Origin of the sequence: Myxococcus xanthus, from assembly GCF_006402735.1 — a bacterium.
GTDB classification, from domain to species: Bacteria; Myxococcota; Myxococcia; order Myxococcales; family Myxococcaceae; genus Myxococcus; species Myxococcus xanthus_A.
Window position 1 is genome coordinate 6,042,148 of record NZ_CP017174.1, and the last position, 115,343, is coordinate 6,157,490.

Here is a 115,343-nt window from a genome sequence, read left to right on the forward strand (position 1 = left end):
CGACGAAATCGAGATCGCCTGAACCTCCCCGGCCAGTGCGGCCGATAGCTGGAAGCCCCCTTCAAGCTGCGCCCGGGAAGCCGCCTGCGCGAAGCCCGGCATCTTCGGTCCCTGCGACGCCATCGCGCGCTTCCCGCCCAGGGCCGACAGCGCCACGATCACCAGAACGCGGGCTCCATTGTCCCCCAGCACCTTCCCGAAGCGATGCCCTGCCCTCTCCAAGTCCGCGAACCCAACCGCGTCCCGAGACTCATCGAGCAGGCGTAGGAACCCCTGCCCGAGATTCCACACCGGCCCCGTCCCAAGATAGGCAATCAGCGAGGCCGTCAGTGCAATCGCGATGACTTTCGTAATGGGCTCAGGCGCGACCAGCATCACGAGCGCCACCCCAATCATGCTTGTCACCATCGCCCGAAGCGCGGCGGGGTTCACCATGTCGCGAATCGCGTCCTCGACGCCCTCCCACACTGTGTCGAGCGCGAAGTAGAGCGCCAGCATTCGCCGTTCCGACGGCCCCAGCGAAAACCCACCGGCCAGCATACTTAGGCAGCTATGGGGCTCGTCCTGCCGCTGGCAGATGCGCTCGTATGCCGAGGGGGCCGACCTGCCTTGCGCGCCGTCAACGAAGCCCTCGGACGATGCGAGCAACGAGCGGCGACCGTCCTCCTCAACCTCCCCGAAGGCGACGTCGAGCCTCATGTCGAGCACGAGCTGCGCGACAGCACGCTTGAACTCGTCTTTTCCTATCTCGACAGGGTCGGATTCAACTGGCGTGAAGGCGATTGGCTCTCCGCGCCCAGTGTTCAGATGCACGACACGAGTCGACGCGCACCCGCTCGCAAGCAGCAACAGTGCAGCAATTCCTAAAGCTCTCATGTAGCCCCCGGGTCAGCCGCAGCACATCGGCAAGCAAGGGGCCATATACCAGCCAAGTCTGACAACCTACATCGTCCCAGGAGACTAATCCGACTCCATGACGCTCGAACAAGCATGGGAGGATGCAAGCGCAGATGATGCGGGAAAATGGAGCAAGCCCCTCCCGCTTAGCTCCGGACTGACGTGTCAACTCCGCAGCGCCGATTCTCTGACGTGTCAAGATTTCGCGGCCACCGGGCTCACCATTTTTCGGAGGGCCACTTTCTGGCAGTTTACGGCACGGGGGCATCTGGCACTGCTCTTGCTCATCCACAAACTACCACGCCGCTGACGTGGCTCGCGCCATTCAAAAGGATGAGATGGATAATTAGCCACTGCGGACCTGGTCCGTCGACCAAACAGACAGCACGAGCGACACACATTAGCAGGGATTCGTACTCCATTGTAGGGACACGACCTCACGCAATGGGTGTCTCCGAGATAGGTTCTAGTTCATAGAGCAGGCGTGACATCCACCTAGCTTCGCAGCATGAACTGTCGTGGAGCGCACGATGCGACGCTTTACAAGCGCGCATCATCACCGAAAGGAAATCACACATGACTATTCAGAAATCCCTTGCCAACGGCGATCAATACGGCTTCGGGACAAAGAACGGAGTATCAACGACACTCTTCGCAGAAAACCAGTCGAGCTATACCGTGACGGGCTCAATCACCTGGTCCGGCGAAATCACAAATTTCAGCATTCCACCAAAGAAACAGATCACCCTATTCAGAGCCGCGCGCGGGAACGGCGAACCCGTCTTCGCCAAGAACACGGTACCTAAAACCGAGCCCTTGGCAATCATCAAGTTCACTTTCACACAGGGTGGGTAACGCGCTGGCTGCGCGCAGGGGCTAGACTCCTGACATGAAAACCATGTCCAGCGAGAATCTGACTCCCACGCAGTAGCTCTTCGCGGCAATCAATGGTCATTAAATCACCCAGATCATCGGCTCCGTGGCCCGTCTGCGGAGCGCAGACCTGCTTGAGACAGTGACTCACTAGCGGCCGCGCTCGGCGTCCACCCAGGCAACTTGTTCCGGCTGATGCGCGGCGGCATCACCGTCGGACTCTTCGAGATCGCCGCTGAGCGGCCCTTTGCCCTGACACCGATGGGTGAAGGGCCGCACTTGGTCAAATCAACTCCGCCGGCTTCGCGCCCGCGACGAATGCAGGGACGATGTCCACTTCGGCTTCATCGTCCTCGGCTGCGGCATCATGCGCCTGCGTCGCAGCTGTCCTGACATTTGTTAGAGACTGTTAGCGCGTCGCTCATCACACCCGGTAGACCGCAGAGGTCTATTACACCGTCGCCCCTAACGCGCGACAGAACCGCCTAACATGGGAGCCCGACAAACAATGGGCCAATGGAGACCGGCCAAGACCGCAACGGGCGACCGCTAGGCCGCCCCTCAGTGGGTGTCGGGCACTTCGGCGGACCTACTTTACCATTCACTGTCGCTTCTGTATGAAGGCGGCCGGGCGGCTGCGGTGAGTACATAGTTCACGGCGTCGCGAGGTCCCAGACCAACCGCGCCGATTCCGCAGCCGCCCACTATCGGTTCGCGAGCCTCGCAACGGCGAACCCGGCCCCAAGCCCGCCAAGCAGGGCCACGACGGCGACCGTAAAGGACACGTCCCCGGCCTGCTGGCGCAACGATTCGTTCTCGGCGCGCAGCCGCTCAATCTCCGCTGCGGTTCGAATGCAGCGGCTCTCCGACAGCCAGCAGCCGCCCTCAACCTCGACGGCGGCCGAACCTCCATCCGGGAAAAGCTGAGCGCGCTCGACGCTGATGACGTCCGAGCCCGACGCGGGATGCGCGAGCAGCACGGCCAGCACGAGCGCGCCGAGCTTCACTTGCCGCCCCGGGAGTCGAGTTGCTCCAGCACAGCAATCGCCGCAGCCTTCTCCGCAACCTGCCCAGCGGCAAGCGCCCCCGCCAGCTCAGCGCGGGCAATGGCGGCGCCCCCGAACAGAATCCGCTTGATGATGGTGAAGCCACCAGCAGCCGTCAGGGCAACTTGCAGCGCCGTCAGCATCAGCGCCAGGGAGAATGGCGCCCCAGCAGCGAGCGCGTTCGCTACCGCTCCAGCGAGGGAGACGCCAAGCACGAGGACCGCGCCGCCCCTGTCGGTATTAAAGAACGGGATGAACCCGCCACCGAACTTCCGCAGCAGGTAGACGAGCACCACCACCACCAGGGCGGCGAGCAGCGCGTAGTTCCGGCTCGTCACGGCATCAAGAAGAAGGCGCGCGAACTCCTCGAACTGCTCGGGGTTCGGCCCGACTACACCAGCGTCAACCATGTTGCCTCCGGGTTAGAAGCCCAGCCGCTCCAGTTCGGCCGCGAGCTTCGGGTTTGCTGCACGCCACTTCGGCGACAGGCGCTCGGCATCGAGGCGAGCCCACACGTCGGCGAGGGAGCTTTGTTGGACCAGGGTCCGAAGCGGCGTGAGCTGAAGCGCGCTCACGTAGCCCGGCCACTGCAGATGGGGGGAGTCGCCAAACCTACCGCCCCAGACGAGGCCCGCCTTCGCGGATTCCTCACCCAGCACGCGGTAAGCCGCCTCGCGCCAATCCGGCTGAACGCCAGGTCGCGGGCTCCAGTCGCAGACGAAGTCGAAGGCGAGTCCGTAGTTGTGGGCGGACAAGCCTGCGGGCGATGCCTTGCCGCCCTTCCCCGCCAAGTACAGCCGACGCAGCTCAGCCTGTTCCGTCAGGTCCCGGAAGCCATGCGTCGCGACGTAGCGAACGCCCCTGGCCACACAACGCGCGATGACCTCAAGGGAGACCACGACGAACGGCGGATAGACGCGGTCAAGGGTGACCCGCTCGAAGTTCGCATGGGTCATCACGAGCCCCGCCCGCCCGACTGGGACATGCGAAGCAGTTCCAGTTCGACAACCTGCTGAACCTGAGCCGGAAGCCCTCGGACGAACTCGTCGCGCCATCGACGCAGCGCGCCCAGTTCCACGGCTACGGCATTGATGCGCTCGTCCTGCCGCGCCACCTTCTCAACGAGGGCGCGAATCTCCCCGACCAGGGACTTCGCGGCCCAGGTGAGGACGCCGACGCCCGCCGTTCCAAGCAGGGAGCCGACTACGAGCTGAACGGACTGGGTCTCTTCTGCGGTCACAGTGCCACCGGGGCGAAAGGGTGCTCCCGGTAAATGCGTGTGATTTCTGGAAATGGCTCACGCAACATTCGCCCAATGGATGAGGCAACAGGCAATGCAGCAGCAAGCATTTAGCGTCTTCGGGATGCAATCCATTTCTCCTGTCCGCTGGCTATTGCTAGCTGCGTCGACAGGCGAGCCATCCGGCGCTCCAGCAAGACAGGAATTATTCAAACACAACATCCCCACCCGAGACCTCCTCGACACCAACACTCCATAACAACCCAAAACAAAGCGATTAGAGACATGCCTCTGGCCGCAAATCCCGATCACAACCTCTCACACTTCAATAAACATGGACCCTTTGTCCATAAGCCCACCCTCCAACCGTCTAGAAAAAGCCAATTCAAATCATCCAAGACACCGATCCGCACCCACGAAGAACTGGCAGTCAATCCAAATGATATACGTCGAATCGTGCGGAATAGGCCGCACTAGCACTGGAGGATGCTCTTGAAAATTAAGATTGCAATGCTTCTGAGTCCCATGATTATTGGGGCTTTCATTGTGGGATTCCCTACCACCGCGGCAGCGGGGGATGACTGCACAGAGACTCAGGCGCAGATCCAGGCGTGGATCGAGGAAAATGAAGGCATTCTTCCGACCACGCTGGAGGAAGTGAGTCGTCACCCGATGGCATACCGCAGGGCCATTCTGGTGGCGCTGCCCGCCGAGCAGAAAGCCGCGCTCTGGAAGGAACACACCCGCCAATACATGGCAAGCCACCCGCAGATGAGCGCAAAGCAGGTCGCGGTACTTGAGATGGTGCTGGCAACGATCAGTCCTCAGTTCTACACCGAGGGCGTTACCCCCGAGGTCCGACGAGTGCAGGCCGCAGTCAAGGCTGCCTTCAGTCCGGAGGAGGCCCGTCTCATCGTGGCCACGCTGGGGCCGCCAGAGACACCTGCCGCCGAGGCTTCACTGGCACCGTTATGCGAGTGCAGTCGAGTGGATCAGTGGTGCGGGAGCTTCAGGTGCAGGGCATATTCATGCAGGCAGCAAAGCGGGTGCGGATGGTGGGGGGGAGAACGTTGTGACGGACTCTGTGGTTGACCAGGCCTGCTCCAATCCCTGAGTGTGGTGCAAACCCTCGGATTGGCGGTTGGGTTCTCGCTAGTTCCGAAGAACCCAGCCGCGCGAGTCTCATGCTTCTGAATATGTCCATCTTCTACTCTCGGGGTTTGAGGTTGTGTGTGAGTAGTCCCTGCACAACGTAAGTCCTCGCGAAGCGAACCGTGATCTTCATCACGTCGCCGAAGTCCCTTGTCTCGACACGCGCCACCCGTCCCGGAGCGACGCCATCAATCGTCTCCCCGGGGCGAAGCGCGTCGGTGCGAATCCAGCCGCGCTCAAACGTCCGCCAGCGATGGTCCGGTGTCACGACGACGGCGCGCCCATCCGTCATGGTGAGCGTGCAACGCGCTGCCTGATGCCTGCTGACGTGCGTCACCTCGAAGATGCCGCCATCTCTCTCGTGCTCGTGCATGGTGAGCACCCGCATCCCAGGCCGGAGCATCTCGGCAGGCACTTCCGAACCATCGGCGAGCAACACCGGCTCCCATGGCGCGACACAGGTTCCGTGCGTGCCCCCACCACCTCCACCGCCGCCAGTCGGCGTTGATGCGGGCCCCGTCGCGCTTCGCACCATGTTGACGTTGTAGCTGCTCGGCGGGAAGAACCACCGCTCGGCGCTGTAGCCGCTCGCGTTGTGGAGCCGTACCTTCAGGTAAAGCAGCTTGTTTGAAAGCGAGTCCCGCAGCCGGTTGAACCTGTCGCCATACATGAAGGTGAAGCCCGCGCTCGTCGCGTTGCTGGCGTCACCGTCTACAGCGCCGTTCTGATACTTGCGGTCAGCCAGCGGCACCGACGTCCCATAAAGCCACTGGGGCGCGTTGCTGTCGCTATACGCCCAATAGAAACCCACCTCCATGAAGCGCAGCGCATCGAGGTTGTCGCTCACCGACTGGGGCTGGATGACGGCATGGTAGTGCGCCCAGGTGAAGTTCGCCGCGCCACCAGCCGCCCCGGCAATCGCGTAGCCCTCAAGCACCTGGATGTTGAGCCGGTCGATGTTCGGCACGCCCTCGTTGTTGCCTCGGTAGTAGATGCGGCTTCCCGTGTCGGCGAGGGCCTGGACCGAACGGAAGAAGCCGTCGCTCAGGTAGTAGCGCCCCACCTGGACGTTGTTCGAGGCCACCTTGAGCGTCGTTCCAACGTTGTCGAGCTTCGCCCCGGCCGTAGGGATACCGCTGCCGTCCTCGGCGTAGTTGGACGTCTTGAGGGTGTTCGCCGCGAGCAAGTCGAAAGTGACCATCTTCCGCATGGAGACGGCATCGAAGTAGAGCCGCTTGCCCACGTCCGCCGCCGCCACCTGGGTTTCCCAGAAGAGCTGAACCCCCGTGCAACCGGCCGGGCATGTGCCCTTCACGGTGACGCGCCGATACGTCGTCCCGAGCTGCCCCAGAAAGACGCTCGTGCTCTGGCCCGCGTAGACACCGCTCCCGTCCTCCCACAGTAAATGAAGGCTTCCCATGCCCCCTACGGTGGCCGAGGACGCCTTGACGTAGACCTCGGCAAAGAACTCGTCTCCAGGGGAGCACTTGAGCCGCCCGCCTGGAACCTCCGAGCCATAGCCGCCCGTCCAGCTCAGCCCCGGCCACGCCCCCGCGTTCGTCAGCTCCACCCGGCGCACCCACCGCCCCACCCGGGCATTGACAGGGTCCTCGACGAGCCTGTCGCCGTCGGGCGACTTCCCCACCGCACGGATGCCCGCTTCGTTGTAACCGTTCGGAATGAGGTTGTCGGTGGGCGGGTACAGCAGGTGCTGGAAGCCGACCGCGGCATCGCTCAGCGACGCGCCCTCGAGCTGCTTCGGCGTGACGACGAGCTGAGGTGACGCGTCCCCGCGATTGCCGAAGCGGTCCCGAGGAACGACGCGCACGAAGTAGGTCATCCCCGGCATCAGGTCGGACACACCGAATGCCGTCGTGTCGAATGTTCCTCGCAGAGTGGAGCTGCTCGGCATGAAGCCGTTGGACGTCGAGACGTGAAGTTCGTACCCAGCTGCAGCCGGGCCGCTCGAAGCCGGGGTGAGGGACAACGAGAAGCCGTTCACCACCGCCGTCACGTTGATGCGGAGAGGAACGAGCGGCGGGGATGAGTGCGCGGGCTCGCCCAGGCCGGGGCGCGTGTCCATCTCCAGCCACATGGAGATTCCGAAGGAGGGCTTCCCGCGCGTTGTAAGCGTTGTGCGTGCGTCTCCCTCCGACGAGAAGACGTGGCGAAACCCAGTGACCGCCAGGTTCTGCGCGTCCGAGTAGTGAACGCCATTGGGGAGGAACCGGTAGAGGTCGCCCAGCTCCACCGGCAGGAAGAAGTCGAGATCGATTTCCTGGTCGGCGAGCGGCTCGCACAAATCGGACAGGGCCGCTTCCGCCATCCTCTGCGCTTCAACCTCGCGGTCGATGTTGCTCGAAGCGTCCTCGGCAATCTGCATGTACCGCACGCCGTAAGAGGCCTGACTCGCGGCGTCCTCAACGACGACACTCTTCGTCTTTGCGTGCCCCGCGACGTCCAAGTCGCCCGCGTCCGCGAAGACGACCTCCACCCTGTTGCGGACGTCCGTCCTGCTGACGGCGAGCTTCGCGACGTCGCGGTAGTCGTCCGGGCCGAAGGTCCAAGCGAGCGCCGGATTCGTCCGGGTGGGCTCGCTGAACGTCAGGGCGAATGTCCCGCTCGACTCGCGCCAGCGATAGCGCGCCTCCCAGCCAATCTGTTGAGCCAGGTCGCGAACGGCATCAAGAACGCTCGCCTTCTTCTGCGCGTACTGACGGAGCCTCCACCCGGAGGACACCGGGGCATGGAGCACCACGCCCGTCCCGTTGTCCGTCAGAATGGCCTGCATCACCGATTCGACGGCAACGCCCTGCGCGTCGTCACCATAGGCGCGCTCAACTTCAATGAACGTGTCCTGGAGCCGACCGCCCAAGTCACGCCCACGGAAGACGAGCTGCTCACCTGCGAAGTCGACTTCGTCGATGTCGCCGTGAAAAAGCGTATGCCACTCGCTCTCACTGGGCGACACGCCTACGGGCGAAACCGCAGCCTCGACGGTGAACTCTCTTCCCGGCCGGATGAGCTGCCCGTTTGCGGCATTCAGCTTCGAGTCGGCCCGGAGCGGGGCCACGCTGAAGAGTTCAATCTGCCGCTTGAGCGTCACCGTCGCGGCCGAAACGGGCTGGTCAACGTCCTCGTCCACTTCGACGGCGTCGAGAAAATCGCGGCCCTCAAGCTGGCTCAAATTCCGCCACGTCCCCGCGTCGTCGAGAACCTTCACCCGAGCATGGGAAGCGTGCCCGGCCGGGCTCGTGAGCGCCGCCAATCCCTGAGACGACATGCTGCGCATGGCTTCCTAAACCTCTCGCAAGGTGAATTCGAGCCGCTCGCCGATGACGCGCGCCCCTTGGTGGATGAATTCGACGAACTCGCCGTCCCGCACTTCGCCAAGCACCTTCGTCTCACCGACGCAGAAGGCCCCGCCCGCCGTCAGGTACGGCAACGAGCTCCAGGCGCGAGCCGAGTGCCACAAGGCCACTTCCGGAACCCATGAGTCCGGCGCCATGAACGGCAGGCCGACGACGTCGTCGAAGCGCCGCAGGTTGAGCGCCCCGGTCAAAGACAGGGAGCCACTGGAGACGCTCAGCCCGCCCGCGCTCGCCGCAGCCGTCCCCTGCATCCAGCGCGCCCCATCGCTCCGGTTGATGACCTGGAGCCAGACTCCCCCCACCGCGTCGAAAAGGTGGTGCAGCGTCGTCCAGCGGGGCCCGAGCTGCATCGCCCAGGAGCAAGACACGCCCAGGGGCAGTTCGAAGCCGCCACCGAAGCGCGCGCCTTGAAAGAGGCTCCCCGTCGTAATCGATGAGGCAAGCCCCCGACTCGTGAAGGTGTCGCCGTCGAACGCGAGTGCATGGCCGTCCCCGGCAATCAGTCCACGAAAGGCCAACGCCTCGACGGACGACAGTGGCCCCGTCTTGAACTCCCACTCTTGGCGCGTCGCGCGGCGCCCAAGCCGGTAGACGCCGCTGAATGAGCGTGAGTCGACGCCGATGCTCACCTGCCTACGCCGTCCCTCGACAACGGGCACGGTGATGCCATTCAAGCTCAGGAAGGGCATTTCAATACCTCCCATTCAGCCACTCGCCATTGCCGCGACGTCGGCCCGCTTCGCGCTTCATTTCGATATAAACTTGTCGTGCTGTCTCGGCGGGGTCATGCGCGGCCTGAATCACAATCTGCCCAACGCTGACGTTGCCGCCACTCACCGGGACAGCAGGGCTCGACGTGACGGGTGATGCACCATGCGGCCTCTGCGGCTGGCCAGAAACCGGGTCCTGTGCGTTGAACCTCGCGAGCGCCACCTTGAAGCCGGAGGGAACGTTGCTGAGCGCCTCGGTTGCCTTCTTCGTGGCGTTGGCGTTCTCCCACTGAGCGACAGCGGCGGCAGAGTTCGCGGCGGCTGACTCGTAAGTCGTATCGCGCAGCGTGTTCAGCGCGCCGTCGACCTGGTCCATCGGGACTTTCATGCTGTCGAGTCCCCGTGCCATCTTCTCGAAGGCGCCACCGACAACCGGAATCTTGCTGAGCGCGCGGAAGACACCGGCAATGAAACCGACGATGGCGTTCCACACCGTCCCGACGCCTTTGACGACGTAGAGAATCCCCATCGCCACGATTCGCACGACGGCGAAGAACGCCTTCATGATGGGGCCCGCGAGCAACGCCAGAGGCTGCGTCAGCGCGACGAGAATCTGACCCAACACGCTGATGAGCGGGGCGAGTCCCTGGAAGAGCGTGCCGAGCACCTCCAGCACCGGGGCAATCGCCTGGAGCGGCGCGAGCAGCATTTCGAGCACCGGAACGATGGCGTCGAGCAGCGGCGCCACCATGTTGAAGGCGGACGCGAGGAGCGGCAGCACGGGGGCCAGCACGCGGCCGATGGCATCGGCAACGAACTGGATGAAGCCCGCCGTCATCTGAATCAACGTGGCGAACGTCGAGCTTTGCGCGAGCAACTCCGCGACAACGGCGATGACGCCGCCCCACACGCCGCCCACCAGCATCCCTTGCTCGAAGCGCTCGAACAGCTCGTAGAGCCCGCCCAGGGCCTGCGTGAAGCGGCTCGTGAGGGAGCGCTTCGCTTCGTCGACGGCCCTGGCCAGCGCGTCCGCGAGTTCCTTCGCCTTCTTCCGGGCGACCTGTTCGATGACTGCCGCGACGTTGCCGACGCTCGTCAGGAACTCCTTCGCGTTGAAGTTCCCAATCTGGACGCGGCCCGCTTCGATTTCCGGCCCAGCGGATGGCGTGCGCAGCTTGCCCTTCGGCCCGCCGAGCATGTCGTCGAAGACGCCGCCGAACTTCTCACGGAGGAATGCCGCAGCGTCACCGCCGAGCAGCTTCACGCCATCAAAGGCGTAGCCCGCGCCAAAGGAGACGTCCGCCCAAACGGAAGCGAAGCCGTCCTTCAACTTGCCGAGTGCGCCGTCGGCGAAGCCCTTCAGCCCGCCGAGCAGCGCGTCGCCGTTCAGGTCCTTCAACCCTTCGAGCGAGGCCGCGACGCCGTCGAGGTTGAGCGCGCGGGCCAGCGGCGCCGCCATGCGTGCCAGGTTGCGCACCACGAAGGCGAACGTTTCGAGCTGCCCGCGTGCCCACGTCCCGACAATGGCCCCAAGCCCCGTGAAGAGTTCCCGGAAGAAGGCCACCGCGCGACCCGCAACTTCGGTGACGCCCCGCCAAGCCGACACGAACATATCGCGCATGCCGGTGCTCGCGTCGTTCCACGCCTTGTAAAGCGTGCCCGCGAGCATCACGACGCCTGCAACGGCGAGCGCGACAGCGGCCAGAGGCGCCGCCACCACGAGGATGCGCGCGGCGGCATTGCGGAAGGCCGCAGCAAAGCCCGCGTCGACCTGCTCAGCCCCCTTCGCGACTTTCTTCAGGTTGCCTTCAACAACGGGCGTCTCCCCACGCACGAAGCCGGAGAAGCGCACGACGGCCTTTCCCGCGCCGTCCAGCGCAGGGACGACAACCGTACCCACAATTTCGGCAGTGCTCTTAACGACGCCAGCGGCAGTCCCCAGCGCGCCACCCGCGAGCGCCGCCGCAGTCCCCCATACCAGCATGGTTCCGACGGACTGCTTCACCGACGGCTCTAGCCGCTGGAACCAGCCGAGCGCGTGTTCGAGGACTTCGGAGAGTCTCTCAATGTGAGGAAGAATTGCTTCGCCGACTTCCGCGAAGACGTTGGTGAAGATGAGCTTGATTCTGTCGAGCCGCTCGGTGACGCCGCTATCGAACTCAGCCACGGCGGCAAGCGCGCCATACAGTCCCACGCTGAAAAGCCCGCCGATTGCGCCAATCTTCTTCCCGAGCTTCTCGACTTTGTCAGCCGTCTGAGCGACGTCCGCGACAACGCGCCGCATGGACTTGGAGAACTCGCCAACGGCGGCCGTGACGACGACATACAAGTCGCCAACTTTCAAACCGCCGCCAGCCATGACGAATCACCTCTTTCGCAAACGTCGAACGGACTGCTGGCCCGACGGCGACACGCCTGGGGCCTGTTGGTTGGAAGAGCGCCTTTCGAGTTCGTCAGCCTCTCTTCGCGCATAGGCGACGAGCCCGACGACATCCTCGTAAGGCATTTCACGGACTGCGTCGGGCGGCAGTTTCAGGAGAGAGGCAACCCCGTAGAGCAGGCTCGCTTCGGGGTCGCTGTCTATTTTCCCCGCATCTTCTCTTCGCTGACGTTGAAGACGTCCGTCAGGTCCGTCGCGAGGTCTTCAAGCCACGACTCGTCGAGCAGCTCGTCGATGTCGTTGACGGAGAACATCGGGCGGCCCGTCTCCGCGTCGTGAAGCACGCAGACAGCGATGCGCCCCAGCATGCGCGCCCCGGCCCGGTCTCCCGTCGGCTCGTTCTTCTCCGTCATCTCGCCAGCCTCGCGGGCCTGCTCAATCAGCCGCAGCCGGTCGCCCATCGTCGGCTTGATGATGTTCACCTTGACGCCGTCCACCTCCACCGATTTCAGGACGCGACGATTCTTCGCAAGCAGCTTGTGCTTGTTCGACATGGACTCTCCTTTGGGTGTGAAACGAGACAGCTCATGGCGAGCCGTAGCCCCAGGCGAAAGCGGCGCCGTCTTCGGACTGGAAGGCGAAGCCGAGGAACTTCATGGTGTGCTCGTACAGGGCCCCGGGCGTCAGCTTGTGAGACAGCTCAGGCACCTTCACCCATGCGCGGAAGACTTGAGCCCCGGATGCCTTGCCAACTTCGATGAGCAGCGGAGTCCCTTCGGCCAGTGCTTCAACCTCGAGCTCAGTAAGGGCCAGCCCCGTCAGCTCCCCCGAAAAGTCCCGGAGCGACACCGAACGCCGCTTGTAGGCGTCCCCCATGACTTGCAGCTCGACGACGTCGTTCGTCACCGTGAGGGAGATGGAGCGCACCAGGGCGAGCGGATGAACGGGCAACGCGTAGCCCGAGACGCGCACGAGGGCCGACGGGCCGGGAGCGCTGGCGAGGTGAACGTCGCCGAAGAGCGGGTCGACGTAGGCGTCGACAGGTGTCCAGGCGTCGGCGTCCCCACTGGGGGAAACCTCGACGAACACAGGCGTCCCCGGATTGAGGCGGCGAAGCTCGGGGTCCGCGATTCGAAACTCAGTCCCCGTGGAGTCGGGCGCGGGCACGGCTTCGGCTTCGAGGAACTCGGCAGGCTCTCCCGCGATAGACAGCGAGCCGACATGCGCAGCGATGGCGGCCATCAGACGGCCACCGGGGCGCCATTGCCCAAGAGCTTGCAAGTGAACTCCACGACACCACCCGGGGTCAGCTTCTCGTCGTAGCTGTTGACGACCATGGGAATTCGCTTGCCCTTGGAGCCGGCCGATGCGCTGGGGTCGAAGATGAACGTCACGTAGACGGTGCTCCCGTCATCGCGCGCGTCACGCAGCACGGACTGCGGCGCGGCGCCTTCCATGAAGTGTCCCGACAGGTCCGCGCTGGTGTCCTTCAGCGTCTGGACGCGGGACTTGTAGCCCGAGCCGCCGAGGTAATTCGTCTCGACGAAGTCGCCCGTCTCGCTAAGAGACGCATCCGTCAGGCCGTCGACGCGGTCAGCGGCCTGCGTGGCATTCGCGTCTGAGCGCACCGAAACACTGTCGAGGTGAGCAGCAACAGGGGTCGCCATTGGTAGTTTCCCTACCGACTCGGAAAGAGTCGCGAAAGCGTGGCAAGAATCTGGGCGGCAACCGTTTTGCGGAACTTCGCGCGCCCCCGTCGGGCGGGCTTGCGCAGGAAGTGGACCGGCGTGGCGAAACGCTGCTCGCCCCAGTGAAACCCTTCGTGGATGGCGCCCGCTGCGTCGTGGGCATACCCAGCCGTCGCGCTGACGCTCGCCTTCGCGTCGTTCAGCTCCGGGCCGTCGACAAACACGGACGTGCTCAGCGGCGGCTTGCCGTCCGTGTCCCGAGCGCCCACGGGAACCAGGGCGCGACTCGCCTGAAGCACCGTCGACGCGTGTTCGCGAGTCAAAGGCGCCAGGTCGGCGAGTACGGGCCGCTCCACCTTCCGCAGCTTGTCGAGCAGCCTGAAATCAAGAGCAACTTTGAGTGCCATTGCCCCCGGTAAATGCGTGCGCTTTCTCGCCGTGGCTCACGCGCCCAGGTCGATGAAGGAGGCATCCACGGTGAAGGTCCACCAATGCCGGTCGCTCCCGTCGGTGCCGACGTAGTTGGGGCTGCCTTCGTCCACCTCAATCAGCACGTAGCCCGGGGCATTCACGAGATGCAGCACGTCGAGGGCTGCGAGCGCGAGCGCCTGTCCCTCCCGGAAGCTCTCACGCGCCGAGCGCACGCGGACCTGACTGGTAACGGTTCGGTACGTCTTGCGGCCCCCGCCGATGAAGCTCTGCGGCGGCTCCCCTCCGGTTTGCAACACGAAGCACGCGACGTCCGGCACCGTGGCGTCGTCGTCTTCGAGCGTCGGGCCGAGAAACAGGTTGGCCCCGGCGCTCAGCCCGAGGCCCCCAGAGGCGAGAATCGTCGCGAGGTCGGCAGCCGTGTCGCGGGCCATTAGAGCCAAACCTTCCGGTAGCGCAGGACGCCCGCCCCGTCGACGTGCTCGTCAAGGGCGGCAGGGCGGCGGGCGTGGTTGAAGTCGGTGATGTCGTCACCCTTGAACCAAAGTCGGTGGCGCAGGGTGACGGGTGCTTCGGTGTAGACGACGAAGGACGCGACGAACTCGGCGCCGTTGGCGTCGCGAATCAGCTTTCGACTCGGTTGGATGCGCGCGGGAGCTTCATGGATTGGCCCCAACAGAGGCGTCCCCCACGCGTCCCGGCCGACGACTTCGGCGTAGCTCACCCGCTGGCGGAAGAGAGAAGCGGGCCCGCTCATCAACTCGCCCTCCACAGGACATGAGGCGCGACGAGCAGTTCGGCGCGGGGGCTCGCAAGCCGCTGGCCTGCACTCCGCTCCCGGTAGCTCACGGACCAATCCCCGAGACTCTCGCTGGACACGTCGGAGTCACGCCCCCGGCCCCGGTAGAGCGCGCAGGCTTCGAGGATGGCGGCCTCTTCGACTTCGGCGGGCAGGGTAACGGGCCCCTGGGAGGCGTCGAGGGCCACTTGCCCCGGCGTCACGTAGCCGCCCGTGTACGTCACGGCCAGCGCATCGGGGCGCCCCTGCCGCATTTCGACTGTCAGAGTGACGAGCCCGCCAACGCGCGCCGTCACCGGCCAGAGGCCAGCGAGGCGGTAGAGAAGGCCCCCCGCCGCAAGGTCCCCGGCAAGGGTGTAGGCCGTGGCGTCGAGCAGCTCGCCCCCGTCCATCACCTGGAGGACTTCGACGAGCGGCGGGCGACTCAGGAGGACGTAGGGGCGGCCGTAGCTGTCCGGGTACTCCGTCACCGTGGCCCGCTCGAAGGCCCGGCCGCACAGCCTCGCGATTGCACTGCTGGCGGCAGTGACGCAGCGCTCGACGTGCGAGTCGGAGGGCACGCCCAGGTCGGCGGCCACGGTAGCGGCAAGGCAGAGGTCAGTCGGGCGGGCCATGGAAGGGGCTCAGGACGGTGTAGGAACGACGAAGCCGGGGCCCCCAGGGGAAAGGGAGCCCCGGCCCGGGAAATGCGGCCTGGCGCGGCGCTAGGTGGCGGGAATCTCGTCCGGCCCGCACAGGACAATCAGGCTGGACGCGCCCAAGGTGGGAGATGTGCCCCCCGTGAGGGCCACCGTCTCGACGACTCGGAGGTAGCGCTGCGCAGTGGGGAGCCGGACGTTCACCCGGGCCACCGCGTTAGGGGCCGTGAGGGGGACGACTGCGGCATCGGGGAGGTCCGTCCATCCGTTCTGGCCGTCGGCGCTGTCCTGGAGCTTCGCGGCCAGCGACAGCGCTGTCGGGGCGCCCGTGGCGGCCCCCGTGGAAGCCGTCAGCACGCACGAGTCGAAGCTGAAGCGGTCGACAGCGGCACTGTTTCGCGTCCCCGCGCTCACAGCGGCGGGCACAGTCCCAGGGCGAATGCCGACGAGCACGCCCGCGTCGGTGGAATTGGCGTTCATGGTGGTGCCTCTCAGGTGTAGGTGATGGAGCTGAACGCCTTCGGCTGGCGAACCTTGAAGTCGCCCTTCACGATGGCGCGAACCGTGGTCTCGTCGTACTCGGCGCGAACGTCGTGCTCGGAGAGAATCAAGTCCTCGTCGATGCCGTAGATGAACTGTCGCCAGTCCGCCGAGAAGGTGATGCGCGACACCGGCACGCGGGTCGTCATCACGAAGGGGAAGCCGCGAATCGTGCCCCTATCCAGCATCTCCTGACGGAACACCCAGACGCCGGAATTCTGGAGCTGAAGCAGCGCCGTCGCCCGCGTCGGGTGAAGGACCCACGCCGCGCTGCCCATGCGGACATGCGCCGTCAGCGGCAGCTCAACGGCCTTGTCGATGTCGGCCAAGTAGGCGGCCGACGTCGTCCCCGTCGAAGCGAAGGTGTGCGCGGCGTCGAGCTGAGCGAAGAGCCCCTTCGGCGCGGCGCCCGTCCCGTCCCCGTTGAAGCCCGCGTCGTCCAGGCCATCGGCCACCGTCGCCCGGATGTCCTCGCCGACGCCCGCGTCACCCACGCCCGGCGTGCGCAGCAAGTCGTTGCTGATGTCGGTCAGCACCATGCCCTTGTGCGCCTTGAGGACAATCTTCCCGTACTTCGGCGCGCTCTTCGGGACCGTCTCGCCCTCCCCTACCCACTTGAAGACGGACGTTCCGGTTTGCTTCCCCATGTGCAGCTCGCCCTTGAACGTCTGGGTACGCACGCCCAGCTTGAGCATCGCCGCGTCGGGCCGCAGGAACTCAATCACTTCGCCGCTCTGCTGGATGGGCACCAGCACACCGGCCGAGTCGAACTTGCTGAGCTGAACGGCCTTCTGGACGTCGGCATTGCCGAAGCGCTTCGCGGCGTCGACCAACTCGGCGGCTCCGGTGCGGCGTCCGGCCGCGATGACGCTCTTTGCGAAGCCGCCGAAGTTCTCAGCGCTCGCGTAGACGCCAGTCCCGCGCGGCGCGCCCCCCGGCTCAACCCGGCCCGGGGCACTTCGAGCGGCGGCGTCCATCAGCTCTCGCGCGACCTCGGGGCCGAGCGCCTTCACCATCTGTGCGATTTGCTCGCGAGTCATTCCTTCACTCCTCGGATGTAGCCCTTGAATGCCTCGACGAAGCTCTTCGCGGCGTCGGCGGCGTTGAAACCCTTCGTCTCGTCTTCGTCCTCGTCGGGCTCGCTCTTCTGCTCGTCCTCGACGTCTTCCTCGTTCGTCGACTTCGATTCGTCTTCGGCTTCTTCGTCCGCCGACTTCGCTTCGTCTTCGTCGGTCGACTTCGCTTCGGCCCGTGCGTCGAGCAGCTCGACAACGCGCGTTGCAATGCGTTCAACGAGGTCGTCGGGCGCTTCGTCCAGGGACTTCGAGCGCACGGCCCGCGAGTTCCCCGGAATCGTCACGACGGAGACTTCGAGCAGTTCCTGCGCGTCGCAGTCGTAGCCGCCGCGCGCGTTCTGCCGATACTGGCCAGGGAGCATGAGGTAACGGACGGAGACGGCATTCAGGATGCCCTTTGAAACCTTGCGTTCGACCTTCTTCGCGAACTCGTCTTCGTCGTCGAATTCGATGTCCACCATCAGGGCGTCGCCCTCGACGTAGACGCGCCCCTTCCCAATGGGCAACTGCGGCTCGGCGCCCGTCATCGCGGCGCTCGCCCCGTCGTCGTGGTTGTAGAGGACGACGCCATTCGCGTTGTAGCCGTCCACCCGCCAGCCTTTGACGTTCAGCCGGTCCGAGTAGCGGTCGAAGTCGCCGTCACTCGCTTTGAACTTGAAGACGCGCCGTCCGCCAATGGACTCGACGGCGCTCAACGTCGCCGCGTCCTTTCGAACGGCGCTCAGCCGCAGGGAGCGTGTAATGGGTCCAGTCATGCACCCGGTAAATGCGTGTGACTTCTGCGAATGGCTCAGCCGTCCTTCGTCGCCTCGGCATGCGCCTGCGCCGAGCTGCCTTCGACGGGCGTCGGCGTCTCGCCGGGCTCGTTGGGCTTCTGCCCCGGAAGCAGCTCCGCGAAGCCTTGCCGCTCCGGGTGAGGCTTGAAGCCCGCTTCGACTCGCCACTCGTCGAAGGTGAAGGCGCTCGGGAGCGTCCCCATCACCCGCAGCCGGTGTTCACGGTCGGCAGGCACGGGGGAGTCGTAGGAGAGAAGCACGTCGTCTTCGAAGCGGGGTGCCAGGTGCTTTTGCATCGAGGCCAGGAAGACCTCTGCGCGCGGCTTCGTCGCCTGTTCGGCAAGGTGCTCCCGCGCCGCGTAGCTGGTCGCCTTGTTGCTGCTCGTGACGTCGCCCACAATCTCCGGCGGCACCCGGTACACCATCCGCACGAAGTCCATGAGGAAGCGGCGCAGGTCGACGAGCTGCATGTCGCGGAACGGCGTGTCGAGCCGAGCAAACGTCGTCCGGCCGCTCGTAATCATCACTCGGCCTGCATTGGTGGGGCCCCCATACTCCCGCGCGAGCGATTCTTTGAAGGCCCTCGCGGGCCCGGCCTGCGACTCGTTGAAGCCCTCAATCGCGATGACGGCGCCCGGAAGCATGTTGTTAAAGAAGGCGTTCTTCGTGAAGCGCGCCGCGTGCTCGTCCGTGTCGACTTCGTCGCCCAGCGAGTAGGCGATGCCGATACCGCGGCCAAGCGGGTCAGCCGGGTTCAAACGCTTCACGTAGATGACGCTCGCCGCAGGCAGGAGGAACGTCCGTCCGCCAGCGGCCACCGTGTATGTGCGCTCCGACTTCGGCTTGCTCAGGTCCGGCAGTGCGAGGACGCAATCGGGCGGCACGGGCCACAGGCCCACGGGCACGCCCGCCAGCTCTTCGACGACGGCGAAGAACTCGCCCGTCAAGTCGTAGTGAAGGCAGAAGAGCTTCGCGAAGTCGCGGCCCGTCATGTAGTCGTTCGGGTCCGCCAGCAGCCGCAGCAGCGGATGGTCGGGCAGCTCCACCGCGTCCCCCGTCTCGACGAGCGACTTCAACCGCTCCCGGCGCACGTCGCCACCGGCCCGCCGCAGCGACACGTCGACGAGCGACTTCCGCGTCGCGGGGTCCTGCCGCGTGAAGGCCCGCCACGTCACGTCCGCGAAGGCGTCGCCCACCGTGTCGACGATGGTTCCCAGCCACGGCATCTCGGCGTAGGCCGCGAGCAGCGCGGGCACCTCGCGGCGTGGCGGGGCCGAAGCCCAGCGGCTCAGCTCCAGCCCTGTTCCCTTGCGCTTGCTGCCCCCGCGAAACGCGGCACGCATCCTGTCCAACATCCCCATGGAGAACCTCACACCGCAAAGAACTGTTCGACGAAGACAAGGTCGTGAACGCCCCAACAGAAGGCATCGGCCCTGTCGTCGCGGCGGCCCGCAGTGCCTGTGAATTTGCTGAGCTGCGCTTCCAGCTTCGGGAAGGTACCGACGAACTCGACGCGGCCCGCTTCGGCCAGGGCGGACACCGGCTCAGCGCGCTTGCTCTTCGCGCTTGTCGCCCGCACGGGCTTCACGTTGACGCTGACGCCCATCTCGCCCGCAACGGTGCTGATGAGCGTCTCCACCATCTCCCCGCCCGTGTTCACCTCGACGACGAGCGCGTCGCAGGCGAACTCCAGGTAGGCGCGGATTGCCGTCGTCGCCCACTCGCGGGGACTCGCCCGACGCGACAGGTCCGCCAGCACCGACACGCGCTTGAGCGACACGCCGTCGGCCCCGAAGAGCGCGCTCGACTTGCACCCCTGCACGATGATGCCCGTTTCGTCCGAGCCGGTTTCGCTCGTCGGGCTCGGGTCCACGCTGACGATGCGCCTGTCGAGCTGCTGCGCGTACTCGTGCGCGTCCGCCTCCACGCGGCCCCACTTCGCCGAACCGAAGATGGCCCCAGGCACGTCGAAGAGCAGGCGGCCGAGAACCTCTTGCTGTCCCCAGCGGGTGTTCGCCAGCGCCCGCATGTTGGCCACGGCCGACGGCGCCAGGTTCGCGAAGTTGCTCAGCGAAGAGCCCGTGCGAAGCACCACGCCCGGCTTGAGTTCCTGCGTCTCCGCGTTCGCGAAGAGCAGCTCTTCAATCTTCTTCAGCGGGCGCGGCGTCCCGGTGAGGAGAAGCTGCGGCGGGTCCTCTCGCGAGCCGATGCGCAACACGAGCGGGAGCTGATCGACTGCGGCCATGTCGTGTTTCCACGAAGCCGGTTCATCGCCCCAGCCCCAGCCGGCATTCGGGCCGCGCAGCCGGTCGGGCTTATCCGCCGAGTAGCAGATGGCATAGACGCCGTTGGGCCACGTCACGCGGCGCTTGCTGGGCTCGTACTTGGGCGTAAACCACGGGGGCGACAGGGCGAGGATGCCGGACGCGCCGCGAATCATGGTGTCGCGCACGTCCGCCGCAGTCGGGCCGATGAGGGCCCCGACGCTCTTCGCCTGCCACGCCTTTTTGATGACCCAGCGCGCGCCGCACCACGTCTTCCCGAAGCCGCGCCCGGCCATGACGAAGCACGTCGAGAACTTGTCCGGGGGCGACTGCTCGCGACGCGCCCAGAAGTCGAGGTCGTAAACGAGCAGCTCGACTTCCTTGTCATCGAGCCCGCCGAAGAGCTTCGCGAGCTGAGCGCGGGAGCCGGCCGTTTGCACCATCCGCGACGCGGGGGACTCGTGCGGCGCGAGCCCCTCGGCGAACTTCCCCCATGCGCCCTTCGACAGAAGGCTACGCATCGCTCACCCCCTTGTCCTTGAGTTGCTCGGATGGAACAGCTTCGGCAGGCGTGGACGCGGGTAGTTCGTCCGGGAGGAACTTCCCCAGCCGGTCAATCAGCAGCTCGCGCAGGGCGGCGGTGTCGGCGGCCTGGTCCTCGGGGCTCTTCGCCTCGACGTTGTCGCGTCGGCCGTACAGCTCCGGGAAGCGGCGGCTCAAGAGCCACTGGACGTGCTTGGGGTTCGTCGTCGCGGCGGCCTGGAGCGTCTCCGTTGCGGACTGCATGAACTCGGATTCAGCCCGGTTCACCGCGACGAAGAACTCGCGGTAGAGCCCGCGCGGCTCGCTGGCGCCACGGTGAAACCAGCGGGAGATGGTCTGTTCGTCGACGCCCACGAGGCCAGCCGCAGCACGGCGAAACAGGCCCGACCTCAAGTGGTCGCAAATTAGACTTTGAATCTCGGGGGTCAGTTTTGTCGGTCTAGCCACACACGGTAAATGCGTGCGGTTTCACGAACTTTTTCATCGGGGGCGCCCAACAAAACGCACCATCCCCAGTTTTTATCGAAGTTTTTCAAACGTGTGGGACCGCCGAGCAAGCCAGGATTCCGCCGCAGACAGAAAATCCGAGCCGGGGGGCCCCTCCCAGGTCATTTCACTCCGACTTCAACTCAAATTCACAGACAGTAATTGCCATTGCGTGGCACGAATTCGCACGTCGCACGCTGCCACTTCGACACACCACGCCCGCCAGCTACGGCGCCACGTTCCATCAGACGCCTGCCGCTCGTCGACGGTCAGCGCGCCCTGTCCGCGCGACAGGCGCACGCCGCACAGCTCGCAACGAGCGGCGTAGAGGTTCCGCCGACGAGCGGCTTCCACGTCCGCGCAGGCCATGTGCCGAACACCAACCGCGCGCTCGTAGGTGATGGCCTCGCCTCGTTCAATGGGCAGGGAGCACACGGCACAGAGGCCCCTTCGGTTCGAGACGACGACGGGCACGCTACATCCCCAGGGTGGCCATCCGCTCGCGCAGCTCGGCCAGCGCACGCGCAAGCATCCGGTCGACGCGACTCTTCGGCGCTTTCCACGCTTCGGCCACGGAGCGCACCGACTGCGCCGGGCGGTTGAGACCGAAGACGCGTGAGACAAGCTCCCGCTGTTCAGGGGCCAGTCGACGCACGGCCTCGAACACGAGGGCTCGACGCTCAGCCGCCAGCAGCTCCGCCTCGGGCGTGTCGCTGCCGGGCTCCAGGCACGACATCTCGCGGAGTGCGGATTCCAACTCGTCGATCCACGAGTCATCGGCCGAAGCACCGTCCGAAAAATGAGACGGTATGTCCATGCGGTGGACTCGGACGACGTTGCGTTCGTTGCTACCGATTGAACGCACGGTGCGACGCTTGTGCCCGCCGTCACTCAGGTGAACGTCGGTGCCGTGCAAGCGCGCGTACTGTTCGCAAGCAGCCCGCGCCCGGAAGTAGGCAACCTGGCCGAACGACTGGCGCCCCCTCGTGGCGTCGTACTTGGGCACCGCGCGAAGCACCGCCATGGCGGCAACTTGCGCGAGGTCATCAGGCGACAGCGAGCCCGCGATGGGCAAGAGGGTCCCGACGATGCTCCGGATGAGCGGCCTCACGGAGTCGAGCAACTCAGCGGACAACCGTCGCTCCAGCACGGCGTTGCCGCCCGCGCGGGCCGACAGGATGCGGGACACGAGTTCGGATTGCCGGGCCGCCCGAAGGCCATACTCACTGTGTGAAACATGCTTCTTCGTACTTCCCTTGCGACAAATGGCTGCGTGAGACATCGCCCCGACAGGAGCATTCCGCATGCCGACCACGCTCGATTCACAGACAGTCTCAGACACGGTGATTGAACGCCTCGCCCGGAGTGGGCCACACGAAGCTGGCCCTGCGGCACCACTGCCGCTCCCCCGGTAAATGCGTGTGGATTCCGTCAGCGGCTCACGACAACTCGAAAGTGGCGACGAATGCGAGTCGGCATGTCCCGAGTAGATGCGTGCGACTTCGGCGAATGGTTCGCGGCGTCAGCAGTCAGCCGCCGTCTATCCTCCTTCCCCTATCTCTTTAAGGAAGGTGGAGTGGTAGAAGGGGAGATATAAGATAGGTAAGAGTTAAGAAGGATTGGGATCGCTCGTTGCCGCATGGCGCCCCCACCATCGCGGCGTCAGCAGTCAGCCGCCGTCTATCCACCTTCCCCTATCTCTTTAAGGAAGGTGGAGTGGTAGAAGGGGAGATATAAGATAGGTAAGGGTTAAGGGGGATTGGTCTCGCTCGTTGCCGCATGGCGGCCTGTCGTCCCCCCATGCCGCGCCCATAGCTTCGAAACCCGGGCCATTCACGAAATCCGCACGCATCTACCAGGGACCAGCGCGCACAGACACTGCCGCTTGCGTGAGCCACCCGCGAAATCCGCACGCATTTACCGGGGGACATGCACGTACCCCACACGCCTCCCGTCTCCGTCTCACGATTCCTTGAGCCACTCGCGAAATCCACACGCATTTACTCGGACGTGAGCCACACGACCGACACCGCCGCCCCGAGCCCTGACACAACGACGCCACGCGCCCAACGACTGAAAGTCGCCTTCTACGAGTCAGCCCAGGACAACGTTCCTCGTGCCGTGGAACTCTCGTGGTCCGAGCTTTCCGAGAAACTCGTCACGCACCGTCGCAGTCAGTGCCCCACGTCCCCGTGCGTCCGTGGCTGCCCGGCCAAGAATGGCCCCGCCTGGAGTCCCGTGGACATCGTCGAGCGACGACGCACGGAGAACGTTCGCGCCGTCACCGTAGCGGTGTTCGACTTGGACCACCTGACTGCGGCGCAGCTCGCGTGCCTCGACGCCGTCGAGCGCCATGGACTCGCCTTCGCCGTCCACTCGACGCACAGCAACCGCCCGCCCGATGACTACTGCCTGCGGCTCACCATGCCGCTGTCACGCCCCGTCCTGCCCCGGGAGTGGCCTGCCGTGCGCGCGGCGGCAATCCGCATGCTCAGCCTTCCGGCCGACCCGGCAACGAAGGACCTGGCGCGGCTCTACTACCTGCCCGATGCGCCCACGAGCGCCGAGCCCTTCGCGGCCAGCGGAGACGGAGCGCCCCTTGACGTCGACGCGCTGCTCGCCATGTCGCGGGCTGGCCTCCCCACGGTGGCCCCGGTGCTTCCCTCGACGCCCGATGTCCCCGCCGACCTCTACGAGTTGCGGGCCCTCTTGCGCCGCATCCGGAAGCCCGAGCACTTCGCCATCGTTCGCCGAGCCCTTGCCGGTGAGCCCCTGGCCCCCGTCGGCGAGCAGGACAACACCCTCAACGCGCTGATGTCGTGCGCGGCCTTCGTCCTGCCGCTCTCTACGCCCGAGGCCGTCGTCGTCGAGCTGTTCCGCGCGTCCTTCGCGGCAACGGACTGGAAGGAAGGGACGGAGCACCTGTGCGAACAGGCCCTGTTGAAGCTTCGGCGTCACCGCGACCGCCGCAGGGCTCGTGACGCGGGACGGCTCGCCGATAACAAGGCCATTTGGGAAGCCCTGGGAGGCCGCGCCCCTGAATCCTTTCCGAGCGATGGCCCAGGACACGAGGAGGACGCTCCCGACCCCGACGCATGGGTGAAAGAACTCGTCCTCGACATGACGAAGGACACGCGACAGCAGATTCGGAACTGTGAAGCGAACATCTTCACGGTGCTGCACAGCTCGCCCGAGTGGCGCGGCGTCTTCCGATTCAACGACGTCACCAAAAAGCTTGAGGTAGAAGGCGGCCCTCTCGGCCCCAACGTGGACCTGGAGACGCTCGACGTGCTCGTCGCGAACTGGATTCAGCGAAGCACCTACGGCCAGCTCGGCTTGCGCCCCAAGGCACAAGCCGTCGCGCAGCAGCTCCTCGCCGTGGCCAAGCACAACAGCTACGACCCTGTCGGCGGCTACCTCGCGGGACTCGTCTGGGATGGGACGCCGCGACTCGACGGGATGCTTGAGATGTACTTCGGCGCGCACGGGGATGTCCGATACCTGCGAGCCGTCGGCGCGAAGTTCGCCATCTCCGCCGTTGCGCGTGCCCTGCGCCCTGGATGCAAGGTCGACACCGTCATGATTCTGGAGGGACCCCAGGGCCTGCGAAAGTCGACCGCGTTCCGCATCCTCGGAGGGGAGCACTTCACCGACGCGCAAATCGACGTCACGAACAAGGACAGTGCGATGCTCGCCTCCCAGTTCTGGTTCATTGAACTGGCCGAGCTGTCGACATTCCGGAAGTCGGAAGACCAAGCGCTCAAGGCGTTCATCAGCCGGACAGAGGACACCTACCGGCCGCCCTACGGACGCGCCAACGTGAAGGCTCCGCGACGCTGCGTCTTCGTCGGGACGACCAACGATGACGACTACCTGAGAGACCCCACGGGCCATCGCCGATTCTGGCCGGTGAAGTGCTCCCGCATCGACACCGAGGCTCTGAAGCGCGACCGCGACCAACTCTGGGCCGAAGCCGTCGTGCGCTTCCACCATGGCGAAGACTGGTGGCTGAGCAACGAGGATGCGGAGGGCGCCGAGAAGCAGGCCGCGCTTCGCATGGAGAATGTGGGGGACAGCCGGAAGGAAGTCATCTTGAAGTGGCTGCTCGAAATGCCATCCGAGAAGCGCCCCAGTGAGGTGACGCTCCTGCATGTTGGCGTTGAAGCCTTCGCCCTCCACCCTGCGCAAGTCGACCTGCGGATCTCCCGAGAGATTGGGGCGGCCCTCAAGGCGCTGCACTTCACCCGTGGCCAGCGTCGGATGGGGGACGGGACTCGGCCGCTCGTCTACTACATCCCGGACGAACTGAAGAACGCGCCCATGGAGAAGCGTGGCGAGTGGCGTGCTCCCCATGAAGTCGTCACGGGCACTGCACGTCCTCGCGGCTAGACCATCAATTTTTCAGCCACTTGACAGGTCTCTAGATCAGTCATCAGCAGGATGGCTTGCCAATAGCAGTGCGCGCATTAAATAGCCACCTCCTGTTGATTGGCTCAAGCAAGAGCCCCCTAGCGACGCGGCTTCCGTCTATGCGCAGAACGTCCGCCTGACCTCACGACTGCACCGCCAGCGACGTGCCTCTGCCATGCACTCCAGACCATGGCCCACAGACAGACAAATGAAAACACAACAACAAAAACAAGCAACCCAACAAGATCCAACTCAAGCCCAGCCCTCATGGCCACACCGAACACATCCAGCACACTCATGGCATCACTCCCAAGAAACAAGTCACGACAACCCCACAGCCGGGCAGACTTTCGCCCAGAGATTCACAGCGCAAGAGATGACAACTGCATCACACCGAAGCCGCAAGTGTTTCAGACACGAAATCTCACTTTCATATTGCGTTCTACAATCGCGGCCGTCTTGGCCTGATCCGATGGTGCGACCACTACGTACAGCGTGCGCCAAGGCACGGACTCCCCCCCGGCCAAAGAGAGCCGATGGCTGTCAACGCCAATTGAAACGACAGAGCCCATCTCCTGAATTTGCTGAACAATTTCGAATGCAGCCTTCGCATATTTCCGCCGTTGGACGGCCCCACACTCTTCGGAAACATCAAGCAAATCCGTAAGAAATTCCTCCAACTCCGCTGCCACGTCCTTGACTGCCTCCAGGTCTGAGATGCAATCAAGTCGCATTGCATCAACATCAAAAATCGCATCCAGCCCAGCGGCCGTGCTTGCAATAGCGAGCGAGACAGTTTCGTATTTTCCCTTTGCCTCCTCAGCCTTCTTTGCAAGGAATTCCGGCGTAATTTCATATGGCGCGACTCCAAACAACTGTGCAAGTTCCTGCCTTGGATCTGTGCGCAAGTCGTCTATGGAAACCTCCAGCGCACTAGCGATCGCAAGCAGCGATTCTTTACCCGCGCCCTCCCCCCTCTCCACGCGCTGGACCGTTCGGACATTGATCTCCGCTGCCCCAGCGAGGATTTCTTGGCTCCACGACTTATGTTCCCGCAAGCGTCGGACGTTCTCTGCAATGACCGCGTTCAATTCAATGGCCTCGTTCAAGTGGTGCCCTCCTCCTAGGCCCCCTGAATTTCATCTGAGAGGGCTCGCCGCACCACGACAGCAGGGCGACAGAAACCCGACAGCAGCACGATCCCACCCCGAGACTCTTCGACCTGGGTGCCATCGGAGAGTGGTCGATCATCTCCTGCTTGAAGCAACTATCGAGAATCACAGAAGAACCACACCCAACCACCTCTCCCCTCATACTCAGACTTTGAGACCATTGGCCTTGTGCGCACTCATAACCACATGGAGCCGCCCGCCATCGGCTACTGCCAAACGCGTTTGTGAGCAGGGACAACCAGAGCGCGCGCAAGTGGGGACCATCCCTCATTCATCGCGCAGATGAACCGTCCTCTGAAGCCGCACGCATTTAGGGAGGGTGACGCCTCCCGTCGACCTCCCCAAGTACGGCCCTTCGGTGATTGCCGGGGTCATCCAGCGCCTCAGCGTTTCCCAGCTCAAGCGCCACAAGCTGTGCCCGCGCGCATGGTTCTTTCAGAAGGTCATGCGCATTCCCGAGCCCAGCACGGGAGCGCAACAGGTCGGCACCGAAGGACACGCCCAGCTAGAGCATTTCCTTGCGACGGGCGAAGACGTGCTGGGCGCGTTCGCCAGGGCGGGCGCTCACCTTCTGCCCACGCCCGGCGCCGACCTGCTCGTCGAACAGCCCCTGAACGGTGAACCTCCGCTGACAGCAGGCGGCATCCCGTTCACCGGCTTCATCGACCTCGTAGACGCTCGACGGCTCGCCTCTGACGGCGTCCTTCGAATCACCGACCACAAGTTCACCAGCAACGTCGCGTCGAATGCCGCGAGCGCCGAGCAGCTCGCCGACGCCGACACCGAACCCGGGTTGCAGATGGTCGGCTATGGCGCGTGGGCGCTCAGCCAGGTTGAGCGCTTCCCGGGGCTGCGCACGCTGGAGCTTGAACACCTCTACTACCAGACCCGGGGCCAGCGGCTTGCCGCGTCCGTCGTCGCAACGGTGCCCGCCGAGCACGTCGAGCGCGAGTGGCAGACAAAGGTCGAGCCCCAGGTCGAAGCGATGAAGGAGCACGCGCAAGCCGCCCGCGCTTCCGACGTGCCCGCGAACTACGGCCCCGCCTGCGGCCAGTACGGCGGATGTCCGTTCATGGCGAAGTGCCTCACAGGAGAGAACAAGACGATGTCCCTGCGTGACAAGCTGCTCAATAAGGCTTCCGAGTCCGCCCCCCTTACCGTTGCCGCGGTCGAGCGCGACGCCACGGAGCTGCCCGCCGTTCTTCCCCTGGACGCGCCCACACCTACGCCAGTGCAGACGGCTCCAGAGGTCGCCCAGGCCACTGAGCACCCCGCGCCGAAGCGTCGCGGTCGCCCTCGCAAGGTGGCCGAGTCCGAGCAGCCCACCGACGCAGCCCCGTCGCCTGCGAGTGCGCTTCGCGTGCTCTTCGTCGGCTGCATCCCGATGACCTTCGACGGACCGACGCCCGAGTCGCTTACGAGCTACATCGACACCATGCATCGCAAGGTGGCGGAAGCGGGCGGCGTCGACGACGTGCGCTTCGCGGGGGGCGATTCGGCGCTGGGGTTCGGCAAGTGGCGCGGGGCGCTGGCTATGGCGGCGCGCGCCGAGCTACCCCCGCCCGGCGCCTACTTCGCGCTCGGAGTCGCCCAGTCAGAGCTAATGCAGGTCATTGTCGAAGCGCTCGAACCGGCGTTCGACGTGGTCGTTCGAAGTCTTCGCTAGCACCTATGACGGTACGCCCGCCTTAAGCGCCCACCACACCATTTCGAGTGAACGGCCGGACTCCCCGAGAAGGTCGTGGAAGGTAATCACGTCGTTCCGTTCCACGACGACTCCGTATTCCCCTTCATGCCGCGATGTGAAGCACTCGAAACGAAAGAGGGCTTCTGGCGGGGCGTCCAGTCCTGGGAGAACCATCCAAATCTCCCACTGCCCCGTTTCAGCAATCTCGATCATGGGCGCGTACTTGGCCCGGTTCAGCAGCCGGTAATAGCACTCCATGAATGAGTCAGCCGAGCGGAGCGCTTCACCCTTTCGGCATGTGGTCTTCAGCCAATGAGGCAGTGCGATGTACGCGCGGCGCAGCTTGTCATGGACGTCCGTGCTCTGTTGCCCTTCGGGAAGTGAGTCTTTTGTCATCCTTCGCGCTCTAGCGAACTGCCAGCCCAAGTCAATGGGCAACCAAGAACACACATGACTTGGAAGGTCACTCCTCAACCCAACAGGTCAGTTGCACTAGACCACGCACCTCTCCCTTCATGAAACTTCTTCACCGGCTTCACCCGGGCGCGGCGACTCTCGCCGAGCGCCCCGCTACCACTGCGCCGACAGCTCTCGCGAAGCTCGCTGGCGACCGTTCGACTATCGCGAAGGGGCAGCCCGTGGGCTGGTCGCCAGACCTCGCGCGGGTGCTCAGCCTTCCTCGCCGCGACCTCGCGAGCACCTACGCCGATGCCGACTTCGCCGCGTTGGAAGCCTCGCTGCGCGCCCCTGCCGACACACGTTGCACTTGCGGGACGCTCGGGAAGCGGTGTCCATCCGCGTTGCTCCCCATCCAGCGCCTCGCCCTGTTGGAAGCGGCGCGCACGGGTGGCGGGCTCTTTCCCATCGGCGTGGGGCACGGGAAGACGTTGGTCGACTTCCTGCTGCCGCTCGTCGTGCCCGGGTGCAAGGTCGCCGTCCTACTCCTGCCGTCTAACCTCCGCGCCCAGCTCATCGAGGTCGACTGGCACTTCTACGGCGGGCACTGGCGCTTGCCCAACCTCGCTGGCGGCAGGTGGTTCCGCCCCGGCTTGCCTGTCCTTCACGTCATCACCTACGAGAAGTTTTCGACCCAGGAAGGCACCGACCTACTGACGCGCATCCGGCCCGACCTCATCGTCTGCGACGAAGCGCACAAGCTGAAGGACCGGAAGAGCGCCCGCACCGGCCGGTTCCTCCGCTACCTGGAGCTGAACCCCGAAACGCGTCTCGTGGCCCAGTCGGGCACGCTGGCGACGAGAACGGTCAAGGACTACGCCCACCTCGCGGAGTACGCGCTACGTGGCGGCAGCCCGCTCCCGTTGAAGCAGCACGTCGTCGAAGAGTGGGCGTCGGCGCTGGACCCCGGAACTACCGTCGCCCCTCCGGGCGCACTCCTTCAGCTCGTTGACCCGGCGCACTCACTCGCCCCGCTTGAAGGGGAGAACGAAGCCGACCGTGAGCGCCGACGCGTGCGTGACGCCTATCGACGGTGGCGCAACGCAACGCCGGGTGTCGTGGCCACGGACGAAAGCGCCGTCGGCATGCCGCTCGTCATTCGCACGCGTGACCCTGGACAGGTCCCCGACGGGTTGCTCGCCCACATTCAGACTGCGATCGGAGGGCAACGCCCCGACGGCGAAGAGTTCGTCGACGAGCTGCAACGTGTCGTCTGTGCGCGGCAGCTCGCGAGCGGCTTCTTCCACCGCTGGCGCTACCCCGACGTCCAGGGCGTTCCGCAGGACCCCGAGCTGATCGTTCGGTGGTTCGCGCGTCGGCAGGAGTTCAACCGGGAGCTGCGCGAGCGCCTCAAACGCCCCGCCGAGCATCTCGACTCCCCGGGGCTTCTGGTGCGCGCCGCGATTCGCGCCCACCAGTCCCCGCCCTACGATGGGGAACTGCCGACCTGGCGCGCGACGTCGTGGCCCTCGTGGGCAGAGATTCACAAGCGCGTCGTCCACGTCACCGAAGCCGTGTGGCTGTCTGACTTCATCGTGCATGACGCGGCGAACTGGGCGCTGCGCAAGGGTCAGCCGGGAATCGTCTGGGTTGAGTTCCCGGAGCTTGGCCAGCGCATCGCGAAGGCGGCAGGGTTGCCTTTCTACGGCGGCGGCCCGGAAGCGTCGGCGACCATTCTCCGGGAGAGTGGAAAGCGGTCCATCGTCGCGTCGCTTCGTGCCCACGGTACCGGGAAGAACCTGACGATGTTCTCGCGGATGCTGTTTGTGAATCCACCGGCCGACGGCGCTGCGTGGGAACAGGCCATTGGCCGATGCCACCGTCAGGGGCAGCTCGCCGACGAAGTTGATGTCGAGCTGTACCAGCACACCGACGAGCTAGTCGGGGCCTTCCAGAAGGCCCGCGACTTTGCCCGGTTCATCGAACAGACAGAGGGCACACCGCAGAAGCTTTGCCTCGCAAGTAATAACAAGGGAGCGATAACGGACCACTGAAGTGCCCTCTGTCTCTAGGTCTATTTCCCATCCCCAGCACCTCCAAATTCATATTCGCCCGTCGCAGGATGGTGGCGCTGCCACAGCACTTCAACAGTTAGCTAGTATGAAGTGAGCACAAACGACCCATCATCCTGAATCAGCCCAACAGAAATCTTGGCGCTCACGACAGACTCCCTCAACGTCTGAAGAGGGGCCTCACTAAACTCTGCCGCCATCGGATGGTCAAACACAAGGACCACCCTAACATCATCGGAGAAGAGCAGGCCCTCTTCGGCCGCATCCAACAGCCCCCGAACGCCTTCCCATGTCGCCACATTGCTGAAATACTCAACAATCACATTTTGATACGAACCATCCTTTCGCCGCACAAACATCGTGATCCGCTTTTCCAATCGAACAAAACTTTCAATACTTTGCACATCCGGCTGCTTGAGAACCCACGCCTGAATTGCCTGCGAGACCACTTCAATCTTCCCCATCCGCGCCCGGCGTCGAATTCTGCGTACTTTAGACTCATCCACCGTTGGAGTAGCTTCCTTGCTCTTAACTTCAGCGACAACCTCCTTGGGCGCTCCGAACATCCCCAACACTGTCGCAAGATCAACAATATGAATATTCCTGCCACCCGTAGCATGCCGATACTCTTCAATCAGCTCAAACCGAGGATAGAGCGGGACATTCTCGCTCTGAATCCACCAATCAGACTTACGGTCCGCAGAAACGAAAATCGCATCCACATCCCGGCTTTTTCCGGTTTCGAGAATTGTACTCCAAATCAGATAGTCGCCTACGCCTCGATCTGTTTTTCCCTTGTCCTTAAATCCCGGCGGTAAATTATGAGCATATCGCCGTTCCAGTTCCATGGCTATTTCGCGCTCGCTTAGATTGCCATACTCCAGAACAACCCCAGACCCGAAGAGCTCTTGATAGAGGGCGCTCACGGGGTCATTCCAATGCCATCCTTTAATTTCTTCAAGCAGTGAGTCGATGGCACGATTGTGTTCTCTGACTTTCGCCTGAAGCTCCGCCTCTAGCTTCTTCATTCCCTTATACTGAGACGAATTCTCTAGCAGAGGATATGTAGCATCTGCCAGTCCGTTCATGCGTCTTCTGTTGATCTGTTGATATATCTCCTTGAGCTTCTCTGAGCGATTTTTTGCAAATTCGCGAGCAACCTGCCCGGGAACAACAAGTCTCTTCTCAGAGATCAACTTCCTATAGACCCTCTCAATTTCAACAAGGCTTTCCTTGCCCGTATTGAATGGAACCAACAGAACGTTCGTGTCAAGAACAACGATTGCGGTTGGCTTAATATCTCCTAGAGACTTGGGACGAAACGAGAAGATTGATTCTGGATCTTTATATACTGAACTCAGAACGAGAATTTCTTTACCTGGAGAGGCGTCGCTCTTGTCGTTGGCCATGCCGGCCAATTTGCCAGATTCGACGGCGGCCGCATAGGCAATGGGCCTTGTTGGGTCGCGCAAGACCCGGCCAGTCCGTTGCCGATACGCCCTTGGGTGGGCCACGCTTAGAATCCGCATGCATTTACGTGGGGTCAGCACACTTCGCCGCTGACGCAACCCAAGCCGAAGGGCCCACGTAACCATGAACAACGCACTGACGAAGATTGCCACCGCGCAGGCTGCGGCTGGCGGACGCTACCCGCGCTTCGGTCGCTACCTGCTCGAAGTCGAGGTCATCCGCACGAAGGAGGGCTTCAAGGGCGACTCTGCCATCGCCGAGCTGAAGGTTCGCGAGTCTGAGCCCCTCGCGGGTGGCGAGACTCCGAGCCGACCGGGCGAGACAGTCGACTACGTCGAGAACCTGAGCGACCAGAAGAAGGGCGGCGGCGGGCGCTTTAAGTCCTTCCTGATGACGCTCGTGGGCGCCGACGAGTACGAGTTCGCCAACCCGGCCGCGCTGAAGAAGTTCTTCGACGAGCGACAGGCGGGCACCCACCTTCTGATTCGCTGCGAGGTCTTCCCGAAGCAGCTCCCCGCGAAGGAGGGCCACGCCGGGAAGGTCATCAGCGGCTATCGCTGGTCGCACGTCGAGATGAACGACGAGCAGCTCGCCCAGGCCGAGCACGCGCGCAAGGCGAGCAAGCTCCCCGCGCTCACCGACGCCCTCGCCTGATTCCGGGCGGCGACTGACGGCGCGCTTCCGTCGGCGGCTGGCCCACGACACGGGCCGCTTTCCCATTCCCAAAGGCAGCCTTCATGAATGTCTGGTCCTTCGACACGGAAACGTGGCTGATTCAGCCCGGCTTGCTCGCGCCCCCTCTCGTGTGCGGCAGCATCGCGGCAGCAGCTCCAGGCAGCGAACGACTGCTGGACAAGGCCCAAGCCCGGCAGTTCTTTCGCGAGGCCATCGCCGCGCCTGACACGCACCTCGTTGGCGCAAACCTCGCCTACGACCTGGGCGTCATGGCGGCGGACGACCCGAGCCTCGTTGCGCTCATCTTCGCGGCGCTAGAAGCCGGCCGCCTGCATTGCGTCCAGGTCCGCGAAGCCCTCATCGACATTGCCCGGGGCCTGTACGGAGTGGACCCGTCGACAGGCCGGAAGCTCGACGATGACGAAGGCGCCCGCTACCCGCTCGCGCTTCTCGTGCAGCGCCATCTCGGGCTCGACATCAGCGAGGACAAAAAGAACCCGAAGGCATGGCGGCTTCGCTACGCGGAACTCGACGGCGTGCCTGTCGAGCGCTGGCCGACGGAAGCTGCGGAGTACCCGAAGCGTGACGCCCGCTACACGCTCGACGTCTTCTTCCGGCAGGAGGCCGTTGCCCGCGACACGCCCAACGGCGGCAACCTGCATGCCGAAGCCGAGCAGATGCGCGCCGCCTTCGCGCTCCACCTCGCTTCCATCTGGGGACTCCGAACGAACGGTGACTCGGTAGCCGTGCTGCGGGAGCGGGTGGAGCGGGAATGGAGCGAGAACCGGGCGAAGTTCCAGGCGGCGGGCATCTACCGGGCCGATGGCACCAAAGACTCAAAGCGCCTCGCGGCGCTCGTGACTGCCGCCTACGACGGACAGCCGCCCATCACCGCGCCCAGCGACCGATTCCCCGACGGCCAGGTCGCGACCGACCGCGACACGTTGCTCGGTTCGGGCGACGCGTTGCTTGAGGACTTGGGAAAGAGCGGGCGCGTCGACAAGTACAAGTCGACCTACCTGGACGTCGTCGAAGCGGGCACCTCGCTCCCCATCAATCCGCGCTTCAACGTGCTCGTCAGCACCACGCGCGTTTCGAGCGACTACCAGCAGCTCCCGCAGAAGGGCGGCATCCGAGAGGTCCACGAAGCCCGTCCCGGCTTCGTCTACTGCTCGGTCGACTACGGCGGGCTTGAGCTTCGCACCATGGCTCAGCGGGCCATCTGGGAACTCGGCTTCTCGAAGATGGCCGAAGCGCTGAACAGCGGGCTCGACGTCCACACCCTTGCCGCGGCTGAATTCCTCGGGGCGAGCTACGACGAGCTGCTTTCGAAGGTGAAGTCGAAAGAGCCCCTCGCGGTCGCCTTCCGCCAGCTCGCGAAAATTCTCAACTTCGGCAAGGGTGGCGGGATGACGGGCGGCTCGCTCGTCTACAACGCACGCGCGAAGGACCGGGTTTCCTTCTGCCTGCTGGCGAAGCGCGCAGACGTCTGCGGCGTCGAGCGCGTCGTCATCACCGTCCAGCGCAAGCCGAAGATGGTCTGCCGGGCCTGCGTCGAAGTGGCCAAGGAACTGGACACGAAGTGGCTCAACGCGTGGCCTGAGCAGCGCGAGCTACAGCAACGAGCGAAGTCGCGCACCTACGGGGGCGGGTTCGCCGATGTGATGATTCCGGGGGCCAACATCCTGCGCGGCGGGTGCGGCTACACGCAGATTCTCAACACGCCATTCCAGGGACTCGGCGCTGTCGGGTGCAAGCTCGCCATGTGGCGCGTCAGCCGCGAGATGTACGTCGACCGCCGCTCGGCGCTCTACGGCTCGCGACTCGTCCTCATGGTGCATGACGAGCTGATTAGCGAGCTGCTCGCCAATGACGCCCAGCGGATGCACGACGCAGCCGAGCGCAAGGCGTACCTGATGCGCGAGGCGATGAAGGAGACGACTCCCGACCTGGCACCGGCAATCGAAGCCGAGCCCGCGCTGTCCCGCATCATGTCGAAGGACGTCGCCACCGTGCGCGACAGCTCCGGGCGGCTGCTCGTCTGGGAGCCACCAACAAAGCGCGCTGCCTGAACCACGGCCGAAATCCGCACCCATTTAGGGAGCAAACGCCCTCCCTAACAGGTGCAACGCATGGCCAAGCCAACCGACGCGCTCGAACAGCTCCCGCCCACCCTCTGCCCGTATCTCGACGCCGACCTCGACGACACGGTCGCCTTCGATGTCGTCGACTTCGCCGAGCTGCGGCTGCTGTCCGCGCTGAAAGGTGAAGCGGCCTCCCCTCACCTCCTGGTGGCGGCCCGCTGATGCCGACGACTCGGAATCTACTGGTGGCGCTCGACCCTGGGCTTCGCGAGTGCGGCGTCGCGCTCTTCGACCTGGACTCGGGCGAGCTGCTCGCGGCGGCCATGCCCACGAATCCCGAGCGGAGGGCCCGTGGGCTTGCGGCATGGGCGACCATGGCGGGAGCAGTCGCCGCGTTCGTTTCGTCGTTCCTGGAGCCGCTCAGGGCCGCTGGCGTGGCTGTTTCCGTCACCTTCGCGAGCGAGTGCCCCCAGGTCTACACAGCTGGCAAATCCAAGGGCGACCCGAACGACCTGATTGAACTCGCGGGCGTCGTCGGCCGGGTTGCCGGTGGGCTCAGCGCGACGAGTGAGCGCAGCTTCCTGCCTCGCGACTGGAAGGGCACGCTCGACGGTGACGTCATGGTCGAGCGCATCAAAGCGCGCATCGGCGAGCGACCGCATGAACACCTGCGGGTGCAACTCCCGCGCTCCCAGGACAAGCACCACAACGTTTGGGACGCCGTCGGCATCGGCCTTCACGTCGTCGGCCGACTCGCGCCCCGGAAGGTCTTCCCGAGGTAGCCATGCCCGTTACCCAAGAAGCTCCCCCTGAGTTCCTCACGGTCGACGAGGCCGCAGCACTTCTGCGCGTGAACCGAAAAACGCTCTACGAGTCGATTCGGCTGGGTCAGGTGCCGGGCGTCGTTCGCATCGGGAAAGCGCTGCGAATCCAGCATGCCGCGCTGGTAGAGTCCCCCGCCGGGAAGGGCCGCGATTCTGCGCTTTGGAGTCGACGATGAGCGCCAGGTTGCGGAAGTGGACGACGAAGGAAGGAAAGTCTGAGGAGGCGTGGCAAGTGGACTTCGTGTTTCAGCATGCGGACGGACGGAAACAGCGAGTCGTGAAGTTCTCGCCCGTCCAGACCCGTCGGGGTGCTGAGCAATACGAACGCGAGCTGCGCAGCGCCTTGCTCAACGGGACTTTCGGAAAGGAGCAGTGCGGCGAGGAAAGCCCCATCACGCTTGCGGACTTCACTCCGCGGCTCCTCACCTACAGCGAGAACAACAACAAGCACTCAAGCGTCGACAGTAAACGACAGATTCTCAGAGACCATATCCTCCCCTTCTTCGGGAAGGTGGCGCTCGCGAACATCCGCTTGGCCGAAATCGAAGACTTCAAGGCGCACATGCGCAAGAAGAAGTCGGCTGCTCACAAGCGGAAGGACTCCGCGTCAAAGCGAGCCATCCGGAAGCGGCAGCGTAGCGAGCCCAAGCCCCTGAGTCTGAAGACCATCAACAACGTGCTGACCGTGCTTCACAAGCTCCTGACACTCGCAGAAGAGCATGGGGTCATCCGGCAGGCGCCGCGCGTAAAGCCCTTTGGGAAGCTACCGAAGCCTCCCTTCGACTTCCTGAGCTTTGAGGAAGCGGATCAGCTTCTCGCCGTCGCTGAGCCCGAATGGCGCACGTTGCTGCTCGTCGCCATCAAGACGGGGCTTCGGCAGGGAGAGCTGATCGGGCTCCAGTGGAACGACCTGACCCTCGCGCGGGGCCTGCTTCACGTTCGCAGGACCATCTGGCGCGGAATTGAGGGCTTGCCGAAGGGTGGGCGTGAACGGACGGTCGACTTGCCTGCCTCCGTGGTTGATGCGCTCAACGACCACCGGCACCGTCGGGGGCGGTTCGTCTTCTGTCAGGAGGACGGGCAGCCACTCACCAAGGGCAAGATGGCGGCACCGCTGGGTCGCGCCCTCCGGGCGGCGGGCATCACCCGCGAAGTGGGGCAAATCGGCTGGCACGATCTGCGCCATACCTACGGCAGCCATCTCGCGATGAGGGGTGTCCCGCTGAAGGTGATTCAGGAGCTGATGGGGCACGCGACCATCGAGATGACGAATCGCTACGCCCACCTGAGCCCCGACACTCGGAGAGAGGCAGTCGCCGTTTTGGACCGGCCTCTCGCTCTGCCGTGCGACATACGTGCAACATGGAAGGAGGCCGCTCCTAACCGCACGTAATTACTGAAGAATTCAATGCACGAGCCGGGGATCGAACCCGGACGGCCCTTACGGGCCAGCGGATTTTAAGTCCGCTGCGTCTGCCAGTTCCGCCACTCGTGCCCAGTAAAATTGGGTGCTTACTGGTCCCAGTTGGCTCCACCTTGTTGGAAGAAAGTTGGAACGACGGGAACGGCATCGGTCCACTACATCTCCCTTCATGAACGATGAGGGGCACTTCACTCCCAGTGGCAGCACCAATCCGGCCGGAGGATCCTGGACCGGCTCCGCGCCACCAGCAAGCCGAAAGCACCTGGGCGGGGAAGCCTTGTGGCTAGGACGTCGTCACGTCATCCGGGTGGCGCTTGCCGCGACCCCGAGGCGGCGTGAGCCCCAGCGCATCCAGCGCCTCTTCTGCCTGAGCCGCACGCGCCCTGAGTTCCGCAGCGGCGTCGGCCTTAGTGAAGGTACCCCCAATCCAGGCAGCCAGGTCTGCGGCCAGCTCACCGGCAGACTGGTAGCGCTCGCGGGGGGAGACCCGAAGAAGCCGGTTCAGCGTCACGCGAAGCCCCTGGGGAAGCCCCTCCGTCATCGCGTCCACGTCAGCATCCGTCAGCGTCGCGGCACGCCAAATCGCGTCCTCCACCATGGGGGACGCCCCGGCCAGCGTGGCCCGCTTGATTGCCTGAACGACTCGCCGACGCCTCTTCACGGACAATGAGCCCATGACCTCGGGCGTGATGGCATCGGGGTGGAAGAGCAGATTCTTCCCCGTCGCCATTTCGAGCAGCACCACCCCCAACATGAAGAGGTCCGAGCGCGCGTCGACGGGCCCGCCAAGCAGCATCTCAGGCGACGAATAGAAGTAGTCCCCTCGCGGGCCGCGAACAGAGGAAGCCACGCGCCCCGGCAAGTTGGACAGCGCGAGACCGAAGTCGCCGAGCCGAACCGTCCCGTCCCAGTCCATGAAGATGTGCGCGACGTCGATGGCTCGGTGAACGATGTTCAACGGGCGTCCGCTGGCATCCTTCGCCGTGTGCGCGTGCTCAAGAGCTGCCGCCACCTGCGAGCCTACGAACATCACGAAGAGGGGCGAGAACCATCGACGGCACTCGACCACGAGCGTCAGCAGCTCGTTCAGCGAGTTCCCGGATGGATGCTCAGCGCTGACGTACCAGTAGCCCTCGACCTTGTGGAGCCCGTGGACCTTGAGGATTGCCGGGTGAGAGAGAGAGGCGGCAAGACGAACCTGCTCATCAAGCTTTGCTCGCGCCCGCCGAACCCGCCCCCCTTCCTTCTCCGATGGCGCAGGAACCGCCTTCAGCAGCACCTTTCCCCGAGGCTCCCCCGAGGAGTTTCGCAGCCGCGCCACGAAGAGGGACATCCCATGGTGCGTCGGCCCCAAGTCCTCGCGGAACTCGTAGCCGACGCCATCCGCCGAGAAGAGAATCGCCCCTGGCGGGATCTTGAACTCGATTGCTTTCGACATGCCGTTTCCCCTCGTGCGCAGACTCGCGACCAACGCGGCAAGGGAAGCTACCTGCCGCATCCAGCCGAGGGAACGCCTTCACAGGTCATCAGGACAAAACGGCTTGCTCGGCCCAATTTCGGCCTCCTACCTATTACGTCCTTTCGAGGCTCTCACGGCCAGCGGTCCACGACGTATCCGCCCCCGGAGTTGAACGCCTTCACTCGGCCATCTTCGTAGCCCTTGGCAGGCGACTCGACCACGAAGCAGACGGGGCGTTCGTCCTGTCCCGGCAGCTTCACCCGGTCGTAACGGATGACGAGCGCAGGCCCCTCCGAGCGCCCCATGCGGTCAGAGAGGAAATACGCCTTCCCGTAGAAGAGTGTCCCGGGCGGCGCGAAGGCTCGTTGCGGCCGTGCAACTCCCTTGGGAACAACCCCCACCACGTCAGCCCCTGCGGTGAACCAAACTTCGTCGTAAGGCCCCTGGCGACTGTCAAGAGTGAGGGTGAATGGCTGGTTAATCTCCCAGCGAAGGTCTTCCCGCATCGTCTCTTCCGCACCAGACGGGCAGGTGAACGACTCGGGCCGAATCTGAGCCCCGGGGCAGCCTGCCGCGAGCGCCGCGACGAGCGTCATCGTCGCGCAGTCGGCAACAGCGGTCGCCCTCGGCTTCCCGCCCGGCGGGCGTCCTTGGGTCGGGGCCTTGGGTGACGGAGTCGTCTTCACGGTTGAACCTTCCTTCGGAGCGGCAGTCTCAGGGCCCGTCAGCAGCACAGGCGGGGGGCTAGGAGGTGACATAGCAGGGGCGGCCGATACGAGCGGCGCGGAATGTGGGGAACTGGGAGGCGGTGGCGCACTAGCAACCTGCGGCTCTCGTGGCTGCGTCCGTTCCCCTCGGCTGAGCCAGAAGCCCCCGGCTACGACAAGGGCGATGAGGGCAGCGAGGCCCCCCAAGAGCCCGCGCCATCCCCGGCCAGAACGCATAGGCGCCCCAGGAAGGCTTGCGTTCGCAACTGCGGGCATCTGCTGGTCCGGTAGCGCCGACTGCCGCTGCTCGGATGGTGGATGCACCGGGGTCAGATACTCCGCGCTCGAATAGGCCAGGAGTTCGCCCAGCTCACGACGTAGAGCCTCTGAGTCGACGGGACGCTTGGCCGGGTCACGCGACAGGATGCTCGCCACGAGGTCGTTTAGCGCTTCCGGCACGCGCCCATTCAACGCACGCGCGGGTGGGGGCAATGCGACTGTACTGTTGAGCGAAAAGCGCGCTTGAATCTCGGTCGGGCGGGGGTCTGTCAGCAGTTCATAGAGCATTGCTCCGACCGCGAAGATCTCGTCCGCGACACGAAATGCGTACTTCGCGCGATGCTCTGCCTTGTGCTCCCGGAGCCATTTGAATTGCTCAGGCGCGCGAAAACGGTCCGTGCCCGGGGGCAAGCCAGCATCCGTAAGCTCTTCGGCCAATGAGTAGTTCGCACAGCTAAAATCAATGACAACTGGCTCTCCATCGCTCTTTCGAATCAGAACGTTGGACAGCTTCAAATCCCGATGCAGGACGCCACGACTGTGCATGTATGACAGTGCGGAGCAAAGCTTGTCGAAGACCTGCAAGACCTCCCGCACCGTGGGGTGTTTCCGCTCTGCCCACTCCGCTAGCGTCCAACCATCAATGTATTCAAGCGCGAGATAGACGTTCCCATGCTCGGAGTATCCGTACCCACGATGCTTGACGATGTTCGGATGGTCCAGGAGGAGAAGCGCCGAAAGCTCCCGGAGCGTCCTGGCATGAGTTTGCTTGTCGTCCCCGCTTGAATCCCGGTGACGCGCCAGCTTGAGCGCGCTCCTCCGGCCGTTCTTCTCAACGAGGAAGACGACTGCAAACCCTCCGTTTCCAAGCTCCCTGATGACACGCCAGCCGTCAACGGACATTCCAGCACGCGGGAATATCGAAATCACGTTCATGGCGTCGCCCCAGAGGCGGCCTTCGGGAAGCGCACATTGGGAATCTTGAGCGTGCGCCCATCTCCAACCAACTCCAAAGCAAAAACCGGGCTTACAGGCAATTGCGGCAGGTCAGCCACCACCAACACTGGTCGCTCCTCTCCTGGCTGAATCGCTGTTGTATCTGCCATCACAATCCGGGCGCGGAGCGGCAACCCAACTCTGCCCGTCAACATCGCCTCTCTTGGAAGCCATGGCGACTGCCCAGAAAAGTTCGTCACTCTCGCATCTATCAGCACCCATCCCTTCCCCCGATAGGCTATCGCCGACTGCACATGAAAGCCTCGTCCTGCGTCGGCATAACCCTTAATTGGCGTTGCTGAGACACCTTCCTTGTCGACAAGTCCAAGCAACACGAAGTCTTCGGGTTGAGGTGCTCGCGGTTCGTCAACGGGGCATGCCGCACCCGCCAATTCTGGACGCTGAACATTGATCTGAATGTCCACTTCGGCCGGGTCCGTCACCAGCGAGAAAGCAGCTCGCGCGGGCGCCCTGCCGTCCGCAAAGAAGACCCCGACTTCGTAGCGCTCGCCTTCGGCAAGGTCGGCCACCGGCTGAACGATGACCGACCGCTCCCCGGCATCTAGGACGTGAATCCTCGACTCGTCGAAGGTGAGCGTCTTCCGGTTGATGGGGGCCGGGAACAGGAAGACCGTCGGTGTGTCGCGCGCCACCCGGACGACAGGAAGGGCATCGGCGGGGCTACTGGCGACGACCACTGAGCGCTTGCGTACAGCGCGCTCCACTTGGGCCGCCGCGACTGGCGTCGCAGTCCCCCACACGAGAACAAGAGTAAGGACCAATCTGGCCGGTTGGCTCAAGGGCGCATGACCTCCCGGTGCCAGAAGCTACCACCAGGAAGCCGCGCGCAGTGGGACCATCTACCGCGCCCCGCTCCCGGGAGAGTCAGGCGCCCCCTTGTGCCCAACGGAACGCCCCTCGCGCAAAGCAACTCGCCCCGGCGCAACTGTGAGCGGCACCGGGGCGAGGTCAGGGACTGCGGTGGGGCGGTTCAGACCTCCTCGAACTTGCCTCCGAAGATGCCGTTCGCTTCGAGGGCATCCTTGATCTCTTCGTCAACGATGATCGGCGAGTGCCATCCCCACGTCCGGAACACACGCGCATCCCCCACCTTTGACGTGTCAATCCGAAGCCCCATGACCGATTGGTATTCGCCTACTCGTTCCGTGTACTCATCTGCGGTTCGAATTTGAACCTCCTCGCATGCAGCATCATCAATGCAGCGAATCGTTCGAGACACATTGAGCAAGAAGTAGGGCTTCGATTCTCCTTCGACATCCACGGAGAAAAGCTGCACATCGAAAGGTGCCATCTCACGAAATACTGAGGCAACCCGAGCACTGACGATGGGCGTCCGTCCGGCCCCCGCTGTTGTAAAATCCAAGGCGTTCCCAGCACGGGACACCGGGATACGCAGCCTCTCGCGCAAGTCTACAGAAACCCCTTCGGTGAACTGCCAAATGTCTTCAATCTCTTCACCTTGACTGTTCGTTGGGTCCGAAAAATACCAACGCCCTGGGACAGAGACGTCGATCTGCAAATTAAAGAAGCGTCGTTTCACAGCTTAGTCCTCGGCGCCTTTGGTGACTAGCTTTCTCAGCTTGGAGCTTGGACGCATTAGGTCTCTAGCAATCTTTTCTAACGCCCCAACCAGCGCGGCTCGACACTTTTCGGCGCCCCGACATCCACGGGTAGCACTGTCAATGCGAGCAAGCACCTCTTCGTGGTACTTCTGGGGGTGAGGCCCCTTGTGACCTCTGATTCGAACGAGATTCGCATTGTCATTGAGACTCATCCTAGCTCGGTTGAAAATGTCCTGGAAGAGCGGAGTCCACGGCCCACCAGTCGCATCGGAAACAGTGTTCTTATCAGTGCAGATGTGATGCACCTTGCCGTCGGGGTCGCCCTGGATGCCTCCAACAGCGCCCACCACTGCCCCAGCGCCTTCGCCTGCGCCCATCGCAACCGCGGCAACCGCTGTCGGTGCGAGCGTCACGTTCAGCACCCCGGCCGACGAAATCGAGATCGCCTGAACCTCCCCGGCCAGCGCGCCCGATAGCTGGAAGCCCCCCTCAAGCTGCGCCCGGGAAGCCGCCTGAGCGAAGCCCGGCATCTTCGGTCCCTGCGCCGCCATCGCGCTCTTCCCGCCCAGCGCGGACAGCGCGACTATTACCAGGACACGGGCCCCGTTGTCCCCGAGCACCTTCCCGAAGCGATGCCCTGCCCTCTCCAGGTCCGCGAAGCCCGCCGCGTCCCGAGACTCGTCGAGCAACCTAAGAAACCCCTGCCCGAGATTCCACACCGGCCCCGTCCCAAGATAGGCAATCAGCGAGGCCGTAAGGGCAATCGCGATGACCTTCGTAATGGGCTCGGGCGCGACCAACATCACGAGCGCCGTTCCGATTATCGTCGTGACCATCGCCCGCAGGGCGGCAGGGTTCACCATGTCCCGAATCGCGTCCTCGACGCCCACCCACACTGTGTCGAGTGCGAAGTAGAGCGCGAGCATTCGCCGTTCAGAGGGGCCCAGCGAGAACCCACCGGCAAGCATGCTCAGGCAGCTATGGGGCTCGTCTTGCCGCTGGCAAATGCGCTCGTATGCCGAGGGGGCCGACCTGCCTTGCACGCCGTCAACGAAGCCCCCAGACGATGCGAGCAACGAGCGGCGACCGTCTTCCTCAACCTCCCTGAAGGCGACGTCTAACCTCATGTCGAGCACGAGCTGCGCAACAGCCCGCCTGAACTCGTCTTTGCCTATCTCGACAGGGTCGGACTCAACTGGCGTGAAGGCGATAGGCTCTCCGCGCCCAGTGTTCAGATGCACGACACGAGTCGACGCGCACCCGCTCGCAAACAGCAACAGTGCAGCAATTCCTAAAGCTCTCATGTAGCCCCCGGGCCAGCCGCCAGAACCTGACAGGCGATAAGCGACATAGCAGCCGGGGCTGACGACCTCAGTCATCTAAAGTACAAACACCAACCCTTGAGGTCTACACACGTTCACCGCTTAGCACGACGGTTCTTCGTGGGCCTTGTCTGGAAATCCTGAATGCAAGTACCATGGCAGTACTACGAACCATGAGCGGGCGACTCTCTGTGGGTTGCCCGTAGAACTCCCCGCTTTGGGCGAACCCAATTGACGGGCGGAAAAGCGCACGCGCGGAACAGTCAGAAGCCATTGCACAGTGCGGGGTGGACTATTGAGAGGTCCCACGAATACGACTGCTCACTCGCTTTATCGACGTAAAGCGCGAGGATCAGATGCGGCGACAACATTAACAGGCATGGAGCCGTTTACACCCACCGAGGGGTCATCTTCGACCATTCCGTGTGGCTATCCTGGCCACACTCACCACCCTACGACGCAACTACCCACACGACCAATAGACTTGAATTCACATTCACGCTCAACTACGTACGCCACCCCATTCACAGGAGACTTAGATGACTAAGCCAGTCCGCTTCGCATTCACCCAACCAAGCTCACCGGGCGTCGAGTTCATCATCGAGTTGACGGACGAGAATACGATTTCCCATGCACGAAAGATTCTCTCGGGAGAAGAGAAGAACGAGATTCACGTTCATGGACGCATCATCAAGAGGTCCCAGCCGTACAACCCGAAGTTTTCATTCCATCTGGACCCGAGCACCATCCGGTTCTTCTCGATGGCCATTGAGGTCTGCGACGCGAACATGGTGTACGTGGAGGACCACTTGGATGAAGCGGGAGGCGCATTCCTGCCAGGGGGCCACTGGTGCCCGTGGGACTCCAAGCTGGCACGTGAGCTGATTTGAGGTAAGAAAGCTGGTGGGCGGCTGCGGTGTGTACGTAGTTCACGGCGTCGCGAGGTCCCAGACCAACCGCGCCGATTCCGCAGCCGCCCGCTATCGCTCCGCGAGCTTCGCAACGGCGAACCCGGCCCCAAGCCCGGCAAGCAGGGCCACGACGGCGACCGTGAAGGACACGTCCCCCGCCTGCTGGCGTAACGATTCGTTTTCGGCGCGCAGCCGCTCAAGCTCCGAAGCGGTTCGAATGCAGCGGCTCTCCGACAGCCAGCAGCCGCCCTCCACCTCGACGGCTGCCGTACCTCCATCCGGGAAGAGCTGAGCGCGCTCGACGCTGATGACCTCCGAGCCCGACGCGGGAAGCGCGAGCAGCACGGCCAGCACGAGCGCGCGGAGCTTCACTTGTCTTCCCGGGTGTCGAGCTGCTCAAGCACAGCAATCGCTGCGGCCTTCTCCGCGACCTGCCCAGCAGCAATCGCGCCCGCCAGCTCGGCGCGGGCAATGGCGGCGCTCCCGAACAGAATCTGCTTGATGATGGTGAAGCCACCAGCAGCCGTCAGGGCGACTTGCAGCGCCGTCAGCATCAGTGCCAGCGAGAACGGCGCCCCAGCAGCGAGCGCGTTCGCTACCGCTCCGGCGAGGGAGACGCCAAGCACGAGGACGGCGCCGCCCCTGTCGGTATTGAAGAACGGGACGAACCCGCCACCGAACTTCCGCAGCAGGTAGACGAGCACCACCACCACCAGGGCGGCGAGCAGCGCGTAGTTCCGGCTCGTCACCGCATCGAGAAGAAGGCGCGCGAACTCCTCGAACTGCTCGGGGTTCGGCCCGATTACACCAGCGTCAACCATGTTGCCTCCGGGTTAGAAGCCCAGCCGCTCCAGTTCGGCCGCGAGCTTCGGGTTTGCTGCACGCCACTTCGGCGACAGGCGCTCGGCATCGAGGCGAGCCCACACGTCACCGAGGGAACTCTGTTGGACCAGGGTGCGAAGCGGCGTGAGCTGAAGCGCGCTCACGTAGCCCGGCCACTGCACATGGGGGGAGTCGCCGAACCTGCCGCCCCAGACGAGTCCCGCATTCGTGGCTTCCTCACCCAGCACGCGGTAAGCCGACTCGCGCCAATCCGGCTGAACGCCAGGTCGCGGGCTCGCGTCACAAACGAAGTCGAAGGCGAGGCCGTAGTTGTGCGCGGAAAAGCCTGCGGGTGATGCCTTGCCGCCCTTCCCCGCCACGTACAGCCGACGCAGCTCTGCCTGCTCCGACAGGTCCCGGAAGCCATGCGTCGCGACGTAGCGAACGCCCCGGGCCGCACAGCGCGTGATGACCTCCAAGGACACCACGACGAACGGCAGGAAGACGCGGTCAAGGGCGACCCGCTCGAAGTTCGCATGGGTCATCACGAGCCCCGCCCACCCGACTGGGACATGCGAAGCAGCTCCAGTTCGACGACCTGCTGAACCTGAGCCGGGAGCCCACGGGTGAACTCGTCGCGCCACCGACGCAGTGCGCCCAACTCCACGGCCACGGCATTGATGCGCTCGTCCTGCCGCGCGACCTTCTCAACGAGTGCGCGAATCTCTCCGACCAGGGACTTCGCAGCCCAGGTTATGACGCCCACGCCCGCCGTTCCAAGCAGGGAGCCGACTACGAGTTGCACGGACTGAGTCTCTTCTGCGGTCACAGCGCCACCGGGTCAAAGGGTGCCCCGGGTAAATGCGTGCGACTTCTGGAAGTGGCTCGGCGGCAAGCGCTTTTCGCTGCCTCCACTCGCCCTCCCCTCTGCTAGCCTTCACCTACCTCGTCCATGGTTCGGACCCCACCTATGCCACCAAAACTTAAATCAGTATCTCCAACCGAAGAGTTCGAAACCTTGATTGGCGGAGGATATACAGAGCCCAAGCTCCAAGAGTTCCTTGAAAAGAACCCCCTGTTCATCCCACAAATAAGACTATTAAATCACGGACTCCACCTAGAGTGCATGATAAGCCAGTTTCCGCTCGGCACAGAGCTAAAGACGGATTTTGTCTACATAACAAAAAGCTCTGTAAGGTGGGAAGTAGTCCTGATCGAAATTGAGCGACCAGACAAAAAACTTTTCACGAAAAATCGCGACCAAGTCACACCAACAGCAGAACTCACAAGCGCACAGGCACAAATCGACACGTGGGATGACTTCATCAAAAAGAACCGCAACGAAGTCATTCGAAAACTAAAACCTCTCTTGATTCCTATCGGCATGGAGGAAAACGAAATCACATTCCGCTTCATCCTCATCATAGGTCGGAGCGATCAACTCAAAGGGGACCAAGCCAGGAAAGACCGATGGGCGAGCTACTCTAATAACGCTCGCGAACTCATGACCTTCGACAGCATGCTGCGATACTACGTTCGACAAGAAAAGCACCTGCCCAAGCTCAAAAAACCAAACATACTCTCCCTAAAAAAACGACGTTTCTCGCTCAAGTACATGCACCACCTCCCCTTCGGCCTCTTTTCCCACCTTGGCCCCGATCGACTAAAGATAAAGGACCGGCAGAGAGAGAGACTGATAAATGCCGGATACGAAATTTCCGCATGGGAGAATGGTGAGCTACTAAGCATAAACGGCAAGTGGACCAAGTATCCCCCTTCGTCTCCGTAGTTTCTACCGGGCGACTGCAGATGCACTGGATCCCGCAAAGCCATTTCATCCAAGAACAAGCGGAACGAGAAGCGGCGGCAGCATGCAGCCGCACTTCCGGGTGGCTCTCAAGTACGAGGCTTGAGGTTGTGCGCAAGCAACCCCTGAACAACGTAGGTCTTGGCGAAGCGAACGGTGATCTTCATCACGTCGCCAGCGGCCGAAGGTTTTACGCGCGCCACCCGTCCCGGAGCGGCTCCATCAATCGTCTCCCCGGGACGAAGCTCGTCGGTGCGAGTCCAGCCGCGCTCGAACGTCCGCCAGCGATGGTCCGGCGTCACGACGAGCACACGCCCATCCGTCATGGTGAGCGTGCAGCGCGCCGCCTGATGCCTGCTGACGTTCGTCACTTCGAAGATGCCGCCATCTCTCTCGTGCTCGTGCATGGTGAGCACTCGCATCCCGGGACGAAGCACTTCGGCGGGCACTTCGGAACCATCAGCGAGCAACACCGGCTCCCACGGCGCGACACAGGTTCCGTGCGAGCCCCCGCCACCTCCACCGCCGCCAGTCGGCGTTGACGCGGGGCCCGTTGCACTCCGAAGCATGTTGACGTTGTAGCTGCTCGGCGGGAAGAACCACCGCTCGGCGCTGTAGCCGCTCGCATTGTGGAGACGCACCTTCAGGTAAAGCAGCCTGTTCGCCATGGCGTCCCGCAGCCGGTTGAACCTGTCGCCATACATGAAGGTAAAGCCCGCGCTCGTCGCGTTGCTGGCATCGCCGTCGACTGCTCCGTTCTGATACTTGCGATCAGCCAGAGGCACCGACGTCCCATAGAGCCATTGGGGCGCGTTGCTGTCGCTATATGCCCAGTAGAACCCCACCTCCATGAAGCGCAGCGCATCGAGGTTGTCGCTCACCGCCTGCGGCTGAAGGACTGCGTGATAGTGCGCCCAGGTGAAGTTCGCCGCGCCACCAGCCGCCCCGGCAATCGCGAAGCCCTCAAGCACCTGGATGTTGAGCCGGTCGATGTTCGGCACGCCCTCGTTGTTGCCTCGGTAGTAGATGCGGCTTCCCGTGTCGGCGAGTGCCTGAACCGAACGGAAGAAGCCATCGCTCAGGTAGTAGCGCCCCACCTGGACGTTGTTCGAGGCCACCTTGAGCGTCGTTCCGACGTTGTCGAGCTTCGCCCCGGCCGTGGGTATGCCGCTGCCGTCCTCGGCGTAGTTGGACGTCTTCAGCGTGTTCGCCGCGAGCAAGTCGAAGGTGACCATCTTCCGCATGGAGACGGCGTCGAAGTAGAGCCGTTTGCCCACGTCGGCCGCCGCCACCTGGGTTTCCCAGAAGAGCTGAACCCCCGTGCAACCGGCCGGGCACGTCCCCTTCACGGTGACACGCCGGTATGTCGTCCCAACCTGCCCCAGAAAGACGCCCGTATTCTGGCCCGCGTAGACGCCGCTTCCGTCCTCCCACAGCAGGTGAAGGGTTCCCATGCCCCCGACGGTGATGGACGACGCCTTGACGTAGACCTCGGCGAAGAACTCGTCCCCAGGGGAGCACTTGAGCCGCCCGCCAGGAACCGTTGAGCCATACCCGCCCGTCCAACTCATGCCCGGCCACGCCCCTGTGTTCGCCAGCTCCACCCGGCGCACCCAACGGCCCACCCGGGCATTAACGGGGTCCTCGACAAGCCTGTCTCCGTCGGGCGACTTCCCCACGGCGCGAATGCCCGCTTCGTTGTAGCCGTTCGGAATGAGGTTGTCGGTGGGCGGGTACAGCAGGTGCTGGAAGCCGACCGCGGCATCGCTCAGCGACGCGCCCTCAAGCTGCTTCGGCGTGACGGCGAGCTGAGGCGACGCGTTCCCTCGATTGCCGAAGCGGTCCCGGGGCACCACGCGCACGAAGTAGGTCGCCCCCGGCATCAGGTCGAACACACCGAATGCCGTCGTGTCGAACGTCCCTCGCAGGGTGGAGCTGCTCGGCGTAAAGCCGCTGGACCTCGAAACGTGCAGCTCATACCCCGAAGCAACTGGGCCACTCGAAGCCGGGGTGAGGGACAGCGAGAAGCCATTCACGACGGCTGTCACGTTGATGTTCAGCGGGAGCAGAGGCGGGGACGTGTGCGCGGGCTCGCCCAGCCCGGGGCGCGTATCCATCTCCAGCCACATGGAGATTCCGAAGGAGGGCTTCCCGCGCGTTGTAAGCGTCGTGCGTGCATCCCCCTCTGCCGAGAAGACGTGGCGAAACCCGGTGACCGCCAGGTTCTGCGCGTCCGAGTAGTGAACGCCGTTGGGGAGGAACCGAAAGAGGTCGCCCAGCTCCACCGGCAGGAAGAAGTCGAGGTCGATTTCCTGCTCGGCGAGCGGCTCGCACAAGTCGGACAGGGCCGCTTCCGCCATCTTCCGCGCTTCAACCTCGCGGTCGATGTTGCTCGAAGCCCCTTCGGCAATCTGCATGTAGCGCACGCCATAGGCGGCCTGACTCGCGGCGTCCTCAACGACGACACTCTTCGTCTTCACATGCCCAGCGACGTCCAAGTCGCCCGCGTCCGAAAAGACGACCTCCACTCTGTTGCGGACGTCCGTCCTGCTGGCGGCGAGCTTCGCGACGTCACGGTAGTCGTCCGGACCGAAGGTCCACGCGAGGGGCGGATTCGTGCGGTTGGGCTCGGAGAACGTCAGGGCGAATGTTCCGCTCGACTCGCGCCAGCGATAGCGCGCCTCCCAGCCAATCTGCTGAGCCAGGTCGCGAACGGCGTCGAGGACACTCGCCTTCTTCTGCGCGTACTGACGAAGCCTCCACCCGGGGGACACTGGGGTATGGAGCACCACGCCCGCCCCGCCGTCCGTCAGGATGGCCTGCATCACCACCTCCACGGCAACGCCCTGGACGTCGTCACCGTAGGCCCGCTCAGCCTCAATGAATGTGTCCTGGAGTCGGCCGCCCAAGTCACGCCCACGGAAGACGAGCTGCTCACCAGCGAAGTCGACTTCGTCGATGTCGCCGTGAAAAAGCGTGTGCCACTCGCTCCCGCTGGGCGACATGCCGATGGGGGAAACCGCAGCCTCGACGGTGAACTCTCGCCCCGGCCGGATGAGCTGCCCGTTTGCGGCATTCAGCTTCGAGTCGGCCCGGAGCGGGGCCACGCTGAAGAGTTCAATCTGCCGCTTGAGCGTCACCGTCGCGGCCGAAACGGGCTGGTCAACGTCCTCGTCCACCTCGACGGCGTCGAGAAAGTCGCGGCCCTCAAGCTGGCTCAGATTCCGCCACGTCCCCGCGTCGTCGAGCACCTTCACCCGAACATGGGAAGCGTGTCCGGCCGGGCTCGTGAGCGCCGCCAATCCCTGAGACGACATGCTGCGCATGGCTTCCTAAACCTCTCGCAAGGTGAATTCGAGCCGCTCGCCGATGACGCGCGCCCCTTCGTGGATGAATTCGACGAACTCGCCGTCCCGCACTTCGCCAAGCACCTTCGTCTCGCCGACGCGGAAGGCCCCGCCCGCAGTCAGGTACGGCAACGCGCTCCAGGCGCGAGCCGAGTGCCACGCGGCCACCTCCGGAACCCATGCGTCCGGCGCCATGAACGGCAGTCCGACGACGTCGTCGAAGCGCCGCAGGTTGGCAGCCCCAGTCAAAGACAGTGAGCCACTGGAGACGGTCAGCCCGCCCGCGCTCGCCGAAGCCGTCCCCTGCATCCAGCGCGCCCCATCGCTCCGGTTGATGACCTGGAGCCAGACGCCTCCCGTGGCATCGAAGAAATGGTGCAGCGTCGTCCAGCGGGGCCCGAGCTGCATCGCCCAGGAGCAAGACACGCCCAGGGGCAGCTCGAAGCCGCCACCGAAGCGCGCGCCTTGAAAGAGGCTCCCCGTCGCAATCGATGGGGCAAGGCCCCGACTCGTGAAGGTGTCGACGTCGAACGCGAGTGCATGGCCGTCCCCGGCAATCAGCCCACGAAAGGCCAACGCCTCGACGGACGACAGAGGCCCCGTCTTGAACTCCCACTCTTGGCGCGTCGCGCGGCGCCCAAGGCGGTAGACGCCGCTGAACGAGCGCGAGTCGACGCCGATGCTCACCTGTCTACGCCGTCCCTCGACAACGGGCACGGTGATGCCATTCAAGCGCAGAAAGGGCATCTCAATATCTCCCATTCAGCCACTCGCCATTGCCGCGACGTCGGCCCGCTTCGCGCTTCATTTCGATATAAACTTGTCGCGCTGTCTCGGCGGGGTCATGCGCGGCCTGAATCACAATCTGCCCAACGCTGACGTTGCCGCCGCTCACCGGAACAGCCGGACTCGACGTGACGGGCGAGGCACCATGCGGCCTCTGCGGCTGCCCGGAGATGGGGTCCTGTGCGTTGAACCTCGCGAGCGCCACCTTGAATCCGGAGGGAACGTTGCTGAGCGCCTCGGTCGCCTTCTTCGTGGCGTTGGCGTTCTCCCACTGAGCGACAGCGGCGGCTGAGTTCGCGGCGGCCGACTCGTAAGTCGTATCTCGCAGCGTGTTCAACGCCCCGTCGACCTGGTCCATGGGGACTTTCATGCTGTCGAGGCCCCGCGCCATCTTCTCGAAGGCACCACCGACAAGCGGAATCTTGCTGAGCGCCCGGAAGACACCGGCAATGAAACCGATGATGCCGTTCCACACCGTGCCTACTCCCTTCACGACGTAGAGAATCCCCATCGCCACGATTCGCACGACGGCGAAAAACGCCTTCATGATGGGGCCCGCGAGCAGCGCCAGCGGCTGCGTCAGCGCGACGAGAATCTGCCCCAACACGCTGATGAGCGGGGCGAGTCCCTGGAAGAGCGTGCCAAGCACCTCCAGCACCGGGGCAATCGCCTGGAGCGGCGCGAGCAGCATTTCGAGCACCGGAACAATTGCGTCGAGCAGCGGCGCCACCATGTTGAAGGCGGACGCGAGGAGCGGCAGCACGGGGGCCAGCACGCGGCCGATGGCATCGGCAACGAACTGGATGAAGCTCGCCGTCATTTGAATCAGCGTGGCAAACGTCGAGCTTTGTGCGAGCAACTCGGCGACAACGGCGATGACGCCGCCCCACACGCCCCCCACGAGCATCCCTTGCTCGAAGCGCTCGAACAGCTCGTAGAGCCCGCCCAGGGCCTGCGTGAAGCGGCTCGTGAGGGAGCGCTTCGCTTCGTCGACAGCGCGCGCCAGCGCGTCCGCGAGTTCCTTCGCCTTCTTCCGGGCGACCTGTTCGATGACTGCCGCGACGTTGCCGACGCTCGTCAGGAACTCCTTCGCGTTGAAGTTCCCAATCTGGACGCGGCCCGCTTCGATTTCCGGTCCAGCGGATGGCGTGCGCAGCTTGCCCTTCGGCCTGCTGAGCATGTCGTCGAAGACGCCGCCGAACTTCTCACGAAGGAACGCCGCAGCGTCACCGCCGAGCAGCTTCACGCCATCGAAGGCGTAGCCCGCGCCATAGGAGACGTCCGCCCAAACTGAAGAGAAGCCGTCCTTCAACTTGCCGAGTGCGCCGTCGGCGAAGCCCTTCAGCCCGCCGAGCAGCGCGGCGCCGTTCAGGTCCTTCAACCCCTCAAGCGAGGCCGCGACGCCGTCGAGGTTGAGCGCGCGGGCCAGAGGCGCCGCCATGCGTGCCAGGTTGCGCACCACGAAGGCGAACGTTTCGAGCTGCCCGCGTGCCCACGTCCCGACAATGGCCCCAAGCCCCGTGAAGAGTTCCCGGAAGAAGGCCACCGCGCGCCCTGCAACTTCGGTGACGCCTCTCCATGCCGACACGAAAGCGTCGCGCATGCCGGTGCTCGCGTCGTTCCACGCCTTGTAAAGCGTGCCCGCGAGCATCACGACGCCTGCAACGGCGAGCGCGACAGCCGCCAGAGGCGCAGCCACCACGAGGATTCGCGCGGCGGCATTGCGGAAGGCGGCAGCAAAGCCCGCGTCGACCTGCTCAGCCCCCTTCGCCACTTTCTTCAGGTTGCCTTCAACAACGGGCGTCTCCCCACGGACAAAGCCGGAGAAGCGCACGACTGCCTTTCCCGCGCCGTCCAGCGCAGGGACGACAACCGTATTCACGATTTCGGCAGTGCTCTTAACGACGCCAGCGGCAGTCCCCAGCGCGCCACCCGCGAGCGCCGCCGCAGTCCCCCACGCCAGCATTGTCCCAACGGACTGCTTCACGGCCGGGTCAAGCCGTTGGAACCACCCGAGCGCGTGTTCAAGGACTTCGGAGAGTCTCTCGATATGCGGAAGGATGGCTTCGCCGATTTCAGCGAAGACATTGGTGAAGATGAGCTTGATTCTGTCGAGCCGCTCGGTGACGCCGCTATCGAACTCAGCCACCGCGGCAAGGGCGCTGTACAGGCCCACGCTGAACAGCCCGCCGATTGCGCCAATCTTCTTCCCGAGCTTCTCGACCTTGTCGGCAGTCTGAGCGACGTCCGCGACGACGCGCCGCATGGACTTGGAGAACTCGCCAACGGCGGCCGTGACGACGATATACAAGTCGCCAACTTTCAAACCGCCGCCAGCCATGACGAATCACCTCTTGCGCAAACGCCGAATGGATTGCTGGCCCGGCTGCGACGCGCCTGGAGCCGGTTGGTGGGAAGAGCGCCTTTCGAGTTCGTCAGCCTCTCTTCGCGCATAGGCGACGAGCCCGACGACATCCTCGTAAGGCATTTCACGGACTGCGTCGGGCGGCAGTTTCAGGAGAGAGGCAACCCCGTAGAGCAGGCTCGCTTCGGGGTCGCTGTCTATTTTCCCCGCATCTTCTCTTCGCTCACGTTGAAGACGTCCGTCAGGTCCGTCGCGAGGTCTTCAAGCCACGACTCGTCGAGCAGCTCGTCGATGTCGTTGACGGAGAACATGGGGCGGCCCGTCTCCGCGTCGTGAAGCACGCAGACGGCGATGCGCCCCAGCATCCGCGCTCCGGCCCTGTCTCCAGTCGGCTCGTTCTTCTCCGTCATCTCCCCAGCCTCGCGGGCCTGCTCAATCAGCCGCAGCCGGTCGCCCATCGTCGGCTTGATGATGTTCACCTTGACGCCGTCCACCTCCACCGACTTCAGGACGCGACGATTCTTCGCAAGCAGCTTGTGCTTGTTCGACATGGACTCTCCTCTTTCAGTTGAAACGAGACGGCTCAGGGCGAGCCGTAGCCCCAGGCGAAAGCGGCGCCGTCCTCTGACTGGAAGGCGAAGCCGAGGAACTTCATGGTGTGCTCGTAGAGGGCCCCGGGCGTCAGCTTGTGAGACAGCTCAGGCACCTTCACCCACGCGCGGAAGACTTGGGCCCCGGATGCCTTGCCAACTTCGATGAGCAGCGGAGTCCCTTCGGCCAGTGCTTCAACCTCGAGCTCCGTGAGGGCCAGCCCCGTCAGCTCCCCCGAAAAGTCCCGGAGCGACACCGAACGCCGCTTGTAGGCGTCCCCCATGACTTGCAGCTCGACGACGTCGTTCGTCACCGTGAGGGAGATGGAGCGCACCAGGGCGAGCGGATGGACGGGCAACGCGTAGCCCGAGACGCGCACGAGGGCCGACGGGCCGGTAGCGCTGGCGAGGTGGACGTCGCCGAAGAGCGGGTCTACGTAGGCGTCGACAGGTGTCCAGGCGTCGGCGTCCCCACTGGGGGAAACCTCGACGAACACGGGAGCGCCCGGATTGAGGCGGCGAAGCTCGGGGTCCGCGATTCGAAACTCGGTCCCCGTGGAGTCGGGCGCGGGCACGGCTTCAGCTTCGAGGAACTCGGCAGGCTCACCCGCGATAGACAGCGAGCCGACATGCGCAGCGATGGCGGCCATCAGACGGCCACCGGGGCGCCGTTGCCCAAGAGCTTGCAGGTGAACTCCACGACACCACCCGGGGTCAGCTTCTCGTCGTAGCTGTTGACGACCATCGGGATGCGCTTGCCCCTGGAGCCGGCCGATGCGTTGGGGTCGAAGATGAACGTCACGTAGACGGTGCTCCCGTCGTCGCGCGCGTCACGCAGCACGGACTGCGGCGCGTCGCCCTCCAGGAAGTGTCCCGACAGGTCGGCGCTGGTGTCCTTCAGCGTCTGGACGCGGGACTTGTAGCCCGAGCCGCCGAGGTAATTCGTCTCGACGAAGTCGCCCGTCTCGCTAAGCGACGCGTCCGTCAGGCCATCGACGCGGTCAGCGGACTGGGAGGCATTCGCGTCCGAGCGCACGGAAACACTGTCGAGGTGAGCAGCAACAGGGGTGGACATGTGAATACCTACCGGCTCGGGAAGAGCCGCGAAAGCGTGGCAAGAATTTGGGCGGCAACTGTCTTGCGGAACTTCGCGCGCCCCCGACGGGCGGGCTTGCGCAGGAAGTGGACCGGCGTGGCGAACCGTTGCTCGCCCCAGTGAAACCCTTCGTGAATGGGGCCCGCAGCGTCGTGGGCATACCCAGCCGTTGCGCTGACGCTCGCCTTCGCGTCGTTCAGCTCCGGGCCGTCGACAAACCCGGACGTGCTCAGCGGCGGCTTGCCGTCCGTGTCCCGCGCGCCCACAGGCACCAGGGCGCGACTCGCCTGAAGCACCGTCGACGCGTGTTCGCGAGTCAAAGGCGCCAGGTCGGCGAGTACGGGCCGCTCCACCTTCCGCAGCTTGTCGAGCAGCCTGAAATCAAGAGCAACTTTGAGTGGCATTGCCCCCGGTAAATGCGTGCGCTTTCTCGCCGTGGCTCACGCGCCCATGTCGATGAAGGAGGCATCCACGGTGAAGGTCCACCAATGCCGGTCGCTCCCGTCAGTGCCGACGTAGTTGGGGCTGCCTTCGTCCACCTCAATCAGCACGTAGCCCGCGGCATTCACGAGATGCAGCACGTCGAGGGCCGCGAGCGCGAGCGCCTGTCCCTCCCGGAAGCTCTCACGCGCCGAGCGCACGCGGACCTGACTGGTAACGGTTCGGTACGTCTTGCGGCCCCCGCCGATGAAGCTCTGCGGCGGCTCCCCTCCGGTTTGCAACACGAAGCACGCGACGTCCGGCACCGTGGCGTCGTCGTCTTCGAGCGTCGGGCCGAGAAACAGGTTGGCCCCGGCGCTCAGCCCGAGGCCCCCAGCGGCGAGAATCGTCGCGAGGTCGGCAGCAGTGTCGCGGGCCATTAGAGCCAAACCTTCCGGTAGCGCAGGACGCCCGCCCCGTCGACGTGCTCGTCAAGGGCGGCAGGGCGGCGGGCGTGGTTGAAGTCGGTGATGTCGTCGCCCTTGAACCAAAGTCGGTGGCGCAGCGTGACGGGTGCTTCGGTGTAGACGAGGAAGGACGCGACGAACTCGGCGCCGTTGGCGTCGCGAATCAGCTTGCGACTCGGCTGGATGCGCGCGGGAGCTTCTTGGATGGGGCCCAGCAGAGGAGTCCCCCACGCGTCGCGTCCGACGACTTCGGCGTAGCGGATGAGCTGCCGAAACAGCGCGGCTGGCCCACTCATCAACTCGCCCTCCACAGGACGTGAGGCGCGACGAGCAGCTCGGCGCGGGGACTGGCAAGCCGCTGGCCAGCGCTTCGCTCCCGGTAGCTCACGGACCAATCCCCGAGACTCTCGCTGGACACGTCGGAGTCACGCCCCCGCCCCCGGTACAGCGCGCAGGCTTCGAGGATGGCAGCCTCTTCGACTTCGGCGGGCAGGGTAACGGGCCCCTGGGAGGCATCGAGGGCCACTTGCCCCGGCGTCACGTAGCCCCCTGTGTACGTCACGGCCAGTGCATCGGGGCGCCCCTGCCGCATCTCGACGGTCAGAGTGACGAGCCCGCCGACACGCGCCGTCACCGGCCAGAGGCCAGCCAGCCGGTAGAGAAGGCCACCCGATGCAAGGTCTCCGGCAAGGGTGTAGCTCGCCGCGTCGAGCAGCTCGCCCCCGTCCATCACCTGGAGGACTTCGACGAGCGGCGGGCGGCTCAGGAGGACGTAGGGGCGGCCGTAGCTGTCCGGGTACTCCGTCACCGTGGCCCGCTCAAAGGCCCGGCCGCACAGCCTCGCGATTGCACTGCTGGCGGCAGTGACGCAGCGCTCGACGTGCGAGTCGGAGGGCACGCCCAGGTCGGCGGCCACGGTGGAAGCGAGGCAGAGGTCAGTCGGGCGGGCCATGGAAGGGGCTCAGGACGGCGTAGGAACGACGAAGCCGGGGCCCCCAGGGGAAAGGGAGCCCCGGCCCGGGAAATGCGGCGTGGCGCGGCGCTAGGTGGCGGGAATCTCGTCCGGCCCGCACAGGACAATCAGGCTGGACGCGCCCAGGGTGGGAGATGTGCCCCCCGTGAGGGCCACCGTCTCGACGACTCGGAGGTAGCGCTGCGCCGTGGGGAGCCGGACGTTCACCCGGGCCACCGCGTTAGCCGTGGTCAGCGGCGCGATGGCGGCTTCGGGCAGGTCCGTCCATCCGTTCTGGCCGTCGGCGCTGTCCTGGAGCTTCGCGGCGAGCGACAGGGCCGTCGGCGTGCCCGTGGCGGCCCCCGTGGAAGCCGTCAGCACGCACGAGTCGAAGCTGAAGCGGTCGACAGCGGCACTGTTCCGCGTCCCCGCGCTCACAGCGGCGGGAGCAGTCCCAGGGCGAATGCCGACGAGCACGCCCGCGTCGGTGGAATTGGCGTTCATGGTGGGGCCTCTCAGGTGTAGGTGATGGAGCTGAACGCCTTCGGCTGGCGAACCTTGAAGTCGCCCTTCACGATGGCGCGCACGGTCGTCTCGTCGTACTCAGCGCGAACGTCGTGCTCGGAGAGAATCAAGTCCTCGTCGATGCCGTAGATGAACTGGCGCCAGTCCGCCGAGAAGGTGATGCGCGACACCGGCACGCGGGTCGTCATCACGAAGGGGAAGCCGCGAATCGTGCCCCTATCCAGCATCTCCTGACGGAACACCCAGACGCCGGAATTCTGGAGCTGAAGCAGCGCCGTCGCCCGCGTCGGGTGAAGGACCCACGCCGCGCTACCCATGCGGACATGCGCCGTCAGCGGCAGCTCGACGGCCTTGTCGATGTCGGCCAAGTAGGCTGCCGACGTCGTCCCCGTCGAAGCGAAGGTGTGCGCGGCGTCGAGCTGAGCGAAGAGCCCCTTCGGCGCGGCGCCCGTCCCGTCCCCGTTGAAGCCCGCGTCGTCCAGGCCATCGGCCACCGTCGCCCGGATGTCCTCGCCGACGCCCGCGTCACCCACGCCCGGGGTGCGCAGCAAGTCGTTGCTGATGTCCGTCAGCACCATGCCCTTGTGCGCCTTGAGGACAATCTTCCCGTACTTCGGCGCGCTCTTCGGCACCGTCTCGCCTTCGCCGACCCACTTGAAGACGGACGTCCCGGTTTGCTTGCCCATGTGCAGCTCGCCCTTGAACGTCTGCGTGCGCACGCCCAGCTTGAGCATCGCCGCGTCGGGCCGGAGGAATTCAATCACTTCGCCGCTCTGTTGAATCGGCACCAGCACACCGGCCGAGTCGAACTTGCTGAGCTGAACGGCCTTCTGGACGTCGGCGTTGCCGAAGCGCTTCGAGGCGTCGACCAGCTCGGCGGCTCCGGTGCGGCGTCCCGCCGCGATGACGCTCTTCGCGAAGCCGCCGAAGTTCTCAGCGCTCGCGTAGACGCCAGTCCCGCGCGGCGCGTTGCCCGGCTCAGCCCGGCCCGGGGCACTTCGAGCGGCGGCGTCCACCAGCTCACGCGCGACCTCGGGGCCGAGCGCCTTCACCATCTGTGCGATTTGCTCGCGAGTCATTCTTTCACTCCTCGGATGTAGCCCTTGAATGCCTCGACGAAGCTCTTCGCGGCGTCGGCGGCGTTGAAACCCTTCGTCTCGTCTTCGTCCTCGTCGGGCTCGCTCTTCTGCTCGTCCTCGACGTCTTCCTCGTTCGTCGACTTCGCTTCGTCTTCGTCGGTCGACTTCGCTTCGTCCTCGACGTCTTCTTCTTCGGGCTCGCTCTTCTGCTCGTCCTCATCGGTCGACTTCGCTTCGGCCCGTGCGTCGAGCAGCTCGACAACGCGCGTTGCAATGCGTTCAACGAGGTCGTCGGGCGCTTCGTCCAGGGACTTCGAGCGCACGGCCCGCGAGTTCCCCGGAATCGTCACGACGGAGACTTCGAGCAGTTCCTGCGCGTCGCAGTCGTAGCCGCCGCGCTCGTTCTGCCGATACTGGCCAGGGAGCATGAGGTAGCGGACGGAGACGGCATTCAGGATGCCCTTCGAAACCTTGCGCTCGACCTTCTTCGCGAACTCGTCTTCGTCGTCGAATTCGATATCCACCATCAGGGCATCGCCTTCGACGTAGACGCGCCCCTTCCCAATGGGCAACTGCGGCTCGGCGCCCGTCATCGCGGCGCTCGCCCCGTCGTCGTGGTTGTAGAGGACGACGCCATTCGCGTTGTAGCCGTCCACCCGCCAGCCTTTGACGTTCAGCCGGTCCGAGTAGCGGTCGAAGTCGCCGTCACTCGCTTTGAACTTGAAGACGCGGCGTCCGCCAATGGACTCGACGGCGCTCAACGTCGCCGCGTCCTTTCGAACGGCGCTCAGCCGCAGGGAGCGTGTAATGGTTCCAGACATGCACCCGGTAAATGCGTGCGACTTCTGCGGATGGCTCAACCGTCCTTCGTCGCCTCGGCATGCGCCTGCGCCGAACTTCCTTCGACGGGCGTCGGCGTCTCTCCGGGCTCGTTGGGCTTCTGCCCCGGAAGCAGCTCCGCGAAGCCTTGCCGCTCCGGGTGAGGCTTGAAGCCCGCTTCGACTCGCCACTCGTCGAAGGTGAAGGCGCTCGGGAGCGTCCCCATCACCCGCAGCCGGTGCTCACGGTCGGCAGGCACGGGAGAGTCGTAGGAGAGAATCACGTCGTCTTCGAAGCGGGGTGCCAGGTGCTTTTGCATCGACGCGAGGAAGACTTCGGCGCGTGGCTTCGTCGCCTGCTCGGCAAGGTGTTCGCGCGCCGCGTAGCTCGTCGCCTTGTTGCTGCTCGTCACGTCGCCCACAATCTCCGGCGGCACCCGGTAGACCATCCGCACGAAGTCCATGAGGAAGCGGCGCAGGTCGACGAGCTGCATGTCGCGGAACGGCGTGTCGAGCCGGGCAAACGTCGTACGCCCGCTCGTAATCATCACCCGGCCTGCGTTGGCGGGGCCCCCGTACTCACGCGCGAGCGACTCTTTGAACGCCCTCGCGGGCCCGGCCTGCGACTCGTTGAAGCCCTCAATCGCGATGACGGCGCCCGGAAGCATGTTGTTGAAGAAGGCGTTCTTCGTGAAGCGCGCCGCGTGCTCGTCCGTGTCGACTTCGTCGCCCAGCGAGTAGGCGATGCCGATACCGCGGCCAAGCGGGTCAGCCGGGTTCAGGCGCTTCACGTAGAGCACGCTCGCCGCAGGCAGGAGGAATGTCCGCCCGCCAGCGGCCACCGTGTACGTCCGTTCCGACTTCGGCTTGCTCAAGTCCGGCAGCGCGAGCACGCAATCGGGCGGCACGGGCCACAGGCCCACGGGCACGCCCGCCAGCTCTTCGACGACGGCGAAGAACTCGCCCGTCAAGTCATAGTGAAGGCAGAAGAGTTTCGCGAAGTCGCGGCCCGTCATGTAGTCGTTCGGGTCCGCCAGCAGCCGGAGCAGCGGATGGTCGGGCAGCTCCACCGCGTCCCCCGTCTCGACGAGCGACTTCAACCGCTCCCGGCGCACGTCGCCACCGGCCCGCCGCAGCGACACGTCGACGAGCGACTTCCGCGTCGCGGGGTCCTGCCGCGTGAAGGCCCTCCACGTCACGTCCGCGAAGGCATCGCCCACCGTGTCGACGATGGTTCCCAGCCACGGCATCTCGGCGTAGGCCGCGAGCAGCGCAGGCACCTCGCGGCGTGGCGGGGCCGAAGCCCAGCGACTCAGCTCCAGCCCCGTTCCCTTGCGCTTGCTGCTCCCGCGAAACGCGGCGCGCATCCTGTCCAACATCCCCATGGAGAACCTCACACCGCGAAGAACTGTTCGACGAAGACAAGGTCGTGAACGCCCCAACAGAAGGCGTCGGCCCTGTCGTCGCGACGCCCGTTAATCCCCGTGAATTTGCTGAGCTGCGCTTCGAGCTTCGGGAACGTCCCGACGAACTCGACGCGGCCCGCTTCGGCCAGGGCGGACACCGGCTCGGCGCGCTTGCTCTTCGCGCTCGTCGCCCGCACGGGCTTCACGTTGACGCTGACGCCCATCTCGCCCGCGACGGTGCTGATGAGCGTTTCCACCATCTCCCCGCCCGTGTTCACCTCGACGACGAGCGCGTCGCATCCCCATTCGAGATAGGCCCGAATGGCCGTCGTCGCCCACTCGCGGGGACTGGCCCGGCGCGACAGGTCGGCCAGCACCGAAACGCGCTTGAGCGGCACGCCGTCGGCACCGAAGAGCGCGCTCGACTTGCACCCCTGGACGATGATGCCCGTTTCGTCCGAGCCGGTTTCGCTCGTCGGGCTCGGGTCCACGCTGACGATGCGCCTGTCCAACTGCTGCGCGTACTCGTGCGCGTCTGCCTCCACGCGGCCCCACTTCGCCGACCCGAAGATGGCCCCGGGCACGTCGAAGAGCAGACGCCCGAGAACCTCTTGCTGTCCCCAGCGGGTGTTCGCCAGCGCCCGCATGTTCGCCACGGCTGACGGCGCCAGGTTCGCGAAGTTGCTCAGCGAAGAGCCCGTGCGAAGCACCACGCCCGGCTTGAGTTCCTGCGTCTCCGCGTTGGCGAAGAGCAGCTCTTCAATCTTCTTCAGCGGGCGCGGCGTCCCGGTGAGGAGGAGCTGCGGCGGGTCCTCTCGCGAGCCGATGCGCAACACGAGCGGGAGCTGATCGACCGCGGCCATGTCGTGTTTCCAGGACGCCGGTTCATCCCCCCAACCCCATCCGGCATTCGGACCGCGCAGCCGGTCGGGCTTATCCGCCGAGTAGCAGATGGCATAGACGCCGTTGGGCCACGTCACGCGGCGCTTGCTGGGTTCGTACTTGGGGGTAAACCAGGGAGGCGACAGGGCGAGGATGCCGGACGCGCCGCGAATCATGGTGTCGCGCACGTCCGCCGCAGTCGGGCCGACGAGGGCCCCGACGCTCTTCGCCTGCCACGCCTTTTTGATGACCCAGCGCGCGCCGCACCACGTCTTCCCGAAGCCGCGCCCGGCCATGACGAAGCACGTCGAGAACTTGTCCGGGGGCGACTGCTCGCGACGCGCCCAGAAGTCGAGGTCGTAAACGAGCAGCTCGACTTCCTTGTCGTCGAGCCCGCCGAAGAGCTTCGCGAGCTGCGCGCGGGAGCCGACCGTTTGCACCATCCGCGACGCGGGGGACTCGTGCGGCGCGAGCCCCTCGGCGAACTTCGCCCATGAGCCCTTCAACAAAAAACTACGCATCGCTCGCCCCCTTGTCTTCGAGCTGCTCAGCCGGGGCCGCTTCGGCAGGGGCGGACGCGGGCAGCTCGTCTGGGAGGAACTTCCCCAGCCGGTCAATCAGCAGCTCGCGCAGCGCGGCGGTGTCGGCGGCCTGGTCCTCGGGGCTCTTCGACTCGACGTTGTCGCGGCGGCCGTACAGCCTCAATGGTCACGTGAAAACCGGCCAAAGAGGGTCCCTTCAAAACCGGCCAAAGGGAGAGGACCGAGACAGGAGGACTCCTACCCCGCGGACTCGGAGGTCCGCAACTCCATGGCCCCCTTGGTGCGCCAGCTGCGGGGACCGAATTGGACGACGTGGGCATGGTGCAGCAGACGGTCGAGCATGGCGGCCACGGCGGCGTTGTCCCCCAAGAGCTTCCCCCAGTCCTCCACTGGCCGGTTGGAGGTGATGAGGGTGGAAGCCTTCTCGTAGCGGCGCATGATGAGCTCGAGCAGGTCCTCGGCGGCGGTGGCCGGCAGCTTGCGCATGCCGAGGTCATCGATGATGAGCAGAGGCGCGCCGGTGAGCGCATCGAGCTTCTGGCGTCGGGTGCCTTCGAGGCTTGCTTCGGCGAGCTCCTCGAGCAGGTGGTGCGCCTCGCGGTAGAGGACGCGATGGCCCTGGGACTGGATGACGGCGCGGCCGAGGGCCTGGGCGATGTGACTCTTGCCGGTGCCTGGAGGGCCAAGGAAGAGCGCGTCCTCGCGCCGCTCCACGAAGCCGCCGGTGGCCAGCTCGAAGACGAGGCGGCGATTCATCTTCTTGTTGAAGTCGAAGTCGAAGCCGTCGAGCGTCTTGCCCGCGTCGCGGAAGGCGCCCTGCTTGAGGCGGCGTTGGATGAAGCTGTCGCTTCTGCGAGTCAACTCGTCGTTGACGAGGGCGGAGAGGAAGTCGAGTGGAGCGAGCTTCTCGGCTTGCGCCTGGAGGATGCGGGCCTCGACGGCCTGGGCCATGCCGGACAGGCGCAAGGTGGTGAGGGCGCGGGTGATTTCGACGAGATTCATGTCTCGGTGTCTCCTGGGTGAGGGGTGGGTTGAGTCAGACGGACGATGACGTCGCGGTAGTGGGTGAGCTCGCGGATGAGCGGGTCGACCTGGCGCAGGGTGACGGGAGTGGGCGTGCGTCTTTCGAGGTAGCGGCGCACGAAGCGGTAGGTGGGGACGCCCACCTCGAGAGCCACCTCGCAGGCGTCGTCCAGGGCAGCGGCGCCGTGCTTCTTCACCAGGGACAGCACGCCCAGGATGCGGCGGGTGCCCACCTCTCCTTCTCGGCGGTGCACCTCGGCGCAAAGGGCGGCGACGCCGCGTCCGGCCCTGGCGGCGCGCTCGAGAAGTTGCACGGTGGTGCGCGGCGCGTGGGAAGGCCTGTCCTCCTCGCGTGTGCGGTGGTGGCCGCGAGGGGCCCGGGTGTGCTCCCGGAGCAGTTGCCCCGTAGCGGGCAGCAGCAGGCGGACGTGGAGGCTGTCCCACTGCACGTGCAGCTTGCGGCCGATGTGTCCCGGGGGCACCGAGTAGTACGCGCCGTCCACCTCGACGTGCCCGTCCAGGTGCACCACTCGCTCACCGTAGGCGTAGTAGCGGAAGGGCTCCACGGGCAGGGCCAGCAGCCATGGGCGCTCCTCGCCGAACATGGCGGCCACCTGGCGCTTGGTGGTGCCGTGGATTCGGGTGTCCGCCCACTTCGCCTCCCACGCGTCGAGGTAGACCTGGGCGGCCTCCAGCGACTCGAAGCGCAGGCCCTTCAGCGGCGTGCGCTGCGCGTGGCCCACCGCAGACTCCACCTTCCCCTTCCTGTCCGGGTGGCGGACTCGGGCCGGCAGGGCCGTGGCCCCGTAGTGGGCCAGCACGTCCCGGAAGAGCGGATTGAGGGCCGGCTCGTAGACGTCGGGCGAAAGCACCCCCTCACGCAGGTTGTCCAGCACCACCGTGCGCGTCACGCCTCCCAGCCGCCGGAAGGCCTCCTCGTGCAACTGCGCCCACGCGCGGCTGGAGGACTTCCAGCACAACAGCCGCACTGACTTGCGGCTGTAGCCCAGCGTCATGACGAACATGCGCGTGCGCCGGTATTTCCCCGTCTCCGGGTGGCGCACCATGGGCCCCTCCCCATAGTCCACCTGCGCTTCCTCGCCCGGCGTTGTGTGGATGACGGCCTTGGCCTCCGGGCCCTGGCTGTCGCGCAACGCCCGGACGAAGCGGCGCACGCTAATGTAGCTGCCCGTGTAGCCCTGCGTGTCGACGAGCTCCTCGTAGATGGCGCGCCCGTTGCGGCCCACCTCCAGCCGCTGCCGCACCAGCTCGACGTAGGGCGCGACGATGCTCGCCGATACGTGCCGGACTCCGGCTCGGCTGCGCGGCATGGAGTCGGTGGTCCCCTCATTGGCCGGTTTTGCTCCGGCGGCCTCGGCCTCCGGCTCACTCGCCTCGGTGGTCCCCTCATTGGCCGGTTTTGACTTGCCCCACCGGCGCGGTGGACGGATGCCCACGCCCGCGGCCTTCAGGTAGCCGCTGGCCGTCTCACGGCGCACCCCCGTCGCATCCTCGATACGTCTCAGACTCCAACCCAACCGCCCCAGGGCGATGACCTGCTGCTTCTTCTCGTCGCTCAAGACGTTGCCCATCCCCCGGGCGGACTCCACGTCCTACCCGGGCGTCAACGTCTCGGCCCTCCCCATTGGCCGGTTTTCAGGGGACCTTCATTGGCTGGTTTTGGGTGACCACTGAGGGTACAGCTCCGGGAAGCGGCGGCTCAAGAGCCACTGGACGTGCTTGGGGTTCGTCGTCGCGGCGGCCTGGAGCGTCTCCGTCGCGGACTGCATGAACTCGGATTCGGCTCGGTTCACCGCGACGAAGAACTCGCGGTAGAGCCCGCGCGCCTCGCTGGCGCCACGGTGGAACCATCGGGAGATGGTCTGTTCGTCGACGCCCACGAGGCCCGCAGCCGCGCGACGGAAGAGGCCCGCGCGCAAGTGCTCGCAGATTTGCTGCTGAAGCTCAGGAGTGAGTTTGGTTGGTCGCGCCACACCCGGTAAATGCGTGCGGTTTCGCGAAGTTTTTCGGGGGAGCGCTCAACAAAACGCATCGACCCCACGGTTTTTCTCAGAATTTTTCGAAAGTGGGGGCGCTCCGAGCAAGCCAGGATTCCGCCGCAGACAGAAAATCCGGACGGGCGGGGTGCGCGCTTTACAGGCACATCAAAAAAACAACCACGCCACCCAACGTCACAAACTACGCACTGGCCGAATCCAAGCTAGAGTAGAACTGGCTCGAAATGAAGCCATACTCAAGACCACACCGCGCAGGCTCTACACCATGACGAAGATGAAGACCAAGACTCCCCCCCCAAAGAGCATCTCCGGAAAAGCCTCCATTAAGGCGTACGAAAGTCTTCGCCCGCAGCTCGAAGCCTACAACAAGAAACTAGGGGACCTTCTTGCAGAGTTGATGAATAACAACAAAATCAAAGTTCAGTCCCTTGAGCATCGCACGAAATCCATCGACAGCTTCAGCGAAAAAATCAGTCGCCCCGGGAAGAGATACTCAAATCCAATCAAGCAAATGACCGATCTAAGCGGCCACCGAATCATCGTCTACTACACGGACGACATCGATAAAGTATCCGAAATCATTCAAAGCGAATTCGCCATCGACATAAAAGCATCGGTCGACAAGCGGGACGAACTGGCTCCCAACGAATTTGGATACCTGTCAAAACACTACATCGTCTCCCTCAAGGAACCAAGGGCATCGCTTGCTGAGTGGAAAGCGTATGCCGGTTTTAAGGTCGAAATTCAACTAAGAAGTGTGTTGCAACATGCCTGGGCGGCAATAGAACACTCACTGCAGTACAAGGCTGACACCGACGTCCCCATCAGTTCTCGGCGCCAACTATCCAGACTCTCGGGGCTATTTGAACTAGCCGACCAGGAATTCTCTGCTCTTCGCGCAGCACAACAACGCCTCGCAATCACAACACGAGAGGCATTCGACAAGGGGGCAAACGACATAGAAGTCAACGCAGTCACAATGCTTGAATACATCAACCAGTCGAGGCTTTTGGATGAAATCCTCAAGATGGCCATCAATGCAGGATTCACTCCTGCCAACGAACAGGATGCTAGAGACAAGGACAAGGCAGACAAGCATAGCATCTCCGGGATCGTTCAAATCGCCAAGGAAGGACGAATCGGATTCGGCGATTTCCAGTCCCGTCTGCGCAGCAACAAGAAAACAATAAAAATATTCTTTCAGGAGGTCTTCAAGGCAAGCGAAATCCCCTGGATAGTGACAAAGCCATTCGCACTACTAATGGCGTGCTGTCTCATCTTCAGAGAACTAATCACCAAGGAAATGCTCGGACGTCTGGGCTGGAACCTTGAAATTGCCGAGATAGTCCTCTCTGCAGCCCGAAGAAGCTCTTCCTGACATCAATCGTCATCTTTTTCCCGAGCAGACAACCAGCTCGCGCAGTTCATCCAGCGCACGCGCGAGCATCCGGTCAACGCGGCTCTTCGGCGCGCCCCAAGCTTCCGCCACGGAGCGCACCGACTGCGCCGGGCGATTGAGGCCGAAGACGCGTGAGACAAGCTCCCGCTGTTCAGGGGCCAGTCGCCGCACGGCATCGAACACCAGCGCTCGCCGCTCAGCCGCCAGCAGCTCGGCTTCGGGCGTGTACCCGTCGGGCTCCAGGCACGACATCTCGCGGAGTGCGGATTCCAACTCGTCGACCCACGAGTCATCGGCCGAAGCACCGTCCGAGAAATGAGACGGCATGTCCATGCGGTGGACGCGGACGACGTTGCCTTCGTTGCTGTGGAGTGAACGCACGGTGCGACGCTTGTGTGCGCCGTCGCTCAGGTGAACGTCGGTGCCGTGCAAGCGCGCGTACTGCTCGCAAGCAGCCCGAGCCCGGAAGTAGGCAACCTGGCCGAACGACTGGCGCCCCCTCGTGGCGTCGTACTTGGACACCGCGCGAAGCATCGCCATGGAGGCAACTTGCGCGAGGTCATCAGGCGACAACGAGCCCGCGATGGGCAAGAGGGCCCCGACGATGCGGCGGATGAGGGGCTTCACGGAGTCGAGCAACTCAGCGGACAACCGTCGATCCAGCACGGCGTTGCCGCTCGCGCGGGCCGACAGGATGAGGGACACGAGTTCGGATTGCCGGGCCGCCCGAAGGCCATACTCACTGTGTGAAACATGCTTCTTCGCACTCCCCCTGCGACAAACCGCTGCGTGAGACATCGCCCCGCCAGGAGCATGCCGCATGCCGACTACGCTCGATTCACAGACAGTCTCAGCCACGGTGACTCTACGCTCTTGCGGTTGGGCTGCGCGTCGACGCCCCATCGGCACGCAGTCGTTCCCTGCGTAAATGCGTGTGGATTCCGGCAGCGGCTCACGCACACTCGAAAAGTGGCGACGAAGGCGAGTCGGCATGTCCCGAGTAGATGCGTGCGACTTCCGCGAACGACTCAGGCATCAACGCCCCGTCATCAATCAAGCTCTCTTCCTATCCTCTCTCCTTCTTCTCTTTAGAAAAGATGGAGTAGTAGAAAGGAGGATAGGTAATAGAGAAGGCTAAGGATTTGGGGGAACGCGCTCCAGTGCCGCATGACGCCGGACGCCTCCGCGACAGCCGAGCCATTCGCCAAATCCGCACTCATTTACCAGGGGCGGCGCGCCCACCTGCCGCATCCGCCCGGCTGACGATTCCGTGGGCCACTCGGAAAATCCGCACCCATTTACCGGATGCCATGCACGTACCCCACACGCCTCCCGCCCCTGTCGCACTCCTCACTGAGCCATTCGCGAAATCCGCACCCATTTACCCAGGCATGAGCCACACGCACGACACCACACGCCTGCCCGCCCTTCGGCTGAAAGTCGCCTTCTACGCGTCCGCCCAGGACAACGTCCCCCAAGGCGCTGAGCTGTCCTGGCCCGAACTGTCTTCGAAGCTCGTCGCCCACCGTCGCAGTCAGTGCCCCACGTCGCCGTGCGTCCGTGGCTGCCCCGCGAAGAATGGCCCCGCCTGGAGCCCTGTCGACATCGTCGAGCGACGCCGCTCGGAGAACGTGCGCGCCGTCACGGTGGCCGTCTTCGACCTGGACCACCTGACGGCGGCGCAGCTCGCATGCCTCGACGCCGTCGAGCGCCATGGACTCGCCTTCGCCGCCCACTCGACGCACAGCAACCGCCCACCCGACGACTACTGCCTGCGGCTGGTGATGCCGCTGTCCCGGCCCGTGCTGCCGCGCGAGTGGCCGTCCGTGCGCGAGGCCGCAATCCGCATGCTCGGACTCCCCGCCGACCCGGCAACGAAGGACCTGGCTCGCATCTACTACCTACCGGATGCGCCCGTGGGTGCGGAGCCCTACGCCGCCAGTGGAGACGGAGCGCCCCTCGACGTCGACACGCTGCTCGCCATGTCCCGGGCTGGACTCCCCACGGTGGCGGCCCCGGTGCCTTCCACGAAGCCCGAGGAACCCGCCGACCTCTACGAGCTGCGGGCCCTCTTGCGTCGCATCCGCAAGCCCGAGCACCTCGCCATCGTCCGCCGCGCCCTTGCCGGTGAGCCCCTGTCCGCCGTCGGCGAGCAGGACACGACGCTGAACACGCTGATGTCGTGCGCGGCCTTCGTCCTGCCACTGTCCACCCCCGAAGCCGTCGTCATCGAGCTGTTCCGCGCGTCCTTCGCTGCAACGAACTGGAGAGAGGGCACCGAGCATTTGTGCGAGCAAGCCGTCCTCAAGCTGCGGCGTCATCGCGAGCGCCGGAAGGCACGGGATGCCGCACGGCTCGCGGACAACACGTCCATCTGGGAAGCCCTGGGCAGTCGCGCATCTGAATCCACGTCGAGCGACGGCCCGGGATTCGAGGAGGACACTCCCGACCCCGACGCGTGGATGAAGGAACTCTTTCTCGACATCACGAAGGACACCCGACGGCAGATTCGAAATTGCGAAGCGAACGTCGCCATCGTGCTCAGCAAGTCGCCCGAGTGGCGCGGCGTCTTCCGCTTCAACGAAGTCACGAAGAAGTTGGAGGTGGAGGACGGCCCCCTCGGCCCCAGCGTGGACATTGAGACGCTCGACGTCCTGGTAGCTAACTGGATTCAGCTCAGCAAGTACGGGCGACTCGGGCTGATGCCGAAGGCGCACGTCGTCGCGCAGCAGATCCTCGCCGTCGCGAAGAGCAACAGCTATGACCCGGTCGCCGACTACCTCGCGGGACTCGTCTGGGACGGAACGCCACGGCTCGACGGGATGCTCGCGACGTACTTCGGCGCGCAGGGGGATGCTCGATACCTCCAGGCCGTCGGCGCGAAGTTCGCCATCTCGGCGGTTGCGCGTGCCCTGCGTCCCGGATGCAAGGTCGACACGGTCATGATTCTGGAGGGGCCCCAGGGCCTGCGGAAGTCGACGGCGTTCAGCATCCTTGGGGGCCGGTACTTCAGCGACGCGCCCATCGACGTCACCAGCAGGGACAGCGCGATGCTGGCCTCTCAGTTCTGGTTCATCGAACTGGCCGAGCTGAGCACGTTTCGCAAGAGCGAGGACCAGGCGCTCAAGGCGTTCATCACTCGGACGGAGGACACCTACCGGCCACCCTACGGACGTTCCAACGTGCAGGCCCCGCGACGCTGCGTCTTCGTCGGCACAACCAACGATGACGACTACCTGCGCGACCCCACAGGACAGAGGCGCTTCTGGCCGGTGAAGTGCAGCCGCATCGACACCGACGCCCTCAAGCGCGACCGCGACCAAATCTGGGCCGAAGCCGTCGTGCGCTTCCACCAAGGTGAGGACTGGTGGCTGAGCAACGAGGAGGCGGCAGGGGCCGAGCAGCAGGCCGCGCTGCGTATGGAGAACGTGGGGGACAGCCGGAAGGAAGTCATCCTGCGGTGGATTCTGGAGATGCCACCCGAAAAGCGCCCCTCGGACGTGACACTTCTCCATGTGGGCATCGAAGCTTTCGCGCTCCACCAAGCGCAGGTTGACCACCGGATCTCACGGGAAATCGGAGCGGCCTTGAAGTCGCTGGGCTTCACCCGTGGCCAGCGTCGGATGGGAGACGGGAAGCGCCCGCTCGTCTACTACATCCCGGACGAACTGCGGAACGCCCCCACGGAGAAGCGTGGGTAGCGTCAGGTGATTGGCCGCATGCAAGACTAGGGAGTGCAATGAACAGTCCCAATGACACAGGCTACTTCGCCACTGCCTCCAAGTATGCGATGACGTCGTTTCGTTCCTCGGCGCTCTTGAAGCCGGGAAATGCCATTTTAGATTTCGGCACGTATTTCTTTGGATTCTCCAGATAGCCGAACAAGGTCTGTTGGCTCCAGATGATGTCTGCGTTCTTCATTGCATCCGTGTAGGCGTAACCGGGCACTGAGCCCGACTTGCGTTCGAAAATTCCGTACAGATTGGGGCCTTGCTTGTTGGGCCCACCTTTGTTGGCCGTATGGCACTGAGTACAGCGGGCTTTGAATAGCTTATCTCCATTCTCAACGTTGCCACGAGAGAATGACTCAGCTTGAGCGGCCCCTGCGTAAAGGGCCACCGCCAACGTCGCAGTCGTCACAGCCGAGACTGTTGAATGTAATGCACTTTTTTGCTGCCAACGCATCAGCACCTCCTTTTCAGTCGCTCATCAGTCATGACCGAGCCGGGTGAAGGAGTGAAGAGGCTCCAGCGGATCGGTGTATTGTTTTCAACTAGCCCCACACGTAAAGATGGATTGCAAACTCTCGTGGCCAGTCACGAGCTATGGACGTTCTGGAGCCACCCCAAGAGACGCACGACCTGTCAGTGTCGATGAAGGCGGCGCAATTTACGTCAATCCCGGGGCTTTGTTATGCGCCCCCTGCGGTGCGGATCAAGCAGCTTCACTTCGAATCAGTGTCACAGTCACTCGGCAAACTTGTCTGTGTCATAGACGTTGTCTCCGAGGAGCCGCCCAGGGAGTTCGTCGACAAACCCCCATAAAACGCATTTCGCGTATCACAACCAAGAGCACATCATCATTCGAGTCCTGGCAGACAGTGAGCCACTCCCGGAATCCGCACCCATTTAAGGAGGGTGACGCCCTCCAGCAACGTTCCCAGCAACAGCCCCTCGGTCATCGCCGGGGTCATCCAGCGCCTCAGCGTCTCCCAGCTCAAGCGCCACAAGCTGTGCCCGCGCGCATGGTTCTTTCAAAAGGTCATACGCGTCCCCGAGCCCAGCACGGGAGCGCAGCAGGTTGGCACAGAAGGACACGCCCAGCTTGAGCATTTCCTGTCGACGGGTGAAGACGTGCTGGGCACGTTCGCCAGGGCAGGCGCCCATCTACTGCCCACGCCCGGTCCCGACCTGCTCATCGAGCAGCCCCTCGACGGTGAGCCGCCACTGATGGCGGGCGGCATCCCCTTCACCGGATTCATCGACCTCGTGGACGCTCGACGACTCGCCTCTGACGGCGTCCTTCGCATCACCGACCACAAGTTCACCAGCAACGTCGCGACGAATGCCGCGAGCGCCGAGCAGCTCGCCGACGCCGACACCGAACCCGGCTTGCAGATGGTCGGATATGGCGCGTGGGCGCTCAGCCAGGTTGAGCGCTTCCCGGGACTGCGCACGCTGGAGCTCGAACACCTCTACTACCAGACCCGGGGACAACGCCTTGCCGCGTCCGTCGTCGCAACGGTGCCCGCCGAGCACGTCGAGCGCGAGTGGCAGACAAAGGTCGAGCCCCAGGTCGAAGCGATGAAGGAGCACGCGCAAGCAGCCCGCGCTTCCGACGTGCCCGCGAACTACGGCCCCGCCTGCGGCAAGTACGGCGGATGTCCGTTCATGGCGAAGTGCCTCACAGGAGAGAACAAGACGATGTCCCTGCGCGACAAGCTGCTCAACAAGGCTTCCGAGTCCGCCCCCCTTACCGTTGCCGCGGTCGAGCGCAACGCCACGGAGCTGCCCGCCGTTCTTCCCCCGGACGCGCCCGCACCTACGCCCGTGCAGACGGCTCCAGAGGTCGCCCAGGCCACTGAGCAGCCCGCGCCGAAGCGTCGCGGTCGCCCTCGCAAGGTGGCCGAGTCCGAGCAGCCCACCGACGCGGCCCCGTCGCCTGCGAGTGCGCTTCGGGTGCTCTTCGTCGACTGCATCCCGACGACCTTCGACGGACCGACGCCCGAGTCGCTTACGAGCTACGTCGACACCATGCATCGCAAGGTGGCCGGAGCGGGCGGCGTCGACGACGTGCGCTTCGCGGGCTCCGACTCGGCGCTCGGGTTCGGCAAGTGGCGCGGGGCGCTGGCCATGGCGGCGCGCGCCGAGCTGCCCGCACCCGGCAGCTACGTCGCGCTCGGGGTTGCCCAGTCGGAGCTGATGCAGGTCATCGTCGAGGCGCTCGAACCGGCGTTCGACGTGGTCGTTCGCGGCGTCCGCTAATCGCTCGTCACCGGCCCCGTCGGCTTCGGCTGGCGGGGCTCCAGCACTCCCAAACATGAAACTTCTTCACCGGCTTCACGCGGGCGCGGCGACTTTCGCCGAGCGCCCCGCCACCGCTGCGCCTACTGCTCTCGCGAAGCTCACTGGCGACCGTTCGACTATCGCCAAGGGGCAGCCCGTGGGCTGGTCGCCAGACCTCGCACGGGTGCTCAGCCTTCCGCGCCGAGACCTCGCGAGCACATACGGCGATGCCGACTTCGCCGCGTTGGAAGCCTCGCTGCGCGCCCCTGCCGACACGCGTTGCACTTGCGGGACGCTCGGGAAGCGGTGCCCGTCCGCGTTGCTCCCCATCCAGCGCCTCGCCCTCCTGGAAGCCGCGCGCACAGGTGGCGGGCTCTTTCCCATCGGCGTGGGGCACGGGAAGACGCTGGTCGACCTCCTGCTGCCGCTCGTCGTGCCCGGGTGCAAGGTCGCCGTCCTACTCCTACCGTCGAACCTCCGCGCCCAGCTCATCGAGGTCGACTGGCACTTCTACGGCGGACATTGGCGCTTGCCGAACCTCGCGGGTGGCAGGTGGTTCCGCCCCGGACTGCCTGTCCTCCACGTCATCACCTACGAGAAGTTTTCGACCCAGGAAGGCACCGACCTACTGACGCGCATCGGGCCCGACCTCATCGTCTGCGACGAGGCCCACAAGCTGAAGGACCGGAAGAGCGCCCGCACTGGCCGGTTCCTCCGCTACCTGGAGCTGAACCCCGAAACGCGTCTCGTGGCCCAGTCGGGCACGCTGGCGACGAGAACGGTCAAGGACTACGCCCATCTCGCGGAGTACGCGCTGCGTGACGGCAGCCCGCTACCGCTGAAGCAGCACGTCGTCGAAGAGTGGGCGTCGGCGCTGGACCCCGGAACTACCGTCGCTCCTCCGGGCGCACTCCTTCAGCTCGTTGACCCGGCGCACTCACTCGCCCCGCTTGAAGGGGAGAACGAAGCCGACCGTGAGCGCCGACGCGTGCGTGACGCCTATCGTCGGTGGCGCAACGCAACGCCGGGTGTCGTTGCCACTGACGAAAGCGCCGTCGGCATGCCGCTCGTCATTCGCACGCGCGACCCTGGGCAGGTCCCCGACGGGTTGCTCGCCCACATTCAAACGGCACTCGGCGGGCAACGCCCCGACGGCGAAGAGTTCGTCGACGAGCTGCAACGCGTCGTCTGTGCGCGGCAGCTCGCGAGCGGCTTCTTCCACCGCTGGCGCTACCCCGACGTCCATGGCGTTCCGCAGGACTCCGAGCTGATCGTTCGGTGGTTCGCGCGTCGGCAGGAGTTCAACCGGGAGCTGCGCGAGCGCCTCAAGCGGCCCGCCGAGCATCTCGACTCACCAGGGCTGCTGATGCGCGCCGCGATTCGCGCTCACCAGTCCCCGCCCTATGACGGGGAATTGCCGACCTGGCGCGCGATGTCGTGGCCCTCATGGGCTGAGATTCACAAACGCGTCGTCCACGTCACCGAAGCCGTGTGGCTCTCCGACTTCATCGTGCATGACGCGGCGAAGTGGGCCATGCGCAGGGGGCAGCCAGGAATCGTCTGGGTCGAGTTCCCGGAGCTTGGCCAGCGCATCGCGAAGGCGGCGGGTGTGCCTTTCTACGGCGGCGGCCCGGAAGCGTCGGCGACCATCATCCGGGAGCGTGGGAAGCGGTCCATCGTCGCTTCGCTTCGAGCCCACGGGACGGGGAAGAACCTGACGATGTTCTCGCGGATGCTGTTCGTGAACCCACCGGCCGATGGCGCTGCATGGGAACAGGCCATCGGCCGATGTCACCGACAGGGGCAGCTCGCCGACGAAGTCGAAGTGGAGCTGTACCAACACACCGACGAGCTTGTCGGGGCATTCCAGAAGGCCCGCGACTTTGCCCGGTTCATAGAGCAGACGGAGGGCACGCCGCAGAAGCTTTGCCTAGCGACTTGCTAAAGGAGCATGGAGCACGGTCGACGGAATATCTCCTTGTCCTCCATTCGGCTGAGATTCTTGTCTTTGCAGTGCTCCATTCAGCGCTTCTTGGATTTTGGCAGTATTTCCATCGCCCTCATCCAGTCCCTGCACTTGCGCACTTGCCTGAAGCGCTCGAAGGACTTGTTCATTTTGGGCGGCATTCGCATCTGGGGTCACGTCTTCACCGGGCTGCACGCCTCTTCCCTTGCCATCCCACTGGCCCACGACTTCCACAACATACTTGTTGAAATGGGCACGGCACGAATCGCGCACCGCATTCGCACTCGCCAATGCGTCATAATATCGCTGGAAGCCACCAATCATCCCGTTGTTGTGCGTCACGTTCAGGAACCTATCGCGCCACAACAGGTGAAGCTGAGTAATAGGTGGATGGCCTCCGCGCTTAGGAGTCAGAATGACATCAATCTGGTTTCGGCGCCACGGGACGACATGGTCTACAGCTTTCCGCCCTCCCAGCGCATACTGTTGAGAACGGTTCTCCAGAATGTCGTACCAATTACCAGCATTGGAATCCCCCAACTCCCGCGCCAGCTTGACAATCTCACTCAAGAGCGAAACATGCAGCACCGCCATCGGGCTAAACGTGGCCAGCACGTACATTTTCTGAAAGTCGCTCTCCGTCAAGAAGAAGTCAACATTGGTGTTTATGTTAGCATGCAGGCTTGTCATCAAGTTTAGCTTGGCCTGTCCCCGAAGGCGGTCGGCGTCCTCCAGGTTTCTCCTGTAGCCATTCATGAGGTCGGTTGCCCTCTGAAGCTGCTCCTGAGCCAGCCTCCACTCCACGTAGTTCCTGACCCACTCCTTGACGCGCTCGAAGAACGCTTCAAGGTTGAAGCCACTGGATGGCCAATAGAGACCTAACAGCATTCCAAGCACGGACCCACCCCCAGGGATGAGTCCAAGTGCCGTCGCCGCAATCAGTTTCAACTGATCCTCAAACCCATCCACACTACTGGCGTGCGATTCCTTGACAGCCTGAAGCCTTCCCGACAGCATGATATTTGACATTTGTGCCCCCATTTCCAAGTCAACCCTAGAGGGCCTATGACCTGAGCACAACCAGCAAGTCCGAGCCTGTCGCGCATTCAACGCCTTCCTGCCCTCGAATCCCATCCATCTGCCTGAGTTCAGAGGCTTCAGGATACCATTCGCCACAGCAGACGTCTTGCAACAAGACCCCTCTAACCACTCTCAGAAAGCGTTCCCATAAAGACAGGCGAGAACGTCCTTTCGACGGCCCGCCACCTCGAAGGGGAGCACAGGACGTAAGCAGCGTCACACTCGCACGAATCGCCAGACCCAAGGCCACCGTCGGCGCGCAACACCTCAAGGCGGGCTGCTACCGCCTGGGAGGTCCAGTCCATCCGCACCAAGGACGGTTTCAAGGGTCTGTCGGGCATCACTGAAGTATTGGTGGCGACGTCGGAACGGGCCGCGTCAACACACAGCGACACCCCGGTCCAGCCGCGTCGCCCACTCATACCTTGACTCAATCTTAAGCCGACTCCGAGGGGCAGATTTGAAGGGCCTTCCCCAGGTGAAAGCTCCAAAGGCTTTGCGCGACTGCGCACTCCGGACTTCGGATGAGCCTCGCCCAGCCGTGAGCCACTTCCAAAATCCGCACGCATTTACGTGGGGTCAGCGCACTTCATCGCTGACGTAACCCAAGCCGAAGGGCCCACGTAACCATGAACAACGCACTGACGAAGATTGCCACCGCGCAGGCTGCGGCTGGCGGACGCTACCCGCGCTTCGGTCGCTACCTGCTCGAAGTCGAGGTCATCCGCACGAAGGAGGGCTTCAAGGGAGACTCGGCAATCGCCGAGCTGAAGGTTCGCGAGTCCGAGCCCCTCGCGGGTGGCGAGACTCCGAGCCGACCGGGCGAGACGGTCGACTACGTCGAGAACCTGAGCGACCAGAAGAAGGGCGGCGGCGGACGCTTCAAGTCCTTCCTGATGACGCTCGTGGGCGCCGACGAGTACGAGTTCGCCAACCCGGCCGCCCTGAAGAAGTTCTTCGACGAGCGGCAGGCGGGGACGCACCTCCTGATTCGCTGCGAGGTCTTCCCGAAGCAGCTCCCTGCGAAGGAGGGCCACGCCGGGAAGGTCATCAGCGGCTATCGCTGGTCGCACGTCGAGCTGAACGACGAGCAACTCACCCAGGCTGAGCACTCGCGCAAGGCGAGCAAGCTCCCCGCGCTCACCGACGCCCTCGCCTGACACCGGGCGGCGACTGACGGCGCGCTTCCGTCGGCGGCTGGCCCACGACACGGGCCGCTTTCCCACTCCCAAAGGCAGCCTTCATGAATGTCTGGTCGTTCGACACGGAAACGTGGATGATTCAGCCCGGCTTGCTCGCGCCCCCTCTCGTGTGCGGCAGCATCGCGGCGGCAGCTCCAGGCAGCGAACGGCTTCTGGACAAGGCCCAAGCCCGGCAGTTCTTCCGCGAGGCCATCGCCGCGCCTGACACCAACATCGTCGGCGCGAACCTCGCTTATGACCTGGGCGTCATGGCGGCCGACGACCCGAGACTCGTCGCGCCCATCTTCGCGGCGCTCGAAGCCGGCCGCCTGCATTGCGTCCAGGTCCGCGAAGCCCTCATCGACATCGCGAGGGGGCTCTACGGCGTGGACCCGTCGACAGGCCGGAAGCTCGACGACGACGAAGGAGCCCGCTACCCGCTCGCGCTTCTCGTGCAGCGCTACCTGGGCCTCGACATCAGCGAGGACAAAAAGAACCCGAAGGCATGGCGCCTGCGCTACGGGGAACTCGACGGCGTGCCTGTCGAGCGCTGGCCGACGGAAGCCGCTGCGTACCCGAAGCGAGACGCCCGCTACACGCTCGACGTCTTCTTCCGGCAGGAAGCCATTGCCCGGGAGACACCCAACGGCGGCAACCTGCATGCCGAAGCCGAGCAGATGCGCGCCGCCTTCGCGCTCCACCTCGCTTCCATCTGGGGACTTCGAACGAACGGTGACTCGGTCGCCGTGCTGCGGGAGCGGGTGGAACGGGAGTGGGGAGAGAACCGCGCCAAGTTTCAGGCGGCGGGCATCTACCGGGCCGATGGCACCAAAGACTCGAAGCGCCTCGCCGCGCTCGTGACTGCCGCCTATGACGGACAGCCGCCCATTACCGCGCCCAGCGACCGATTCCCCGACGGCCAGGTCGCGACCGACCGTGACACGCTGCTCGGTTCGGGCGACGCGCTGCTCGAAGACTTGGGCAAGAGCGGGCGCGTCGACAAGTACAAGTCGACTTACCTGGACGTCGTCGAAGCGGGCACCTCGCTCCCCATCAATCCGCGCTTCAACGTGCTCGTCAGCACCACTCGCGTTTCGAGCGACTACCAGCAGCTTCCGCAGAAGGGCGGCATCCGGGAGGTCCACGAGGCCCGTCCTGGCTTCGCCTACTGCGCGGTCGACTACGGAGGGCTTGAGCTTCGCACCATGGCTCAGCGGGCCATCTGGGAACTCGGCTTCTCGAAGATGGCCGAAGCGCTGAACAGCGGGCTCGACGTCCACACCCTTGCCGCGGCCGAATTCCTCGGGGCGAGCTACGACGAGCTGCTTCCGAAGGTGAAGGCGAAAGAGCCCCTCGCGGTCGCCTTCCGTCAGCTCGCGAAGATTCTCAACTTCGGCAAGGGCGGCGGGATGACGGGCGGCTCGCTCGTCTACAACGCACGCGCGAAGGACCGGGTTTCCTTCTGCCTGCTGGCGAAGCGCGCAGACGACTGCGGTGTCGAGCGCGTCGTCATCACCGTGCAGCGCAAGCCGAAGATGGTCTGCCGCGCCTGCGTCGAAGTGGCCAAGGAACTGGACACGAAGTGGCTCAACGCGTGGCCTGAGCAGCGCGAGCTACAGCAGCGGGCGAAGGCGAGCACCTACGGGGGCGGGTTCGCCGACGTGATGATTCCGGGGGCCAACATCCTGCGCGGCGGGTGCGGCTACACGCAGATTCTCAACACGCCATTCCAGGGGCTCGGCGCTGTCGGGTGCAAGCTCGCCATGTGGCGCGTCAGTCGCGAGATGTACGTCGACCGTCGCTCGCCGCTCTACGGCTCGCGACTCGTCCTCATGGTGCATGACGAGTTGATTAGCGAGCTGCTCGCCGATGACGCCCAGCGGATGCACGACGCAGCCGAGCGCAAGGCATACCTGATGCGCGAGGCGATGAAGGAGACAACTCCCGACCTGGCACCGGCAATCGAAGCCGAGCCCGCGCTGTCTCGCATCATGTCGAAGGACGTCGCCACCGTGCGCGACAGCTCCGGGCAACTGCTCATCTGGGAGCCCCCCATAAAGCGCGCTGCCTGAACCACGGCCGAAATCCGCACCCATTTAGGGAGCAAACGCACTCCCTAACAGGTGCAACGCATGGCCAAGACAACCGACGCGCTCGAACAGCTCCCGCCCGCTCTCTGCCCGTATCTCGACGGAGACCTCGACGACGCGGTCGCCTTCGACGTCGCCGACTTCCACGAACTGCGCCTGATGTCCGCGCTGGTAGGTGAAGCGGCCTCCCCTCTCCTCCTGGTGGCGGCCCGCTGATGCCGACGACTCGGAATCTACTGGTGGCGCTCGACCCCGGGCTTCGAGAGTGCGGCATCGCGCTCTTCGACCTGGACTCGGGCGAGCTGCTCGCGGCGGGAATGCCCACGAATGCCGAACGGAAAGCCCGTGGGCTTGCGGCATGGTCGCGCATGGCAGGAGCGGTCGCCGTGTTCGTTTCGTCGTTCCTGGAGCCGTTCAGGGCCGCTGGCGTGGCTGTTACCGTCACCGTCGCGAGCGAGTGCCCCCAGGTCTACACGGCCGGGAAGAGCAAGGGCGACCCGAACGACCTGATTGAACTCGCGGGTGTCGTCGGCCGGGTTGCTGGTGGACTCAGCGCGACGAGTGAGCGCAGCTTCCTGCCGCGCGAGTGGAAGGGCACGCTCGACGGTGACGTCATGGTCGAGCGCATCAAAGCGCGCCTCGGCGAGCGACCCCATGAACACCTGCGGGTGCAGCTCCCGCGCGCCCAGGACAAGCACCACAACGTTTGGGACGCCATCGGCGTTGGCCTTCACGTCGTCGGCCGACTCGCGCCCCGGAAAGCCTTCCCGAGGTAGCCATGTCCGAATACTCCACCCTTCTCGGACGAAATGCATCCGTGCCCCCACTTCTTCTGTCGAAGCGACAGGCTGCCAGATTGCTTGGGATTAGCCGGGGACGCACGCTCGACGAGTTGCTCAAGGCAGGCCATCTGCGGCCTGTGCTTGTACTCGGACGGCTCAAGCTCCCCAGAGAGGAGGTCGAACGACTCGCGAGGGAGGGGACCGAACCCGTCCCTATCCCTCGCAATAGTTCCAGCGTGCGCGCCAACCGGGCTCGACGGACGCAGGACGCAAGCGCCGCAATTCGCGCCCTCAAGCTCGACTAGAACAACGTTGGAACCTTCGCTGGCACTGCGTGCGTTGCATAGAAGCGCTTTGTCGTGCGTTCGCTCTTGTGATTCAGAAACGCGGCAACTGCGGCAGGATGCGCCCCGGCATTGATCGCCCAGGTCGCGACGGAATGCCGCATGTGCCCAGGTCGGAGGGGCTCACTGAGACCAGCGGCAGTGCTCGCGTGCTCAAGACTCCGATGGAAAGCGAAGTAGTCGAGTTCCCGCTGCTCCAGAATCCTGCGAGCAGCATCCGCGACAACGTCGCTAACCTCTGTGCGCAGCGGTTCGCCAGCCTTCGTTTGGGGGCACGCGAGCACGTTCCCACCCGTCATCGGATGCCGCTCGACAGCGCCGCTAACAGCGAATCGACTCAGTTCATTGAAGTGCCAGCCGGTGCCCGCCAGCACGTCGAGCGCGTCGCGCCATAGCCCAGTCAGATGCTCGCGGACGGCGAGGAACCGCTCTCGCGTAACCGCTTTGGGCGTCGTCCACTGCTCGGGACGAGCTTGCGGCACGGACAGACCTGAACTCGGGTCCTCCTGCTTTTGCAGGACGTGGCGAACCTTGATCAGCCACCCACAGAACGCCTTGAGCGTGGCGATGTGCTGTTTCCGTCCCGCGTCGGCCTTGTCCAACTCGCTGACGAGCCGCGCAGTCTTCAGCTTTCGCAGGTCCGCCGATCCCAAATGAGCGGCCCACCACGCAAGCGAGCGCTGCTGATCTCGCACCCACTTCGGCGTGTTCTTCTTCTCGTCGCGGGACCAGCGCAGGAACGCTTCGGCAAGCTCAGCGGTGATGGAGAGAACACCATCCTCGGAAGCCTCCCCACCCGGCCGGTAGTTGCTGGGGTCCGCCTCGAAGCGCCTGAGTTGCTCGTGAGCGGCTCGGCTCGTGTGGCAACGAGTGCTGACCTCGTACAGACGGCCGTTGATGCGGCGCAGGATGTAGTAGGTGTCCCGGCCCCTACTATCCGTGCGGATGTATCCGCCATCCCACTTCCGAGCGACTCGACTTGCCATGATGTGGCCCCCGTTGGTTCTCACTGGCGAGTTGGAACTAAGTTGGAAAGGCTCCATTCCAACACGCCAGTTTCCCTCTAGGAAGCACCATCTTGCGGGCTGTTTTTAAGTCCGCTGCGTCTGCCAGTTCCGCCACTCGTGCCCTGCTGCGGGCAGCCCCCTACAGGGCCTGTCCTACCTCCGGCAAAGGCCTCGTGCAGCCCCCAGCTCTCTTCCTTTTCCGCTGGGGCTCCAGGCAGGCCTGGGCGCCCGCCTCGCGTCCTACGGCGCCCCTGGGCCCGCGCCAGGGGGCTCGGGGATGCGCCAACCCCTCAAGAGCGTTGAAGAATCCAGGGCCCTGGGTCGGATTCGCCGCCTGGGAAGCCGGTTCCGGGCCCCTTCTCTTCACAGTTCGACGGCCGGGATGTGCTCCACCGTCGCATCCCGCCTGACCCTGTTATAAAGCGCCCCCCATGCTCGAGACCGTAACCAAGGGCTTCCGCGCCGCCAAGAACCGCCTCGCCGGCAAGAGCGAGCTCACCCCGGAGCTGGTCGACGAGTCGCTGCGCGACATCCGCGTCTCCCTGCTCGAGGCCGACGTCGCCTTCGACGTCGTGAAGAAGTTTGTCGCCCGCGTCCGCGAGAAGTCCGTGGGCGAGCTGGTGCAGACGACCATCACCGACACGGGTGGCCAGAAGCGCAAGGTCAGCCCGATGGACCACTTCATCAAGATCTGCCACGACGAGCTGGAGGGCCTCATGGGGCCCGTCGACACCAGCTTGAAGCTGAAGCCCAAGGGCCAGCTGTCCGGCATCATGATGGTGGGCCTCCAGGGCTCCGGTAAGACGACCACGACCGGAAAGCTCGCCAGCCGGCTCCTCCAGGAAGGGCGCAAGCCCCTGCTCGTCGCCGCCGACATCTACCGCCCCGCCGCCGTGGACCAACTCAAGGTCCTGGGTGAGCGGCTCAAGGTCCCCGTCTACCACGAGCCCGGTATCCAGCCGCCCGAGCTCGCCAAGCGGGGCTACGCCGCCGCGCGCGAGCAGAAGTGCGACGTGGTGCTCATCGACACCGCCGGCCGGCTCGCCATCGACGAGTCCCTGATGGCCGAACTGGAGTCCATCAAGGGCAACGTCCAGCCGGACAACATCCTGCTGGTGTGCGACGCGATGATTGGTCAGGACGCCGTGCGCACGGCGGCGGAGTTCGACCGGCGGCTGACGCTGGACGGCTTCATCCTCACCAAGCTGGACGGTGACGCCCGCGGCGGCGCCGCGCTGTCCATCAAGGAAGTCACGGGCAAGCCCATCAAGTTCCTCGGCATGGGCGAGTCCATGGACAAGTTGGAGGAGTTCCGCCCGGCCGGCCTCGCGGGCCGCATCCTCGGGTTCGGCGACATCGTCGGCCTGATGAAGGACTTCGAGAAGGTCGTCGACGAGAAGAAGGCCGAGGAGGATGCCAAGAAGCTCCTCTCCGGCCAGTTCACGATGAAGGACTTCGTCGAGCAGATCCGCATGGTCCGGAAGATGGGACCGCTCAAGGACCTGCTGGAGAAGTTCCCCCTCTTCGGCGACCTCACCGAGCACCTCAATCCGGACGAGAAGGAGCTCACGAAGATTGAGTCGATGTACGACTCGATGACGGCGAAGGAGCGCCTGCGGCCGGACACCATCAACAACAGCCGCGTCAACCGCATCGCCAAGGGCAGCGGCCGCAAGGTTGAAGAGGTCAAGGAGCTGCTCCAGAAGTTCGGGATGATGCAGCAGGTCATGGGCACCATCGGCCAGAATCCGGGCCTGCTGGGCCGCATCCCCGGCTTCAAGCAGTTGGGTCAGTTGTCGCAGATGAAGAACATGGACCTCTCCAGCATGTTCGGCGGTGACCCGAAGATGATGGAGAAGATGATGAGCGGCGGAATGCCCGGCATGGGCATGCCCATGCAACTGCCGCAGATTGCGCCCGGCTACACGCCGCCCATGGGCCAGGCCGCCATGGCCAAGGCCCGGTTGATGGGCTACGCGCCGCCCTCCGCCACCGGCAAGAGCGAGGACCGCGACGCCATCAAGGAGCGCCGCAAGCGGGAGAAGGAAAACAAGAAGAAGAACCGGAAGAAGAAGTAGGCCACTCACGGCCCCGGTGCCCACGCCCGCCTCCCCGCATCCGTGCTGGGAGGGCGGGCGTTCGTGTTTTCAGAGACCATCCTCCCTCCTGGACCAGAATCCAGCGGCGGGGACGGGCTGCCCATCAGGCGTGGTATGCGTCCGAGACTGGAACGCTATTTGCCAAGCATCCGACTCATGTCCCGACTCCCCTGTGCCTTGCTGTTTACCGCTCTCACCCTGTCCACAGCGTGCATCAACGTCCCAGAGGTCGAGCCCGACCCGACACCAGATGGGGGAACACAACCCTCGACGAAGTTCACACTGAGCCTCAGCCCCAGTGAAGACTCCGTGATCCAGGGAGGCAGCCGAGCCATCCAGGTGTCCATCGTCCGGGCAGAGAGCTTCTTGGACAGTGTGTCGGTGGCGTTGGAGCAACCGCAGTCCGGCGTCACGGCCCAGCCCACGACGATTCCTTCCGGAGAGTCCACCGCGACATTGACGGTCCAGGTCTCCGCCAATACGGCGGCCGGAGATACGACACTCACGGTCCGTGCGACGTCGGGAAACGAATTCCGGACAGCTCCGCTCAAGCTCGCCGTTGCCCGAGCCGGAGACCTGATCGTGCGATGGACCGCGCCCGTACCAGGGGACTCAGACGCCTACACCAACGGAGCGCTGCAGCTCGAAGCAACGATTGAGGGGGGCGCAGCCGAGGCCGTCGAGTTCCGCCGCGACACAGAGCTTCTGGCTCGGATTACAGCGCCACCGTACACCCATACTTGGAACACCCAGAGCGCGCCTGAGGGTGAGTACCAACTCACAGCACGTGCCATCCGCGGTGGCACAACCTTCACGAGCCTGGAAAGGACGGTGGTTGTGGATCGTACGCCTCCTGTCGTCGCGACCCGCGCCCCAGCGTCGAGCGACTCCCAGGTCAGCGCACGTGCATCCCTGGAGGCGACATTCAGCGAGCCCGTGCGCTTCTCGAGCATCTCTCAGGACAACGTCGAGGTGCTTGCCCATGGCAACACGCGACTTGGGGCAATCGTCAGCCTTTCTTCCGACGGAACGCGGCTGACGATTACGCCGACCGCCCCCCTGCCCGTCCCCAGCACGGTTTTGGTGAAGCTTGGAACCAGCACACACCCCATCCTGGACCTGGCAGGCAATGTCCTGCATTCCGCCAGCGAATGGGTGTTCACCGTCCCCGTCTGGCTGCCCGTAGGCAGCGCACTCAGTGCACATGCGGGTGCAACACCCTCGGAGAATGCCGTGCTCAAAATGGACGCCGATGACCGCCCCACTGTCGCGTGGTCAGAGTCCGACGGCACCTCCAAGAACATCCACGTCGCTCGCTGGGACGGCACTACCTGGCAACACCTGGGTAGCGGCCTGAGTGGTCTGGCGGGCCTGGGCACCGATGCCGAGAATCCGGACCTGCACATCGATGCAGCGGGACGGGTTGTGGTTGCCTGGGACGAAGCAACGGGAACCGAAGACAGACGGCGGCCTTTCCTGAAGCGCTGGACATCGAGCACCTGGGAAGATCTTCCTGCGCTCCCGCGATTTGATGGCTTCGAAATCACCGCAAGAACGCCCAAGCTTGCCACTACTCCGAATGGTGCACTGTTCCTCTATCTCGTTGACTCCAGCAACCGACTGCTTGGGCTCACCCTGGCGAAAGACGCAGTGGAATGGACGTACACCAACACAACCCTTCCTTGGGACCACTTCAACCCATCCCAGCCGGCAATCTCCGTTCACGGCGAGAATGTCTTCGTCTCCTACAACACCTACCTGGATAGCCTTGAGCGTCGGGGGGTCGCCGTACTCATGAATCATCAAACTGCGCTCGGCAGCGGCCTCGTCCCAGCCTTGCCCAACCATGTGGCCAGCACATCGGCCATCGTGACGGACCAGGCGGGCAACCCGATTGTCGCCTGGAATACGACTGACAACGCAACCCAGGAAAAAGAACTCTACTTCTCCCAATGGACCGGCACCGCCTGGCGAACCCCAGTCCCTGTCACTGCAACCTCAAGCTCTAATGACAGCCCGTCATTGGCCCTTGGCACCAACCATCAAGCCGTCCTGGCGTGGAGCGGAATCGTCAACTCGGAGCGCGTCATCCATATTGCGCGCCTTCAGGATGACACTTGGGATTTGCTCTCGCCTCCACTGAGCGCCAACGCGACCCCGACCACACCTTCACTCAAGCCATCTCTCGCCCTGGACGCGATGAATCACCCTACCGTCGCGTGGCAAGAAGGAGCAGGGAGTGGGGCTGACATCTACGTCTACCGCTATAACCATTAAGCCCCGTCTTCGTCGTGCGGTCAGGACCTGATCTTCCCTCCTGGCCGCACGCTCGTCGCAAGCTCGGGATGGGACAACTCAAGTCTGGCGTTTGGGGACGACAAGCCCCTGGCTCAGCCGCTTGAGCACCCGCTTCTTCTGACGTCGCTTATAGGCTTCGTGAGCGTTGTCTCCTTGCTCATTGAGCCTGGCCGTCTCCTCATCAACGATCTGAAACTCAACCAGGGCAATGATGATCCGCCCCTTCCGCTGCCGTTCATCCGACTCGGGAGCAGGGAGATACGCATCCATCCGCACGGGCATATCTACGACGAAATTGAGCGCGCGGTATGTGTTCCCCGAGAAGGTATTGCCACCATTGCCCTCCCGGTCTTCGAAATCGCGATCCAGTTGGAGCTGTGGGGCGAATTGCTCGAAGTGTGGGTTCTCTGCGAGCACGGACTTGAACGGCATCAGCGTGTTCTCCGTCTGCCCCGGCACCACCAGATGAAAAGGGAAGAGGCGCTGGGTGAGGTAGTAGAGAACCGGTAGTAAGTCTTCGCGCTTCCGAGTTACGACGCGGAAACGGGTCCGGTCGTACACTTGAGCCGCAACGGTTTCCTTCTTCGCCAGCAGCTTGGTGACCAGGGAGTCCTGCGTCTTGATTGAGTGAGCAAACTCAACCACCGGCAAGCCCTTGGACTGCATCTCCGTGGCAACGGCCAGGACCTTCGCGGTCACCACCTCTGCGAGTTCAACCTCTGAGATCGCAAGGCGGAAGAGCAAATCCCGGCCTTCGATGTGCTGAATCACGTGCATCACCTTCAGCACGACGCAGGCAATCCTGCGATGACGGGGTGAACCCTTCGCGCCTGCGGCGTAGAGGAAGAGGTCGTGAATCTCTTCTGGCTGGGCGACCGCATTGGCAACCCGGTAGTTGAAGGTCTTGCGGAGGTACTCAACCGCCTCCGCCAGGACGCATCGCGCCCACGCTTCGTCGTACGGCCGCGAGACGTCCAGTTGGAGCAGGCGAAGGAAGTTGTCGACCTCGCCGCGCGACTGGAAATACATCCTTCTCCAGTCGATGACCGAGCCTCCACGCAAAATGAGCCGAATGCGCTCAAGTTCACGCAACCCCATCTGCTCCACCCTGCAGATGGGCATATCGGGAAAAGCCAGAGTGAGTGATGGCGGCTTCACGCTCAAGAGTCCTAGTCGAGCCCACCCGGCTGTGGAAGGCCCTTGAAATGAGTGAGGGCCCTTTCCCAGCAGGGAAGGGCCCTCCGAACCACCCGTTGCTCAGCGACTACTGCGCGGAGACCACACGGTTGTTGTCGTACTGGACCTGGCTGACGACACGGCCGTCATCCGCCATCTCCGTCACGACACCGTGCTTCCGGCCGTTCTTGTACTCCTCGACGAGTTGGGGCTTGCCATTGGGGAAGTACATGACACGCTTCCCGTGCCATCCACCATCCTTGAAGTCCGCGGTGCCACGCACCTTCCCAGTCGCGTCGTAGAAGGTCCAGGTCCCGACTTTCAGTCCGTCCGCGAACTGGCCCTCAGCCGCCTTCTGGCCATTGGGATGGTACTCGACATACGCACCGTGAGCGATCTGCGCGCCCCGCGGGTCATTCGATTTGATGCAGGAAAGGCCTTCGGCCTTCGAGCCCACCTGATGCGTACCAGCGGGGCAACCCGACGTCGCGGCTTTGTCGCCCGCCATCGCAACAGGAGCCGCAAGCGTCAGCCCCAAGGTCAACGTTCGAATCGTTTTCAGTGACAGCATGGACTCTCCTATTCAGGCCGCCGGGATGCCCGTGCGCGCACCACCCTAGACGCCCGAATCGTCAGTGAAATTCATCCGGAGTAAGCTGCTTCTGGGCGCCGAACCACACGCCCACAACGACTGACCCCACCTGGCGATTCCCAGGTGGGGCCATGCACCACATCCAGCCAACCGCCGACTAGTAGTTGGACTGGAAGCAGGCGAAGTTGCCGTCCTTGAAGTAGAAGCCAGACGAGTTGGTCCGGCTGTCAGCGGCGACGCAGAGGCTCACGGTGATCTGAGCCTGGTCACGGTTCGTGCCGCTCACGGTGTAGTTGCCCGACGAGCTGCTCACCGGCGCGTTCTGACGGCCGCCGTTCGTCAGGATGTAGAAGAAGTCGCTGAGCTCGGCAGAGGTCTGGGGGAACGGCGTGGCGGAGTAGGCCGAAACCCGGATGCGGAGGCGCTTCGGCGCGCTGCTTGAAGCGCAGAACGTCCCGGGCGTGCCCTCCGTCGTGGCGCTCACGAAATCGACCTTGTAGATGATCGGGCCCGTGGTGCCGAGGTCCGCCTTGTTCGGGAACTCGTTGTAGTTCTGGCACGTCGGCGCGGGCGGCGCGGAGCAGGTGCCGCTGGAGCAGATCTGGCCGTGGGCGCAAGTGGAGCGGCCCTCGCCGGAGCAGCTCGTGGGCTGGGTGTCACCCTCTTCGCACTGGCCGGTGCTCACGTTGCAGGTCCGGTCGCCGGTGCACTCGGCGTTGGACGTGCAGGCCGTCACGCAGACGTTGTCCAGGTCGGAGCAGACCAGGCCCGTGGACTCGGAGTCCGTGCCACCGTTGCAGAGCACGTCCGTGGAGCACTGGCAGATGCTCGTGGTCGACGTGCCGCCCAGCGGGGCGCAGGTCTTCGCCGTGGAGGGGCAGTCCGAACCAGAGTTACAGGTCTGCACGCAGACTTGGGCGGTCGGGTGACAGATCTCCGACTCTCCGCACTCGTCGTTGCTGGTGCACGCGCCCGGGGACGTCGAGTCGTCACCGCAACCAGCCATGAGACCGCTCATCGCGCCAAGCGCAGTGAGCACCAACATCATCTTGCGAAGCTGCATGTTGAGATTTCCTCTTGTTTGGAACGCCGCCCGGGGGGCCTCCGGCCACTGACTACAGGCCCCAACAACCATGCGAGCAAGTGAGGCTTAGTCCCCCCCGTCCGGACGTGTCAACGAGTGTCGACGCCACCTGGACGGCTGCTCGGCCACGAAATTCACCCTTCGCGCAAGCAGACAGCGGGAGCGGAGGCCATCGCGACGTTCATGTCGCGATAGCCTCAGTGGACGCTCCCCACCTTTCAGAAGGTGAACGGGAAGTCGATGGGCTCGCCCTGCCGCTTGTGACGCGGGAAGGACCAGCTCTTGATGAGCCCGGAGATGCAGCTCGCCATGTAGGTGGTGCGGAACTCATCCGTGCGGCACGACACCGCGCTCGTCTTGCCACTCGTCTGGATGGTCCAGCGCATCACCAGCTTGCCGCTCAACGACGGGTCCTTCTTCTTCTGCTCGTTGACGCATTTCACGATGGCAGGCTTGTTGGCCAGCACCACCGCCATGATGTCCGACTGCTGCAGCCGGTCCGGAACCCCGCCCCCCGGCTCGGGAGGGACGTAGGCCGTCGGACGCGCCGAGGACGGCTTCGCCTCCGGGGCCGACTTCTTCGTGCCGAAGAGCTCGTCGAAGTCATCATCCGAATCGTTCGACGAGGGCCGCTCCGTACGCGCCGGCGCGGACGCGCGCGGCTCTGGGTCCTCCCTGCGAGAGGACGACGACGAGGTGCGTCGATTGTTGGGGCGCTCCGCCTTCGCCACCGCCGTCTCCGCGGGCTTCGGCGTTTCAACCGGAGGCGGCGTCGGCGTGGCCGCGGGCGCCGCCGCGACGGCCGGGGGCGGCGTCTCCGGCGGAGGCGTATTCACCGGCGCCGCAGCCACCTCCGTCGGAGGGGTTGGAGGCGGCGTCGCGGGATTCACGGGCGGCTGGGCGGCCGCTACGGGGGCTGTGTTCGCCGGAGGGATGCTGGGAGGCGGCGTCGGTGTGGCCACGGGCGCCGCCGCGACGACCGGGGGATTCGCCGGTGCCGCGTCCGCGCCAGACCCGCCCTTCAGGAAGAGCGCCGCGGCGCCACCACCGACCAGGAGCAGCCCCGCGGCAATGCCAGCGAAGAGCCCCGTCTTGCCCTTGCCCCCACCCTGCGGAGGATAGGCGACCGGGTAGCTCGGCTGCGGCGGGTACGGTGCGGGCATGGGCTGCGCATACTGCGGCCCGGGCTGATGCCCATACGGCATGGGCGCCGGCTGCTGATACTGCTGCACGGGCTGCTGCCCATACGGCATGGGCGCGGCCATGGGCTGCGCCATCGGCATTTCCGCGCCCCGCAGGGACGGCGAGGACACCGGCTCCGGCGGCGGCATGGGCACGTCCAGCAGTCGCGACTGCGACACCGGCTCCCGGCCCAGGGCGGGCGCGGGCGTCGGAGGCGGCTTCGACAGCGCGTCGTTCTCTTCCTTCACCAGCGAGGCCAGCACGCTGGCCGCGGACGGCTTCCAGCCCACGGCTTCCTCGGAAGCGCCCGCGGGTCCGGAATCACCACGCGCCCCCTTGCCCGCGCTGAAGGCGGACTGCACGGGGCCTGAGGACACCGTGGGCGTCGAGCCGGACACGGGCTCGGGCGCGACGATGACGGGCTTGGAGGGCCGCGGCGCCAGCACTGACGCCAGCTCCGCCGTCTCCGACAACGGAATCCAATCACTGAAGCCCGAGCGCCAGCAGAGGCTGTCCGGGCCCACCTCGCCGCGGTCCCACAGGTCCTTGACCTTCTCGACGTTGAAGGGGCCGACCTGCTTCTCGTCGATGGCCACGTACCACTCGTGCGCCGCCGCGTTGCCCTTGGCTTCTTCCTTGTCCGGCTCGGCCTCCGCTTCGGCCAGCTTGCGCACGTTCTCCGCGGACGCTTCGCGCGCGGCGGCTTCGTTCGCGGCCTCGGTGGGAATCTTCTGCGTGCCGGAGCTCAGCACCTGGTCGAAGACGGCGCCAATCTCGTCCTCTTCCACGTCGGTGAAGAGACCGCCTTCGGGCGGCGTGCCCAGCGTCGCCGGCATCGTGGCGGCGGACGCGTCACTCCCCTTGCCCGCGTCAGTCGAGGCGGAAGCCTCGGAGGTCGAAGACTCAGACGCGGAGTCCTTCGCGGCCGTCGCGCCAGCGGGACGCACGGTGATGGTGTGGCCGCACTTCTTGCAACGAACCTTGACCCCCTTGGGGCCAATCTTGTCGTCGCTGATCATGTACTGCGCGCGGCAGCTGTCGCAGACGAAACGCATCGTTCCCGTAAGCCTCGGAAATGACGGGAGAAATCCCGCCTGAATCGTAGAAGTGGCAGCCGGAGGGGTCAAGGTTCGGAGCCAAGTCCGCCCGCCTGCCTTTTAACGCACGAACCCCACGTCAGGGTCTGTCCCTACCTGCGCACCTGTACCTCCACGTGCGTACCCACGGCGACGCGCAGCTCATGCAGGTCCTCGGAGGTGGCGAACACCAACAGTTCCCGCAGCTTGTTGCGCACCGGGACGCGGAAGGCGGAGCCCGTCTCGCCCTGCACCATGCGGCGCACCGGCTCCATCTCTCCCGCAGCGAGCAGACCCGCCCGCGCCGCGGTGAGCTCCGCGCCCTCCAGATACTGCCGCACGGCCTGCGGCGTCGCGGTGGGCAACCAGGCACGCGCCGCCTTCGCCAGGGCCGCGCGGTCCGGCTCGTTGAGGCTCCGCTCCAGCAGCCGACGCTCCGGCTCCACCAGGTGCTGCGCTTCCGCGATGCGCACGTTGCCAACGACGAGGCTCAACGCCGCCTGGAGGATGGCCTCCAACCGCTCGGGGGCCACGCGCTGGCTGAAGGCCAGCTCGGAGCGCGCCAGCGCCAGGGTGCGGCCCAGGAGGTAGTAGACCTCCTTCTGGCCCTGCTCCGCGAAGTACTTGCCGCCCACGCGCAGCGAGGCCGGGTGCGTCTGGAGCAGCTCCACGTTGATGAGCGGCTCGGGCGCCGGCTCGTTGGAGCGCTTCGCCATCCGCTCGCGCGTCGCCACGAGGAAGGGCGAGTACAGCTCCACCGCCTCCATGCCCAACACGCGCGCCACGTACCGGTAGTGGTGGACGTGGTACTCCGGCGCACTGGCCACGTCGATGCGGTGGCGCTTGGGCACCAGTTGGTACTGCTGGGACGGCACCGCGTACAGGTGCCCCACCTTCGCGAAGAGGAGGCCCAGCAGCTCCGCCAACGGGCCGCGCGCCTTCGGGTGGAACAGGTGGTTGTGCCACAGCTGGTCGTTCAGCGGCCGCGGCTCCACCTTCTCCTTGTTCTTCGCGTAGGGCCCCAGCTTGGTGAGGATTTCCTGCTCGTCCTCCCCTGCCTCGCCCAGCAGGCCGGACACCGCCTGCGCCGCGAGCCAGGCGCCATCGTAGTTCTTGCGCAGCGCGGACAGACGCACCAGCGCGCCCACCACCTTGCGCGGGTCCGTCGTGTTCGGCAGCGCGCGGCGCAGCGCGGCGATGGCCTCGTCCTCCCGGCCCGGCATCTGTCCGGCGAGGTCCGCGAAGGCCTCCTGCACCACCGCATCGTCGGGCAGGCCCTTGGCGGCCACGCCGTAGGCGGCCACCGCGCCTTCCGGGTGCTTGAGCACCTGGAGGTACAGGTCGCCGAGCGCGCGCCACAGCGCCATGCGCGCCACGTGCGTCTCCGGCGTCTTGGGCAGCCGGCCCAGCATCTTCGTGTAGTTCTCTTCCAGTTGCTTCCACTGGCGCGCCGCGCCGAGCATCGCCTCCAGCGCGCTGAAGGCCTCCACGAAGCGCGGGTCCAGGTCCAGGGCGGCGTTGAAGGCCTCGGTGGCGCCCTCCACGTCCTTCAGGTCATCGCGACGCAGCTCACCCAGCGCGAACCAGACGCGCTTGGCCTTGTGCGGCTCCAGCCCCAGCGCGGGAAGCGCCAGCATGCGCGCCAGCACGTCCGCCGCCTTCTGGCCCTGACGCGTCTCACGCAGCAGCACGTAGAGCTGGTCCATCACCTCCGGCGCGTCCGGCTGGGACTTGAGCGCGTTGGTGAAGGCGTCAATGGCCATGTACGGGTCGTGCAGCTCGTCACGCGCGATGCGGCCCAGCTCCAGGCACACCTTCGCGCGGGCCTCGCCCTCAAGGACACCGACCAGTTGCTGCCGCAGCTCCGCGGACTTCTCGTACTGGCCCTGCTTCTCCAGCAGCGCCACCAACGCGCGCAGCGTCGGCTCGTGGCCCGGGTCGATGGCCAGCGCCTTCTCGAAGTGGTTCTGCGCGCGGTCCGTCTGGCTCAGCGCGGCGTGGATGTCGCCGAGCTGCCAGTACACCTCCACCACCTCCAGGTCCGTCAGCTCCTCGCGGTGGTGGATGAGGATGGTCTGGAAGACCTTCAGCGCGCCTTCATAGCGTCGCGTCTGCACCAGCAGGTTGCCGTAGCCCTCCAGCGCGGGCAGGTACGTGGCGTCCAGCTCGTAGGCCTTCTCGTAGCAGCCCAGCGCCTTGTCACGCTTGCCCAGCTTCTCCGCCACGTAGCCCAAGCGGTAGAGCTGACGGCAGAGGTCCGCAGCGGAGACGGAGTCCTTCTCCGCCATCGCCATCTCCGCCATCTTCCGCGTGACGATGTCCAGCATCCGCTCGCCGGACGCCCAGTCCTCGTGCGCGATATACACATCCGACAGCGGGCGCGCGGCCTCCAGGCTGTCCGGGATGTGCTTCAGCGCTTCCTTCCAGTAGCCGGTGGCGGTGTCCCGGTCCTCGCGCGTCTCCGCGTGGTAGCGCGCGACATCCAGCAGCGCGCGGCCCTTGGCGGCCGGGTCCTCGGTCTGCTCCGCCTCCTGACGAAGGGTCTGCTCGTAGCCGCTCCAGTCCTTCTCCTGCTCCTGGATGCCCTTGAGGGCGCGGATGCTGGGCAGGTGCCCGGGGTCCACCGCGAGCGCCTGCTGATAGGCGGTCCGGGCGCTGCCCGTGTCCATCAGCATGTCCTCGTTGATCTTGCCCAGGCGGTAGTACAGCTCCACCGCGTCCTTCGACTGCCCGGCGAGCTCTGCCTCCTTCGACAGCATCTCCAGCGCGAAGGGCCAGTTGCCGCTGCGCTCGTACATCGTGCCCAGCGCGTGCAACGCCGGACGGCACTCGGCGTCCACCGCGAGCGCCGCGTGGTAGTTGTTCACCGCGCGGTCCAGCGCCTTGAGCTGCTGGTACTGGACATTGCCGATGTCCACGTAGAGCTCGGCCTGCTCCTGCGGGCTGACGGCCAGCGCGAGCTGCCGCTCGTACGCCGCGATGAGGTCCTCCCACCGCGCCTGCGCCCGGCGCAGCCGGATGAGCGTCTTGATGGCCTGGACGTTCTGCGGGTCGATGGCGAGCACGCTCTCCACGCAGACGTCCGCGTTCGCCGGGTTCTGGTACTTGTCCTCCCAGATGGTCGCGCTGCGGAAGAGGACGCGAATCTTCTCGCGCCAGTCCTCGCTCAGCTCCAGCATCCGCTCGTAGATGGCGAGCAGGTCCGCCGGGTGGTCCAACCGCGTGTGGAGCCGCTCCAGCGATTCCAGCGCCTCGCGGTTGACGGGGTCCAGCTCCAGCGCCTGCCGGTACGCAGCCACCGCCGACTCGTCGTCGCCGATGTCACGCTCGTAGACGCCCGCCACCTCCACCTGGATGCGCGCGCGTTCCTCCATGCTGTCCGCCAGGTCCCGGGCCCGAAGCAACGTGGACGCCACGTCCGGCCACGACCGCTGACGGCGGTACAGCGCGGTGAGCACGCCGAGCGTCTCCGCGTCGGGCTCGAGCTCCAACGCACGCAGCAGTGCGCTGGCGGACTCGACGGGGTCCTCCAGCTGTTCGTCCCAGACGCGGGCAATCTCGCGGAGGATGCCCTTGCGCTGCTCGATGGAGCCGGCTGCCTCCAGCTTCTGCTCCAGCGCCACCACGTACTCACGCTGACGGCCGCGCCGCTGGAACACCGCGGCGAGCCCATCCAGCGCGGTCGCGTTGGTCGGGTCGAACTCGAGAATCTTCCGGAACGCCGCTTCCGCCGCCTGCGGGTCATCCAGGTGCGTGTCGTGGACGCGCGCCAGCGTCGCGTACAGCCGCTCGGCCAGGGCGCCACGCGGCAGCTCGTCGGCGACCTCCTCGTAGACGGCGGCCAGCTCCTCGTGGCTGCCCGTCTCGTCAGCCAGCCGCTCCACTTCCTCGCGCAGCGTGTCGTCCGACGCGTCCAACTGGAGCGCGCGGCACAGCGCCAGGAAGGCCACGTCCTTCTGTCCCAGCCGCGATTCCTGCACCCGGGCCAGCTCGCGCAGCGCGGCCAGCTTCTCCTCGTCCGTGACGAGGTGGGGCATGTAGCGGTCCATCACCTGGGCGTACGCACGCCAGTCGTTGTGCGTCCGGTACAGGTCGCACGCGCGCTCGTAGGCGGTGCGGTTGGCGGGGTCCAGCTCGAGCACCTTCTCCAGCGCGCCCGAGGACAGCTCGGGCTTGCCGCCCTGCCCCACCCACAGGTCCGCCACCGCGAAGTAAGCAGCGACAGCCTGCTCGCGCTCCTCCGTCAGGAGGTGCACCTGCACCTTCAGCTCCAGCGCGCGCACCGCGTCGTTCCACGCACGCAGTGAGACGAAGAGCTCGTGCACGCGATCCAGCTCGGGAACCTGGTGAGGCTCAACCTCCAGTGCGCGGCGGGCGGCGTCCAGGGACTCCTCGCGGCGGCCCATGCCGGCCAGGACTTCCGCCAGGCGCAGACGCAGCGCCTTCACGCCGTCACTGCTCTCCTGAAGCGGAATCAGCCGGCGCAGCACGCCCACCAGCTCCTCACGCTGGCCCGTCTCGTCGTACAGCTCGCGCAGCGTGTCGAGCACGCCGCGGTGACGTGCATCCCGGTCCAGCGCGGCCTTGAAGAACGGCACGGCCTGTTCCGGCTGCTTCAGCAGGCGGTACACGACGCGGCCCAGGCGCTCATTGAGGCGCACGACCTCGCGGGGGTCCAGCGTCACCGCCAGCCGGCCCTCCAGCAGCTCACGCAGGTCCTGCGGCCGGTCTGCGCGCTCGTAGAGGGACTCCAGCGCGGAGAAGGCCTGCTCGTTGCGCGCGTTCTTCGCCAGCAGCTCGCGGTACAGCTCGATGGACCCGCCCAGGTCCGCCAGTCCTTCGGCGGAGACCTGCGCCATCTTCGCCAGCACGCGGTCGCGCTCGGCGCCCGACACCTTCTCCGCCTGGAGCTTCAGGATGCTGTAGAGCTTCTCCGACGCACCCGCCGACTCGTAGATGCCCTCCAGCAGCCGCGCCGACGCGAGGTGCTCCGGGTCCAACGCCAGGATGCCTTCGTAGGCCCCCGCCGCGCGGTCCGGGCTGTCCAGCCGCTCCTGGTAGAGCTGGCCCAGGCGGAACAGGTAGCCCACGCGGTCCGCGGGCTCCGTCACGCCAGCGACCAGGGCCTCCAAGATGCCCGCCAGCTCCGGCCAGGCCTCCAACTGGAGGTACAGCCTGTCCAACGCCACCAGCGATGGCTCCTGCACCGTGGGGTGCAGCGTGCGCGCGCGTTCGTAGTAGGAGACGGCGCGGTCCGAGTCGCGCAGCTTCGTCTCCAGCATCTGTCCCAACCGGAGGCAGACCTGCGCGGCATCCGCGGCCTCGGCCACGCGCGGCAGGGCTTCCTCGTACGCGGACAGCAGTTCGTCATAGCTGGCGGACGCATCCGCGGCGTTCTCCAGCCGGGCACGAATCGCGGCGTCGTTCGGGTCTTCCTTGAAGGCGCGGAAGAGGGCCAGGAAGGCCAGCTCCGACTCCTCTTGGGACTCCCGCAGCGTGGCCAGCTCGCCCAGGAGCGCCTTGCGCTCGAACGCGTCGCCCGACACGCCCACGCGCGTCTCGATGACCTGCGCCAGGCGCGTGATGTCGCCGCTGGCGCGAAGGGCGCGCAGCAACGTCTCCACCGCGAGCAGGTTCTGCGGCTCGCGGGCCACCAGCGCCTCCATGCGGCCCACCGCGCCCGCATGGTTGGCCTGCACGGACAGCACCTCGCCGTACAGCGCCAGCGCGCCTGTGCGGTCCAGCAGCCGCGACTCCCGCACCGTGGCCAGACGGAACTTCAGCTCCAGGCCTTCCTCCGCGGGAATCAGCGCGATGCGGCGGGCCAGTGCGTCCGCCAGCTCCGGCCAACGCTCCTGCTTCTGGCAGAGCGCTTCCATGCGCTCCAGCGTGGGCAGGTCGTCCGGCTTCAGTTCCAGCAGGCGCCGGTAGGTGGCCAGCGCGCCCAGCCCGTCCTTGAGCTGCTCTTCCTGCAGCGTGCCCATCTGGAAGAGCACCGTGGCGCGACGCGCCGGGTCCTCCGCCACCGCGAGCTGCCGGCGCAGCACCTCCAACAGCTCCGTGGGCTTGCCCTGCGATGCCACCAGCCGCACCGTGCCATCCAGCGCTTCGGTGTCCGTGGGCCGCAGCTCCAGGACGCGCTTCCACGACGCCAGCGCCTCGGAGGGCTCGCCCAGGTCCGTCTGGATGCGGGCCAGCGCGCGGTACAGCTCGGCGCGGGACGCATCCCCCGCCTTGCCCACCACCTCCGTCAAGATGGCGGCCAGCTCCTCTGGGGCCTCCGCCTTGTCCACCAGCGCGACGCACAACTCCAACGAGCGCAGGTCATCCGGCAGCTCGCGTAGCGCGCGCGTGGCGGCCAGGAAGCCCATCTCCGCGTTCTCCAGCGAGCCGGCGTAGATTTCGGCGATGCGGCGCAGCAGCGCGGCCCGCTCCTGCGGCACGGCCTCCGCCGAGGCACGGGACTCCAGCATCTCCACCTGCTTCAGGTGGTTGCCCACCGAGGCGAAGATGGGCTCCAGCGCACTGGCCGCGGCGCCACGCAGCGGGCTCTCCGAGCGCGCCATCTCCTCCAGCGCACCCACCGCACCGGCATGCCCCGCCCGGCGCGTCAGCACGGACTGGTACAGCTCCAATGCGCCGCGCGGGTCGTCCAGACGCGACACCTTCAGCCGGCCCAGACGCACGCGCAGGTCGGACGCCTCTTCCTGGGCGCCGCGCTCGTCGGCGAGCTGGATTTCCCGCTCGATGTGCTGCGCCAGCTCCGGCCAGCGCTCCATCTCCGCGAGCACCCGCCCCAGCAGCTTCAGCGCGTTGGCGTTCTCCGGCCGCAGGCCGAGGATTTCCCGGTACGACTGCGCCGCCAGCGACTTGTCCGCCAGCGTCTCCTCGGCCAGGTGCGCCAGTTCGAAGAGCAGGTTTACCTGCGAGGAGGCATTGGACTCGGCCGACACCTGACGGCGCATGACGAGCGCCAGCTCACGGTGCGCGCCCGTACGGCGGTGGACCCGGGCGATGGCGTCCAACACCGACTTGTTCTTCGGGTCCCTGCGAGACATCTCCTCCATCGCACGGACGGCCAGGTCATAACGCTTGAGGCGGTTGTCGTAGATGCCCGCCAACCGCCGCCACAAGTCACCGGCGAGCGGCTCTTGCGCGCCGCTTTCCAGTTGGTCCTCGTAGGCCGCCGCGACTTCCTCGAACGCACCGGAGTCGGCTGCGAGCCGTTCCAGTTCGTCACGCACCGTGGCTTCCTGCGGCGCCTCGTTGAAGGCGCGCAGGCGTGCGACGAAGGCAAGCGACGTCTGCCCCAGCGCCTCGCGCAGGGTGGCGATCTCCTGGATGTGCTCGAGCCGCCGCTCGGGCGCCACGCCCGGCAGCAGCACCTCGAGCACCTCCACCAGCTTCCGGGTGTCGTTGACGCCACGGTAGACGGGCTCCAGCAGGCGCGCCGCTTCGGCACGAGGCGCGTCGTGCGCCATCAGCCGCTCCAGGCCCGCCACCACCTGGCCGTCACCGGGCGCCAGCTCCAGCAGACGCCGGTACACCGGCAGCGACTCCGCCGGCCCCACTTCCTTCTCCAGGAGCTGGGCGCGCTTCAGCAGCCAGTTGCGCCGGGCGCCTTCATCCGCGGCGCCATCCGCGAGCTGGTCCAGCACGTCCGCCTGCTCCACGAAGCGCCGAGACTTCGCGTAGAGCTTCTCCAGCGCGAGCAGTCCCTCGGGCACCTTCCGGAGCGCCAGCGCGGAGCGATACGTCTCGATGGCCTTCGCGTCTTCACCCGCGTTCGCGTGAGCCTCGCCCGCCTTGAGGAGCAGCCCCACGCGCTCCTCCGGGTCGGCGGAGAGCTGCGCCTGACGCGTGTAGACCTCGGACAGACTCTTGGCGTTCTGCCCCTTCTCGTACAGGCGCGAGAGGGCCTCCAGCGCCTGCCGGTCCTGGGGCGCGTCCGCCAGCAGGCTCTTCCACAGCCGCGCGGCCTCTTCGGGCTGGTCCAGTGACTCGCGCAGCTCCGCCGAGCGCCGCAACAACTCCAGCGCCGCGGGGTCTCCCGCGTTCAGCTCCGTCGCCGCCGTCTCGTAGATTTCGGCCAGCACCTCGTGCGAGCCCGTCTCGCGCGCCAGCCGCTCCAGGTCCGGCTGCACGCCTTCCCGGTCCAGCCCCTGCGCGAAGGACTTCACCGCGGACATGAACGCCAGCGAGGGCTGGAGCATGTCGCGCTCGTAGATGCGGCGAATCTCTCCCGCGAGGAGGATCTTCTCCACGGTGAGCGCGGAGGTCATGCGCGCTTCACGCAGCGCCACACGGCGGGCGTGGTCGCCCACCTGCACCAGCACCGGGTCGAGCACCTCCAGCGCCGCGCCGCTCGCGGGCACCGCTGCCTTCACCCAGGCCTCGAGCGCCGCGCGCGCGCCGGGGTGGCCCGAGTCCTCGGCCAGGATTTTCCGGTAGAGGCCCAGCGCCGCGTTCGGGTCATCCAGGACCGTGCGCTGGAGCTCCGCCAGACGGAAGGAGACTTCACGCCCCTGCGGGCTTTGCCCTTCCTGGTTGCGGCGCAGCGCCAGCGCCCAGGCCAGGTCGGAGTGACGGCCACTCTCGGTGTAGAGCCGGTCCAGGGTCGCCGCGGCTTCACGGCTCGCCGGGTCGCGCTCCGCGATGACGCGCCAGGCGCCCGCGGCGCTCTCCTTGTCCATCAGCTTCGTCTCGTGCAGCAGCGCCGCCTCGCGCAGGAAGGCCAGCTGCTCGGCGGGCTCCGGCGATGCAGCGGCCAGCTTCTCCAGCACCTCGGCGAGCGCCGCCCACTCCTCACCCGCGCGATGCAGCCGCTGAAGGGCGCGCAGGCAGTCCAGGCTCCCCGGCTCGATGGCCAGCAGGTCGCGCAGCGCCTTTACCGCGCCCGCCTTGTCGTCCAGCTTCTTCTCCTGCACCTCGGCCAGCTCGCGCAGCAGCGCCAGTCGCGCGGAGCCGACGTCCCCTTCCTCCGCCAGCTCCGCGATGATCTCCGCGTAGCTGTCCAGCGAGTCCGCGTCCTCCGCCGCCTGCCGCGCCGACGAGCGCAGCCCCGCGTCACCGGGCGCCAGGCGCAGTGCGCGCGCCAGCGCCGCGAAGGCCAGCTCCGGCTGCCGCAGGTGCGTCAGGTGCACCTGCGCCGCGTGTCGCAGCGACTGCACACGCGCGGCGTCGTCCTTCGCCACTTCCGCCAGAACATCCAACGTGGCCACCAGCTTGCGGTGGTCCTTGGTGCGCTCGAAGGCCGGCACCAGCACACGCGCAGCCGCCTCGCGCGACGGGCCCGAGGCGAGCATGGCCTCCAGCGCCGCCAGCGCATCCGGGTCCGAGGGACGCTGGAGCAGGATGTCCGCGAAGCTCTGCACCGCCTCCGCGCTGCCGTCCTGCGACTCCTGCAGCAGGTGCGCACGACGCAGCTTCAGCCGCGCCACCTTGTCCGCGTCACCCGCGGACTCGGCCAGCGCAATCATCCTCGCCAGCGTGTCTCCCAACTCACGCGTCCGGCCCGCCTTCTCGTACAGCTCCGCCAGGCGCGGCAGATGCCGGCCTTCCTCGGCGCCGTGCGAGAGCGCGGACTGCAGCGCCTCGGCCGCCTGGGCATCGCGCCCCAGCTCCGTGTTGAGGTCCACCAGCTGAAGCAGCAGCTCCAGCCGCTCCTGCCCACGCGCGCCCTGGATGCGCTTACGCAGCAGCCCTTCCGCGTCCGCGGACCGGCCCGCGCGCCCGTACAGACGCACCAGCCGCTGCAGCACCGCGTTCGACTCGGGTGCACGGGTCACCGCCGCTTCCAGCGCCGCGATGGCCTCCGCGGCGAGCGCGCCCTCTTCCGCCAGGCTCGCGGCCTCGAGCAGCAGCGGCACGGCCACCGCGGGGTCCTCGGACTCGGAGGCCAGCGTGCGCAACACGCGCCCCAGCTCCGCGTGCGCGGACAAGTCCCTGGCCAGCCTCAGCGCCTCCGCGCGGGAGCCCTCGTCCTTCGCGTCCTCGCGCAGCGCGCGCACCTGGACGTCAAAAGCCGCGCGGCTGTCCGCGAGCTGCTTCTCATGGATGCTGGCCAGCAACGAGAAGAGGCGCTTGCGGGCCGTGGGCTCCGTCGTCACCTCCAACTGATGCTGGAGCGCCGCCACCTGCCGCTGGTGGTCGCCGCTGCGCCCGTAGTGCGCCGCCAGCGCCTCCGTCACCTCCGCCGTGCGGATGCCCGCCGCCGCCAGCCGCTCCAGTCCGCCCACCACCACGCCGGTGGAGACGTTCTCGGACAGCAGGCCGAGGAACAGGTCCGTCGCGTCCTCCTGACGCCCCAGCCTCTCGGCGTACAGCTTCGCCTGGCGCGCAGTCCACTCGTTGCGCTCCAGCTGCGTCTCCGCCAGGCCCGCCAACCGCCCCGCGAGCGCCGCCGCCTCGTCGAACTTCGACTGGGCCACGCACAGCGCCTGCAGTCGCTGCACGCCCGCCGCATCCTCTGGCGCGAGCTGCACCAACTGGCGCGCCAACGGCTCCAGCTCCTCGGGCGCCGCGCCGGCCGCCTCGCGCCGGGACACGTCCGCCTCCAGCCGCGCCTTCGGGTCGTCCGCGAGCGCCGCGGCCGCCTGCAGCGACTTCACCGCCTCCGCCGCGGCGGCGTCACCCGGGACACGCGACAGCACCTCCCGCCATGCAGCCTCCGCGCGCGACGGGTCCGCCAGGGGGCCCTGGAGCAACTGGGCCAGCTGCCGCCAGATCGTGGCCGCGACCTCCGCCACCGGCGCCGCTTCCGCCGCGCGTTGCAGTGCCAGCGCCAGCGCGGGCTGCACCTGGGCCTTCTCCGCGTGCTCCACCACCGTGCCCAGCAGCAGCGGACGGCCCGGCTCCAGCTCCAGGGCGCGCGACAGCACCTCGAAGGCCCCGCGCGCGTCGTCCTTCTCCTCGAACATCAGCGCGAGCGCTTCGCAGAAGGCCACCCGCTCCGGGCGCGGACGTGGTGCCAGCAGGGCCAGGTCCAGCAGCGGCACCACGGCTTCCAGTTCGTCGTCCTCGGCCAACAGCCGCGCCAGTTGGAAGGCCGCCAACGCCTGCGTGGGGTCCAGCTTCAGCGCCGCTTCCAGGTGCTCACGCGCGGCGTCCGCGTCCTTGATCTGCGTCAGGAACAGGTCCGCCAACCGCAGCCGCATGCCCGCCTGGGTGGAGCGGTCCTTCACCGTGCCCAGGTAGCGCTCCAGCACCGCGACGGCTTCCGGCGCCCGGCCCTTCTCCAGGAGTTGCTCGGCTGTCAGGCTGGCCGCGTCCGCGCGGGACGGGTCCGCCGCCACGGCCTTCTCGAAGGCGGCCAGCGCGCCGTCCGCGTCGTTCAGCCGGCCAAGGCGCAGCGTGCCCACGCGCAGCCACAGGTCCACCTGCGCGTTGCGGTCCTTCACCTCGCCCGCCATCGCCTCGATCTGCGCAATCGCCGGCGCGAAATCACCGCCCGAACGCAGCGTCAGCTTCTCGATGAGCGACAGGCCTTCGGGCATGCCCGGCCACAGCAGGAAGCAGCGGTCCAGCGCCTCCTTCACCTTCGCCGACGCAGCCGGGTCGTACCAGGCGAAGAGCTTCGCCACGAGCAGCGACAGGCGCGCCGCGCTCTTCCGGTCGCGCTCCTCCAGCGACATGCTGCGCAGCATCCGCACGCGGTCACGCCACGTCTGCTCGAAGCGCTGCAACGCGCGCGCGGCCTTCTCCAGCCGCGCGTTCTGCGGATCCAACGCATGGGCAACATCCACCACCCGCTGCGCCAGTTCATGCTCGGTGGGGTCGTCCACCAGTCGCTCGGCGAGCGCGGCGTACTCCTCCGCCATGTCCGCGTCACCCAACGCCGCGCGCTCGCGCTCCAAGGCCTCGAAGGCCGGCTGGAAGCGCTCCTCCGACAACAGCAACTGACGCACGCGCCGGAAGGTGGCGCGGTCCGGCTTCGCTCGCGCCGCACGCTGCAGGCACAGCACCGCGCGGTCGCGCCGGAACAGCTTCTGCTCGTAGACGTCCGCCGCCTTCAGGTAGTGGCCCGCGCACTCCTCGCCTTGCGTGACGCCGCCCAGCCGCTCCAGGACGTCCGCCAGCGCGGCGCCATCCTGCCGCGACTCGTGCAGGCGCTTGAGGCCTCTGAGCGCGGGGAGCGGATCCTTCGCCACCAGCAACGCGCGCTTGAGCAGTTCCTCCGCGCGCTGCGTGTTGCGCTGCCGATCATGTGCGAGCTCCGCGGCGCGGCACAGCAGGCGCACCGCTTCATCGGAGACGACATCGCGCGAGCGCCCCTCGTAGAGGCGAATCAATTCCTCGACACGGCCGGCCTTGTCGAGTGCCGCTTCGGTTTCGACGAAGGTGCGGTCATCGGACACGCGCAGCGTGGGACGCGACGAGAGCGTGGGCTGTTGCATGGAGGGGCGGGCCTTGGAATGGAAAGAAAAAGCAGCGAGGGCGCCAGTGACCGGAACTCTACCGGTCGCCAGCGCCCCCGAGCAATCCTGCAAAACCCGCCAAACGGCGGGAATCATTGGCCTTCTTGCTACCCGGCCGAGGGAGCGTCCGGCGGCGTCTCGCCACCTTCGCCACCCTCGCTTCCGTCCGCCGCATCCGCCGCGGGGGCCTGGGCAGTTGCGGTCGTCTCAGGAAGCGCCTTCGCACGCTCCACACCCGCGCTGTCGTTCAGCTGGGTGTAGAGGGCAATGGCCTTGTCACGCTGCTGCAGCTCCTCCGCGAGCTGAGCGGCGCGAGGCAGGTTGCCAAGCTTCTCATGGAGCGGGAGCGCCTTGTCCTTGCGGCCAGCGCCCTCCCATGCCTCGGCGGCGGCGGCGATGTCCCCGAGCAGCTCCAGCCACCGGGCGCGGCCGGCCGGCTTCTGCTCCTGCTCGGCCCGGGCCAGCTCCTTCTGCGCCAGCTCCTTCGCCTCGTCGTCCAGCTTCAGACGCTGCATGAAGTGGAAGGCCTTGGGCGGAGGCAGCGGGCTGAGAACCTCCACCGCCTCACGGCGCTGGCCCACGGCCGCCAGCAGGGTGGCGGCACCGAGCCGATCACCCCGCTCCACCAGGCTCTTCACCTCAAGCCCACGGATGCGGTTGGCGCTGGCAACATCCCGCGCGCGCTCGTACGACTTGCGCGCCAGGGTGAGCTTCCCGGAACGCTCGTAGGCGAGCGCCGCCTGGTCGAACTGACGGGCGCGCTCATAGAGGCGGGCCACGTTCTCGAAGTCACCCTTGCCGACGAAGTGCTCCATGAGGAGCTCGTAGGCGCCGGCCTTCTCCAGCGTGGGCGCGAGCTGATCCGGCGGCAGCGTACCCACCAGACGGCGGGCCATGTCGTTGTCGCTCCCGGCCAGAGCGTTGCGCAGGGCGCTCTTGAGGTCGCCACCCGCCTCGAAGAGGCGAGCCGCCTCCGCGAAGGAGTTGTTGCGCTCGTGCAGCCGGCCCGCGTCGCGGGTACGGCCCATGGTCTCAAGCTGCTTCGCCTGCTCGTCCCAGGTGCCCGTCAGCTCCGGCAGCGGACGCTCGCCACGCTCCGGACGCTCCGGACGCTCCGGACGCTCACCCCGGGCGGGACGCTCGCGGCGCTCCGGACGCTCCCGGCGCTCACCCGAAGCGGCACGCTCACCGCGCTCGGGCCGAGGGCCCCGCTCACGGCGCTCGCCACGCTCGGGACGGTCGCCCCGCTCACGGCGCTCCTCGGAACGAGGCGCCGCGACGGGCTCCTCGGCCTCGGGGCCGGGCTGACGGCCGCTGGCGGCGAAGGCCGCCTCCGCGCGCTCGGTATCACCCGCGGCACGCCAGGCCTGACCGACCAGGAAGATGACGTCCGTCCACGCATCGAACTTCTCGCGCGCCGAGTCCACCGCGGGAGCAGCAGCCTCGGCGGGCGCGGCTGCCTCACCCTCGGCGGCGGGTGCCTCGGTGGGCGCCTCCCCCTCGGCGGGCGCGGCTGCCTCCACGGGAGCCGGCGCCTCGGAGGGTGCAGCGGCCTCCTCGGCGACGGGCACCTCGGGCGCGGCCGGCTTCGGCTGACGCTGCACGCGCAGCAGCGTGGTGATGAGGCGGCCACGCGTGTTCAGGTCCAGGTCGTCCAGCGACTTCAGCCGCATGGGCCGAAGCGAGCGGACAATGGCCTGCAGCGGCGCCTTCTCCGCCCCGAAATCCGTCTTGGAGAGCGCCTTCTCCAGGATGCTCAGCTCGGAGATGACGCGCTGGCCAGGGCCCACGGGGCCCTCTTCACGATCGCGCCCGCGTCCACGGCCATCTCCACGCCCACGGCCGTCACCGCGTCCGGGCCCGCCACGGCCACCAAAACCACCGCCCGGTCCGTCACGGCGAGGACCCTGGCCCGGTGCACCCCCGTCACGACCGCGCCCACCCGGGCGCGGCCCACCGCTTCCATTCTCCTGAGGCACGTCTTTCTCCCGCTAGAACGCGTAGCGAATGTTCGGCGCCACCGCGAACCCGAATGAGCCCCCGGAGACGAGGTACTGCCCCGTCACCTCGAGCCCCACGGAAAAGTGGCGCAGCCGTGTGTAGTACTCCACTCCGGGCCCGGCAAACACAAGAATGTCGGAATCGGGGAGGAGCCGCTGCGGCGAGAACATCGCATAGCCAGCACCTGCACGGAGATAGAACCAGGTGCGCTTCACTTCCTGACTGTCAGCGAACCCCACCAGGCGAGCACGCAACACCGCGCCGGGGATCAGGGTGGAGAAGTCACCCGACACCGCGCCGCCGGAGTTGCCCACGTACTGAGCGCTCGTCCGCACGCTCGAGCCCATGATGAACAGGCCGACGGACACGTGCTCGCCCAGGTCCACGCCCACCTCCACCTGCGCCATGGGCCCGGAGGAGAACGGACGCGGCGTGCCTTCGGCCGCCGGCGGGTTGGTGATGAACAGGGGCCCACCGAGCACCGCGAAGTAGATGCCCCGCTCGATTTCATCGAACGTGACAGCTGGGCGGTCTCCCTGAGCAGTAGTGGAATTCTGGGCGCTCGCGACCGTGGGGAGAACGAACGAGGCGCACAGGGCAAGTGAGGCGAGGGCTTTCATGCGGTCCTGACGTTGGCCCGGCCCCCTCGGGGGAGTGGGAGCCGGGGAAAGGCGCGGTGGGCAGACCTTCGTCAGGCCTGCCCACCCGGAGAAAGGCCACCCGGCGCTATTCGCCGGACTGCTTGAAGATGAACGGATACGTGACGACCACCACGCCGCCGCCCTTCGGCTCGGGGAACTTCCAGGTGCGAACGCGTCCGGCCACGCACGTCTCCAGCTCCGCGTTGCCCGCCGTGGTCTGCGCCACCGACGACGAGGCGACCGTGCCATTCCCCGCGATGACGAACTTCACCGCCACCTTGCCGCCCAGCTTCGGGAAGCGGTTGAGGAGGCTCTCGAAGCAGTAGCGGATCTGTCCGCGGTTGCGATGGATGACCTGGCGGATGAGCTCCTTGTCCAGCGAGCCCATGACCTCCGGGTCGGACGAGGTGATGCCCACGTCGACGCTCTGCTTGCCGCCCAGCACGCCCACGCCGCTGCCGTAGGTGCCGGTGCCGCCGCCACGGCCCTTGGTGCCAATGCCGCCGATGCCGATGGTGTCACCCGTGCCGCCGCCGCCGCCGCTCGTGCCGCGCAGCCCCATGCCACCGAAGCCGCCGGAGTTGCCCGCCTTGGCGCCGAACATGTTGCCCATGGCGCTCTTCAGGTCGCCGCCCAGGCCGCTCTTGCCGAACACCGTGGAGATGCCGCCCTTGCCGCCGCCGAAGATCTTCGCCGTCAGCGCGCGCGCCTCGTCCTTCTTGTTCGGGTCGCCCTTGGGCGCGGTGCGGTTGTTGGTCTTGGGCGCCTCCTTCTTGCCCATCTGACCTTCGTCGCCGCGGTTCTTCGCCGCCATCTCCCCGCTCTTCTTCTGCTCCTTCTGCTGGTTGAGGCGCTCGAGGAACTTGTTCTTCTGCGTCTCCGGCGGCTTGATGATGAGCTTGGCGATACGGGCGTTGTCCGTCGACAGCTCGTCCGCGTACTCGTCCCCCGCGCCCGTGCGGTTCATCGCGGTGATGACGAACGCCGTCGCGATGAAGAACAGCACCAGGAAGATGTTGAGCGCGGTGTAGTCCACCGCCTCGCCCAGCGGCACCACGACGCGCTTGGGCACCGGCTGGAAGGCCACCTCGAGCGTCACGCCGCCCAGGTCCACCCAGACGAAGTCATCCGCGTCCAGCGTGAGCGAGTACGCGTCGCCCTCATGCGAGGCCTTGCCGGACTCGATGACGGCCTTCAGGTCCAGCGTCTCGCCCTTGCGGGTGAGCTCGCCCTTCATCTTCGCGGTGAAGCGAACGGTGAAGGACTGGCCGTCCGAACGAACCGCGTCGAACGTCGGGGCGCCCAGGCGGGCGTCCCCCATGACGAAGTCCACGCCCGCGGCGCTGCCGACGACGAAGGCCCCCTTCCTGCCGGGAGCCAGGAAGAACTCGCCCACGCGCTGGTCACCCCACGCGAAGCGCAGGCCCACGCCCAACGGACCGCTGGACTTCGTGCGGCGAACCGTCCGCACGCGCGCCGCGGCTTCCTCCGGCGCTGCCACGACGGGGGCCGGCGCGGGCTCGGCGGGAGCGGCCACCGGGTTCTGCTGGGTGGCGGCGAAGGACGGGTCGATGGCACCCGCGGCTGGAGCGGCCACCGCGGCCTGCGCCAGGCCCTCGGCCGGCGCCGGCGCGGCGATGACCGGATTCTTCTCCGTCACCACCTCCGAGTTGGCCGCCGCGGCCGCCAGGTTCACCGCGGCCACCGCGGCCGGGTTCTCCAGACGGATGGTGGTGCCACCCACGCGGATTTCATCACCGAAGGACAGGAGCCCCTTGGTGACGCGCTTGCCGTTGACGTACGTGCCCTCGACGCTGCCCATGTCGATGATGGACATGGCGCCGTCGCTGGCGACCTCGATGACGGAGTGGATGCGGCTGACCTTCTCGTCCTCCAGGCACAGGTGCGCCGAGGAGAGACGGCCAATCTTGATGATGTCGCGCTCGTAGTCCTTGGAGGCGACCAGCGAGTCGCCCTTGAAGACCTTGAGTGTCAGAGGAACGGCCATGGGGGCTCCAACGTAAAGTGGGTACGGCGTCAGACAACGCGCGCGGCGGTGGGTTCCCGCCGCTTTGTGGCGCTGGCTACAGCTCGCCCACGGACTGCATCACCTTGTCCTCGAAGTCCTCGCGGATGCGGATGAGGTTCGAGTGCTTCACCCTCTCACGCGCATCGATGTACTCGCCATCCGGCTTCGTGAGGTCGCCCTCGATGGTGTCGTCCTCGAAGTCGATGTTGGTCGTCTTGGAGTAGCGCACATTGCCCTCCCCTGAACCACCCGGGTTGGAGCCCTCGTCCTGGGCCAGGGCGGGCGTCACCGCGAGCGCCGCACACAGCATCAACGCCTTCCGCATCACTGCCTCCCGGAAGGGACCCGGGGGCCCCTTCGCACACCGAATCCCCGGATGAGGGGGAAACACAAGGTTCGCATCATCCCCCGCGCCCCCGCCACAGCGAAGGCACTCGGGGGCGTCCCATCTTTCACAGCAGGTCGTCTTCCGGCTCCCCGGGTTCCGCCGAGCCTGCATTCTTCTGGTCGGAGTTTCCGTTCGCGGGGGTCGGCGCCGGCGGCGTGTTGCCGCTCCCGGGGGCGACCTGGGGCGCGGCGCCCGTTCCAGACGCCGGCGTCGCGGCGGTGGCGGGCGGGTTGGCCTTCCCAGCCGCCTTCTCCGCGGCCTGCATCTGGGCCTGCTGCTGCTTCTGCAGCTCCTCCATCTGCTTCGCCTGCTCCTCGGCGAACTTGGCCTCGCGCTTCGCGTTGACGACGACCTCCACCTCGCGCAGCAGGGCGTACACGGGGGCCTCGGCGGGCAGCGCCACCTCACCACCGGCCATGGCGATGTACTTGCGGTACAGCTCCGAGGCGCGCTCGGGCGCGTCCTTCACCTTGTGAAGGATGATGGCGCGGTTGAGGTGAACCGCCGCCAGCTCGGGGTCGAGCTTCTCCGCCTCGTCGTACTCCTGCATGGCCTTGTCGAACTGGCCCATGCCCTTGTAGGCGACGCCCAGGCCCAGGTGCGCGGCGGCGTTCTTCCCGTCCGCCTGGAGAATGCGGCGCAGGTGCTGCTCGGCCGCCGGGAAGTTCTCCGCGGACAGGGCCAGCTGCGCCAGCTCCACGTGCGACGGCACGTAGTCCTCGCGAACCTCCAGCGCCTTCTTGAAGGACAGGCGCGCGTCGTCCACGTCCCCTTCCTGCAGGAGGATGAGGCCCACGGCGTGGTGGAGCTCCGGATCCGCCGCGTCCAGCTTCACGCCGCGCAGGGCCACCAGCTTCGCCATGGCGAGCTGCTTGCGGTCCAGGTAGCTGCGGATCATCACCTTCAGCGCGGTGGTGGACTGCGGGTCGCGCATCAGCGCGGCGCGCGTCAGGTCCATGGCCTTGGTGTGGTCCCCCTGCTGCCGGTAGATCTCCGCCAGCCGCGCGCGGGACTGCGCGTCATCCGGGTAGCGCTGGAGCACCTCCTGGTACAGCGCAACCGCGCCAGCGACGTTGCCCGCGTTCTGCTCCATCACGGCCAGGTTCTCCGAGGCCTGCCGCAGCGAGGGCTTCTTCGTGAGCGCTGTCTTGTAGTGGTTGCGCGCCTCGGTCAGCTTGCCCTGACGCTCGGCGAGCACACCCAGGTTGTAGTCGGCCTCGGCGAGGTTGCCGTCCGCCTCCAGCGCGGACTGGAACTTCCGCTCCAGCGACGGGTAGTCGATGGCCTTGGCCTTCTTCTGCGTGTCGAACGCCTTCAGCGCGTCCTCGAAGCGGGCCTTGGCCGTGTTGGAGATGGGCTGCAGGGCCTCCGCCTTGCCGGCGTTCGGATCCGCCGTCTTGCCCGTGGCGGGGCCGGTGGCCTTGGAGGAAGTACAGCCGGCGGCGGCCAGCGAGACAGCCGCCAACAGGGGGAACAGGCGCATGGTGCGGGTCGTCCGGTTCATTAGAGGAAGTCCTCCGGCTCCTCGTCATTCCCGCCCTGCTTCGCGGGAGTGGCGCCGTTGGTGGTGGCCGCCGGTCGGGCGTCCACCTGGGTCTCGGTCTGCGAGCGCAGCTGCGCGGTGAGGTCCGTGAGGTCCTCCTGCAGCGTCTCCGCGCGGGCCTGCTGCGCGTCCGCCGCCTTGGGCGCCGGCGGCGGCACGTCCTGGATGTTGGCCAGCAGGTCGCCGCCAATGAGCTGCACGCGGCCCTTCAGCGCCACCTTCTCCTCGGGCATGTCGGGGTAGCGGTCCGGCTGGTACGTGGTGCGCAGCAGCTTCAGGCTCTCCGCCGCGCAGTCGTTGTAGACGTCCAACTCGCGGCTCTTGGCCACCGTGGCGGAGAACGCCTCGGTCGCCTTGTCCTTGAGCGGCTGCGCCTGGTTGGTGAACTCGTCGCGCAGCGCCTGCTCCGACTCCTCATCCAGGCCGCGCGGCATGGGGGCGTTGATGAGGCGATCGGCGAAGTGGTCATACGCCAGGCCAATGCGGTGCAGCGCGCAGATGGCGGGCTCGGGCGCGCCCAGCGTCACCGTCTGCACGTACTTCTTCTCCACCACCTGGAGCGCGCGGCTCTTGTCCTGGATGCTCGCCTTGAAGCGGTCCGGCGACGGCGGAGCACCCCAGTACAGCTTCAGGCGCCGGTACTCGTTCCAGTCCAGGTCCACCGACAGGAACTGCGCCTGCGCGGCCGTTGCGAGCGCCGGCTTCTCCAGCGAACCCTGCACGCGGCGGGGCAGCTGGTCGAAGTGCTCGAAGATTCGCTTTTGCATGCGGGCCACGTCCCGCGTCTTGCCCATCTTCTTGTACAGGTCGACGATGCGGCCCTCAGCGGCCAGGAACCGGCTGGGGGAGCGCATGTTGTCGCGCTCGTACTCCTCCAGCATCTTGATGGCCTTGAACGCGGCGCCGCTCTTGGCCGTCAGGTCGATGATGGAGATGCGGATTTCGTCGGCGTCCTTCGCGCGCGGCCACAGCGTCAGGTAGTGCTCGCGGTTGCGCAGCGCCGCCTTCACCTGGCCCAGGCCCTCGCGGTAGGTGGCGGCGTTGAAGAGCGCCACCTGCGCCTTGGACTCGTCCCACTTCTGCACCACCGCGGGCTTGCTGTCGTCCGCCGCCGCGCCCTTCTTCTTCTTGCTGTTGCCACCGCGCGCCTTGGCGTTGCCCTTCTCACCCAGGCTGCGCTCGTAGCCGCGCACGTAGGCCTCGTACGTCGTCGCCGCATCCTCGAAGTCGCCAATGGCCTCCAGCGCCTCCGCGTTCGCGTAGATGGAGTCCGGCACGTGCTTGGAGCGCGGGTACTCGGCGAACAGGCGCTTGCGCACCTCGATGGCCTTATCCAGGCGCTTCGCCTTGTAGTAGTCGACGGACGCATTGTAGAGCGCCAGGTCGGCGATCTCCGTCTGCGGGAAGTCCTTCACGAAGGCCAGGTACGCCTCGGCGGCCTTCTCGAACTCCTTCTTCTCCTCCAGCTGGCTGACGAGCTTGAAGGACGACTGCTCGATGAGCTTCGCCAGGTCGTCGCGGAACTTGCCCACCGCCAGCTTGTCGTTGGCGTAGAAGCGCCGCGCCCACTCGTTCACCTTCGCGTAGTCCTGGAGCAGGTGGTACGAGTCGAGGATGAGGTTGGCGGAGATCTCCGCCGCGCGCTCGCCGTTCTCGAACTTGTACTCGGGGTAGCCCAGCGCGATCTCGCTGAAGCGCAGCACCGCCTCATCGAAGTGGTTGTGGCGGTAGTAGATGTTGGCCGCCTTGAAGGCGATCTCCACCCGCTTCTCACCCTTCGGCACGTACTTGAGGTAGCGCTCGCACGCGTCGAGCAGCGCCTTCTTCAGCGTGGGGATGGTGGCCTTCTTGGTGATGTCCGAGCCCACCGCCTCGCTCTTGCCCTCGCCCCGCGCCTCGCCCGCCTTGACGACCTCGTCGTAGGCCAGCACCGCGTTGTAGGCGGCGTTCTGCAGCCACTTGCCCGGCTTGCCCGGCTTCGGCTTGCCCTTGTCGTCCTTGGCCTCCAGCACCTTGGCGTCCTGGAGCACGACGAGCGTGTAGTTGGCGGCGGCCTTGTCGTAGTTCTGCAGGCTGTCGTTGAGCAACTCGGCCCAGAAGAAGCGCAGGTCGTACGCCTTGGGGTTCTCCGGGAAGAGCGTGAGGTAGTCGCTGTACACCGCGTCCGCGTAGCGGAACGTCTCCTCGTTGCGCGTCTTCTTGCCCTCGTTGTGCCAGGTGACGGCGAGGTTGGACAGCGTGCGCTCGGACAGCTCCTTCGCCTCCGCCAGCAGCTTCTTGTCCTTGTCCTCCTTGATGACGCCGGAGCCCTCCACCTCCTTCATGATCTTCACGAGCCGGCGCACCTGGACCACGGTGCGCTCCTTGTTGCCCATGCGGAGGATGCAGTCGACGATGCGGCCCTGGAAGCCAGGAGCCTCGGGGGACAGCGGCTTCTCCTTGATGAGGCTGTTGTAGGTGATGGCCGCCTCGCGGTCCTTGCCATCGCCGTAGTACAGGTTGGCGAGCTGCTTCAGCATCGTGAAGCGGTCTTCCGGGTTGGTGGCCACCTTGCCGAAGTCCGCCCGAGCCTGCGCCACGTCACCCTGGTGCGCGAACGCCCGCACGTAGTCGGTGCGCGCCTCGCGCAGCAGCGAGCCGCGGCCGCTCTTGCCGCCGTCCTTCTCCACGGCGTTGGCGCCGGCGAGCTCACCGTAGAGCACCACCGTCTTGAACTTGTCCTTGGCCGACTCGAAGTCGCCCATGTTGTAGTGGCACCAGCCCTGCTTGTAGAGGGCGAATGCGTACACCTGGTTCTCGGGGAACTCGGAGGCCTTCTTGTACGCAACCAGCGCCTTCTCCAGCTCCGGGCGCTTCCCCTTGGAGTTGTTGAAGTAGTACTCGCCGAAGGCGAAGTAGGCGTCCGGGATGAACTTCGACTGCGGGTGCTTCTCCACCAGGCGCTTGAAGGCCACCAGCGCCTTGCGGTCCTGACCGTCCTCCATGAGGTACTGGCCGAGGAAGAAGAGCACCTCGTCGGTGCGCTCGAAGTTCGGGTACTCCTGGACGATCTTCGTGTACTGCTCCACCGCGAGCTTGCCGTACTCCTTCTGCTTCGCGATGAACGCCGCCTTCTCCGACTTGGCCTGCTGCTGGCCCGCGGCATCGTTGCGGTTCATGGCCTGGATGAGGTCGTCATCCTTCCGGTTCGCCTCGAAGAAGAAGAACTTGGACTCCTCCCAGTAGAACTCGCCCAGGCGGAACAGGAGGCTGGGGGCCTCCTTCGGATCCGGCGACAGGGAGATGATCTTCTTCAGCGACTGGATCTGCTCGCGCCGCTTGGAGGCCACTTGCAGCTCAACGCCCAGCCGGAACTGGTCGTACTGGAGCGCGGGAGCGACCTCTTCTTTCTTCTTTTCACGGGTGATGTCGCCAGCCAGGGACTTGTCCACCGCTGTGGCGGACTTCCGGCCGAGATCGGCATCGCGCGGGGCTTTCTTCTCCTGGGCGGCGGAGGCCGTGGCCAGGAGGACGAGGCAGACGAGAAGCGAACGGCGCATGGTCTTCCTAGGAGAGGGGCACCGGCGTCCCCGGTTGCTTGCTTGGTAGGCAAGTGTCCGGGAATCTTCGGGAATTTCCATTCGGGGACCCTCACTATGCGCGGTTTCCGCGCGGCGGGTCAACACTGACTGGCCGCCTGCTTTCCTCGGGGAGCGTCGGTTCAAAATCTTCCAGATTCGCTGTGAAAATCGGCGCCCTGGAGTTGCCATGTCGGACCTGCCAGGTATGGGGGAACGGACGGTCGGTTGCCCGGCCTCCCTGCACTGGAGTACGCGTCGGATCATGAGTCTCCTCCCCGAAAGCGCCAGCTTCGAAGAGCTGGTGCAGGACTACTTCCTCGCTGTGCGTGGCGCGGGGCTGATGCTCTCCGCGCTGGACACCGAGCTTTTGACGACCTGGGCCCGGGAAGGCGTTCCCTTCGAGGTGGTGGCGCGCGGCATCTCCCGCTCGGCGGAGAAGGCCCTCTGGGACGCGCGGCCCGGAGAGCCGGTGCTGCGCTCGCTGCGCGCGTGCCGGCGGCAGGTGGAGTCGGAGATCAAGAAGTACCGGGAGCTCGCGGCGGGCGCGGGTGAGGAACCCTCCTCCAATCCCAAGCGCAAGCGGGCCCGTTCCTGGGAGGAGACGCGGCACGCGCGGCTGTGCGCGGCGCTCGAGGACCTGGCGGGGCGGAACGAAGCGCTGTCGCACCGTGTGCGCAACCTGCGCATCACCGTCCTGGCGCATGTTCCGGAAGAGCCGGCGGCCATGGACGCCCAGGAAGCGCTGGCATTCCTGCTGGTGCTGCGCGCCCTGCCCTTCCTGGACCGGTGCGCCGTGTGGCGTGAGGCCCTGACGGCGTCCGCGGAACAACAGGTGATGTCGCCGCGCGCCCGAAAGGTGTCCCGGCGCTTCCGGGTGCTGGCGACGGTGCGGCGGCGGCTGGGCGTGAAGGAGATGTAGGCGGGCGGAACACCTGGCCGCCCGTTCAGTGGACTGACGACCGAGGAGAGGCTCTGGTATGGCGGTGCGTGAGATGGCTCCAAAGGCGAATGGCGAGGCGTGTGGTGAGTGCGGCGGGCGGACCTATGTCATCGAGCGCCGCGGGGACCAGGCCCAGGCGCGCATCTGCGCGTGCTCCGAGCACTGCTCGGTGTGCGGCGGGCGCGGGCACGTGCTGGTCGAGCGCGAGGGCGAGTTCAGCCAGAAGATGGGCCCCCGGCGCTACGAGGTGATGGAGGCGTGCAGTTGCACCAAGCTGCGAAAGCGCATTGCTCGCTTCGATGCGCTGGGTCTGCCTGCCTCAGCAGCGCATGCAAACTTTGAAAACTACCGCGCATCCAAGGAGGAACAAGACAGGGGCCGCAATGTGGCCATGCAGTTCGCCTTCCAGTATGTGCCGGGTGGTTCGTCCAAGGGCTTCATCCTCAGCGGGCCCGTGGGCACCGGGAAGACACACCTCCTGGCGGCGACGCTGGCGCACCTGGCTCTGGAGTTGGGCGTGCGTGGGCGCTACGTCGAAATCTCCCTCCTCTACGCGACCATCCGGCGTGGCTTCCAGGAGGGCAAGAGCGGCGGCGAAATCATCGGGCCCCTGTCGGAGGTGGAGGTGCTGGCCATCGACGAGATGGGCAAGGGCCGCGGCAGCCCCTTCGAGATGGAGACGCTCGATGAGCTGATTGCCCGCCGCTACAACGCGGGCCGCACCACGCTGTTCGCGTCGAACTACTCCCTGGAGCCGGAGAAGCGCGCCATCCGAAGCGCGGCGCCGACAGGCTACCGCACCACCGAGGACTCACGCAGCGCGGCCCGCGACACGGAGCTGCTCCGAGAGCGCGTGGGTGAGCGCATCTACAGCCGGCTGTGCGAGCTGTGCACATTCGTAGAGTTTCCCAAGGACACGCCGGACCGGCGCCGCACCCGGCAGGAGATGGACGCGCCCATGCACCATGCGACGGGCGGTGGGCGCACGCTGGGACGGTAGTCACGCGGGACGCCTGTCTGCGCCATCCCGCTCGACGGCCGGCGGAAGCTTCACGCATCCTGCGCCCATGACTGACGCCATCATCGTCCTCGTCACCGCCCCCACCGAGGACAAGGCCGCCGAGCTGGCCCGCGCGCTGGT

Annotated in this window: 95 protein-coding genes and 1 tRNA gene (2 of these 96 only partly in view); 26 read left to right on the forward strand and 70 right to left on the reverse strand. The window is 65.6% G+C overall.

The annotated features are described in order from the left end of the window. On the reverse strand, positions 1 to 876 hold the 5' portion of the coding sequence (locus BHS09_RS24515; RefSeq protein ID WP_140799255.1) for an AHH domain-containing protein. It extends 453 nt beyond the left edge of the window; only the first 876 of its 1,329 coding nucleotides appear in the window; the start codon lies at positions 874 to 876; its stop codon lies off the left edge, out of view. A gap of 597 nt (positions 877 to 1,473) precedes the next feature. Here BHS09_RS24515 and BHS09_RS24520 point away from each other — a divergent pair. Next, the gene (locus BHS09_RS24520; protein ID WP_140799257.1) at positions 1,474 to 1,752 is read left to right on the forward strand and encodes a hypothetical protein; all 279 of its coding nucleotides are present in this window, start codon (positions 1,474 to 1,476) and stop codon (positions 1,750 to 1,752) included. 722 nt (positions 1,753 to 2,474) lie between these two features. On the opposite strand, the gene BHS09_RS24530 is transcribed toward BHS09_RS24520, so the two are convergent. The 4 genes from BHS09_RS24530 to BHS09_RS24545 are packed head-to-tail and all read right to left on the reverse strand — an operon-like array spanning position 2,475 to position 4,056. Beyond that, a complete protein-coding gene (locus tag BHS09_RS24530; protein ID WP_140799258.1) occupies positions 2,475 to 2,777 on the reverse strand; it encodes a hypothetical protein in 303 nt (100 codons plus the stop codon). Beyond that, positions 2,774 to 3,226 carry a hypothetical protein gene (locus tag BHS09_RS24535; RefSeq protein WP_140799260.1) on the reverse strand — a complete coding sequence of 151 codons (453 nt, stop codon included), beginning with the start codon at positions 3,224 to 3,226 and terminating at the stop codon, positions 2,774 to 2,776. The genes BHS09_RS24530 and BHS09_RS24535 overlap by 4 nt, the downstream gene beginning before the upstream one ends. Positions 3,227 to 3,238: 12 nt before the next feature. Next, positions 3,239 to 3,772: a M15 family metallopeptidase gene (locus tag BHS09_RS24540; RefSeq protein ID WP_140800753.1), complete on the reverse strand. Its 534-nt coding sequence runs from the start codon at positions 3,770 to 3,772 to the stop codon at positions 3,239 to 3,241. Continuing rightward, positions 3,772 to 4,056, reverse strand: coding sequence for a hypothetical protein (locus tag BHS09_RS24545; RefSeq protein WP_140799261.1), 285 nt, complete (start codon positions 4,054 to 4,056; stop codon positions 3,772 to 3,774). The genes BHS09_RS24540 and BHS09_RS24545 overlap by 1 nt, the downstream gene beginning before the upstream one ends. 486 nt (positions 4,057 to 4,542) lie before the next feature. On the opposite strand from BHS09_RS24545, the gene BHS09_RS24550 reads away from it, so the two are divergent. Further along, the gene (locus BHS09_RS24550; protein WP_140799264.1) at positions 4,543 to 5,148 is read left to right on the forward strand and encodes a bacteriocin fulvocin C-related protein; all 606 of its coding nucleotides are present in this window, start codon (positions 4,543 to 4,545) and stop codon (positions 5,146 to 5,148) included. Positions 5,149 to 5,263: 115 nt separating this feature from the next. Here BHS09_RS24550 and BHS09_RS24555 read toward each other — a convergent pair whose 3' ends face one another. The 17 genes from BHS09_RS24555 to BHS09_RS24635 all read right to left on the reverse strand — a co-directional run bounded on the left by BHS09_RS24555 (position 5,264) and on the right by BHS09_RS24635 (position 22,097). After that, a complete protein-coding gene (locus BHS09_RS24555; RefSeq protein WP_237079801.1) occupies positions 5,264 to 8,491 on the reverse strand; it encodes a hypothetical protein in 3,228 nt (1,075 codons plus the stop codon). Positions 8,492 to 8,506: 15 nt separating this feature from the next. Beyond that, complete coding sequence (locus BHS09_RS24560; RefSeq protein WP_140799267.1) at positions 8,507 to 9,268, reverse strand: hypothetical protein; 762 nt, start codon at positions 9,266 to 9,268, stop codon at positions 8,507 to 8,509. Between the two features lies 1 nt (position 9,269). Continuing rightward, positions 9,270 to 11,648 (reverse strand): phage tail family protein, encoded by a 2,379-nt coding sequence (locus BHS09_RS24565; RefSeq protein ID WP_174260582.1) that lies wholly within the window; start codon positions 11,646 to 11,648, stop codon positions 9,270 to 9,272. A 221-nt stretch (positions 11,649 to 11,869) separates the two neighbouring features. Beyond that, complete coding sequence (locus BHS09_RS24570; protein WP_140793746.1) at positions 11,870 to 12,223, reverse strand: phage tail protein; 354 nt, start codon at positions 12,221 to 12,223, stop codon at positions 11,870 to 11,872. A 31-nt stretch (positions 12,224 to 12,254) separates the two neighbouring features. Continuing rightward, positions 12,255 to 12,911 carry a hypothetical protein gene (locus BHS09_RS24575; RefSeq protein ID WP_140799269.1) on the reverse strand — a complete coding sequence of 219 codons (657 nt, stop codon included), beginning with the start codon at positions 12,909 to 12,911 and terminating at the stop codon, positions 12,255 to 12,257. After that, complete coding sequence (locus BHS09_RS24580; protein WP_140799271.1) at positions 12,911 to 13,336, reverse strand: phage tail tube protein; 426 nt, start codon at positions 13,334 to 13,336, stop codon at positions 12,911 to 12,913. The genes BHS09_RS24575 and BHS09_RS24580 overlap by 1 nt, the downstream gene beginning before the upstream one ends. A gap of 11 nt (positions 13,337 to 13,347) precedes the next feature. Then, a complete protein-coding gene (locus BHS09_RS24585; RefSeq protein ID WP_140799273.1) occupies positions 13,348 to 13,764 on the reverse strand; it encodes a hypothetical protein in 417 nt (138 codons plus the stop codon). Positions 13,765 to 13,800: 36 nt separating this feature from the next. Then, positions 13,801 to 14,220: a minor capsid protein gene (locus tag BHS09_RS24590; RefSeq protein ID WP_140799275.1), complete on the reverse strand. Its 420-nt coding sequence runs from the start codon at positions 14,218 to 14,220 to the stop codon at positions 13,801 to 13,803. Further along, positions 14,220 to 14,543: a hypothetical protein gene (locus tag BHS09_RS24595; protein ID WP_140793824.1), complete on the reverse strand. Its 324-nt coding sequence runs from the start codon at positions 14,541 to 14,543 to the stop codon at positions 14,220 to 14,222. Before BHS09_RS24595 ends, BHS09_RS24590 begins: the two co-directional genes overlap by 1 nt. Next, complete coding sequence (locus tag BHS09_RS24600; protein ID WP_140799276.1) at positions 14,543 to 15,199, reverse strand: hypothetical protein; 657 nt, start codon at positions 15,197 to 15,199, stop codon at positions 14,543 to 14,545. Before BHS09_RS24600 ends, BHS09_RS24595 begins: the two co-directional genes overlap by 1 nt. Positions 15,200 to 15,289: 90 nt before the next feature. Continuing rightward, a complete protein-coding gene (locus tag BHS09_RS24605) occupies positions 15,290 to 15,703 on the reverse strand; it encodes a hypothetical protein (RefSeq protein WP_140799278.1) in 414 nt (137 codons plus the stop codon). 11 nt (positions 15,704 to 15,714) lie between these two features. Beyond that, entirely contained in the window at positions 15,715 to 16,803 is a 1,089-nt protein-coding gene (locus BHS09_RS24610) for a phage major capsid protein (RefSeq protein ID WP_140799279.1), read from the reverse strand. Next, a complete protein-coding gene (locus BHS09_RS24615; RefSeq protein WP_140799280.1) occupies positions 16,800 to 17,594 on the reverse strand; it encodes an HK97 family phage prohead protease in 795 nt (264 codons plus the stop codon). Before BHS09_RS24615 ends, BHS09_RS24610 begins: the two co-directional genes overlap by 4 nt. A 35-nt stretch (positions 17,595 to 17,629) precedes the next feature. Next, positions 17,630 to 18,958: a phage portal protein gene (locus tag BHS09_RS24620; RefSeq protein WP_140799281.1), complete on the reverse strand. Its 1,329-nt coding sequence runs from the start codon at positions 18,956 to 18,958 to the stop codon at positions 17,630 to 17,632. A 26-nt stretch (positions 18,959 to 18,984) separates the two neighbouring features. Beyond that, complete coding sequence (locus BHS09_RS24625) at positions 18,985 to 20,400, reverse strand: terminase large subunit domain-containing protein (protein WP_140799282.1); 1,416 nt, start codon at positions 20,398 to 20,400, stop codon at positions 18,985 to 18,987. Next, the gene (locus BHS09_RS24630) at positions 20,393 to 20,776 is read right to left on the reverse strand and encodes a hypothetical protein (RefSeq protein ID WP_237079802.1); all 384 of its coding nucleotides are present in this window, start codon (positions 20,774 to 20,776) and stop codon (positions 20,393 to 20,395) included. The genes BHS09_RS24625 and BHS09_RS24630 overlap by 8 nt, the downstream gene beginning before the upstream one ends. A gap of 607 nt (positions 20,777 to 21,383) precedes the next feature. Continuing rightward, positions 21,384 to 22,097, reverse strand: coding sequence for a sigma-70 family RNA polymerase sigma factor (locus BHS09_RS24635; protein ID WP_140799284.1), 714 nt, complete (start codon positions 22,095 to 22,097; stop codon positions 21,384 to 21,386). A gap of 1,049 nt (positions 22,098 to 23,146) precedes the next feature. Here BHS09_RS24635 and BHS09_RS24640 point away from each other — a divergent pair. Beyond that, the gene (locus BHS09_RS24640; protein WP_237079803.1) at positions 23,147 to 25,297 is read left to right on the forward strand and encodes a virulence-associated E family protein; all 2,151 of its coding nucleotides are present in this window, start codon (positions 23,147 to 23,149) and stop codon (positions 25,295 to 25,297) included. A gap of 431 nt (positions 25,298 to 25,728) precedes the next feature. On the opposite strand, the gene BHS09_RS24645 is transcribed toward BHS09_RS24640, so the two are convergent. Next, complete coding sequence (locus tag BHS09_RS24645; protein WP_140799285.1) at positions 25,729 to 26,427, reverse strand: helix-turn-helix domain-containing protein; 699 nt, start codon at positions 26,425 to 26,427, stop codon at positions 25,729 to 25,731. A 382-nt stretch (positions 26,428 to 26,809) separates the two neighbouring features. Here BHS09_RS24645 and BHS09_RS24650 point away from each other — a divergent pair, with 382 nt between their 5' ends. Further along, the gene (locus tag BHS09_RS24650; protein ID WP_140799286.1) at positions 26,810 to 28,156 is read left to right on the forward strand and encodes a PD-(D/E)XK nuclease family protein; all 1,347 of its coding nucleotides are present in this window, start codon (positions 26,810 to 26,812) and stop codon (positions 28,154 to 28,156) included. A gap of 3 nt (positions 28,157 to 28,159) precedes the next feature. On the opposite strand, the gene BHS09_RS24655 is transcribed toward BHS09_RS24650, so the two are convergent. Next, positions 28,160 to 28,573, reverse strand: a complete 414-nt coding sequence (locus tag BHS09_RS24655) for a hypothetical protein (RefSeq protein WP_140799287.1) — start codon at positions 28,571 to 28,573, stop codon at positions 28,160 to 28,162. A 119-nt stretch (positions 28,574 to 28,692) separates the two neighbouring features. Between BHS09_RS24655 and BHS09_RS24660 the strand changes: the two genes are divergently transcribed. Beyond that, on the forward strand, positions 28,693 to 30,627 hold the full coding sequence (locus BHS09_RS24660; RefSeq protein WP_140799288.1) for a DEAD/DEAH box helicase: 1,935 nt from the start codon (positions 28,693 to 28,695) through the stop codon (positions 30,625 to 30,627). 101 nt (positions 30,628 to 30,728) lie between these two features. Here the strand turns inward: BHS09_RS24660 and BHS09_RS24665 are convergent, their stop codons facing one another. Next, on the reverse strand, positions 30,729 to 32,054 hold the full coding sequence (locus BHS09_RS24665) for a PIN domain-containing protein (protein ID WP_140799289.1): 1,326 nt from the start codon (positions 32,052 to 32,054) through the stop codon (positions 30,729 to 30,731). A 184-nt stretch (positions 32,055 to 32,238) separates the two neighbouring features. Here BHS09_RS24665 and BHS09_RS24670 point away from each other — a divergent pair, with 184 nt between their 5' ends. The 6 genes from BHS09_RS24670 (at position 32,239) to BHS09_RS24695 (ending at position 37,091) form a co-directional block, all read left to right on the forward strand. Continuing rightward, positions 32,239 to 32,769: a hypothetical protein gene (locus BHS09_RS24670; RefSeq protein WP_140799290.1), complete on the forward strand. Its 531-nt coding sequence runs from the start codon at positions 32,239 to 32,241 to the stop codon at positions 32,767 to 32,769. A gap of 83 nt (positions 32,770 to 32,852) precedes the next feature. After that, positions 32,853 to 34,862 (forward strand): DNA polymerase I, encoded by a 2,010-nt coding sequence (locus BHS09_RS24675; protein ID WP_140799291.1) that lies wholly within the window; start codon positions 32,853 to 32,855, stop codon positions 34,860 to 34,862. A gap of 60 nt (positions 34,863 to 34,922) precedes the next feature. Then, on the forward strand, positions 34,923 to 35,096 hold the full coding sequence (locus BHS09_RS24680; protein WP_174259280.1) for a hypothetical protein: 174 nt from the start codon (positions 34,923 to 34,925) through the stop codon (positions 35,094 to 35,096). Further along, entirely contained in the window at positions 35,096 to 35,656 is a 561-nt protein-coding gene (locus BHS09_RS24685) for a hypothetical protein (RefSeq protein WP_140799293.1), read from the forward strand. The genes BHS09_RS24680 and BHS09_RS24685 overlap by 1 nt, the downstream gene beginning before the upstream one ends. Positions 35,657 to 35,658: 2 nt before the next feature. Further along, positions 35,659 to 35,874, forward strand: a complete 216-nt coding sequence (locus tag BHS09_RS24690) for a helix-turn-helix domain-containing protein (RefSeq protein ID WP_140799294.1) — start codon at positions 35,659 to 35,661, stop codon at positions 35,872 to 35,874. Then, on the forward strand, positions 35,871 to 37,091 hold the full coding sequence (locus tag BHS09_RS24695; RefSeq protein ID WP_174260583.1) for a tyrosine-type recombinase/integrase: 1,221 nt from the start codon (positions 35,871 to 35,873) through the stop codon (positions 37,089 to 37,091). The genes BHS09_RS24690 and BHS09_RS24695 overlap by 4 nt, the downstream gene beginning before the upstream one ends. A gap of 16 nt (positions 37,092 to 37,107) precedes the next feature. Here BHS09_RS24695 and BHS09_RS24700 read toward each other — a convergent pair. From BHS09_RS24700 to BHS09_RS24725, 6 genes are all read right to left on the reverse strand, one after another. Next, positions 37,108 to 37,193 (reverse strand) — tRNA-Leu (locus BHS09_RS24700). Between the two features lie 211 nt (positions 37,194 to 37,404). Continuing rightward, positions 37,405 to 38,619 carry a serine/threonine protein kinase gene (locus tag BHS09_RS24705; RefSeq protein ID WP_140799295.1) on the reverse strand — a complete coding sequence of 405 codons (1,215 nt, stop codon included), beginning with the start codon at positions 38,617 to 38,619 and terminating at the stop codon, positions 37,405 to 37,407. Between the two features lie 92 nt (positions 38,620 to 38,711). Next, entirely contained in the window at positions 38,712 to 40,502 is a 1,791-nt protein-coding gene (locus tag BHS09_RS24710) for a serine/threonine protein kinase (protein ID WP_140799296.1), read from the reverse strand. Next, complete coding sequence (locus BHS09_RS24715; RefSeq protein ID WP_140799297.1) at positions 40,499 to 41,362, reverse strand: DUF2381 family protein; 864 nt, start codon at positions 41,360 to 41,362, stop codon at positions 40,499 to 40,501. The genes BHS09_RS24710 and BHS09_RS24715 overlap by 4 nt, the downstream gene beginning before the upstream one ends. Positions 41,363 to 41,553: 191 nt before the next feature. Continuing rightward, positions 41,554 to 42,123 carry an imm11 family protein gene (locus tag BHS09_RS24720; protein ID WP_140799298.1) on the reverse strand — a complete coding sequence of 190 codons (570 nt, stop codon included), beginning with the start codon at positions 42,121 to 42,123 and terminating at the stop codon, positions 41,554 to 41,556. A gap of 3 nt (positions 42,124 to 42,126) precedes the next feature. Then, a complete protein-coding gene (locus BHS09_RS24725; protein WP_140800757.1) occupies positions 42,127 to 43,449 on the reverse strand; it encodes an AHH domain-containing protein in 1,323 nt (440 codons plus the stop codon). 557 nt (positions 43,450 to 44,006) lie between these two features. Here BHS09_RS24725 and BHS09_RS24730 point away from each other — a divergent pair. Next, positions 44,007 to 44,357, forward strand: coding sequence for a BP74-related protein (locus tag BHS09_RS24730; protein WP_140799299.1), 351 nt, complete (start codon positions 44,007 to 44,009; stop codon positions 44,355 to 44,357). A 90-nt stretch (positions 44,358 to 44,447) separates the two neighbouring features. Here the strand turns inward: BHS09_RS24730 and BHS09_RS24735 are convergent, their stop codons facing one another. Genes BHS09_RS24735 through BHS09_RS24750 form a run of 4 tightly spaced genes read right to left on the reverse strand, consistent with a single transcriptional unit; the run spans position 44,448 to position 46,005 of the window. After that, positions 44,448 to 44,750: a hypothetical protein gene (locus tag BHS09_RS24735; RefSeq protein ID WP_140799300.1), complete on the reverse strand. Its 303-nt coding sequence runs from the start codon at positions 44,748 to 44,750 to the stop codon at positions 44,448 to 44,450. Continuing rightward, a complete protein-coding gene (locus tag BHS09_RS24740; RefSeq protein ID WP_140799301.1) occupies positions 44,747 to 45,199 on the reverse strand; it encodes a hypothetical protein in 453 nt (150 codons plus the stop codon). The genes BHS09_RS24735 and BHS09_RS24740 overlap by 4 nt, the downstream gene beginning before the upstream one ends. A gap of 12 nt (positions 45,200 to 45,211) precedes the next feature. Continuing rightward, positions 45,212 to 45,745 carry a M15 family metallopeptidase gene (locus BHS09_RS24745; protein WP_140800758.1) on the reverse strand — a complete coding sequence of 178 codons (534 nt, stop codon included), beginning with the start codon at positions 45,743 to 45,745 and terminating at the stop codon, positions 45,212 to 45,214. Beyond that, a complete protein-coding gene (locus BHS09_RS24750; RefSeq protein ID WP_140799302.1) occupies positions 45,745 to 46,005 on the reverse strand; it encodes a hypothetical protein in 261 nt (86 codons plus the stop codon). Before BHS09_RS24750 ends, BHS09_RS24745 begins: the two co-directional genes overlap by 1 nt. Before the next feature lie 165 nt (positions 46,006 to 46,170). Between BHS09_RS24750 and BHS09_RS24755 the strand changes: the two genes are divergently transcribed. Then, positions 46,171 to 46,989, forward strand: coding sequence for a Shedu immune nuclease family protein (locus BHS09_RS24755; RefSeq protein ID WP_161605169.1), 819 nt, complete (start codon positions 46,171 to 46,173; stop codon positions 46,987 to 46,989). A 107-nt stretch (positions 46,990 to 47,096) separates the two neighbouring features. Here BHS09_RS24755 and BHS09_RS24760 read toward each other — a convergent pair whose 3' ends face one another. The 19 genes from BHS09_RS24760 to BHS09_RS24850 all read right to left on the reverse strand — a co-directional run bounded on the left by BHS09_RS24760 (position 47,097) and on the right by BHS09_RS24850 (position 65,245). Continuing rightward, positions 47,097 to 50,324 (reverse strand): Hint domain-containing protein, encoded by a 3,228-nt coding sequence (locus BHS09_RS24760; protein WP_237079804.1) that lies wholly within the window; start codon positions 50,322 to 50,324, stop codon positions 47,097 to 47,099. 15 nt (positions 50,325 to 50,339) lie between these two features. Continuing rightward, positions 50,340 to 51,101 (reverse strand): hypothetical protein, encoded by a 762-nt coding sequence (locus tag BHS09_RS24765; protein ID WP_140799305.1) that lies wholly within the window; start codon positions 51,099 to 51,101, stop codon positions 50,340 to 50,342. 1 nt (position 51,102) lies between these two features. Then, on the reverse strand, positions 51,103 to 53,481 hold the full coding sequence (locus BHS09_RS24770) for a phage tail family protein (RefSeq protein WP_174260584.1): 2,379 nt from the start codon (positions 53,479 to 53,481) through the stop codon (positions 51,103 to 51,105). A gap of 221 nt (positions 53,482 to 53,702) precedes the next feature. Continuing rightward, positions 53,703 to 54,056, reverse strand: coding sequence for a phage tail protein (locus BHS09_RS24775; RefSeq protein ID WP_140793746.1), 354 nt, complete (start codon positions 54,054 to 54,056; stop codon positions 53,703 to 53,705). Between the two features lie 32 nt (positions 54,057 to 54,088). Continuing rightward, positions 54,089 to 54,745 (reverse strand): hypothetical protein, encoded by a 657-nt coding sequence (locus BHS09_RS24780; protein ID WP_140799306.1) that lies wholly within the window; start codon positions 54,743 to 54,745, stop codon positions 54,089 to 54,091. Then, positions 54,745 to 55,170, reverse strand: a complete 426-nt coding sequence (locus BHS09_RS24785) for a phage tail tube protein (protein WP_140799307.1) — start codon at positions 55,168 to 55,170, stop codon at positions 54,745 to 54,747. Before BHS09_RS24785 ends, BHS09_RS24780 begins: the two co-directional genes overlap by 1 nt. 8 nt (positions 55,171 to 55,178) lie before the next feature. Further along, positions 55,179 to 55,595: a hypothetical protein gene (locus tag BHS09_RS24790; RefSeq protein ID WP_140793820.1), complete on the reverse strand. Its 417-nt coding sequence runs from the start codon at positions 55,593 to 55,595 to the stop codon at positions 55,179 to 55,181. Positions 55,596 to 55,631: 36 nt separating this feature from the next. Further along, entirely contained in the window at positions 55,632 to 56,051 is a 420-nt protein-coding gene (locus tag BHS09_RS24795) for a minor capsid protein (protein ID WP_140799308.1), read from the reverse strand. Beyond that, entirely contained in the window at positions 56,051 to 56,374 is a 324-nt protein-coding gene (locus BHS09_RS24800; protein WP_140799309.1) for a hypothetical protein, read from the reverse strand. Before BHS09_RS24800 ends, BHS09_RS24795 begins: the two co-directional genes overlap by 1 nt. Next, on the reverse strand, positions 56,374 to 57,030 hold the full coding sequence (locus BHS09_RS24805) for a hypothetical protein (protein ID WP_140799310.1): 657 nt from the start codon (positions 57,028 to 57,030) through the stop codon (positions 56,374 to 56,376). The genes BHS09_RS24800 and BHS09_RS24805 overlap by 1 nt, the downstream gene beginning before the upstream one ends. A gap of 90 nt (positions 57,031 to 57,120) precedes the next feature. Further along, a complete protein-coding gene (locus tag BHS09_RS24810) occupies positions 57,121 to 57,534 on the reverse strand; it encodes a hypothetical protein (RefSeq protein ID WP_140799311.1) in 414 nt (137 codons plus the stop codon). 11 nt (positions 57,535 to 57,545) lie between these two features. Next, positions 57,546 to 58,634, reverse strand: a complete 1,089-nt coding sequence (locus BHS09_RS24815) for a phage major capsid protein (RefSeq protein WP_140799312.1) — start codon at positions 58,632 to 58,634, stop codon at positions 57,546 to 57,548. Further along, the gene (locus BHS09_RS24820; protein ID WP_140799313.1) at positions 58,631 to 59,455 is read right to left on the reverse strand and encodes an HK97 family phage prohead protease; all 825 of its coding nucleotides are present in this window, start codon (positions 59,453 to 59,455) and stop codon (positions 58,631 to 58,633) included. Before BHS09_RS24820 ends, BHS09_RS24815 begins: the two co-directional genes overlap by 4 nt. A 35-nt stretch (positions 59,456 to 59,490) precedes the next feature. Further along, positions 59,491 to 60,819, reverse strand: coding sequence for a phage portal protein (locus BHS09_RS24825; RefSeq protein ID WP_140799314.1), 1,329 nt, complete (start codon positions 60,817 to 60,819; stop codon positions 59,491 to 59,493). Positions 60,820 to 60,845: 26 nt separating this feature from the next. Beyond that, on the reverse strand, positions 60,846 to 62,261 hold the full coding sequence (locus BHS09_RS24830) for a terminase large subunit domain-containing protein (protein WP_140799315.1): 1,416 nt from the start codon (positions 62,259 to 62,261) through the stop codon (positions 60,846 to 60,848). After that, the gene (locus tag BHS09_RS24835) at positions 62,254 to 62,445 is read right to left on the reverse strand and encodes a hypothetical protein (RefSeq protein ID WP_237079805.1); all 192 of its coding nucleotides are present in this window, start codon (positions 62,443 to 62,445) and stop codon (positions 62,254 to 62,256) included. The genes BHS09_RS24830 and BHS09_RS24835 overlap by 8 nt, the downstream gene beginning before the upstream one ends. Before the next feature lie 74 nt (positions 62,446 to 62,519). After that, on the reverse strand, positions 62,520 to 63,284 hold the full coding sequence (gene istB, locus BHS09_RS24840; RefSeq protein ID WP_140787629.1) for an IS21-like element helper ATPase IstB: 765 nt from the start codon (positions 63,282 to 63,284) through the stop codon (positions 62,520 to 62,522). Next, positions 63,281 to 64,897 carry an IS21 family transposase gene (gene istA / locus BHS09_RS24845; RefSeq protein WP_140793108.1) on the reverse strand — a complete coding sequence of 539 codons (1,617 nt, stop codon included), beginning with the start codon at positions 64,895 to 64,897 and terminating at the stop codon, positions 63,281 to 63,283. The genes istB and istA overlap by 4 nt, the downstream gene beginning before the upstream one ends. Before the next feature lie 75 nt (positions 64,898 to 64,972). Then, positions 64,973 to 65,245 carry a hypothetical protein gene (locus BHS09_RS24850; RefSeq protein WP_237079806.1) on the reverse strand — a complete coding sequence of 91 codons (273 nt, stop codon included), beginning with the start codon at positions 65,243 to 65,245 and terminating at the stop codon, positions 64,973 to 64,975. Between the two features lie 31 nt (positions 65,246 to 65,276). On the opposite strand from BHS09_RS24850, the gene BHS09_RS24855 reads away from it, so the two are divergent. Beyond that, the gene (locus BHS09_RS24855; protein ID WP_140799316.1) at positions 65,277 to 66,701 is read left to right on the forward strand and encodes a GTP pyrophosphokinase; all 1,425 of its coding nucleotides are present in this window, start codon (positions 65,277 to 65,279) and stop codon (positions 66,699 to 66,701) included. Positions 66,702 to 66,710: 9 nt separating this feature from the next. Here the strand turns inward: BHS09_RS24855 and BHS09_RS24860 are convergent, their stop codons facing one another. Beyond that, positions 66,711 to 67,427 carry a sigma-70 family RNA polymerase sigma factor gene (locus BHS09_RS24860; protein ID WP_140799317.1) on the reverse strand — a complete coding sequence of 239 codons (717 nt, stop codon included), beginning with the start codon at positions 67,425 to 67,427 and terminating at the stop codon, positions 66,711 to 66,713. 686 nt (positions 67,428 to 68,113) lie between these two features. Here BHS09_RS24860 and BHS09_RS24865 point away from each other — a divergent pair. Next, the gene (locus BHS09_RS24865) at positions 68,114 to 70,423 is read left to right on the forward strand and encodes a virulence-associated E family protein (protein WP_237079807.1); all 2,310 of its coding nucleotides are present in this window, start codon (positions 68,114 to 68,116) and stop codon (positions 70,421 to 70,423) included. 61 nt (positions 70,424 to 70,484) lie between these two features. On the opposite strand, the gene BHS09_RS24870 is transcribed toward BHS09_RS24865, so the two are convergent. Further along, a complete protein-coding gene (locus tag BHS09_RS24870) occupies positions 70,485 to 70,907 on the reverse strand; it encodes a c-type cytochrome (RefSeq protein WP_140799318.1) in 423 nt (140 codons plus the stop codon). Positions 70,908 to 71,359: 452 nt separating this feature from the next. Between BHS09_RS24870 and BHS09_RS24875 the strand changes: the two genes are divergently transcribed. Continuing rightward, positions 71,360 to 72,706, forward strand: a complete 1,347-nt coding sequence (locus BHS09_RS24875) for a PD-(D/E)XK nuclease family protein (RefSeq protein ID WP_140799319.1) — start codon at positions 71,360 to 71,362, stop codon at positions 72,704 to 72,706. 55 nt (positions 72,707 to 72,761) lie between these two features. Beyond that, positions 72,762 to 74,672 carry a P-loop NTPase family protein gene (locus BHS09_RS24880; protein ID WP_140799320.1) on the forward strand — a complete coding sequence of 637 codons (1,911 nt, stop codon included), beginning with the start codon at positions 72,762 to 72,764 and terminating at the stop codon, positions 74,670 to 74,672. Here the strand turns inward: BHS09_RS24880 and BHS09_RS24885 are convergent. Beyond that, the gene (locus tag BHS09_RS24885) at positions 74,658 to 75,722 is read right to left on the reverse strand and encodes a hypothetical protein (RefSeq protein WP_140799321.1); all 1,065 of its coding nucleotides are present in this window, start codon (positions 75,720 to 75,722) and stop codon (positions 74,658 to 74,660) included. The genes BHS09_RS24880 and BHS09_RS24885 overlap by 15 nt on opposite strands. 680 nt (positions 75,723 to 76,402) lie before the next feature. Between BHS09_RS24885 and BHS09_RS24890 the strand changes: the two genes are divergently transcribed. The 4 genes from BHS09_RS24890 to BHS09_RS24905 all read left to right on the forward strand — a co-directional run bounded on the left by BHS09_RS24890 (position 76,403) and on the right by BHS09_RS24905 (position 79,820). Beyond that, positions 76,403 to 76,933 carry a hypothetical protein gene (locus tag BHS09_RS24890; protein WP_140799322.1) on the forward strand — a complete coding sequence of 177 codons (531 nt, stop codon included), beginning with the start codon at positions 76,403 to 76,405 and terminating at the stop codon, positions 76,931 to 76,933. 83 nt (positions 76,934 to 77,016) lie between these two features. Then, positions 77,017 to 79,026, forward strand: coding sequence for a bifunctional 3'-5' exonuclease/DNA polymerase family protein (locus BHS09_RS24895; RefSeq protein WP_140799323.1), 2,010 nt, complete (start codon positions 77,017 to 77,019; stop codon positions 79,024 to 79,026). Positions 79,027 to 79,086: 60 nt separating this feature from the next. Continuing rightward, entirely contained in the window at positions 79,087 to 79,260 is a 174-nt protein-coding gene (locus tag BHS09_RS24900; protein WP_174260585.1) for a hypothetical protein, read from the forward strand. 23 nt (positions 79,261 to 79,283) lie between these two features. Then, on the forward strand, positions 79,284 to 79,820 hold the full coding sequence (locus tag BHS09_RS24905) for a hypothetical protein (protein WP_237079808.1): 537 nt from the start codon (positions 79,284 to 79,286) through the stop codon (positions 79,818 to 79,820). A 307-nt stretch (positions 79,821 to 80,127) separates the two neighbouring features. Here BHS09_RS24905 and BHS09_RS24910 read toward each other — a convergent pair whose 3' ends face one another. Further along, positions 80,128 to 81,156 carry a tyrosine-type recombinase/integrase gene (locus BHS09_RS24910; protein ID WP_161605170.1) on the reverse strand — a complete coding sequence of 343 codons (1,029 nt, stop codon included), beginning with the start codon at positions 81,154 to 81,156 and terminating at the stop codon, positions 80,128 to 80,130. Positions 81,157 to 81,608: 452 nt separating this feature from the next. On the opposite strand from BHS09_RS24910, the gene ffh reads away from it, so the two are divergent. After that, positions 81,609 to 83,255 carry a signal recognition particle protein gene (gene ffh / locus BHS09_RS24915; RefSeq protein ID WP_140799327.1) on the forward strand — a complete coding sequence of 549 codons (1,647 nt, stop codon included), beginning with the start codon at positions 81,609 to 81,611 and terminating at the stop codon, positions 83,253 to 83,255. A 177-nt stretch (positions 83,256 to 83,432) separates the two neighbouring features. Beyond that, complete coding sequence (locus BHS09_RS24920; protein WP_161605171.1) at positions 83,433 to 85,553, forward strand: Ig-like domain-containing protein; 2,121 nt, start codon at positions 83,433 to 83,435, stop codon at positions 85,551 to 85,553. 78 nt (positions 85,554 to 85,631) lie between these two features. Here BHS09_RS24920 and BHS09_RS24925 read toward each other — a convergent pair whose 3' ends face one another. The 12 genes from BHS09_RS24925 to BHS09_RS24975 form a co-directional block, all read right to left on the reverse strand. After that, a complete protein-coding gene (locus tag BHS09_RS24925; RefSeq protein ID WP_140793868.1) occupies positions 85,632 to 86,801 on the reverse strand; it encodes a TIGR04552 family protein in 1,170 nt (389 codons plus the stop codon). Between the two features lie 37 nt (positions 86,802 to 86,838). Beyond that, positions 86,839 to 87,321 carry a toxin-antitoxin system YwqK family antitoxin gene (locus BHS09_RS24930; RefSeq protein WP_140799329.1) on the reverse strand — a complete coding sequence of 161 codons (483 nt, stop codon included), beginning with the start codon at positions 87,319 to 87,321 and terminating at the stop codon, positions 86,839 to 86,841. Between the two features lie 178 nt (positions 87,322 to 87,499). Next, positions 87,500 to 88,405 carry a hypothetical protein gene (locus tag BHS09_RS24935; RefSeq protein WP_237077400.1) on the reverse strand — a complete coding sequence of 302 codons (906 nt, stop codon included), beginning with the start codon at positions 88,403 to 88,405 and terminating at the stop codon, positions 87,500 to 87,502. Positions 88,406 to 88,644: 239 nt separating this feature from the next. Further along, entirely contained in the window at positions 88,645 to 90,663 is a 2,019-nt protein-coding gene (gene gltJ / locus BHS09_RS24940; RefSeq protein ID WP_140799330.1) for an adventurous gliding motility protein GltJ, read from the reverse strand. Positions 90,664 to 90,797: 134 nt separating this feature from the next. Then, entirely contained in the window at positions 90,798 to 103,079 is a 12,282-nt protein-coding gene (locus BHS09_RS24945; protein ID WP_140799331.1) for a tetratricopeptide repeat protein, read from the reverse strand. A 128-nt stretch (positions 103,080 to 103,207) separates the two neighbouring features. Further along, a complete protein-coding gene (locus BHS09_RS24950) occupies positions 103,208 to 104,890 on the reverse strand; it encodes a DEAD/DEAH box helicase (RefSeq protein WP_174260586.1) in 1,683 nt (560 codons plus the stop codon). Beyond that, positions 104,857 to 105,066 (reverse strand): hypothetical protein, encoded by a 210-nt coding sequence (locus tag BHS09_RS38915; protein WP_174258885.1) that lies wholly within the window; start codon positions 105,064 to 105,066, stop codon positions 104,857 to 104,859. Before BHS09_RS38915 ends, BHS09_RS24950 begins: the two co-directional genes overlap by 34 nt. Positions 105,067 to 105,091: 25 nt before the next feature. After that, positions 105,092 to 105,721 carry an adventurous gliding motility protein CglE gene (gene cglE / locus BHS09_RS24955; protein ID WP_140799333.1) on the reverse strand — a complete coding sequence of 210 codons (630 nt, stop codon included), beginning with the start codon at positions 105,719 to 105,721 and terminating at the stop codon, positions 105,092 to 105,094. 106 nt (positions 105,722 to 105,827) lie between these two features. Beyond that, positions 105,828 to 107,750: an adventurous gliding motility protein GltG gene (gene gltG, locus BHS09_RS24960; RefSeq protein ID WP_140799334.1), complete on the reverse strand. Its 1,923-nt coding sequence runs from the start codon at positions 107,748 to 107,750 to the stop codon at positions 105,828 to 105,830. Positions 107,751 to 107,826: 76 nt separating this feature from the next. Continuing rightward, entirely contained in the window at positions 107,827 to 108,096 is a 270-nt protein-coding gene (cglF, locus tag BHS09_RS24965; RefSeq protein WP_140793883.1) for an adventurous gliding motility protein CglF, read from the reverse strand. Positions 108,097 to 108,223: 127 nt separating this feature from the next. Continuing rightward, positions 108,224 to 109,663, reverse strand: coding sequence for an adventurous gliding motility TPR repeat lipoprotein GltE (gene gltE / locus BHS09_RS24970; RefSeq protein ID WP_140793885.1), 1,440 nt, complete (start codon positions 109,661 to 109,663; stop codon positions 108,224 to 108,226). Beyond that, positions 109,663 to 113,241, reverse strand: a complete 3,579-nt coding sequence (locus BHS09_RS24975) for a tetratricopeptide repeat protein (RefSeq protein ID WP_174258886.1) — start codon at positions 113,239 to 113,241, stop codon at positions 109,663 to 109,665. Before BHS09_RS24975 ends, gltE begins: the two co-directional genes overlap by 1 nt. A 283-nt stretch (positions 113,242 to 113,524) precedes the next feature. Here BHS09_RS24975 and BHS09_RS24980 point away from each other — a divergent pair, with 283 nt between their 5' ends. The 3 genes from BHS09_RS24980 to cutA all read left to right on the forward strand — a co-directional run. Next, positions 113,525 to 114,181 (forward strand): hypothetical protein, encoded by a 657-nt coding sequence (locus BHS09_RS24980; RefSeq protein ID WP_174260083.1) that lies wholly within the window; start codon positions 113,525 to 113,527, stop codon positions 114,179 to 114,181. Positions 114,182 to 114,239: 58 nt separating this feature from the next. Next, positions 114,240 to 115,202: an ATP-binding protein gene (locus tag BHS09_RS24985; RefSeq protein ID WP_140793891.1), complete on the forward strand. Its 963-nt coding sequence runs from the start codon at positions 114,240 to 114,242 to the stop codon at positions 115,200 to 115,202. Positions 115,203 to 115,269: 67 nt separating this feature from the next. Next, positions 115,270 to 115,343 carry the start of a divalent-cation tolerance protein CutA gene (cutA, locus tag BHS09_RS24990; protein ID WP_140799335.1) on the forward strand. Its footprint extends 253 nt past the window's final position, so the window shows 74 of its 327 coding nt (coding positions 1-74); it begins with the start codon at positions 115,270 to 115,272; its stop codon lies off the right edge, out of view.

Bases quoted from the DNA above. Each gene is read 5' to 3' on its own strand.
- gltJ (WP_140799330.1), bottom strand. From the start codon at position 90,663: ATGCGTTTCGTCTGCGACAGCTGCCGCGCGCAGTACATGATCAGCGAC.
- gltE (WP_140793885.1), bottom strand. From the start codon at position 109,663: ATGAACCGGACGACCCGCACCATGCGCCTGTTCCCCCTGTTGGCGGCT.
- BHS09_RS24785 (WP_140799307.1), bottom strand. From the start codon at position 55,170: ATGTCCACCCCTGTTGCTGCTCACCTCGACAGTGTTTCCGTGCGCTCG.
- BHS09_RS24910 (WP_161605170.1), bottom strand. From the start codon at position 81,156: ATGGCAAGTCGAGTCGCTCGGAAGTGGGATGGCGGATACATCCGCACG.
- BHS09_RS24880 (WP_140799320.1), top strand. From the start codon at position 72,762: ATGAAACTTCTTCACCGGCTTCACGCGGGCGCGGCGACTTTCGCCGAG.
- BHS09_RS24780 (WP_140799306.1), bottom strand. From the start codon at position 54,745: ATGGCCGCCATCGCTGCGCATGTCGGCTCGCTGTCTATCGCGGGTGAG.
- BHS09_RS24560 (WP_140799267.1), bottom strand. From the start codon at position 9,268: ATGCCCTTCCTGAGCTTGAATGGCATCACCGTGCCCGTTGTCGAGGGA.
- BHS09_RS24590 (WP_140799275.1), bottom strand. From the start codon at position 14,220: ATGGCCCGCGACACGGCTGCCGACCTCGCGACGATTCTCGCCTCTGGG.
- BHS09_RS24610 (WP_140799279.1), bottom strand. From the start codon at position 16,803: ATGACTCGCGAGCAAATCGCACAGATGGTGAAGGCGCTCGGCCCCGAG.
- BHS09_RS24620 (WP_140799281.1), bottom strand. From the start codon at position 18,958: ATGCGTGCCGCGTTTCGCGGGGGCAGCAAGCGCAAGGGAACAGGGCTG.
- BHS09_RS24710 (WP_140799296.1), bottom strand. From the start codon at position 40,502: ATGAACGTGATTTCGATATTCCCGCGTGCTGGAATGTCCGTTGACGGC.
- BHS09_RS24740 (WP_140799301.1), bottom strand. From the start codon at position 45,199: ATGGTTGACGCTGGTGTAATCGGGCCGAACCCCGAGCAGTTCGAGGAG.
- BHS09_RS24565 (WP_174260582.1), bottom strand. From the start codon at position 11,648: ATGGCTGGCGGCGGTTTGAAAGTTGGCGACTTGTATGTCGTCGTCACG.
- BHS09_RS24920 (WP_161605171.1), top strand. From the start codon at position 83,433: ATGTCCCGACTCCCCTGTGCCTTGCTGTTTACCGCTCTCACCCTGTCC.
- BHS09_RS24930 (WP_140799329.1), bottom strand. From the start codon at position 87,321: ATGCTGTCACTGAAAACGATTCGAACGTTGACCTTGGGGCTGACGCTT.
- BHS09_RS24540 (WP_140800753.1), bottom strand. From the start codon at position 3,772: ATGACCCATGCGAACTTCGAGCGGGTCACCCTTGACCGCGTCTATCCG.
- BHS09_RS24985 (WP_140793891.1), top strand. From the start codon at position 114,240: ATGGCGGTGCGTGAGATGGCTCCAAAGGCGAATGGCGAGGCGTGTGGT.
- BHS09_RS24660 (WP_140799288.1), top strand. From the start codon at position 28,693: ATGAAACTTCTTCACCGGCTTCACCCGGGCGCGGCGACTCTCGCCGAG.
- BHS09_RS24725 (WP_140800757.1), bottom strand. From the start codon at position 43,449: ATGAGAGCTTTAGGAATTGCTGCACTGTTGCTGTTTGCGAGCGGGTGC.
- BHS09_RS24895 (WP_140799323.1), top strand. From the start codon at position 77,017: ATGAATGTCTGGTCGTTCGACACGGAAACGTGGATGATTCAGCCCGGC.
- BHS09_RS24550 (WP_140799264.1), top strand. From the start codon at position 4,543: ATGCTCTTGAAAATTAAGATTGCAATGCTTCTGAGTCCCATGATTATT.
- BHS09_RS24800 (WP_140799309.1), bottom strand. From the start codon at position 56,374: ATGAGTGGGCCAGCCGCGCTGTTTCGGCAGCTCATCCGCTACGCCGAA.
- BHS09_RS24585 (WP_140799273.1), bottom strand. From the start codon at position 13,764: ATGGCACTCAAAGTTGCTCTTGATTTCAGGCTGCTCGACAAGCTGCGG.
- BHS09_RS24600 (WP_140799276.1), bottom strand. From the start codon at position 15,199: ATGGCCCGCCCGACTGACCTCTGCCTTGCCGCTACCGTGGCCGCCGAC.
- BHS09_RS24695 (WP_174260583.1), top strand. From the start codon at position 35,871: ATGAGCGCCAGGTTGCGGAAGTGGACGACGAAGGAAGGAAAGTCTGAG.
- BHS09_RS24885 (WP_140799321.1), bottom strand. From the start codon at position 75,722: ATGTCAAATATCATGCTGTCGGGAAGGCTTCAGGCTGTCAAGGAATCG.
- BHS09_RS24665 (WP_140799289.1), bottom strand. From the start codon at position 32,054: ATGGCCAACGACAAGAGCGACGCCTCTCCAGGTAAAGAAATTCTCGTT.
- BHS09_RS24770 (WP_174260584.1), bottom strand. From the start codon at position 53,481: ATGGCTGGCGGCGGTTTGAAAGTTGGCGACTTGTATATCGTCGTCACG.
- BHS09_RS24615 (WP_140799280.1), bottom strand. From the start codon at position 17,594: ATGACTGGACCCATTACACGCTCCCTGCGGCTGAGCGCCGTTCGAAAG.
- BHS09_RS24680 (WP_174259280.1), top strand. From the start codon at position 34,923: ATGGCCAAGCCAACCGACGCGCTCGAACAGCTCCCGCCCACCCTCTGC.
- BHS09_RS24790 (WP_140793820.1), bottom strand. From the start codon at position 55,595: ATGCCACTCAAAGTTGCTCTTGATTTCAGGCTGCTCGACAAGCTGCGG.
- BHS09_RS24670 (WP_140799290.1), top strand. From the start codon at position 32,239: ATGAACAACGCACTGACGAAGATTGCCACCGCGCAGGCTGCGGCTGGC.
- BHS09_RS24595 (WP_140793824.1), bottom strand. From the start codon at position 14,543: ATGAGCGGGCCCGCTTCTCTCTTCCGCCAGCGGGTGAGCTACGCCGAA.
- BHS09_RS24945 (WP_140799331.1), bottom strand. From the start codon at position 103,079: ATGCAACAGCCCACGCTCTCGTCGCGTCCCACGCTGCGCGTGTCCGAT.
- BHS09_RS24580 (WP_140799271.1), bottom strand. From the start codon at position 13,336: ATGGCGACCCCTGTTGCTGCTCACCTCGACAGTGTTTCGGTGCGCTCA.
- BHS09_RS24825 (WP_140799314.1), bottom strand. From the start codon at position 60,819: ATGCGCGCCGCGTTTCGCGGGAGCAGCAAGCGCAAGGGAACGGGGCTG.
- BHS09_RS24890 (WP_140799322.1), top strand. From the start codon at position 76,403: ATGAACAACGCACTGACGAAGATTGCCACCGCGCAGGCTGCGGCTGGC.
- BHS09_RS24795 (WP_140799308.1), bottom strand. From the start codon at position 56,051: ATGGCCCGCGACACTGCTGCCGACCTCGCGACGATTCTCGCCGCTGGG.
- BHS09_RS38915 (WP_174258885.1), bottom strand. From the start codon at position 105,066: ATGGAAGCGGTGGGCCGCGCCCGGGTGGGCGCGGTCGTGACGGGGGTG.
- BHS09_RS24625 (WP_140799282.1), bottom strand. From the start codon at position 20,400: ATGCGTAGCCTTCTGTCGAAGGGCGCATGGGGGAAGTTCGCCGAGGGG.
- BHS09_RS24575 (WP_140799269.1), bottom strand. From the start codon at position 12,911: ATGGCCGCCATCGCTGCGCATGTCGGCTCGCTGTCTATCGCGGGAGAG.
- BHS09_RS24865 (WP_237079807.1), top strand. From the start codon at position 68,114: ATGAGCCACACGCACGACACCACACGCCTGCCCGCCCTTCGGCTGAAA.
- BHS09_RS24870 (WP_140799318.1), bottom strand. From the start codon at position 70,907: ATGCGTTGGCAGCAAAAAAGTGCATTACATTCAACAGTCTCGGCTGTG.
- BHS09_RS24815 (WP_140799312.1), bottom strand. From the start codon at position 58,634: ATGACTCGCGAGCAAATCGCACAGATGGTGAAGGCGCTCGGCCCCGAG.
- BHS09_RS24820 (WP_140799313.1), bottom strand. From the start codon at position 59,455: ATGTCTGGAACCATTACACGCTCCCTGCGGCTGAGCGCCGTTCGAAAG.
- BHS09_RS24520 (WP_140799257.1), top strand. From the start codon at position 1,474: ATGACTATTCAGAAATCCCTTGCCAACGGCGATCAATACGGCTTCGGG.
- BHS09_RS24805 (WP_140799310.1), bottom strand. From the start codon at position 57,030: ATGGCCCGCCCGACTGACCTCTGCCTCGCTTCCACCGTGGCCGCCGAC.
- cglE (WP_140799333.1), bottom strand. From the start codon at position 105,721: ATGAAAGCCCTCGCCTCACTTGCCCTGTGCGCCTCGTTCGTTCTCCCC.
- BHS09_RS24605 (WP_140799278.1), bottom strand. From the start codon at position 15,703: ATGAACGCCAATTCCACCGACGCGGGCGTGCTCGTCGGCATTCGCCCT.
- gltG (WP_140799334.1), bottom strand. From the start codon at position 107,750: ATGGCCGTTCCTCTGACACTCAAGGTCTTCAAGGGCGACTCGCTGGTC.
- BHS09_RS24975 (WP_174258886.1), bottom strand. From the start codon at position 113,241: ATGCGCCGTTCGCTTCTCGTCTGCCTCGTCCTCCTGGCCACGGCCTCC.
- cglF (WP_140793883.1), bottom strand. From the start codon at position 108,096: ATGCGGAAGGCGTTGATGCTGTGTGCGGCGCTCGCGGTGACGCCCGCC.
- BHS09_RS24810 (WP_140799311.1), bottom strand. From the start codon at position 57,534: ATGAACGCCAATTCCACCGACGCGGGCGTGCTCGTCGGCATTCGCCCT.
- BHS09_RS24655 (WP_140799287.1), bottom strand. From the start codon at position 28,573: ATGACAAAAGACTCACTTCCCGAAGGGCAACAGAGCACGGACGTCCAT.
- BHS09_RS24730 (WP_140799299.1), top strand. From the start codon at position 44,007: ATGACTAAGCCAGTCCGCTTCGCATTCACCCAACCAAGCTCACCGGGC.
- BHS09_RS24570 (WP_140793746.1), bottom strand. From the start codon at position 12,223: ATGTCGAACAAGCACAAGCTGCTTGCGAAGAATCGTCGCGTCCTGAAA.
- BHS09_RS24675 (WP_140799291.1), top strand. From the start codon at position 32,853: ATGAATGTCTGGTCCTTCGACACGGAAACGTGGCTGATTCAGCCCGGC.
- istB (WP_140787629.1), bottom strand. From the start codon at position 63,284: ATGAATCTCGTCGAAATCACCCGCGCCCTCACCACCTTGCGCCTGTCC.
- BHS09_RS24690 (WP_140799294.1), top strand. From the start codon at position 35,659: ATGCCCGTTACCCAAGAAGCTCCCCCTGAGTTCCTCACGGTCGACGAG.
- BHS09_RS24830 (WP_140799315.1), bottom strand. From the start codon at position 62,261: ATGCGTAGTTTTTTGTTGAAGGGCTCATGGGCGAAGTTCGCCGAGGGG.
- BHS09_RS24745 (WP_140800758.1), bottom strand. From the start codon at position 45,745: ATGACCCATGCGAACTTCGAGCGGGTCGCCCTTGACCGCGTCTTCCTG.
- ffh (WP_140799327.1), top strand. From the start codon at position 81,609: ATGCTCGAGACCGTAACCAAGGGCTTCCGCGCCGCCAAGAACCGCCTC.
- istA (WP_140793108.1), bottom strand. From the start codon at position 64,897: ATGGGCAACGTCTTGAGCGACGAGAAGAAGCAGCAGGTCATCGCCCTG.
- BHS09_RS24760 (WP_237079804.1), bottom strand. From the start codon at position 50,324: ATGTCGTCTCAGGGATTGGCGGCGCTCACGAGCCCGGCCGGACACGCT.
- BHS09_RS24935 (WP_237077400.1), bottom strand. From the start codon at position 88,405: ATGCAGCTTCGCAAGATGATGTTGGTGCTCACTGCGCTTGGCGCGATG.
- BHS09_RS24765 (WP_140799305.1), bottom strand. From the start codon at position 51,101: ATGCCCTTTCTGCGCTTGAATGGCATCACCGTGCCCGTTGTCGAGGGA.
- BHS09_RS24980 (WP_174260083.1), top strand. From the start codon at position 113,525: ATGAGTCTCCTCCCCGAAAGCGCCAGCTTCGAAGAGCTGGTGCAGGAC.
- BHS09_RS24900 (WP_174260585.1), top strand. From the start codon at position 79,087: ATGGCCAAGACAACCGACGCGCTCGAACAGCTCCCGCCCGCTCTCTGC.
- BHS09_RS24535 (WP_140799260.1), bottom strand. From the start codon at position 3,226: ATGGTTGACGCTGGTGTAGTCGGGCCGAACCCCGAGCAGTTCGAGGAG.
- BHS09_RS24685 (WP_140799293.1), top strand. From the start codon at position 35,096: ATGCCGACGACTCGGAATCTACTGGTGGCGCTCGACCCTGGGCTTCGC.
- BHS09_RS24755 (WP_161605169.1), top strand. From the start codon at position 46,171: ATGCCACCAAAACTTAAATCAGTATCTCCAACCGAAGAGTTCGAAACC.
- BHS09_RS24555 (WP_237079801.1), bottom strand. From the start codon at position 8,491: ATGTCGTCTCAGGGATTGGCGGCGCTCACGAGCCCGGCCGGGCACGCT.
- BHS09_RS24705 (WP_140799295.1), bottom strand. From the start codon at position 38,619: ATGCGGCAGGTAGCTTCCCTTGCCGCGTTGGTCGCGAGTCTGCGCACG.
- BHS09_RS24775 (WP_140793746.1), bottom strand. From the start codon at position 54,056: ATGTCGAACAAGCACAAGCTGCTTGCGAAGAATCGTCGCGTCCTGAAG.